Below are 96,778 nucleotides of genomic sequence, written 5' to 3' on the forward strand. Positions count from 1 at the left end.
TTAATATTAAAATGATTAAAATACTTATTAACATTAAATTGATACTGATGTTATTTTATTTTTATCATATTTAACAACTGCAGCAAATTTAAAAGGTTTCTCAAAAAAAAAGATTTTCAGGTTTGTAGTGATTTCGCTACACGTTTATAGATAATTCACTACATCACTGGCATGGGATATTTTGGATATTAAAATTTTATACTGATCTATTTAGCAATAAATCATGTTTAACCGGTTAGTGAAATGAAACGAGCTGCTGTATTGGTTTTATCTTTTGGGACGGTTGTGTCTGACGAAATTCAGCAGTAAGAACAGAAAGCTGATTGCAGTTCTTAATTAAAAATTGTTCCTTTGTACAGTCAATTTTTTATCATGAAAAAATCGGAAGCCACCCGTCTGAATATTCTCCAGAAAGCATTTGAGCTGATCTATACCAAAGGGTATCGGAATACCAGTATCGATGAGATTATTGCGACTACCCAGGTGACGAAAGGTGCTTTTTACTACCACTTTAAGACAAAAGATGAAATGGGCCTTGCGATTATCAATGAGCTGATGAAACCGATGATGAAAAGTTCTTTTATCGAACCCTTTCAGGATGACAGCAATCCGCTGGATACCATCTACAATTTAGTATACAGCCTGCTTATGGAAAATGATGCCCTGAAAGTTGAATACGGCTGCCCTGCCTCTAATTTCACGCAGGAAATGGCTCCCTGGAACACGGAGTTTACCAAGGTTCTGAATGATCTTTCGTTACAGTGGGAATCGTCTATGATTGCCGCGATTGAAAAGGGTAAGCAGGATGGCCGGATCCGGGCAGAAGTGAACGCAAAGGAAATCGCTGTTTTTGTCATATCCGGCTATTGGGGCGTAAGAAATTTAGGGAAGCTTGAAAATTCAAAATCGGTTTATCTTATTTATTTAAAAGGACTTAAGTCTTATTTTAAAAGCATTCAATAATTTTTTTCATTAAAAAAATACCAATTAGTATGTTTTTATTATACCTTTGCTGCATTGTAAAATTTGTTTTATGTATCAGACGCTTACTTTCCTCCACTCTGTTTTCCGCTGGCTGGTTTTACTGAGTCTTTTTTATTCGGTGTTCCGGGCTTATAAAGGATACTGTTCAGGTAAAATATTTTCAGCAACAGATGATTCCGTAAGGCACTGGACGGCAACCATTGCCCATATCCAGATGGTACTAGGCATCGTTTTATATTCCCAAAGTCCAATTATAAGCTACTTCTGGAAAAACTTCAATACAGCTAAAGCATCTTTTGACTTATTGTTTTTCGGCATGATTCATATTTTCCTGATGCTGTTTTCAATTGTTCTGATTACCATAGGATCATCAGCTGCTAAAAGGAAAACTTCAGACAGGGACAGGTTTAAAACCATGCTGATCTGGTACAGTATGGCTCTGGTTCTTATTTTCATAGCCATTCCGTGGCCGTTCTCCCCTTTTGCCAACAGACCTTATTTCAGATAATGATGATGAATTTATTAAAAACCGGTATCGGAAGACTGAGGATCATTGCGATCCTTGAAGGCATTTCGTTATTAACCCTGGTATTTATAGCAGTCCCGATGAAGCATATGATGGACAATCCTGCTTTTGTCAAAGTAATGGGACCGGTCCACGGTGCACTGTTCCTGCTCTTTTTATTCAATACACTCAGTGTAGGCGTTGAACAGAATTGGAAGTTTAAGGAAACTACCTGGAAAGTACTTCTGGCGTGCATGATCCCGTTCGGGACGTTCTATATTGACTGGAAAATTTTAAGCAGGCTATGAAAAATATACTCATTTTTTGCGGGATGATTCTCGCGGTGTATGTAGCATACAGAATATACCGATACCAGACGCTGGATAACGGCCTGGATTTACTGATAAAAAACGGAGCGGTTATTCTTGATGTAAGAACGGAGAGAGAATATGAAACCGGACATATTCTGGGTTCGGAAAACATTTCTCTCGGAACCATCAGGGAAAGATATACGGAACTTGATCCGGAGAAAACCTACATTACCGTCTGCTCGCACGGACTGAGAAGTGTGAAAGCTGAAAATATTTTAAAGGAGAAAGGTTTTAAAAATGTTCATAACGGCGGTGCCTGGAGCGATCTGCAGAAAAGCTTCCATTTAAATATGTCTGAGGCCGGTACGCATTAATGCCTAAACAGTTGATATACGTGTTGTCTCTTTAATCGTTACATCATGATTCTTTTAAATTTTAATTATACGCTGAAGTACCTGTACCGCCTGCATCAGGTGTTTGGCTGTAATTTTTCCCGTGGTATTTAATTATGGTCGGATTTTTGAATAAGAAAGAGTAATTCATTCTCTACCATTAGAAATTAATCACTAAAATATAAATATTATGTCAACAGAAAATCTTACGCATCAGGATGCTATCAAAAAAATCAAGGATTTATCAGAAAGTGCAAAAATATGTATGTTCTGTACCGAGCTGGATAAATATCCTATCAATTCGCGCCCGATGTCTTTACAGGAAACGGATGATGAAGGAAACCTGTGGTTTATCAGCAGTGATACGAGCAATAAGAATTTTGAAATTAAAGACGACAAAAGAGTACAGCTGTTTTTCATGAACAACAGTGATTACCAGTACCTTTCTGTATCCGGAAATGCAACCATTTACAAAGACCGTTCAACCATTGAAGATAAATGGTCTCCTATGGCAAAAGCATGGTTTGAAAACGGAAAAGACGATCCTAATGTTTCCATCATCCGTGTAGAGCCGCAGGATTCTTATTACTGGGATACGAAAGTAGGAAAACTGGTAAGCCTTTTCACTTTTGTAGCAGCAGCAGTTACGGGAAATACTACCGATAATTCTGACGGTGTTGAAGGAAATGCCAAGATTTAATTCCGAAATAGCAATCAGATAATAAACAACCGATCATAAATAAAAGAGACTGTCTTAATAAAGGCAGTCTCTTTTCTGTACATTGTAATTGAATGAATGAGGGAATATAATAAACTAAGGTGTTTCTTTATGGGGCATATCCACAGGCTTGGATTCCGGTGAACCCTTCTCACGGAGCCAGATGGAAAGAATGACAATAGAAGCAACCGCCAGAAATTCACTCTGCCAGTTCTGAAAAGATTCAAACCAGAACCTCGAATCAGAGATATAATGAACTGCCGTTGTCAGGGGTTTGTTCTTTGCCATCTGTTCTTCATTAAAATCTTTAAGGCTTCCGTAAAAATGCAGTACAAACGAGAGGAGAAACAGAAATCCGAAAGCCAGCGACAGAGAGTGCTGGTATATTTTCAGCCAGATGCCTCCTTTTTTTACCGGCCACGGAGCATCAGGATGCGGCACCGGCTCCCGGTCAACATCTTCTTTCCCATCCATGGATTTGGATTCGCTGGATCCTTTCTGCCTCAAGGATACGGTTAACAGGACATACAGCATCATCTGCAGGAATTCGCTTTCCCAGTTTTCAAAAGTTGCCTGTATAAAATGTCCGCTTTGAAAATATTGTCCTGCACTCAGCAGCGCTTTACCGTGTTCAGCCAGTTCGGCATTGTGTGTGTTCCAGCCTGTGATAAACTGCCCTGTAAGGCATACAAGCATCATGGTGATCACAACAATACCCAGACTGTTCCGGTATAAAAATCCTTTTTTAGACATATCTTACAGCTCAGATTCTATTCTCGGAAGATCTTTAACCGTCGGCCCTGTAAGCAGTTTTCCGTTTACGTTAAATCTTGATCCGTGGCATGGGCAGTCCCACGAAAGTTCGGCACTGTTCCACCGCACTTCGCATAAAGCGTGCGGACAGGTACTTTTCACCAGATGCATCTTGCCGTTGGTTTCTTTGTACATCGCATAAGAATCACCTTCATATTTTACCACTTTTGCCTTCCCTTCTTTTACTTCTGCTAAAGAAGTTATTTTTTCTGCAAAAAGCTTATCCTTGATAAAATCATAGGCAACAACGGCGTTTTCCTTTACAAATTCGGTAAAGCCTGCGATCGGTTTTATCCTGGAAGGGCTGAATATTTTTTCGTATCTGCTGCTTCCCGTTACAATAAGATCCGTAATAATCTGTGAAGAAATAGTCCCGAAGATCATTCCGTTTCCGCTGAAGCCGGTAGCGGTAAATATTTTTCCTTTGCTTGCAGGAAGTTTTCCGATGTACGGAAAGCCGTCTACGGGCTCATAATACTGGCTGGACCAGCTGTACCGTGCTGTATCTACATTAAAATACCTGCGTACATAATTCTCAAGTTTTGAAAAACATTCTCCCGTATCTTCCTCATGTCCGGTTTTATGGTCTTCGCCTCCTGCAATCAGAAGATCTTCACCGTCAATCTGCTGGATTCTATAATAATGGTAAGGTTCCGTAAGATCATATCCCAGTTCTCTCGGGTAGGTATTGTCTTTTAAACTGAAGGCTATGGCATAGCTCCGGTAAGGCGCATTGGTGGTATGAAGGATGCTCAGTCCGGGCGGGATATGGGTAGCATATACAACATGTTGCGCACGGATTTCCCCTTTGGAAGTTTTCAGGACAACAGCCTCTTCCTGTTCATCATGGCTCTCACACAGGCAGTCTTCCTGAATGATTCCGCCTAAGCTCTGGAATGCTTCACACAGTGCCTTGATATATTTTATCGGATGAAACTGGGCCTGGCCCGGGATTATCACCGCTTCTTTGAAAGGAATCGGGAAAGGGATCTCTTCGGTATAATTCATTTCGATACCTACTTGTGAAGCGCCGTCCACAATTTTTTTCAGCTGTTTCTGCTGCTGTTCATCAAGTGCAAAGAGATACGCGTTTTTTGCTTCAAAATCACAGTCGATATTAAAGCTGCGGATGTTGTTTTCTATAATGCCTATGGCTTCTTTACCTACTTCGGACAGCAATTTGGCGTTATCCAGTCCGAAATCACTGATTGCCTGGTCATAGGTGGTGTCAAAAAAATTATTCAGATGTGCTGTGGTTCCGCCTGTGGTTCCGAAACCGATGTTTGAAGCTTCCAGAAGGATACATTTTTTTCCGGACTGCTGCAGTTTTAAAGCAGTTGAAATACCGGTGATCCCACCTCCTGCTATGGCCACATCAAAGATCTGATTAAGGTCAGCGTCTGAAGAAAACCTCCGGATTTCTTCCTGCCAAATACTTTTTCTTGCTCCGTCTCTGTACATAATTATCGTTTATTGTTAAATTTATTTTACACGTAACGTATCATTCTGTGCAATGCTGTTGGTGTATCTGCCATTGCTGACTGTTTTTTCTTTATCGTATTTGTTTTCTGCCTCGTCTTCATCAAAATCGCACTTGCATGATGAAAATGTAAAAAGGCTTAGAATCCCAAGAATTAAAGCAGTAGTTTTCATAGTTTATTTCTGTTTTTTATCCGTTAACAATTAATCCGCCGTTGGGATGGAGCACCTGCCCTGTAATCTGGGCTGCATCATCGCTGGCCAGAAACAGGAAGCTTGATGCCACTTCTTCAGGGGTTGCTTTTCTTTCAAAAGGCGGTTTGTTCGGGTCATCTTCTGTATCCCCGAAGGTTTCTTCTGTCAGAGGCGTAAAGACAGGTCCCGGCGCCACCGCATTAACCCGGATCCCTTTCGGTTTTGCCTGGAGGGCCAGTGAACGCGTAAAGGAAACAATAGCGCCTTTGGTTGCAGAATAGTCCAGCAGTTCGGGATGGCCCTGATAAGCGGCGGCAGATGTGGTATTAATAACAGAATTACCCTGTTTCAGATAATGGAATACGGCTTTCGTGAGAAGAATCATTCCGATGATATTGGAATTGAAGGTAGTCCTGATATTTTCTTCTTCAAGATCCTCAATATTTTCTGAAGGGAACTGGGTACCGGCATTATTCACCAGGATATCAATACCTCCGAATTCAGAAGCCACTTTTTCAGTTACTTCTTTACAGAATCCGGAATCACTCACATCTCCTTGGAATATAACTGATTTCCTTCCCAGTTCCTCGATTTCTGATTTTGTTTTCCGGGCACTTTCTTCATCGGAATGATAGATAATGGCCACATTGGCTCCTTCTTCAGCAAACAGTAAGGCAACGGCCTTCCCTATTCCACTGTCGGCACCCGTAATAAGGACAGATTTATTTTCTAATTTCAATTTCTTCATAAAAACTTAATTCTCGTCTTTCGGTTTCTGCATTTCAGACATATTATGCGCTGCCATGCTGTCTGTAGACATATTGGACATGGCTACATTTACTTTATTTTTTAATCCTGAGATTACCTTATCATCCCCGTTCATAAGCGCATTGTATCCGTCAATAGCTACTTCTTCCGGTGAAGAAAGGTTGTCTTTGTCATCCAGGATCTTACTTTCATTCATATCGGCTTTGTTGAAGAAATCCGTATCTGTTGGTCCGGGCAGAAGTGCCGTTACCGTAATGCCGGAATCCTTCAGCTCTTCGCGGATGGCTTCAGACCACGATAAGATAAAGGCTTTTGTACCGTGATATACGGAATGCCAAGGGCCCGGAGATTTGCTGGCTATGGAAGCCAGATTCAGGATTTTCCCTGATCCTTTAGATAAGCGGTCTTTCAGGAAAAGCTTGGTCAGTATGATGACTGAAACGATATTAAGGTTAACGATATCTACCTCACGATGGATATCCGTATCCTGAAATTTTCCGTAGAGGCCCTGCCCTGCATCATTTACCAGGATCTCCGGGCTAATGCCGTTTAACTGCAGTTCAGAATACAGTGAATACACATCATCCTGGGTAAACAGGTTTTTTGCCATTGTAATGACATTGATGCCATAGCTTTTAAATTCATCGGCTTTCGCTTTCAGCTCATCGTGGTTTCTGGCCACCATAACGAGGTCGTACCCGTTTTTAGCAAACTGTTTAGACAGTTCATAACCAATACCGCTACTTGCTCCGGTAATCAGAGCATATTGATTTTTACGATCCATATCTAATTATTTTAAAATCATCAACTGGTTAATTTCACTCTTGAAACATCCTAAAATAAATTCGGTGTAATACAGCTGTGCATTCAACGCCTGTGTTTTAGGGTGCAGTTCCAGCTTTTTGGTCATTACGATTTCCCCTTTATAGGCAAAAGAGAAATAAGCGTAGATTTTATAGGATGAATTCCTGATCGGCGTGCAGTAGCCTGTAGTGGCAATCGCCCAGTCAGATTCAAATAGCCTGGACACATTCAGTGCCATTGTTTCGGCAATATTTTCAGATACACAGTCGCATTCTTCAGCTTCATGGGCATCTACTTTCAGAAGCTTTACTTTCTCCTGCATGGTGTAGGTCGTCAACCCGCCTTTATAGAAAAGCGAGGCATTGGGCATTTGTGAAAAAGCAAGCTGCAGGCATCCGGAAGTAACGCTTTCCGCTATGGCAATGGTCTCATCAGCAGTCATAAGAGACTGGCTGATATACTCGAGAAGACTTTTTTGAAATTCCATAATTATAATATTTGGTGTTGTGTGTGTATTTTATAATCTTAAAATTGTGATGTTTTCCACGGATCGAGGACTACTTTAACGCATCCGTCTTCTTTCTTATCAAAAATCTGATAACCTTTGGAAACATCTTCCAGAGAAAGACGGTGGGTAATAATATCGTCCAGTGTTACGCGCCCGCTCTGAACATGGTCCATTAACTGATCAATAATCGCATGAACGTTGCACTGGCCTGCCTTTATAGTAATTCCTTTATCAAAAATCTGTCCAAGTTTGAAATTATCATAATTTACGGGATAAACGCCTAAAATGGAAACAATTCCGCCGCGTCTTACCGCACTCATACAGGCTTCAAGAACTTTTACGGATCCTTTTTCAAAGTTGATCACTGCTTTTGCACGGTCCAGTAAATTACGGTCCGGTTCAAAACCTACGGCTTCAATACAGAGATCTGCGCCACGGCCGTCTGTCATTTCCCTGATCTGCTCGATAACGTCTTCGCCGTTTTCCCATAAAATAGTATCGCAGCCGGTCAGTTTTTTAATCTGATCCAGCCTGTACTGCTGAGTATCTACAACAATTACTTTTTTGGCATTATGAAGGATCGCGCTTTTTGCTGACATTGAACCTACGGGTCCTGCTCCGAAAATAGCAACAGTTTCCCCTCCTTTCAGGTTTCCCCACATGACGCCTGTGTAGCCGGTCGGGAAAATATCGGTAAGGAACAGCACCTGTTCATCGGTAAGGTTATCCGGCACTTTTCGGGGTCCGATGTTTGCGTAAGGCACCCTTACATACTGAGCCTGTCCGCCGTCATAGCCTCCGTAAAGGTCTGAATAGCCAAACAGTGCTCCCCCTTTCTCGGTTACGATTCCGCCTTCCGGGCCGTAATGCTCCGGGTTGCTGTGTTCGCAGGCAGTAGGAAGGTCATGCTGGCAGAAAAAACAGCTTCCGCAGGAAATCGGGAAAGGAACTACCACGCGGTCACCAACTTTCAAATTGGTAATGCGCTGTCCTACTTCCTCTACAATTCCCATAAACTCATGTCCCATAACCATGGGACGTGCCTGTGGGATTCCTCCAGAATACATATGAAGGTCACTCCCACAGATTGCTGTGGAAGTGACTTTCAATATAACATCTGTTGATTCTTTGATGATGGGATCATCTACGGTATCACATTTGATGATACCCGGTCCGTGAATAACTGCTGCTCTCATAATTATAATATTTTGTGTGGTGTGAATGAATGACTGATTTTATTAATTCTTAATCCCGGGCATTTCGCTCCAGTTCAAGATCCCAGACCCTGTGGTTGGCAATGGCCTGAATAAATTTTACGGCTGCATCACTGTCTTCTGATGTAATAATGGCAGGATCAATATGTTTTTTCGCACCGACATTGCTGTTCATATAAAGAGGTTCCGTCCCTTCTCCGAAATTGATTGCCTTACAGTGCTTATAGGCTTCATTGATGAAATTCAGTACCAGATGTTTATGTTCCGGTGTTAAAAGCTCTTTGGTGGAATCTTCTCCGGCGCTGATATACAGCGCATCAAAACATACACTTGCCGTACTGGTCAGGGAATGTTTCGGGATTAATGAAGAACCATCGCTTACGGTAACCGGTGATAAACTGGTTCCGATAATTTCAACAACGGCATTTCCGGCTTCCAGTTTGGCTTTCAGTGCACTGATGGCTGATGCATCAGCACCATCCGCAGTAATGAATCCGATTTTTCTTCCCATGATAGAATCCTTAGCCGTATTTTTCATACTTAAGGCCTCAGAGAATTTGGTATCCGGTTCTCTTTCCTCGCTCTGAAGATCCAGCGGATCACAGTCTGCCGGCAGGCTCTGGTTCGGGAATTCCAGTTTTTTAACTTCAACCCCTACTTTTTTAGCAACTTTCTCTGCCAGTGCTTTATCAATAAATGCCAGTTGGCTTACGGTTCTTTCTCTGATGGCCGGGATGGTTACTTTTGACAATTCAAAAATCAAGGCGTTCTGAAGGTGCAGTTTTTCCGGCGCAGACTGGCTGTTATAAAACAGTTTTGCCTGGGAATAATGATCTACGAAACTTTTGCTCCTCTGTCTCACTTTAGCTCCGGAAACCCTGGATTCCTGGGAAACAAAGCCTCCTTCGTTCATCATGGCCTGGAACGGGCAGCCTCCGCCTATGGAATTTGGTGAATAACTTACTTTGCCTTTATCAATCTGCTGTCTCATGTATCCGTCCCTCTGGTTGTTGTGTACGGTATTTACAGATCTGTTGATTGGAATTTCATGGAAATTAGGCCCGCCCAATCTTATCAGCTGGGTATCGGTATAGGAAAATAACCTTCCCTGCAGCAATGGGTCATTGGAAAAATCGATTCCCGGCACAATATGTCCCGGATGGAATGCAATCTGCTCCGTTTCTGCAAAGAAGTTATCTGTGTTTCTGTTCAAGGTCAGGGTCCCTACAATTTCTACGGGAACCAGCTCTTCAGGAACAATCTTGGTAGGGTCAAGAAGATCAAAGTCATATTTGTGCTCATCTTCTTCAGGAATCAGCTGCACACCGAAATCCCATTCCGGGAACATTCCGTTTTCAATAGATTCCCAAAGGTCTCTTCTGTGGAAATCCGGATCTACCCCAGAAATTCTCTGCGCCTCGTCCCAGGCTACGGAGTGTACCCCTAATTTCGGCTTGAAATGGAACTTTACAAAATGTACTTTTCCTTCATCATTAATCAGTTTAAAAGAATGGACTCCAAAACCTTCAATCATACGGAAGCTTCTCGGGATTGATCTGTCGCTCATCAACCACATAATCATGTGCATGCTTTCCGGCATCAGGGAAATAAAATCCCAGAAAGTATCATGGGCAGACTGTGCCTGCGGAATTTCGTTGTGCGGCTCCGGCTTTACGGCATGGGCAAGATCCGGGAATTTAATAGGATCCTGGATAAAGAATACCGGAATGTTATTGGCTACCAAGTCATAATTACCTTCGTCTGTGTAGAACTTAACGGCAAAACCTCTTACGTCCCTTGCGAGATCCGTACTTCCTTTGTTTCCCGCTACGGTAGAAAACCTTACGAATACCGGTGTTTCTTTTCCTTCTTCAGCCAGAAACTTGGCTCTTGTATATTTTGCCAGGCTTTTGGTTACTTTAAAAACACCGTGCGCGCCGGTGCCTCTTGCATGAACTACTCTTTCAGGGATTCTTTCGTGGTCGAAATGGGTCATTTTTTCCCTGAAAATGAAGTCTTCCAAAAGTGAAGGGCCTCTGTCTCCGGCTGTCAGGGTATCCTGATCATTGTTCACTTTCAGACCCTGGTTGGTGGTCATTTTTTCCTGGTCGTTGGAAGTCTTGTAAGAGTTCAGCTGATCCAGCTTTTCATTCGTTGGTTGGTGGTCTTTCATAATTTAATATTCTTAATGGTGCACTTTTATAAAGAATTTAAGTGGTTGTTAATCGGGTTACTGTTTTCCAGTATATATTTATTTAACTGAAGCCATATAGAGCTTATCTATATGGCTTCAGATTATGGGAAATTAATCTTCCTGTTCTGCATCAAAATTGATGAAGGTTTCGGCAATTTCCGTAAGATTATAGTCTGTGTCTTCTTCTTCCTGAAGTGTTGTTTCAAGAAGATCCGCAGCTTTATCGTGTCCCATGGTAATGGCCAGCTGAGCCAGTCCGCCATAGGTAGCGATTTCGTAGTGTTCTACTTTTTGTGCGGCAATGATAAGAGCAGCATCCCTCGTCATGGAACCTTCTTCCGTAGACTTAATGATTTCCTGGCCTTCTTCAATAATGCCTTTAATGGCTTTGCATTCTGTCTGCTCCGGCGTTTCATCAATCAGTTTGAAAACTTTTTCCAAACGGCTCACATGTTTCCTGGTCTGGAGCTGATGGTCTTCAAAAGCTTCTTTTAATTCATCTGTTGTAGCGGCCTGCTGCATTTCACTCAGAGCCTCGATGATTGCATTTTCTGCAAAATAAATATCTTTAAGGGCAGAAACGAAGAACTTATGAAGCGGAGCATTTTTCATATCACTGCCGTCTACTTTTGCATTGTCTACCCGTGTCGTATTGTTCTCTGATGAAGAAGATACATTGCCTGCCTGTGTATCTGTATTCTGAGTATCTTTCTGATCCTGGTTGTTTAATGTTTTAGTTGCCATATGTGAAATAGGTGTTTGGTTAAAAGATTACCTCTTTACAATTTGTTAAAGAGTCAATCATGGAAAAAGAATTATGAATTATGTCTGCCTCCAAATCCTGATCTGCCTCTGCCGGAACCGGAGTTTGAATTTCCTTCTAAACCATGATTTCTTAAATTACTACTGTTCATAGCTGTTTTTATGTTAATATTAGTTATGTCTATTGCAGGCCGTGACTAGTATTAGACAGCAATAGGTTGGCTCTGTTTTATTAAAATAAATGGTATAAACGCTATAACGTTTTTACAGTTCCTCAACTGAGGCTTAAGAATATGGATGGATTATTTACTCAAATTTACACGATAATAATTCACATTTTTATGACTCAAATCATATCAAATGATTTAATAGTAGACTTTTCTGTTCTGTATCCGTAATTTTCTCTGTTCTTCCATCTTTTTCAGGGTCCTGATAACGGTCTCTACCCGCAGCCCTGTAAGATTAGCCAGCTGTTGCCTGGTGAGTTCTATATGCATGGAATGGTCGCAATCTCCGTTATGGTAGCTTTTTAAATAATCCAGCAGGCCTTCGAGGCGCAGTACAGGATTCTGGGAAGACATGTTCTGCAGCATAATAGCCTTAAAATACAGCCTTTGGGAAAGGCATGCATTCATCTGTAAGGAGATTTTGGGATTTTCTTCCAGAAGTTCAAGGAAAGCATTTTTAGGAAGCCTGATGATTTCCGCCTGCATAAGGCATACCGCATTCATGACATGAAAATCTTCTAAAAAAATCATTGCTTCACCGAAACTCTGATTTTCGCCCAGGATATTGTGGATGAATTCCTTTCCTGCATCGTCATAATGGTTTTGCTTTACCTTTCCTTTGATGATCTGGTAATAATAGGCCGCGTGATCTCCCTGCCGGTAAATGATTTCTCCTGTTTTATAGTACCGGTCTTCTGCTCCGTAAGAATACAGAAGTTCAGGATCAATATTCATGCAGCTTATTATTTTCATAGGTATGTAACTTGAAATTTCGGTATGGAAACCGGTTAATATAAAATCTTGCGATTCTCTATTTTTACGATCTTATTTCTTTCCATTAGTTTAATGGTCCTGATGGCCGTTTCTACACAAAGCCCCGTGAGACTGGCCATCTGTTGTCTCGTCAGCGGTATCCTGAAAGAATACGGAGACTGCTCTTTCTGAAAGCTTTTTAAATAATCCATCAATACCTTAAGCTTAGCAGTCGGGTTTTGAGACGACAAGTTCTGTGCCATTATGAGTTTAAAATACAGTCTCTGTGAAAGCAACTTGTTCATATCCAGGCAAATTTCCGGGTAAAGCTTCAGCAGATCAAAAAATACGGTTTTCGGAAGACGCAGGATTGTGCAGTTGGTTAGTGCAATAGCGTTAATAGGATAAGGCTTATCCATAAAAAGCAGGGACTCTCCTATGCTTTGCCCGTCTTCCAGAAGGGTCTGAATAATTTCTTTTCCTTCATCATTGTAATTGTTAAGCTTTACATCCCCGATAACGATCTGATAATAATAATTGGGAACATCTCCTTCATTGAAAATAATTTCGGAAGGCCTATACCTTCGGGTAACTGCTCCTACTGATTGCAAAATTTCTTCTTTAATAACCATGTTAACTGTTCTTAATGTTAGTGTTTTAAAAAGTATCCTCAGTAGCAATAGGATAATAGGTAACTGTTCAACTGTAAAATGCAAATTGCAGACCTTGCTTTCATTTCACAATTAAATGTGGTATATAAATTAGAATTATTTATGGTTTCTGATTATACTTGCAGTTAAAATAAAAATAAAGAATTATCTTAATCAATTGAATAATCAATCATTTTCATTAGAAATGAGTATCCTGACCGCTTGTGTCCTACAGATGCTACAAATAACCTTGCCCGTTTTTATCAGAGATAAAAACAGAAAATTCTAACAGTGCTTTACTTAGTTGTTCTAACGGCGTTTAATGTGTCGGCATCATGAACACGGGTGTGGTCTATATCAGGAATGGTGTCAGATGGTGCCGGAGCAACAATCATACTGTCATTAATACCTGCCGCTTTATCGGGAATTTTGTTTTTTTTGCAGCCCAGAACGAGAAGTCCGGGAGACATGATGAATAATGCAAATTTCATAACTTAATATTTAGTGGTGTGTGATCACCAAATATAAATAACAAAAACATTACAAGCTTATGATTTCAGTCACATTTAATATTCAGGCTCTTCTATTACGAATATGTAACAGAATATGCTTAAATGGTATCTTGGCAGTATTTTATTGTGTCTTTTACTTAGAAAATGAAAGCCGGTCTTTAAAAACCTGACTTATCATATAGGCAACTTAAGTGATTAATTATTGAAGATAATATAATAATGTAAATGTATTATTATACCGGATTATTTACTGTCCGGAACAAAGTTTTTCCTGGCCAGTTCTTTCCTTACCCGGCTCAGGCTTTCGGGGGTAATTCCCAGGTAGGAAGCAATCATCCATTGGGGAACCCGAAGCAAAAGGTCCGGATACATCCTGATGAACTTCATGTACCGCTCTTCTGCCGTTTCGCCCAATAAGGAATTAATCCTGTCCTGAAGACTCTTGATATGCTTCTGGATTAAAATATCGCTTTTCTCAAGGCTGTCGGGAAATTCCCCGATAATTTTATTGATGAAATCAGGCTGCAGCAAAAGTATTTCACAGTCTTCCACCGCTTCAATATAATACAGGGATTTCTCATTGAAGTAAAGGCTGCTCCTGTCTGAAATCAGCCAGCTTTCCGGGGCAAACTGGATAATATGTTCCTTACCGTTTTTATCGATGGAATACATTTTAACCAATCCTTTTTCTACAAAGTAAATATACCTGCAGATTTCACCGTACTGCAGCAGAAACTGGTTTTTCTGAATTTTTTTCGTTTCATACTGCAGGGTGCACATGTTCACCTTTTCTACAGGAACATTAAGCACCTTTGATAAATAATTGGTAATATTTTTCATTATGCGATCTGATCTGCCGATATATGCTGGTGTGAAGCATCATTTACCACTTCTCCTTTCTCAATAACCAGGAACTGCGGGCTTTCATGCCTTATCCCGAAATCTGCCGAAATCTTATTTGAAATCGCTCTGTTCGCCAACAGGTCAAGATAATACAGTTCAGGTTTTTCTTCCAGAGCGTTGATTTCCTTTTCAAAATTTTTCAGGACCGTTTTGCTGATAAAGCAGCTTGTGGAATGTTTAAAGATCCCTATTTTATGGTGAAAGGAATTTTCAACCGCTTTCTTAAGGTCGTCCTCACTTTCAATATAGTTCCAGATCGGCTTTTTATCCGCGCTGTCTTCTTTTCCGCTAAAAATTTTGTCAAAAAAACTCATACATTAAATTGTTTTAGGTGATGATCCAGGTGTTTGTATTCCATAAAACCCCAGTCTTTCTTCTTCATTCTTCCGAAAAGCACATGCCTGTGAGGCAAATTACTGTTCTTTAAGCACATCCTGTATTCATCCAGTATTTTCAGGAGGTTTTCTTTTTCTTCATAAAAATCACACTCAAAATTAATGATAAGTTTCCGAAAAGTGGGCATATTTTTAGGAATTCCGTTATTAAAAATCTGCATTTCAATTCTTGCAATGATACCGATTGCACTGAACAGCGGATTAACCGACGGAAGCTCAATTTTTTTTAAAGGTACCTGAAGCACGAAACTGCAGTGCCTCAACATCTGGCAGACATCCATTTTCCCCCATTTTCCAGATGAGTTTTCAGATAACTGATTGATCCTGTCTAAAATTTCGTCAAAATGTACCGGGTTGTGAAGACTTTTTTTCACCAGCCTTGTTCTTTCTTCAGGTTTTCGATATGGGCAAAATGATGGTTGCAGTGCCACACATACAGGGCGAGGCAGGCTCTCAGGTTATAATTTTTATTATGCTCAGGATGATGAAAGGTTCTTTCAAAATGTTTGTTCGTCATTGTTTTCAATAAGGCTGCCCATCGCTGGTGTGTTCCTTTCAGCATCTTCAGGGCAGGCTTTACAGGCATGCTTGCGCTGTCCTGGAGTTCGGCCCATCTGGCTTCATTGTAAGGCTTGATAGTAGGATTATCTTCAGTAAGGGCCAATTTAAAACGGATAAAACTGTTGATGTGGCTGTCTGCAAGATGGTTTACGACCTGCCTTACCGTCCAGCCGCCTTCCCTGTACTGTGTATCAAGCTGATCTTCGCTGAAATCTTCAATGAGCGTTTTCAGCCTGCCCGGAAAATCCCGGATTACTTTTATGTATTCATCCAGCTTAATATCGCAGATATTTTCAGGATATTCAAATTTCCCGATCGGGAATTTTTTATGTTCTAAATCGTTCATTTCTAATAATGTTGGTTAAATACATCGGAAGAATTACGGATAATATTCATGTTTATCTTTCATAAATGCCGGTTTATCCGATGCTTTCTGACCTATTTTTGAGAATTGGTTTTTGTAAATTTATTAAAAAATTGAGAATCTGAAACAGAAAAGCTTCAATCCTGTTAAAATTGAAGCTTTTTATGATGAAGTTAATATATTAATATCCGTGTAAATTAATGCCTTCTGTTCTCTGTAACGTAACCTTCTTACCCATTTTTTTCTGGATGACCCGGAAATGCTGCAACTCATCATCGGTAAGGATACTGATGGCTGTTCCTTTTTCATTCGCCCTGCCCGTTCTTCCGATACGGTGAATATAATCCAGCGGGGAACGCGGCAGTTCGTAATTGATCACGCACGGCAGCGACTCGATATGAATACCGCGGCCGATCAGGTCGGTCGCCACCAGGATCTGGGCTCCGTTTACTTTAAACTCCTCCAAATTATTCCTTCGGGCACCCTGCGACTTCTGGCTGTGAATGGCAACTGCTTTTATTTTATTCTTCTTCAGTTTTTCCACCAGGCTGTCTGCAGATTTTGTTGATGAAACAAAAATCAGTGCTTTTTCAACCTTTTTTTCTTTAATCAGATAACGCAGGAACGGACCTTTATTTTCCGGGGAAACATGATAGGCCAGCTGCTCAATATGGTCAATCTCAACTTCTTCTTTCTTTATTTCAATAACCACCGGGTCAATTGACAGGCGCTGCTTCATTTCAGAAACCTTGTCATTTAAAGTCGCTGAAAATAATGTGGTCTGCTTCATCACAGGCATCAACCCAAAAAGCTTATTCATTTCCTCGTCAAAGCCCAGCTGAAACATTTTATCCGCTTCATCAATTACCAGGTGCCGGATCCCTGAAATGCTCAGCGCATTGTGATCAATCAGATCCAGTAAACGGCCCGGCGTTGCAATAAGGACTTCCACCCCGAACATTCCTTTCATCTGCGGATTAATGGAGACACCGCCGTACACTGCCATGGTCCGGATCTCTCGCTTCAGATTTTCCGTAAAGCTCCTGAACACTTCATCAATCTGGATGGCCAGCTCACGGGTAGGAACCAATATCAAAACCTGGATGTTACGGTCTTTTTTGGCTTCCTCGTTCTGTAATTTTTCCAGAATAGGCATCACAAAACAGGCGGTCTTCCCGGAACCTGTCTGCGCAATCCCCATCAGGTCTTTTCCCTGTAAAATAACGGGCACCGCCTGCTCCTGGATCGGGAACGGCTTCAGATAGCCCAATTTGTTAACAGAACGAATGATATTGTGTGATAATCCCAAAGACTCAAATGACATAAAATACTTATTTGCTGCAAAGATAAGCTATTGAAGCTGGTTTTATATCCCTTTACTGTATAGGGAATGGATTTTTATGCATAAGATGCCTATTTGTCCGATAATTTTTTTTTGGACAATTTTTTGAATGTTATTTTTGCAAGAATATAAATATCCGAGAATTTAAATATGAAAAAAGCATTAATAATCGTCGATGTACAGAATGATTTTTGTGAAGACGGCGCACTGGCAGTTCCGGGAGCCAATGAGGTAATTCCGTACATCAATGCCTTAATGGAGGAAAATGAATATGACCAGATTATCCTGACCCAGGACTGGCACCCTGCCAACCATAAAAGTTTTGCAAGCAACAATAACAGGAAGGTGGGAGAAAGCATTATCCTGAACGGCGTTCCGCAGTTTATGTGGCCGGACCATTGTATCCAGGGGACTTTCGGAGCAGAATTCCATAAAGACCTGAACAGGGATAAGGTTACGCATATCATTCAGAAAGGTAAGAACACCGAAATTGATGCGTACAGCGGTTTTCAGGATAACAACCACTTTATGAAAACCGGACTGGATGACTTTTTAAAGTATCATGATATTCAGTTAGTGGAAATTGCAGGCCTTGCGATGGATTACTGTGTGAAGTTCACCTGTACGGATGCTGTTGCCGAAGGCTACATTACCTGCCTTCATTTTAACGGTACCCGCGCTGTAAACGTGAAGCCTGATAACGGAAGGGATGCGATCTATGAAATGATCCAGAAAGGGGTGACTGTTCTGGGGTAAGCGTTACATAATAGTTATAAGTGATGGGTTATGAGTTATGGTTAATTCGTAGTTCTAAACTTTTCAATATAAAAAATTCCGCAGATGATATCTCTGCGGAATTTTTTATTTATTGTCGAATGAAATTAATGGTTATGCATGTTTTGCATAAAACTCATCACTCAAAACTTCTGACTTAATTAAAGCATCTTAAGATTGTTCACTTCCTGTTCCGTAAGGATTCTCCAGTGTCCTCTTTTGATATTTTTCTTTGTTAATCCGGCGAACATTACCCTGTCCAGTGCCTCCACTTCATATCCTAACCTCTGGAAAATTCTTCTGATGACACGGTTCCAGCCGATATGGATTTCAATCCCGATTTCATTTTTCGGTTTCCCTTCAATAAAAGAAATCTGGTCTACTACGGCAACGCCTTCATCCAAACGGATTCCTTCTACGATAAGCTTCATATCTTCGTGGCTTAACTTCTTATCCAGCGTTACATGATAGATTTTCTTGGCATCAAATGACGGATGCGTCAGTTTTTTCGTCATGTGCCCGTCGTTTGTGAGAAGGATAACACCTGTTGTGGAACGGTCTAACCTCCCGACAGGGAAAACGCGGTATGGTGAAGCATTGGCTACAAGATCCATTACGGTTTTTCTGGCTTTATCATCTTTTGTCGTGGAAATATATCCTTTCGGTTTATTCAAAAGGACGTATACCGGCTTTTCCGGTGTGATATTCTGTCCGTCAAACACTACTTTATCTGTTTTCTGAACCTGGTAGCCCATTTCATTCACTACCTTACCGTTCACTTCCACCAACCCCTGAACAATCAGGTCATCAGCTTCTCTACGGCTGCAGATTCCTGAATTGGCAATATATTTATTAAGACGGATGGTATCTTTATGAACATCTTTCTCAATTTTATTCAACCTTCTTTTCTGTACGAAAGATTTGGCACGGTCGTCTTTTTCATCACCTGCGGAAGGCCTCCTGCCGTATTTTAAGCTGCCTCTTTCATATTTATCCCTGGCATCGAACGTATTGCTTCTGCTGCCGCCTCTTTTGGGAGCCGGTTTTGCAAATGACTTTTTCTCTTCACCCGGATTGGTAATGAAAGGTTCTTTTTCAATTTTTGAATATTTCTTTTCCATCCGGCTCTCATAACTCGTATCACCGCTTTTGGGAGAATTTCTTTCTCCGGCCTTTGGAAATGGCTTTTTAAAAGGTTTTGACCCTGAAGAATTTCCGGATCTGGAAGCGCGAGAATCATCAGAATTATTTCTTGTTGAACTTCTTGGTCTTTTGGGTTTTCCTGAATTATTATCTCTGCTCATTTCTAAAAATTTCTGCAAAGATAGTATATTTACCAACGAGTTAAAAATTAAGAATCATAACTTTGTTATATAGTTGTATAAATAACCTTAGAGAAAAGCCGAAAATGATTACGATAACAGACGATAATTTTTCTTCATTAAACGAATTCCTGGACAGAAAGTCCTTCAGTAAGATCTTTATTCTGGTGGATGAAAATACCCATGAATACTGTCTTCCCGTCCTTCTCGGAAGTATGGAAACGGATCTTGCCTTTGAGATCCTGGAGATTGAAGCAGGCGAAGAAATGAAAAATATCCAGACGGCCAACCAGCTCTGGGAAATTCTTACGGAAATGAAGGCCGACCGAAAAGCACTGGTGATCAACCTGGGCGGCGGAGTGATTACGGATATGGGCGGTTTTGTAGCCTCTACCTATAAAAGAGGGATTCAGTTTATTAATATTCCCACTACCCTTTTATCCATGTGTGACGCTGCCATCGGCGGAAAAACAGGCATTGACCTGATGCATTATAAGAATATGGTGGGAACCTTCACATTCCCGGAACATATTTTTGTCTATCCCAGGTTTCTTGAGACGCTGCCTTTCAAAGAGCTGAGAAGCGGGTTTGCGGAAATGCTGAAGCATGGGCTTATTGCAGATAAAATCCACTGGGAACATCTTACCCAGATCCATAAACTGGATGCGGAAGGTATTATTCCTCACATCCAGACTTCGATGGACATCAAACAGAATGTGGTACAGCAGGATTTCCATGAGAAAAACCTCAGGAAGACCCTGAATTTCGGGCATACGATCGGCCACGCCGTTGAAAGCCTGTACCTGAACCAGAAAAACCCGGTCCTGCATGGTGAAGCTGTTGCGATGGGCATGATTACGGAAGCTTACCTTTCCTTTCTGGAAGGTCTTATTTCCCGGGAAGACTGTGACTTGGTTATCTCAAACATCCAGAAATATTATCCTTATCTGGATATCAGTGATTTCAGTGATGAAGATATTTCTGATCTTTTATTAAATGATAAAAAGAACGCAGGCAGCACTATTCTTTTCTCTTTGCTGTCGGGAATCGGATCCTGTACGTTTGATTATGAATGCAGCCGGAAAAACATCCTGGAATCACTCTCGTTTTACAGGAAACTGAACGATGCATAACAGCATTTTTTCCATAAGGGCATAAAATTTGTGACACGTCTTTGCGCATGATTAATTTAGATTATTTCTAAACAATTGTTTAATTAAAGATTTAATCTGTTGATTTGAAACAATATAAAACCAAAACTAGCATGTTTTCCAGCTGTTTTATTTACTGATATTTATCATGACTGCTTCTTTTGGCAAGTAATTTGACAGAAAGTATCTGTCAAAATAATGACAAGTAGTAAAATTACTGGAAATACTACAGCATACACTTGGGCAATTGATGATGTANCAGCTGTTTTATTTACTGATATTTATCATGACTGCTTCTTTTGGCAAGTAATTTGACAGAAAGTATCTGTCAAAATAATGACAAGTAGTAAAATTTAAATATTAGAAATTAAATTATTAAAAATTAAAGTTATGAAAAAGTTAATTTTAGGAATGGCATTAACAGCCGGTTCATTAGCATTTGCTCAGACTACAACTACTACAACCACTTCTAACATGTCTGCTGACAGTGCTGTAAGATTTGGTGTTAAGGCAGGTATGAACGTATCTTCACTTTCAGATGACGGCTCTTTGGAAGATCAGGGATCTAAAATCGGTTTTAACGCAGGTGTTTTCGCAAACATCCCAGTAGGAAGTATGTTCAGCGTTCAGCCGGAGGTTTTATATTCTCAGTATGGTGATAAGTATGACACAAGAATCGGAAACAACACGTATTCTTATGCTAACCACCTTGATTATATTACAGTACCTGTAATGTTGCAGTACAATCTTATTCCAAACCTATATGTAGAAGCAGGTCCGGAATTCGGTTTTATGGTAAGTGCAAAAAACAAAGCTAAGAATGAAACTAACAATGATGTAATTTCTGAATCAGGTAATTACAAAGACAATTTCAGTACTTTCAACTTTGGTATCGGTCTGGGTGCAGGTTATTATTTCACAGATAACATCGGTATTACTGCAAGATACGTAGCAGGTCTTACAGATATCGCTAAAGACAGACCAAACGGTTCTGATGCTATCAGAAACAATGTATTCCAGGTTGGTTTAGCTTTCAAATTCTAAGAATCAAAATAGATCAAAGGTTTAAATATAGAACCGGGCTTTTAAAGTCCGGTTTTTTGATGCAGTTATGGTTGATCATATAAAGGTACTCCTTATCTGATACTAAAAACACAAAAATTTATTCCGGAACTGTATGCTCTGGAAATAAATCAACCTAATTATTAAATTCTGTTCATAATTGCACTTTAGCTGAAAAGAAACTGAAACAGTAAATCATTCTTTATAAATTCTCTTACCAATTGGGAAGTTTTCTGTAAAAATATTGATTCTTTTATTATTTTAAATCTAATAGCCGGGATTTAATATACGTATTTTTTAACTTGTATTTTATTGTAAATCAATAACTTAAATGTTTGGCAAGCATTTTGTTAAATACTCCATGTCTGATTAAACGATTAGGCGCGAAAGTTAAATAGTAAAAAAATAAAATTATGAACAAGTTATTTTTAGGAGTAGCATTAGTTGCAGGAGCTTTAGTATTTGCCCAGGAAGTAACACCTGTACAAATTTCACAAATGCCTTTAAACAAAAAAGAGCCAGTGAGATTCGGTATTAAAGGTGGTGGGAATGCTTCTCAGTTCAGCGAACAGCAACTTAACTCAAAGAATCAGAAACTTGGCTTTAATGCAGGTGTTTTTGTCAATATTCCTTTATCTCAGAAATTTGCCCTTCAGCCGGAAGTATTATACAACCAGATAGGTGCAAAAAGTGTTATTCTTGATAACGAAGTTACCACTGGTTTCACTACGGTAAGAACAGAACAGGAATTTACAACTACCCTAAACTATATTTCTGTACCGGTAATGCTGCAAATGAAGCCGGCAGATAATTTCTATCTTGAAGCCGGACCTGAAGTAAGCTATTTCCTGGACGGTAAGAACAAGGGACAGCAGACCGTTACTACAAGTATTTTAGATAATACTATTAGCCAGACACAGTCTAATTCCGAAGACATCAATAAAGATGATATCAAAAAATTCAATCTTGGTCTGGCCATTGGTCTTGGATATTATTTTACCCCTAACTTAGGAATCAATGCAAGATATATCAACAGCCTTACGCATATTGCCAACAATTCCGGTGCTATGAATGAAATGCAGAAGAATATCAATACGCACAGAGTATTTCAGTTAGGTTTAAATTATAAATTTTAACAGATAATCACGACCAACCGATTAATTTGATTTCAACAGAAAAGGTCAGGCTCACAAGAGCCTGACCTTTCATTTTTATGTACAATAGAAGCTGATTAATTAAACAACTCTACTTCTTCTCCTTTTGCTACGGGATATTCTTCTGTAAAACATCCGAAGCAGTGATCAGCAGAACCTAAGATTTCTTTCAGATTGTCTACGCTTAAAAATTCTAAGGAATCTACTCCCAAATAATCTTTAAGCTGCTCCGTCGTCATATTGGCAGAAATAAGATCATCCTTTGAAGGGGTATCAATTCCAAGATAACAAGGGGCAATAATCGGTGGCGATACACTTCTGAAATGGATTTCCTTTACACCGGCATCCTTTAAAATTTTAACCAGTCTTTTTGAAGTGGTTCCGCGGACAATAGAATCGTCAATAATGACTACTCTTTTGTCTTTGATTTCAGAAATAATCGGGTTCAGCTTAAGGTTCACTACCCTTTCCCTCATTTCCTGGGTCGGGACAATGAAACTTCTTCCGATATACCTGTTCTTAATCAGAACCGGACGGAACGGAATTCCCGAAGCCTTGGAAAAACCGATGGCAGCCGGAACCCCGGAATCAGGAACACCAATCACCACATCAGCATCCACAGGCGCCTGGTGCCAGATTTTCTCTCCGGATTTCTCCCTGATTTCATACACGTTGATGTTTTCCAGAGAAGAGTCCGGCCTTGCGAAATAAATATATTCAAAAGAGCAGATCCTCTGTTTCCCTTTTTCTTCATCTGCCATGTAGGAATGGAGTTTTCCAGGCTCGTTTTCGTTGGTGTATACAATCTCTCCCGGTAAAATATTACGGACGTACTGGGCACCTACGGCATCCAGTGCTACAGATTCTGAAGCCACAACGTATGAGTTGGCATCAATAGCTCCCAAAACCAGCGGTCTGATCCCGTTGAAATCCCTGAAAGCAAAAAATTTATTCCGGGTCATCCCTACAACAGAATACGCACCTTCAATTTTTTCCATCGTTATCTTGATCGCTGCACGAAGCCCGAGATCAAGATTTTTCTGGATCAGTCTTAAGATTACCTCAGAATCTGAAGTCGCCCTGAACACAACACCTTCCGCCTCAAGTTCTGCCTTCAGCTCTTTTGCGTTGGTAAGGTTACCATTGTGCGCAATCGAAAGAATAATCTGGTCATATTCATTCTTCGCGAAAAAAGGCTGAAAATTGTATTTCTTTTTGTCTCCTGCCGTAGTATAACGCGTATGCCCGATAGCAGAGTTTCCCATAAAAGTTTCAGGATGCTCAATTTCCTTATACACATCCAGAACCAGGCCCTCGTCTTTCATGTTGGTAATCCTTCCGTTTTTTAAAACAGAAATACCACACGCTTCCTGGCCTCGGTGCTGAAGCGCAAAAAGCCCGAACTGTGAAAGAGAAAACGTATCAAGATCGTTGTCAGAATACATTCCGAAGATGCCGCACTCCTCGTTCGGAGCATCCAGCCTTTCTTCTTCCTGCGTCCTGAAAAGATTCCTTCCGTAGGTCCCGGTTTCAAATTGTTTTAAATATTCACTTTTATGAATGTCTAAACTTTTCATTTCTATTTTTTCCAATCTAGATTTTATTTGGCAGATATATCAGTTAGATGAAAAATTAAATATTATGTTAAATAGAAACCAACATCTAATTTCTTTTACCTGAAATTTTATTTCTGAAGTAAATTTTTAAGACGGTTGTAGATTTCCACATATGCTTCAGTAACTTCCCCAAGATCTCTTCTGAATCTGTCTTTATCCAGTTTCTTCATGGTATCTTTGTCCCAAAGCCTGCAGGTATCCGGAGAAATTTCATCTGCAAGGATGATCTCGCCGTCTGACGTTTTACCAAGCTCAATTTTAAAATCAACCAGGATGATATTCATTCTGTCGAAAAGATCAATCAGAATGTTATTGATGTCATTGGTTAATGCATACATTTCATTAAGCTCTTCATAAGTAGCCGCTCCCAGGAATACAGCATGATGGTCATTGATCAGCGGATCTCCCAATTCGTCTTTCTTATAACAGATATCAAAAATGGTTACCGGAGATTTAATTCCTTCTTCCACGCCCAGACGCTGAGCCATGCTTCCGGCAGAGTAATTTCTTACCACCATTTCCAGAGGGATGATGGATACTTTTTTTACCAGCTGCTCTCTTTCGTCCAGTTGTTTGATGAAATGAGTCTTAATCCCTTTTTCATTTAAATATTCAAAAATCAGAGTGGTGATGGCATTGTTCATTTCACCTTTCAGATCTACAGATCCTCTTTTCTGAGCATTAAATGCAGTGGCATCATCTTTGAAACGCACCACTACCTTATCAGGATTATCGGTGGCAAATACCTGTTTTGCTTTACCCTCGTACAACATTTCTTTCTTTTGACTCATAATTTTTACTTTTTAAAAGAACCGTAAAACCTGCGGTTCCGGTTTTATATTAGATTTATTTTATTGTTTAATTAAAATTGCTGTCACAACGGCCATCCCGAAACTCAGCAGTGTACCGATCAGGACATATTCCGTCAGTTTTCTCTGTTTGGCCTGAGCCAGGTCACTGAACCTGAATACCGATTTTGCAGCCACCATAAAACCTACGCCTTCCCAGTGATTCACCATAATAAAGGTAAAAACCAGTAAACGTTCCAAGATCCCGATATATTTTCCGGCACTTGACAGAGACTCGGTCTGAATGTTGACCGGTGTCTCCGGAACCGGTGTCCAGGATGATAACAGGATTCTTATAAAAACGGAGGCCGGCACCGTCAGAAACAAAGCAGCCATCAGTATTTTCAGGAAATCCTGATTTTTTATAAACTCAAAGGTAAACTCGTGATAATATAGTGAAGCTGCACCAATCACCGTCAGATGCAAAGCCTGATCAATGAAAAACCAGCTCTTCTTATTTTTAATGTTTTGGAAACTCAGCTTTGCTGAATCAATAATGCCGTGCGAAATCCCAACTGCGAAAGCTACCCACCAAAGCTTCAGGTCCCAGAGAAAAATAAAACTTAAAACGGTAATGATCAGAACGTGAAGATAGAGGTAACGGCTTTTCAGTTTACGGTTTTCTTTATCTGCAACCCAGGAATCCGGCTGAAGAACAAAATCTCCGAGTAGATGTGCCAATATGAGTTTAATGAAAATCATTCTTACAATTCTGAAATTTTCTTTCTGAAATATTGATTGGTTTCTACGATCAGCTCGTAGTTTGCGCGCTTCAGGCGCTGGCTTACCGAGGATTGTGAAATGGCAAATTTCTTTGCAAGGTCTTCCTGCGTATTGTCTTTGTTCATGATCATCTCGTGGATGATTTCTGAGGTGGCTACCGTCCAGTTGTCAAAATCTTTTGACGACCACTTCAACAGGATATTTAAATCCCTGTCTACCGAGTCGCTGGAGGTTTTTACAGATACGGTATGGCCGTTGGATTTCAGGTCGTCCAGCAATCTTCCGGAATGCACGTATGCCGTTCCGTTGGATTCTGTTATTTTTTCGGATGAGAAATTTTCTTCACCGATGCCTATGGCAATCCTTACGTCTAAATTTTCCTGACTTTTTATTAATGATTTGATGGCTAAGAACCGCCAGAATGCGTCATTGATATTACACCTCAACTGGAATTCGTCTCCCCTGTAGATTTCCCATGTCTGTGGAGCGCTTCCCCAGTTTGCGAGAAGATGTTTAAGTCTGGTAATCCAAACCTCTGTTTCAGCCTGCTGTGAATGTATAATATCTCCGGTAATGACCGCTATCATTTTGCAAATATAAGCATAATAACTTATACATAAAAGGTATAAATAAGTGCACTTATAGATATTGCTGATTAAATGATCTTCTTCTGTCGATCAGATATAATTCTCTTGATAACTGAATGCGATTAATGATAAGTATTGATCAACGGCTTACACCCCAGCCCCGAGTGAAGCGGCATCCTTTTTTGAAGGGATTCAGGCCTGGGAAAAAAGATACAGCGGAAAGCGGGATCAGCTCCTGAAATCTAATCTATAATATAATGATATTAAATATAACTTGACGATTACTATTTTTCCTTTCTGATAAAGTGGATGTATTTGGCATTACATTCTTCAAGTGAGTATAATCATTCATTACATTTCCATAATTCTGCATGGATATGGTATCCTGATGATACATTGAACCGATACGGCCAAAAGTAAGATTGGTAACCTGATCTTCTTTTGAAATCTTTACCTTTCCTTTCAGCATTAATTTCCGGTCAGCCCAAAAAGTATATTCATTTTTCCGGTTTATTTTTAAACTGATCTTACATTTTGATTCTGCAGGATCATAATCTCCTGCGATGCTCTGAGCGGAAACGGTTACAGCGACAAAGTAAAAAAAGACCGTCAGGCTTTTCACGATAAAATTACTTTCTGATTTTTTCATTCCTGTTGATAAAATAATACACCGGCAGCCCAAGCAGAACCATAACAAAGCCCGGCCAGGTATACTGCTGTTTATAAATCAACAGTAAAATACAGAAACACGTCCCGATCAACAGATAAAGAGCCGGCGTTACAGGATACAGCCAGGTTTTATAAGGCCTTTCCAGATCAGGCTGTTTTATTCTCAGGTAAATGACCCCGAAAACGGTAATCATATAAAATAATACGATCACAAAGGAAATCATATCCAGGAGATTCCCGTACTGGCCGCTCAGGCATAATAAGGAAGCCCAGATCCCCTGCATCCACAATGCGTTGGCCGGAACTTGATTGGCATTGTTTTTTTCGGCCTGCTTAAAAAACATGCCATCTTTTGCCATGGTCTGGAACACCCTTGCTCCGGCCAGGATCAGCCCGTTATTGCAGCCGAATGTTGAAACCATAACCAGAACAGCAATAATCGCTGTTCCTGCCGAGCCGAAAATAAAGCGGGAAGCGGTAACGGCTACCCTGTCGTTTTCGGCAAAGGCAATGGAATCCCTGTCCAGCGCATTCAGATAAACATAATTCACTGCGATATACAAAATCATTACGGCGGTGGTTCCGTAAATCATAGATTTTACAACATTCTTTTTTGGGTTTTCAATTTCCCCGGAAACAAAGGTCACACTTTCCCAGGCCACGGAACTGAATACCGAGCCTACCATTGCAGCAGCAATTCCTCCCATCAAGGTCATTCCGCCAATAGGTTCCCAGCCTTCCTGAAGGAAATTCCCGGAAATATCTTTTGTCAGATTGCTGAAAGCGTCTGTCCCTAAACTGAAGTTTTCTGCCAGATGGGAAACGTCAACCAGAATAAAGCCGGCCGCAATTAATCCCAACAGGGCAATGATCTTGGAACCGGTAAAAATATTCTGCAGCAGTTTTCCGCTTTCGACTCCTCTGGTATTGATATAGGTAAGCAGGAGAATAATGGCAATTGCCAGCATCTGGATCCAGGTAATTTTAAACTCGCCGCTCTGAAAAATCGGGGCCGCATCATTTAAAGCCGGAACAAGGTACGCGGTAAATTTCCCGAAGGCCATAGCCACAGCCGCAATAGTCCCGGTCTGGATGACCGTGAACAATCCCCAGCCATACAGAAAACCCATCCTTCTCCCGAAGATCTCTTTTAGATATGTATACTGACCGCCGGCTTTCGGGAACAGTGCAGAAAGTTCTCCGTAGCTTATGGCCGCAGCTACCGTCATCACTGCTGTAATTACCCAGACAACGACCAGCCAGAACCCGGAACCTAAGTTCCGCATCATATCGGCACTCACGATAAAAATCCCGCTTCCGATCATTGAGCCCATCACCAGCATAATGGCATCCCAGAGTTGTAGTTTTTTCTGCATAATGAAGTTTAGTAGTCACCAAATATAAATAATTATGCGGTTGGTTGCAGCGTTTATTTATAATTTAAAGATATGATGTGATTTTATCAATTTGCGATTCAGATTTTATTAGTACTTTTGAAAAAAATATTAAAAATGAAATTCAAGGCGTTATTATTGGCAGCAGCTTTAAGTACTTCAGCTCTTGCTTTTGCACAGGAGTCTAAAAAATTCGGTCCTCCGGCAGGAAATGCGGTAATCGGTGATACTTATGGCGGCGGAATTGCTTCTAATGCAGAATCTAAGGCTGTTTCAGTTGAAAAGTTGAGCAAGAAGCTTAAAAAAGACAACAAGAAAGCTGAAAATATTGCCGTGAAAGGAAAGGTAACTGATGTTTGTGAGAAAAAAGGATGCTGGTTAACGATCCAGACTGAAGATAATTCTCAGTTCTTCGTAAAAATGAAAGATTACGCATTTTTTGTTCCTACTGCTTTGAAAGGTAAGAATGTTGTGCTGGAAGGTACGGCAGAGAGAAAAGTAACTTCTGTTGACGAGCAGAAACATTATGCAGAAGATGCAAAAAAACCTCAGGCTGAAATCGACGCGATTACTGCCCCGAAGGAAGAAATCAGATTTGTAGCCAACGGAATTAAAGTGGTTGACTAATAAACCACTGTTTTAAAATTCCTAAAAATATAACAGGTTGAATAATCTGTAACGGATACCGGATAAAAAGCGGAACAATTAATTTGTTCCGCTTTTTTAGTCTTCAATGGTAAAGTTTACTTCTGCATCCAGTTTCGGATATTTGCTTTCGGAAATAAATTTTTTCCCGGTACAGTCAATTTCCTTCCATCCTTTCCGCTGCTTTACATCGCCCACTTCCATGACGAACGGCACAAAGGATATTTCATCTTTTCCTTCCTCTTTGATTTCTTTATACTGAACCGCTACATCCAGGATACATTCATGCGCGGTATTGAGTTTTACATTCCGGTAAATGATATCGTAATGCGTCTCTTTGTTTTCCGGAATTTCCAGATACGTCTCCCAGCCTTCTGTTCCTGAGTTTAATTCAGTGATTGCTTTCAAAGCATAGTAAAGGGCAATGGTGTAATATTTCCGCGTTTCCTTTCTGGTATAATCATCTATGAAATGTCCGCCTTCAAATAAAATAGTCGGCATTCCGGCTTTGATAAAATTATCGCCTGTGGAAGCCGGATAAAATTCATCAGAGTATCTCCCGATCTGACCCGGGATTATTTCTTTAAGCTGATGGTATACTTCGGCAATAACAGCCATGCATTTTTTTCTGTTCTCTGTTACGGTGCGCTCAACATTTTCGGAAGGTGCCAAAAATGAAAGCGTCGCCGGATGAATTCCGTCTGTTGTAAAAATCGTCCTCTGCTCATGGAGGTTCAGTGCATAATTATATTTTTTGGAAGCCGCTGCATTTTTCAGGAATTTAATCTCTTTACTGGCCTCGTTGTGAAAGTCCCGGTTCAGATCGATATCGGCTGCATTCAGGCGGGTCCATTTTTCGGAACCGTCCGGGTTCAGCATAAATATAAAGTCAAGCTGTATTTTACTGAAAAAATCCTCCTTTAATTCCGGAACCTTTTCAAGCGTAGTTAAAAGGTCGAGCATAGCATGGGTGGCATTGGACTCATTGCCGTGCATCTGGGACCATGCCAATATATGAATATCTCCGGAGCCTACCGTCAACTGATAAACAGGCTTATCAAGATACGACGTTCCGATCTGCTGAATATAATCGCTGAGATTGTGCTGTAAGTAATAAAATAATTTTTCAGGGGAAATATAGCGATTTGGGAAATCAGGGGTTTGCTGATAGAGTTGTTCAAATTTCATTAACAATTGTTTACAAAAACCAAATTTAACATTTTTGAGCGTAAAATTAAAATTAACATACGTAATTATGTTAAACGGTGTAAAATGACAATATGTCTGTTGGTAAAATTGTGGATTGCATATAATTTAATTATATACGTTTAAAATACTTAAAATCAGTATTTTATAAATTTCAATTAAACCATAATTACAATATAGCTTTAAGTAGTATTTTTACAGTTTATTCACATTTGGGCGTAAATAAATTAAACGATTTTCTATGTGGAAAAATTTATCTTTACACTTGTATACAATTGTAAATTGTTAATAATTTAGAAATGTAATCCCTGATTTTTGCAGTAATTCGGATAGAATTTAAAAATGTAACTTAAATCGGCCAGAGAAAAATTCAGGTGTATAATAAATCTCTGTATTCTGCTTAAATAAAGAGTATAGCTGATTATTCTAGACTCTTTTTCCTTTTATCTATATTAAATAGCGTAATAAATCAGATATTTAGCGGTTCCCTACTCTATTAGGTTGCTTATAGGTCTAAAAACGCCTATTCACAGCGGTTAGAAGTATGTCTGAATCTATAATCAGGTCAATAAAAGATATCTTTGTTTACTTCATCCATTGCTTTAAGTATATATCAGAAGTTAGGATCGTGGGGAAAGTATGTTGAATAAAAAACGCAGGAAAATTTGGAAGATATTATAAATATTTGTCTATCAGTTATTTAAACCGTTTACTTTTGTATATTTTAATAATTTACACTTGTTTACAATTGTATTTTGCATTTGTAAATTAAATGTTTACATTTGTAAAGTGATTTATAAACTGTTTTTATGGGTTTAAATGAAAGAATTTCCAAGGTTATCGAATATTCACGTCTTACACCATCTGAATTTGCGGATGAGATCGATGTACAGCGTTCTTCTATTTCTCACATTACTTCCGGTAGAAATAAGCCGTCCCTTGAATTTATCATAAAAATAAAATCAAGATTCCCTGAGATCCTTTGGGACTGGCTGGTAACTGGTGAAGGCGAAATGTTAAAGTCTGAGCTGGCAGAAATCGTTGAACCGGATGATGAGTCTGCTGAAATTACAGAGGAGGAAAAACCAACGCCTACATCACTTCCCGATCTTTTTACGATGATCAACAATGATAAAGATTTCGGGACTGAAGAAAGTGAACCGGAGCCTTCAAAAATAAATCTGCGAGAATCGTCTGAAGATGTACAACGCCCTGCACAGGAAAAAATAACCGATTCTCAGCGATTAGAGCATCAAAAAACCGAAATACTAAGTCAAGCTATTGGAAACCAGCAGGGTAACATCAAGCGTATCGTAATTTTTTATGACAACGGAAAATTCGAGAGTTTTGAGCCGTAAAAAAACCTGATCATGAAAATGACCAGGTTTTTATGTTAAGAAAAATGCTTAATTATCTGCGGTTTCTTCTTTCAAGTTCTTTTTTAATAAGTCCGAGTTCCCTGCCGGTCTGTCCTGCAACGGATGTGTTTTCCTGGGCTCTTCTTGTCAAGTACGGCACAACGTCTTTCACCGGTCCGTAAGGAAGATATTTGGTGGCATTATATCCTTTGTCAGACAGGTAAAATGTGATATTGTCGCTCATTCCGTACAGCTGCCCGAAATAGATATGCGGATTGCCGTTTTCAAGATTTTTAGCTTTCATTTTGTCCATTACCAGCTCAGAAGAAATTTCATTATGGGTCCCGAAGAACGCTGAAACTTTATCCGGGTGGTTCATGACAAAATCAATTCCTGCATTGTAATTTTTATCGGAAGCCTCCTTATTCGGCTGGATCGGATCCGGATATCCTTTCTCTGCTGCCCTTGCTCTTTCCTTCTCCATATAAGCGCCACGGACAATTTTATACCCGATAAAATAGGCTTTTTCCTTAGCTCTCTGAAGATGTCCTTCCATATATTCCAACCTTCCGGTCCTGTACATCTGAATCGTATTCCACACAATAGGTTTTTCGCGGTTGTATTTTTCCATCATCTCTTCGCAAAGGTGATCCGCTGCATCCTGCATCCAGGTTTCCTCTGCATCCACCATTACTTTCTTGTCATTTTCATGGCATAATTTACACACTTCATCAAACCTTTTTACTACTCTTTCCCATTCTTCTTTCTGGCTTGATGTAAGTTCCGCTTTCTTTCCTACCGCTTCATACAGGTCAATTCTTCCGAATGCGGTCGGTTTAAAAACAATAAAAGGAATTGCAGGATTACCCACAGAAAATCTTACGATGTCTTTAATCTCACGGCAAACTGCATCAAAGGTTTCTTCATCTTCCTTACCTTCGATAGAATAATCAAAGATACTTCCCACGCCTCTTTTGAAGAGCTGCTTTACAACTTTCATGCTTTCTTCACGGGTTTCACCGCCGCAAAACTGTTCGAATAAAGTATTTTTTACAATTCCGCCGACAAAAGGAAAGTTATGATGAACCGTGAAATTGAGCACGGAAGTTCCTACTTTGGTAAGGGCCGGCTGTTCAATCATCCTGAACATCCAATACGCTTTCTTTAACTGTGCATCGGTTTTGTCCGCAAATGCAACTTTAGTATCGTTAAAAATGGGCATTATTTATATAAATTTTAGGTTCTGCAAATGTAGCAATAAGAGAAGGTTTTTTAAAGAAATTTTTCTATAATTTACCTTCGATCCCATTAAGGAGCATCGCGATAATTCCTGCAAAAACCCAAAATCTCAGAATATTGAGGGTCAGGAATTTGCTTTTCCTTGAGTGGTTAAGTATCAGATAAATACAGAGGATAAGAACAAACAGTCCTCCTGTAAAGTAATAAGCCATAAACCCGGAAATTCCGGTCCTCATTATTATTTTCATCGAAACCGCCATGGTAATCACCAGCAGTGAAACGATAATTGCTTTGGTAGTTCTGTTTGAAAAATAGTTCGGGACTGTAGTATAACCAAAGGCTTTGTCAACACTCTTCGTTAATGTGTCTTTTACGATATCAATGCACAGAAGGATCAAAAACAGAAACACTGCCATTAACAGAACCTTCTTTGAAAAGGTTTCATAATATACCATCATCCCGAAAAACGGATAAAGCGTAAGGCTCACAAAGGTAAGATTGTTTAAAATTAACAGGCGGCTGAGCTTATGGCTGTACAGCCACATGAAAAACTGATAGACCAAAAAAAAGACAAAAACCCTGTGCGAGATCATCCATGCTACCCCAAGGGAAACTGCACTTAGAAACAGATATGCATACAGGAAATATTTCTGTTTGATAAAGCTCTGGATCCTCGTCCGGAAAGGCTTTACAATATGGTCTTTTTCAAAATCATAAAACTGGTTGATGATTCCGCCGGCCAGAATGGTAAGAACCGTACAGAAAATAATGCCGTGAACCTTAAAATCAAAAACGAATTTCCTGAACGTTTCATCCTGGTTGAACAGGAAGAACGTAGATACGTACAGCGCAAAAGTAAGCAGGATGGCAACAAAAAAGCGGGCTCCCAGAAGAAAGCCCACAAATTGTGAAAATCTGTAAAAAAAAGATTTTTGGATATAATTTCTCTGTTGGAAAGTTTCTTTTTCAGAATTCATTCACAACAGTTTAGAATCTGTAAATCACTTCTTTCTGGAAGCCGTCAAGCATTTTTTCTGCTTTTTCGTAATCTTTGGTGAAACCTAATATATAACCGCCGCCGCCGCTTCCGCAGAGCTTAAGATAATACGCATTGGAATCCAGTCCTTTTTTCCAGATATTAAAAATACTCTCCGGGATCATCGGGCGGAAATGTTCATAAGCCCAATAGGAAAGCTTTTTAAGGTTTCTGAAAAACGGATTCATATCTTTTTTCAGGAAAGAATCAATACAGGCGTTGTTGTAGCGGATAAACTCTTCTTTTAATGTTTTACGGAATCCTTCAGTCTTCATTTTTTCAAAGAAGATCTGGATCATCGGGCCTGTTTCGCCTGTAATTCCTGAGTCAATTAAAAAAATGGCCCCTTTCCCTTCTTCACCATCCGGAATGGCTACCTTATCTAAGTTCTCTCTGTTTTCAATAAGAATCGGCAGGTTCATGTAACAGATCAAAGGATCCATCCCTGAACTTTTACCGTGGAAATAGCTTTCCATTTCTCCGAAAACGGCTTTTAACTGTTTCAGGTTATCTTTGGAAATACTTTCAGGATTTAATTTACTGACCGAATATCTTTCAAAAATTGCGGCTACCAAAGCACCTGAACTTCCTACTCCATATCCCTGCGGAATATTGGAATCAAAGAAAAGCCCGTCCTGAATATCTTTTTTAAATCTTTTAATATCAAGTTTAAATTCGTCTGACAGATTCAGTACTGAAAGGAAATCCGAATATTTCTGAAGATGTTGATTTGATTTTTTTTCAAACTCAGAACCGAGATCTGAAAACTTCAGCGCCCCTTTATAAAAACTGTAGGGAACTACAAGCCCCTGAGAATCTTCAATCATGCCGTACTCGCCGAACAAAATGATTTTTGCGTAAAATAAAGGGTTCGTCATTTTATGAGGGTAAATAAATTTCTGCAAATTTATGATTATTCTGCTGAATATATGCAAAATCCACGCCGAATTGTGATGCATTTTAAAACGGCAGATCAAGGATTTGAATGATATATAAAAAAAGCCTGATAAAAATCAGGCTCTCTTGTTATTTAAATTTACTGTTTAATCAGCTTCTTGGTGACTTTCTGTTTTTCCGTTTCTATGGTTACTACATAATTTCCGGTCTGTACAGAAGAAATATTAATATCAATCTTAGTTCCTTTTAAAGAAGATTCTGATTTAATCAGCCTTCCTGCTTCATCATACATCTTAAATGATTTTAAAGCATCTTTGGAAGAAATGGTAATAATATTTCTTGCCGGGTTCGGATAAATACTTACTGAATTATCCTTTGTATTCACATCTTCCACGGCCAGTACTGCACATGAGAAATTCGCTTTCCATCCGCTTTCATTCACTTCGGGATCTGATACGAACCTCACGGTAATTGCTCCTGAAGGGTGTGTTGATGTAAAAGTTCCGGGCACTACAGCTCCTGTTAAAGCATTTCCTGTGGCAAACATCGGCGAGGCAGTAGAAGGACCGTTATAAATATACATATAATCATAGCCATCCTCCAGCGAGAATTCCGTAAAACTCATGCTTAATGCGCCTGAGCTCGGGTAGAATGTTTTTACAGTCGTCTGGTTATCGCCGTAATTTCCTGTCGTTCCTCCGGCATCTGTAAATGAAGCTCCGCCACACCAGTCGGCATCCGTCATGAACAATTGTGTCCTCTGGTATCCTGCAGAACAGTTTGTTCCTACTGATAATAAATAATAAGTCGCCGGCTGAAGGCTTGAAAAGCTGAATGATTGTGTAGCCGTAGTTCCTGTTGATACCGGGGTTCCGTCAAATTTCGTCAGTTTATATTTCCATGAAGCAGAAGTAGCATCTGTAAATGCTGCATTTGCAGAAATCTGTGTAATATTTGAAACAGACAGACCGGTAATAGTTGTAGAACAGGCCGTTGTACAGTTTGTTCCCAGGCAAGCTTTGGAATCTACGGTATTCCTGATCAAGGCACCCGGCTGAGGGCCGAATCCGTTGGTAAAGTTAATCCCGACTCCTGAAATCAAATGGCAATAGCTCATAATGGTTCCTTTTACTGCAGTGGAAGGAATAGGACCGTTACAGCCTTCGTTCGCACCTGCTGCCGGACCGCATCCGTCAATAGCCGTATTGTTTCCGTTCCAGGCACAGGCATGGGTATGCGGAGAACCTAAGCTGTGGCCCATTTCGTGAGTCATCGCCATGATTGTCCATGAATAAACCGGAACGTTATTGTACGTCTGGGAAGCTCCAGAGTAGGCATGCCGGCTTGTTGTACACAGTGAATTTACATACGCCACACTTGTAGTGGAAGGCTGATTCACGAGGTGAGCCAGATCTCCATTGAATGTCTGTCTGTTTGTTCTGAAGCTTGCGAGGTTAGCTCCGGGTGCTCCGGTATAAGGATCTGCGGTAGTCCAGATAAAAATCTCGTTCAGGGCAATCCTTACATCGTCATTGGTATAAAGTGTTGCTATATTATTATGGATAGCTGTCAGCCAGTTTGATGTGGTCGTAGTGCTGGAACCGTTGTTTACATACGGTGTGTAGCAAATTTCATAATAGACTCTCACACAGTTCTGTGTCAGGGCCTTTCCCGTATTTTTCTGTGCATCCGGATCAAAAGACACTTTCTGCTTCTGGTTTTCTGCCAGTTCGTCAATTCCGCAGACAAAAGGATTTATCCCCGTTAATTTTGAATCTGAATAGCTGACAAAGTCTTCGGAATTTTTTACTTTTCCTACAATGATATTCCCCAGTTCCGGCGTTGAAGCCACCCCTACGATATCATTATCAAAAAAACTGAAGGCAACAACGGACTGGCTGTCTCCTTTTACGATCCCCTGATAATAGACTCCGGGCGTATAATTTACGATTTCTCCCGTATTGGTTGTTACTTTGAAATCATTGGTGAAAATCTGGTTTCTGTACAGTTCCATGGTAATCTGCTTCCCGTCAAAAGGGAAAGATACTTCCAGGTATTCCGGTTTATCGTAAACCAGTTTTTTCAGCTGCTTGCTGTTTACACGGATTACAGAAATATCTGTAGCCGATCGCTTGTATTCAGCTAATTTGTCTGATGCATTATCTGTTGTAAACAGATCAAATTTTTCGAAATTTTTCTTCTGAGCATGGTATTCTGAAACTTTCTGGGCAATGGGCCTTATGTTTTGGGAAAAGCCCAGGACCATACACTGAAGAATACAGAATACAAGAATTTTTTTTATCATTGTTACGATTAATTAGAATTTACAAATTAACAAAAAAAATATGTTTGTTATGACTATTTATTATTGTTTTAATCAAATTAAAATTTTATAACAAACAGAATTACTGATTGCTATATAATATTTACAATACTCTGCTGGGTCCAAACAAAAAAAGGACGCTTTAAAAGCGTCCTTCTTAAAATTATTTTCTGATTATTTTTTCTGTGTATTCAGTTTCATAAACCGGATTAAAATCAGTCCTACAAAGAAGAACAGTGCCATAGAGAAAGCGGCGAACCTCATCCCCGATGCTGAAGGAAGCGTGATGTCAATTTTTGCAAAAATCCTGATCAATGCATCATATTTATCAATAAATAAAGCAAAGACAAAGGTTCCTACAATGATGGCAATTTTTTCCAGAACATCGTAAAAGCTGAAAAACGTTGTATTTTCCATAGAATTTTCCGGAAGCAATTTAGAATAGGTAGACCGTGACATCGCCTGAAGGCCGCCCATTACAAGACCTACCACTGCTGCCACCCCATAAAACTGGTATTCTACGGTTGGGTTTTCCTTATTCAGGAAATATGCCCAGATACAGGCAACAATCCATAAAACAATAGCAATGGAAATAACATTTTTATTTCCTATTTTTCTTGATAGTCTTGAGAAAACCACGGCACCAATAATGGCTTCAATCTGGATAATCAACAGTGTCCCGATCAGTTTATCCTGAGGAAGATTGATTTCACTTTTCCCGAACAATGTAGCCATCAGGAAAATTGTCTGCATCCCCACACTGTAAAAAAAGAAACTTGATAAAAAGAATTTCAGGTTCCTGTGTTTGAAAAGTTCTTTCCCAACTTTGAAAAGTTCATGGAAACTTTCCTTCGCAATATCTTTATAGAAGCTCATGTTGTCTTTCAACACTTCAAAAAAACCTCCCTGGTCTTCATGTCTTTTAAAAATATTTTTATAATTCAGTAAAACAAGATCTTTCGGAAGCTTCTCCTTCACATCACCAAACTGAGGCAGGTGCTTGAACGTATATTGGGAAAAACCGAACCACCATGCTCCTGTAAAAAGAAAGCTGATTCTGGTAAACAACAGCTGCTGCTCGGGGCCTTTGGCAAAAACCTGGATCAGTAATAAACAGATCACTACAAGGACTACGGAACCAATGTATCCGTACACATACCCTTTTGCAGAAAGTGCATCCTGTTTATCCCGTGTTGCAATATCCGGCAGAAAAGAATTATAAAATACGAGGCTTCCCCAGAATCCTACACTGGCCGTAATACTGAACAGCAAGCCCAGAAAAACATTGTGCATTCCGGTAAACATCGCCAATCCCATACATGAAGTAGCTCCCAGGTAACAGAAAAACTGAAGGAAAGATTTTTTATTTCCGATGGTATCTGCCAGAGAAGATAAAAAGGGAGATAACAGAACGACGATAAAAAATGAGATCGTCAGTGAATATCCGTACACCGCATCCGGCTGGTATTCTTTCCCGAAAATTTTGATCATGTGCCGTACCGGGACATCAATCCAGGTTTTTGTTTCCTCCACATACTCCTTTTTTTCATAAGCAGTTGTAAGAATGGAATAGTAAATCGGGAAAATAGTGGAAGTAATAACCAGAGAATACACCGAGTTGGCCCAGTCATAGACTGCCCATGCTTTCATGATTTTCGGGTTATTCTTAATGTTTTGAGTTTGCAGATGCTCAATTTCAGACATTTCAAATATATATTAGTAGCACAAAAATAGAAAAACCATTGCATATTCGGTGGTTTTTATTTTTTTTAGGATCAATTTTATTGTTGCGTTAAAATACGGGTGCTTTTCCGGTCTGCTTTATTATAATTATTGTGTTGATATTACTTGATTCAAATGACATCCGGAATTATTTTTTTCTATCTCAAAATGAAGGTTTCAATCCTTATATGATAAGCTTTAAATTTTGGATTAACAGTGATCAGACCTTAAAACAAAAAATCCGAAAGCCTGAACTTCCGGATGTATTTATCTTGTTGAAAATACTTACTGTATGTTTTCAATAACAATGGCAGAAGCACCGCCACCACCGTTACAGATGGCTGCAGCACCGTATTTCCCGTTGTTCTGCTTTAAAATATTAATCAGCGTCACAATAATTCTTGATCCTGAACTTCCCAGCGGGTGGCCAAGGGCTACTGCTCCTCCATGGATATTTACTTTAGCAGCATCCAATCCTAAAATCTTATTATTGGCAAGACCTACTACAGAGAATGCCTCGTTGAATTCAAAGAAATCAATGTCGGTAAGTTCCAGACCTGCTTTCTTAAGTGCAATCGGTAATGCTTTTGAAGGTGCAGTTGTGAAGTCTTCAGGTGCCTGGGCAGCATCAGCATAAGAAACAATTCTTGCCAGCGGCTTAAGCCCTAATTCTTCCATTTTCTCTTTTGAAACAAGGATTAACGCAGAAGCACCGTCATTAAGGGTAGATGCATTGGCTGCCGTTACCGTACCTTCTTCTTTTTTGAAAACGGTAGGAAGTGTAGGAATTTTATCAAATTTCACAGCCTTATATTCTTCATCTTCAGCAAAAACGATGGCATCTCCTTTTCTCTGAGGGATCTCAACCGCAACTACCTCATCAGAAAACTTTCCTTCGCTCCATGCTTTGGCAGCTCTTGTGTATGATTCAATGGCAAACTGATCCTGGTCTTCTCTTGAGAAGCTGTAGTCAACGGCACACTTTTCTGCGCAAACGCCCATGTGTACTTTATTATAAACGTCTGTAAGACCGTCTAATACCATTCCGTCCTGCATTTTCACATCTCCTAATTTGGCTGCATTTCTTGCATTGTAGTAATGCGGCACGGAAGACATATTTTCCATTCCTCCTGCAACAATAACGTCTGCATCACCGGCTTTGATGGCCTGAGCCGCCATGGTAACCGCCTTCATTCCTGAAGCACAAACTTTATTTACCGTAGTGGAAGGTGTTTCAATAGAAAGACCTGCTCCTATGGCAACCTGACGGGCCGGCGCCTGCCCTTCTCCCGCCTGTAAAACGTTCCCCATATAAATTTCCTGAACCGATTTCGGATCCAGGCCGATTTTGTCTAATGCTCCTTTTACCGCAACAGCTCCTAATTTTGTAGCCGGAACTGTTGATAAACTTCCCATAAAACTTCCCATCGGGGTTCTTACTGCGGAAACGATGAATACCTCTTTCATGTGTATATTATATATTTATTTTAATTCTTTTTAATTTAAACTCAATTATCTAGTATTCTGAATTATCTGTCTGCTTTATTATTTTTTGCCAGGATAATAATCAGAGCTCCTGAAAATTCTACAATCCAGCCCCATTTTATTTTTACAATCCCGGCCAGCTTATCCTGCCATGATACAAAAGGCATAAAGCTGAAATATTTGGAAGCCTGATACTTTACGGCAAACAAGGTAAACGAAAACAGAATAATCAACAGAACCGCAAAAATTCTTGCTGCTCCTGCCCTGTTGTTTACAATCCCAAATAAGGCACCTGCAGAAAGGATCCAACAGGCTGCAGCCAAAAAATGATCAAGTTTCCAGTAGTTCCAGTTTCCTATAACAGGAATATGAACCAATGGCAGAAAGCTTCCTGCGACTACCATCAATAAACCTAATAACTGAATGTTTTTCATATTTCTTAAAGCACCAAAATACAAAAAAAAACACATTCCTAAAAATGTGTTTTTCTATACGATCCATTGATATTAAAAATCTAAATAAAGAAGCTCCAGACCTACCTGAATGCCGTATTTATTATCAATTTTTGCATGATCATTAAATATCGGAGTAAAATCTTTTTTTATGAAGATATTCAATGCACCATATCCCAGTGAAAGTTTCCCCCCAAAAAGGAACCTGTTGACAGGATCTGATATGGTTTCCCTGTTTTTTATTTTATTGCCTTCTTCATCCTTATAGAAAATATAGTTCTGGGTTGCAGCTCTGATACCACCGTAAATCCCTGCGGTAAACCTCAAATTCCCTTTAGAATTATCAAGCATTTTTTCATTGTTCTCCACTGTATATCTGGGATTCAGAACAAAAACAAAATCCAAAGGCACTACAGCATAATAGTTTCTTAAATAAGACTTTCTAAGGGTTCCGCCCTGGAAGTCTGTGAGGTAAAGATCATGTTTACCGTCCTGTACAAATGTTTTCGGCTTCTCCGGTGAAAGAACATCTACTCTGTATCCCAGACCGATCCGATAGAATACCGGGGATGTTAATGATCCAAGCTGCCTGGTCAGCCTGAATTCCATCTGCGAAGAACTGGATCTGCCTACTCTAATCCGGGATTCATCATTATTGATGGCCAGTGATGAAGCGGATCCGGTAAGATTCATAACACCGAAACTGATGTTAAAAGTAAACGTATTTAAAAGCTCTTTAATCGTCCTGTCGCGGGATGAGTTTAGGGTAAGCACGGCATTATTCTGAGAGAAAAGATCCAGCGACTGATCCCTTGATTTTCCCATCACGATATCCTTCACTGTTTCCCGGGTGGCTGTTTCAAGATCCGCCTGCTGAGCGGTTATTTTATCATTGATAATTTCTTCATACCTTCCGGCAATCTCCGTTCTCTGCTTCTGCTTTTCATCAGAGGTTATTTTTTTCTCCTGGTAGTTTTTATCCAGTTGATCCAGCTCGGTATTCATTTTCGTTTTTTCTGAAACCACAATGCTGTCAACTTTTTTCGAGTAGCTTTTTAATTGCGGACTCATCGGTCTTTCCTGTGAAAAAGTGTACGAAAATGCCAAGACAGCCGTCATTAATGCCCATTTAGTTTTCATATATTTTTTAAGTTTTAGTCAGGGTTAGGCACCGTTCTTTTTATGAACAGTATTATAATTTTTAAAATGTCTGATATTTATTTTGGATCGATGTAGACTTTCACACCCAGTACGGTGACATTGTCTACATTCGGAACGACTTTTTTCAGTCTGAATACGCCAAATTTCCTTTCTTCCTTCGCTGTATTCTCGCGGGTCTTGTCAAATTCCCTTCCCAGAAGAAGTTCATCTGCATTGATGTAACCCGGTTTTGCTTTTTTTGTTTCTGCTAAAACAACAGGATTCTGAGTAAATCCTGCTGCTTTTTCATTTTTATTGATGATGATTTCAGGCTGAGCCTTGTCTGTCTGATGCTGTACTAAAACCTGAGTCTGGGATTGATCCCGGTCCTGATTCCTTATTTCTTCTTTCTTCTGAACAGAAACTTCAGGTGTATTACCTTCCGGAATTTTTGCTATGACTTTATCTGTTTTTCCTTCAAGAACTTCCTGATTTGGAAGTATATTCTGGTGTTCAGAATCTACATTTATTGGGTTTATTTTATTTTTTAAGGCATTTTTTGCCATTACCTTTGTTTGTTTATCATCAATCATGTTTTTATATCCATTAAAATAAATCACCGTTCCTACAGAAACCATCATCAATATGATGGCAGCATACTTCCACCATTGCCCGTAAGATCTGGGTTCGCTTTTCTTATGACTGTCCAGTTGATGATCCAGCCTGTCCCAGAGATCTGCTGAAGGTTTTATTTCAATTTCTTCATAATCAGACTTCCATTTATTCAGCATATTTTTTTTCATCTTTTCTTTTTTTTAAAAAGTCTACAATCCATTTTTTAGATTTGCTCAGCTGGCTTTTGCTGGTGCCTTCAGAAATATTCAGGATTTCTGCAATTTCGTGATGCTTTTTTTCTTCAAATACATACAGGTTAAAAATCAGCCTGTAGCCGTCCGGCATTGCAGAAAAAATTTCTTCCATATTGAGCTCTTCCATTTCTTCTTCATCCCACGACTGATCAACATTTCCAATTTCTTCAACTTCTACATCGGTATACAGAATATTTTTGCTTTTGCGGATAAAGTTGATGGAATTATTCACCACAATTTTCCTCAGCCAGAACTGGAAGCTTTTCCATTCCCTGCAGTCGTCAATTTTAGAAAAACAGGTAAAAAAGGAATTCATTAAGATGTCTTCTGCATCATGGATGTTGTTGACATAAGAATTTGCAATGGCCAGCATTTTCGCCGAAAACATTTCGTAGAGAGCCTTCTGCCCCCGCCGGTCCTGTTCTTTTGCCAGTTTAAAATTCTGTTCCAGATTCCTCATGTTTCAGTTTCTATCTGTAAGACGTACTATTTTCTAAAAGGTTGCCTTAAAAACAAAAAAATTGCATTTTTTTTAAAAAATGCAATTTAATTTATTAATTATCAACACTATAAAATTAATGTTTGATCTCTGCAATTTCTGCGGGGTTGTGTTTGTGCTTAAAAATTACTGCAAATAAGATCGTAACAACTAATGCATACCCTGCAAAAATATACCATGAAGTCTTCCATCCTTCAAGCTGTAAAATTGGGTCTGCCTGTGAAAAAACGAAGTGATTAACCACTTCCTGAGCGCCTAACATGCCAATAGTTGCTCCAAAGCCATTTGTCATCATCATAAATACACCTTGTGCACTTGAGCGGATACTTTTATGGGTCTCTTTATCTACGAAAAGTGATCCGGATACATTAAAGAAATCGAATGCAATACCGTAGACAATCATTGAAAGAACAAACATCCAAACTCCTCCACCAGGATTTCCGGTCGCAAATAATCCGAATCTTAAGACCCATGCAAACATTGCCATCAGCATTACTTTTTTTATCCCGTATCTTTTTAAAAAGAATGGGATTAATAAAATACAAAGTGTTTCTGATACTTGTGATAACGAAATTAATGCATTTGCATTATTTGAGCCCCACGTATTCGCATATTCCGGAATTGCTTTAAAACTTGTGATGAATGGATTTGCGTAACCATTGGTTATTTGTAATGAAACCCCCAGAAACATAGAAAATATAAAAAAAATTGCCATTTTTTTCTCTTTGAAAAGAGCAAAAGCTTTTAAACCCAAAGCATCTGACAATGTCCTCTTTTCATCACTTTTATTAACTTCACAATTTGGCAAAGTGAATGAATAAATAAACAATATAATTCCTAAAATACCAGACACAAAAAACTGATTATAGCTGTTTTGTAAACTTGGAAAATCAGTTTTATTTGAGAAATTAAAGACTAAACTTCCATCCTGAATACCTGCAAAATTTACAAACAACATTGCACAGATAAAACCTACCGTTCCTAAGGTACGAATTGGTGGGAAAGATTTAATGGTATCATAATTATTATTGACCAAAACTGTATATGCAACAGAATTTGAAAGTGCAATGGTCGGCATGTAAAAAGTAACACTTAAACTGTACAGAAGGAATAGTTTAGAAAACTCAACACTATCTCCTGCTGTCATTCCGTAATAACCTGCCCAAATCAAGAAAACTGCTGCAAGAAAATGCGAAATCCCAAGAAGTTTTTGAGCCTGAATCCATCGATCTGCAATGATCCCCATAATAGCGGGCATAAAAATAGATACAATCCCCTGCATTGCATAGAAAAGTCCAATTTTTGATCCCAATCCTACAGATCCCAAATAGTTTCCCATTGAAGTAAGATAAGCTCCCCAAACGCCAAACTGCAGAAAACTGAGGATGGTCAATCGTAATTTTAAACTCATTATTTATATATAATATCTTAATCGATTTTCTTTTTTCTTCTTTTGATTTCTTCCTGAATCTCCAAAGCGGTATCGAAGTCTTCTTCTTTTACGGCTTCCTCCAGTAATTTCTGAAGCTCTTCCATGGAAACGGACTTTAAATTATCTTCTTCAGTCTGAAGGGTTTCTGAAAACGGCTGTTCTTCTTTGGATACATCTTCCAGTTCCAGCAAAATTCCGGCTTCATTAAGTACCTGCTGGGTAGTAAAGATCGGGGCATCAAACCTTACGGCCATGGCCACCGCATCAGAAGTCCGGGCATCAAGAATCAGCTCTTCTTCGTTGCTTTTATTCTTAAAATTGATATTTGAAAAAAACACGCCGTCTACAATCTGATAAATGATTACGGACACCAGTTCATAATTGGCAGAAACAATAAATTTTGTAAACAAATCATGGGTAAGAGGACGGGGCGGATGAATATCTTTCTCCAGGCCGAGGGAAATGGATTGCGCCTCGAAATTGCCTATAACAACAGGTAGCTTTATATGAGTTTCTTCATGTTCCAATAACAATGCGTACGCCCCGGATTGAGTCTGGCTGTACGATATTCCGCGAATAATTAGCTGTTTATAATCCATGGCTACAAATATAGATTAATTTTCAAAATTTTTTTTACTTTTTAGACAAAAATAAAAGCCCGGGAAGGGGCTTTTATATGTGAATTAACTTCGTTATGGTTTTAAATTCATTATTGATCTGCGAGGCAAATGCAATAACGGTATTTTATCCTTTAAGTGCTTTGATCTTCTCTGTTAAAGCAGGAATAATCTGGAAAGCATCCCCTACAACACCGTAATCTGCTGATTTATAAAAAGGAGATTCAGGATCACTGTTGATAACAACAATTGTTTTGGAAGAGTTTACTCCGGCCAAATGCTGGATTGCTCCTGAAATCCCTACTGCAATGTACAGATTCGGGGCAATTGCTTTACCGGTCTGCCCTACGTGTTCTGTATGAGGCCTCCATCCGATATCTGAAACCGGTTTGGAACATGCTGTAGCCGCTCCAAGAACGCCTGCCAAATCTTCGATCATTCCCCAGTTTTCAGGACCTTTCATCCCTCTTCCTGCAGATACTACGATTTCCGCTTCTTTAAGATCCAATTTCCCTGAACTCTGTTCGTGAGAAATTACTTTTGTATCTTCATTGGCAACAGATAATTCCTTTACTTCTTCAGAACCTGATACCGGGTTTTCCTTCACCCCGAAAGCATTCTGGGACACGGTGATGATTACACCCGTTCCTTCCGCTTTGGCATGCATGAAACCTTTTCCTGAAAATGCCCTTCTCTTCACCTGAAGCGGAGAAACGCTTTCCGGAGTTTCCAGTACATTGGTAATTAAAGAATACCCGTTCATTACTGCCAGCATCGGAGCAATGGAAGAAGCATCCGTGGTGTGAGGGAAAACGATAATGTTTCCGTCCGCCACTTCTTTTACAGCCTGTGCATAAGCTTTTGCTGAGAAATTTTTAAGACCTTCATCTTTGATATTGATTACATTCGACGCTCCATACTTATACAATAAATCTGAAGAATCTGTAGGGTTTACAGAAATTGCCGTAACCGTTTCACCTGCCTGATCTGCTACTGATTTGGCATAGGAAACAGCTTCAAAAGCCGCCTTTTTGTAAACTCCGTTTATATTTTCTGCGTATACGAATACTGCCATTTTAAATTAATTTAAAGATTAAAAATTTAATAATTGAAAAGATGGGACTCAAAAGCTGAATTAAAACATTCTTCTTCTGATTTCCGGCTCCCAATTTTAGATTACCTTCGCTTCTTCGTGAAGCAATCTTACCAGTTCATCCAGGTTATCCGGAGAAACCATTTTCACAGCTGCCCTCGGCGGAACGCTGTCATAAGAAACGCCCTGCACTTTCACTTCAGAAGAAGTGGCTTCTACAACCTGCAAAGGTTTTGTCCTGGCCGACATAATTCCTCTCATATTCGGGATAATCAAATCTTTTTCATCCACCAACCCTTTCTGTCCTGCGATAACTGCCGGTAATTTTACAGAGATGGTTTCTTTTCCTCCTTCAATTTCTCTTACGGCTGTTGCTTCAGCTCCGTTTATGTCAAGACCAACAGATGCATTTACAAAAGGCTGGTTTAACAGCTGTGCCACCATTCCCGGAACAGAACCACCATTATAATCGATGGATTCTTTACCACAAAGGATTAAATCATAACCACCGTTCTGAGCCACCGCAGCAATTTCTTTTGCTGTAGAATAGCTGTCTTTAGGATCAAGGTTTACCCTTACCGCATCATTGGCACCGATGGCCAGAGCTTTTCTGATCACAGGTTCTGTAACAGCATCCCCTACATTGATTACCGTTACCGTTGCACCCTGGGATTCCTGAAGCTTAATGGCTTTTGTCAGTGCAAATTCATCTAACGGGTTGATGACCCACTGAATACCGTTTTTGTCGAAAGCAGATTTATCTGCTGTAAAGTTAATTTTGGAAGTAGTATCCGGAACACTACTTATACAAACTAATATTTTCATATATGTTGTTTTAAATTTTTCGTTGCGCTATGAAACATTTCGGTTTCATGTATACTGTTTACTGTTTCTCCCGATATAAACCTTAAATTTCATACCGGAATTCTGTTTAAATTTACCTTGCTAATATAAATAAAAAATATATTATGCATGCATAATACTTATGAATTTATTATTCAGCGCATTAGATGTTTTTCAGTTGGCCGGCTTTGTTGCCCTGAACTCAATCTTGCTGGGTAAAACCCTCGGATTCATTTTTAAAATGTCCAGAACCAGATTGCCCATATCTTCCGGCTGGATTTTCCACGCATCTTTATCTGACGGGACATTTCCATTGAAATGGGTAGCTACGGAACCGGGCATAATAACCGTTGATTTGATGTTATATTTCCTTAAATCGATCATGGCAGCCTGGGTAAAGCCCACCACTCCGAATTTCGAAGCATTGTATCCTGATCCGTTTTCAAAGAAATTTGCACCTGCCAGACTTGCAATGGTGATATAATATCCTTCTGTCTTTTTAAGTTCTTCCACAGAAGCTTTCAGTGTATAAAAAACGCCTGTCAGATTGGTTTCAATCATATCATTCCATTCTTCTGTCGTCAGCTGGTCTACCGGCTTGAAAACGCCCAGTCCTGCATTGGCAATAACAAAATCAAGCTTCCCGAATTTTTCTTTGATATGCTGTACTGCTGCTGCTTCATTTTCTAAGCTTCTTACATCGGAAACAATCCCCAGAACATTATCTGAATATTGTTTCAGCTCCTGCTCTACTTTTTCCACTTCATCTTTCTTTCTTCCCGAAAATGCTACTGAAGCTCCGTTTTCAAGTAAAATTTTTGCAATCCCCAAGCCAATGCCTTTTGTGCCGCCTGTAATATAAGCAACTTTATTTTCTATCATAATTTTAGATTTAGTTCTTAAAAATAAGAAAAACGCTCCGATTGGAGCGTTTTTACTAACTAACATTTGTCAGTAATTTATTTTTTGATGAATTTTTTAGAGACTTTTCCTTCTTTCGTTTCAATGTTAATAATGTAATTTCCTGAAGTAAGGTCTGCAACATTTACCTTGTTTTCATTTAATATAGCATTTACCTTTCTTCCTGACATATCATAAACTTCCACTTTATTGACTTTTGCATCAGATTTAATTGTTAAATAATCAACTACAGGATTAGGGAAAATTTCTGTATTATCTGCTTTGATTTTTGAAACTTCGTCGGCTGCTAAAACAATATTATTAGAGTAACTAATGTTTACATCATCAATTGCCCAAGTGTATGCTGTAGTATTTCCAGTTGCATTAATATTATATGTACGGTATTGCCCGATATCCAATCCCGGAACCAAAGCATATCCTGCAGGAGGGGATGAGAATGTATAACTTTCCTGAGGAGTATACCAACTCATTACACCTGTCGTCATATTATAAGTCATTCCTACGGTTACCCAGGTATTTGCAGGGTAAGTGGCTCCCAATACTTTAATTCCAAAAAACTGTCTGACACCTGAATTAGTAAGCGTGCCTCCTGCTGTGATTGTTTTTGTAGCAACATTATAGATAAGACCTTCAATTACTGCTGGTGATGTACCATCGTCAAACAATGTAAAATAAATCTGACCGGCTCCATTTGCTGAACCTGTATAGAAGCTATAAGTGGTTTTGATAATGTTATTACCGGTAGTAGCATCTACAGCTACTGGTTTTACAACAATATGATTATTAGGATCTGTAGTTGCTCCCGTATAACCCGCTCCTGCAGCAACTCTTAAAGAATTTGCATGAGCTGCATCGATGGTAGCAATCTGATAATCTGCAGCTGAACCGTTGATCAGAAAATAACCTCCCTGACCGGCTGTTGTCCCTGTAAAATTGGTTCCCACATTACCCGCTGTTAAACTATTGAAATTTTGGTTATCAATAACCTGCCCAAAAGCAAAACTTGAAAAAAGAATTGCAGAAGCAAAAAGTAAAGTTTTTTTCATAATAGATTTTTAAATATTTGTTGCTAATATATAAAAAATCCTTAAAAGAAACTCTTAAGGACTCATTATTTTATTTAAAAATTACTACTTCGCATAATTATCAAAAAACAGCGGAATACTTTCAATACCTTTATAGAAATTGAACAATCCGTAATGTTCGTTTGGAGAGTGGATCGCATCTGAATCCAATCCAAATCCCATCAAAACAGATTTAGCACCCAGTACCTGCTCAAACATGGCTGTGATTGGAATACTTCCACCACCTCTGTACGGAAGGACTTCTTTTCCGAAAGCGGTTTCCATTGCCTGTTTTGCTGCTGAAAATTCTTTGGTTGCTGTTGGCAAAACGTATGGCATTCCTCCGTGGTGCGGCGTCACTTTTACTTTAACATTGTCTGGAGCAATTTTCTTAAAATAGGCTGTAAACTTCTCTGTGATTTCTTCCGGAGTCTGATATGGCACCAGACGCATTGAAATTTTTGCAAAAGCTTTGGAAGGAATCACTGTTTTTGCTCCTTCCCCGGTATAGCCGCCCCAGATTCCGTTACAATCTAATGTAGGACGGATGGAGGTTCTTTCAAGCGTGGTATATCCTTTTTCGCCTTCCACTCCACTCAATCCGATGGATTTTTTGAATTCTTCAGGATTGTCTTTCAGCTTATTCATATCAGCTCTGTCCGCATCGGAGACTGCTTCTACATTGTCATAAAAACCGTCAATGGTGATATGTCCGTCTTCATCAATCAGATTGGCGATCATTCTGGAAAGCACATGAATCGGGTTCGGAACCGCGCCTCCGTAAAGTCCGGAATGAAGGTCTCTGTTCGGTCCTTCAACTTCAACTTCCACATAGCTTAAGCCTCTCAATCCTGTAGTTACCGTTGGCTGCTCGTTGCTGTAAATATGTGTATCAGAAATCAGGATACAGTCACAGGCTAATTTTTCCTTATTTTCATTAACGAAATCGCCCAGACTTATTGAGCCCACTTCTTCTTCACCTTCTAAAATAAATTTAACATTGCAGGGAAGCGTATTTGTTTTCATCATCGCTTCAAAAGCCTTAAGATGCATGAAAAACTGGCCTTTATCGTCTGCAGAACCTCGTGCGAAAATTGCTCCGTCAGGGTGAAGCTCCGTTTTTTCAATATAGGGCTCAAAAGGAGGCTTGGTCCATAATTCCAGCGGATCTGCGGGCTGAACGTCATAATGTCCGTACACAAGAACTGTCGGCAGGTCTGTATCTAAAATTTTATCTCCGTAAACGATAGGATACCCCTTGGTCTGGCAGACTTCCACATGGTCTGCACCAGCATCTTTAAGGTATCCGGCTACAACGTCCGCACACTTCAATACATCATCTTTGTAGGCAGGATCTGCAGAAATAGAAGGGATTCTCAGTAATTCAAATAACTCATCCACAAAACGCTGTTTGTTTTCGTTGATGTAATTTAACGTCTCTTGCATTCTAAAATTTTATTTTGTTAAAAGTAAAAAAATTGCCCCGCAGGAACAAACAAAATCATTATAATTTTCCTGAATCCTGTTTCTTTATTAAATCAAAGTAATCAGTAGAGGTCAAAAAAATATCCTGCATTTCTGCAGGATCCTTTTATATTTTCAATAATTAATGTTCAGCCTTCGGAGTCTGAGATCCCTGCGGTATAGGGGTGGCATCAGAATGTCTTCCGTCTTCCGGTTTATGTGCCGGTGCACCTGCGGTGTCTGTTTTCACAGGTGTTTCATGCCCGTCGTGTGCGTCGCCTCTGTAGTCAGAAAGATTATCCTGCTCACCGCTTGTCTGCTCGTCATCAGAATACCTCTCAACACCCTCTTCAAGCTTGATAACTTTCTTGTTACCACCGGCCTGGATTTTCTTACAGCTTACAGCAACAGCAGCAATGGCTAAACATATAACTAATTTTTTCATATGTAAAATTTATTTTTTAAAGGTCATATGGAATCGCATTATTGCAGCGGGTCTATTTATTTTAACCGCAAACGATTTCATGTTTAATTTTTAATTGCCCAAAATTAAGAAATAATGCATTTTACGGCAACATTTTTAGACTGATTTTAAAATTATTTTCCCTTTTACGGATTGGGTAAAGATAAGATAGTTTTCTCCGCCGTCTTTCAGGCTGTACTTTTTCCTGATCTGCTCCGGTGTCAGGGGATGGTTTTTTGAAATAATGTTGTACTGGCTTTTCTTTTTAACCTGTTTGGCTTCAATAACTTCCATTTCAAGCATCCTTCCCGGAAAGCCTTCAACCTTATCATGTGATGTGTAGAGATGGGTATTGGGATGAAGCTTTTTCAGGGCAAATCTTTCTGAAATCAAATTAAAAATACCTGCTTTTAAAACGGAATGATTGGGAATATAGATAAACTTTTCAGGCTCCGAATATGCTGAGAGAGCATTTTTTTCTTTATTAAACTTAAAATTAAAATCCGGTTCGCCGCTTTCTAAATTAATACAGTTACAGAAAACTTCACCTGATTTATCTTTAGAAAGAAAAACAACCACTTCTTTCACATCATTTTTTACGGCAATGATATCAATCCTGAATACATCCGGTAATACAGAAACAAGGTATGTCAAGTCGATCAGGGGCGACAATTTAATCACTACTTTGTCTGAAAAAGCAAGTAATTTCTCCTGAATCTCTAAAATGTCCGGTGATAAATCTTCCAGCAGGAAAACTTTATTTTTATGGGTATCCCTCCGGGCAGGATCAAGATAGATAACGTCGAATATTTCTTTGTTATACTGAAGGAAATCTTCCAGTTTCTGATTGACAAATGCTGCCTTTCTCCCTAAAACAGTCCAGTTATGCTGTACGGTTTCTAAAAGTTCTGTATTTTGTTCGACAAGTGTTATGTCTTCAAAATTTTGGGACAGATAATAGGCATCGATTCCGAAACCGCTTGTTAAGTCGATAAACTTTTTACCGTGAAGGATTTCAGATTTATACCGCGCTGTTTTTTCTGAAGACGACTGCTCTAAATTAAGCTGTGGCGGAAAAATAATTCCGTCATTAAGCAGAAACGGAAACTTCTTCTGTGCTACCTGCTTTCCTTTGATCTGCTGAACGATTTCCTGCATGGAGACTTCCGGAAACGGGGACTTTTTCAGCAGCAAGGCGTGCAGATCAGTCTTTAGATTTGCATTGATGTATTCCTGGATTTCTTTATTCAGTAGCTTATTTCCCACAGATTTCACAGATGGTTATGATTATGATTAGAATGTTCCGTTTATTTTCCGGAAAATATTTTTATCTATATGATCAGTATTAAAATTAACTAATATTCCTAATTTTAGTCCGCTTAGTTTTAAGTATGTCAATAGCTGTTTGTGATGAACGTTATTTATTTCCGGAATTGATTTTATCTCAATAATTACTTTTTCGTTTACTATAATATCCGCTATGAAGCTTGAATCGATCAATATACCTTTATATTTTATCGGAATTGAAACCTGATGATTAACATTTAATCCTAAACTTTTCAGTTCATGGACTAATATTTTTTCGTAAACTTTTTCCAATAACCCCGGACCTAATTCATTATAAACAGAAAATATAGATTTTCTAATATTAAAACTTAATTCGTTTTCATTCATTTGTTTATGTTTACCGCAAATGTAAAAAATCCATGAAAATCTGTGAAATCTGTGGGTGTTAAAATTATCTTTTATAAAAAATATAATCCGTCAGCAAAGGTTCAATCCCGTGTTGCTTTAGCAAAGAATTGATCTGCCCTCTGTGATAGGTGGAATGATTAATCGCCTGAAAAAGCATTTCAAAGACGGCATTTTCAAATTCTGTTCCCCTGGAGTTTTGATATGTTATCTTTTGATCAAGATCGAAATCTTTAACAATCGCGATGCTTTTTTTAAAATTCAACTGATTGATCTCCTGCAGGGTTTCGAAAGGATTGATCTGCCAGACTTCAAAAGATGCCTCTCCTGAAATACGGGAATTCCAGACCTGCTGGGCATTCAGCGTGTGATTAATCAGGCTGATTATTTTTTCGTCAACTCCGGAAATATTCTCAGAAATAACCGTAATCATCTCTTTGTTGAAATGAAAGGTATACTCAAACAGGTCAGCCAGTTTTTCTTTCATTATTACTATTCAAACATTTCAGCCCAACGGACAGCTTTAATCTCCTTTTCACTGTAAAGCTCCTGAACCGACTTTTTAACCTCTAATTTCGGGTACAGATTAACACCGATCAGTTTTATTTTTCCTTCCTCTACCCATTTCTGTTCCTCAACAGCATGGTCATAGATTTTTTTCTGGATAACGCCCTGCTTTAAAAGCTCAAGATAACCGCCGGCTTCTTCAATTTCCACGAACAGGGTCCATGACTTTTCAGCCATCTGCCGCGTTACATCCTCCACATAATAGCTGCCGTTAGAGGCATCTTCAAACACATTGATGATGCTTTCATAGGCTAAAACAATCTGCTGTTTAAATGAAATTTCTTCAGAAATATCCGTACTTTCATCCACCAGGTAATTGTTGCTGAACACCGCATCGGCACCGGCAATCATGGCAGAAGCCAGTTCCAGCGTGGAACGGATCAGGTTATTTTCATGATCTGAAACGGCTTTGTTCCTCAACGAGGTTTCGGCAAAAATATAGGGAATTTCATCCAAATCATATTCTTTTGAAAACTGATTAAAGATGATTTTAAAGGCTCTCAATTTTGCCATTTCGAAGAAATAATTTCCTCCGACAGCAATCCTGAAAATCAGTTTCATTAAGATTTCGGGTCCGTAAAGTTCCGTTAATTCTTTAGTCTTTGCCAGAGCAATTCCCAACTGCTGGCAGATGGAGGCACCGGCGTTCTGGTGAAGGGAAATATCTACACAGATGTTTCTTCTGAATTGTTTTGCCCGTAATTCTTTCACCAGCTGGTCATTAATCTCCGCTTTTGTTTCATCAAACACGTCAATTAGAGAAAAATACTGATCTTCTTCTTTCGGGCTGATGTGCCCTGCCAGATCAATATTGTCAACAAATATTGTTTTCTGCTCAAGGTTTTCAACATTATGATCCAGAAGGAATGCGAAAACATCTTCTTCCAGGCTTTCGTGATATCTTGCTACCAGATGGGTGCTTTCTTCAATTTTAGGCAGGTTTACCAAAGGATCGGAAACCGAATCATAAAAAGGTTTCACCTCAATTCCTTCCAGGTTTTCTTTGGTAAGAACGGAGTAAATATCGTCTGTTTTAAGCTGCTTTTTTACTAAATTTTCCCAGATCGTGTTTGACATAATTAATTAGTAATAAGTAATGGGTGATGGGCAATTATAATTCGCTTCAAGATTATTTTTTCGCAATATTTGCACTGTCCACAACCAGAATAAAGATTTCTTCATTCGGTTTTTTCATGAAATAGTTTTCTCTTGCGTATTTCTCTTTTTCAGATTTGTTGTTCATCAATTTCTTATAGAACGCATCATTTTTTTCGTATTCCGTTTTATAGTACTGAAGCTGTTCTTCATATTTATTGATCTCACCGTTCAGTTCATTAATGACGAGAAAGGAAGTCTTATCAAAGAAAACCATCCAGACCAGAAACAGGCAGATGGTAAGGGTATATTTGTTCAGTACATACTTCTGAATCAGTTTAATGGTCTCAGATTTAGGCTGAATATCTTTAATAAGGTTATTTTCTTTCATTTTAATGTTTTCTCAGTGAATTTTTAATAACGGTTGTTAAAAAATCAATGGCTACAGAGTTCTGCCTCATATTCGGGATAATTAAATCGGCTTCATTTTTTGAAGGCTCAATAAATTCCTGGTGCATAGGCTTTAAAGTAGTCTGGTAGCGGTGCAGTACTTCATTCAGGTCACGCCCTCTTTCCTGGGTATCCCTTCTGATCCTTCTGATCAGCCTTTCATCTGAATCTGCATGAACAAAGACTTTAAGGTCAAATTCCTTTAATAATTCTTTATTGGTAAGAACCAGGATCCCTTCTACCACCAATACATTTTTAGGCTCTACCGTTACATGGTCTCCGGTTCTGGAATGGGTAACAAAGCTGTAAATCGGCTGTTCTATGGGTTCATTGTTTTTCAATGCTTTTACGTGTTTAAGCATCAGTTCGAAATCTATGGATTTCGGGTGGTCATAGTTTAAGGCTTCTCTTTCGGTAAGCGTCAAATTATGATTGTCGTGATAATAATTATCCTGGGAAAGGATGTTCATTCCCTCGATATCAAGCTGCTGGATGATCTTATCAACAACTGTAGTTTTGCCGGATCCGGTACCCCCGGCAATTCCTATTACAAGCATTGTTTTTTGTTTCTTTATAGTTTTTACAAATATACTATTTTAGGATAAGATGTAACAACGGAGTTTGTAAAATGTAGCGTTTAATGGGATATGTTACCGCAGAAAATAAAAAAGCTCCGACCGACGGCCAGAGCTTTATGCTATATTATTTCGCTGGTCAGTTCGCGTGACAGCAACTTTTCATGCATCGGTTTCAGAAGATCCATTGACCCTGTTTTTACGGTACATTTGCCTTTGAAATGCACCAGCATGGTACATTGCTCAGCCTGTTCCAGCGTGTGCTTGCATATTTCGATCAGGCTGTCAATTACATAATCGAAGGTATGAATATCATCATTATGCAAAACCAGCTTGTAGATTTCATCTGTTTCATCCAAAACAAGTACCTCTTCTTCGTACTGGCGTTTCGGATCTTCGTAATCTTTTATACTGTTATAAAAAATCATTGTATTGCTTCTTTTATTAAACCTCTCCTATTTTTTCGGCCTGATCATTAACGTCATTAGGTTCCAGATAGACCAGTTCAACCATTTCCACACTTTTATTATTCATTTTCAGAATTTTACAGTGGTAGTTTTCAAGGGCAAACTCCTGGTTTTCTTCCGGAATATCTTCCAGGGCATGCAGGATAAATCCGGCCAGGGTATTGTATTCGCTTTCTTCAGGAAGCGGAAGCTTTTTAGGTAAAAATTCATTGATTTCATCCAACGGCTGCGTAGCCTGGATCCAATAGGTATTATCGCCTATTTTATCAACGATCTTTTCTTCATCATCTTCTTCATCCTGAATTTCCCCTACGAGTTCTTCCAGGATATCTTCAAGGGTAATAATTCCTTCCGTACCTCCGAATTCATCAATAACAATCGCCAAATGCTGTTTTTTCTGCTGGAATATTTTTAATAAATCGGAAATTTTCTTGCTTCCGACCACGAAAAATGCATCCCGCATCAATTCTCTAAGGTCATCGTGATTCAGTTCTCCTTTTCTCTTGACGAATTCCCTGATAATTTCCTTGGTGTATAAAATACCGATTATATTATCAATAGAATCCACATACACGGGAATACGCGAATATCCGCTGTCCATGATTTTGTTGATGATCTCATTGACATCTTCTTCAAAATCCATAGAGGTAATATTCTGACGGGGAACCATGATTTGCTTTGCGGAATGATCTGTAAAATCAAATGCATTCTTGATAATCTCATAATTCTCCTCTTCAATTTCCCCACTGTCTGCACTCTGCTTTACCAGAAGCTGCAATTCTTCCGTTGAGTGAATCTCCTGTTCTGAAGCCGGGTGGATTTTAACCAACCTTAAAAAAGTATTGGACATCAGGTTCATCAACCAGATAAACGGCTTAAAAACGGTATAAAAAACCCTCAGAGGTACAGCGGTAGCCATTGTGGTAGCTTCCGATTTCCTGATGGCAATTGATTTTGGAATAAGCTCACCGAATACAATGTGCATCACGGTAATCAGTACAAAGCTGGTTACCACAGAAATGGTGGTAATGGTGGTCTCAGCCAAATCAATGCTTAAGGAACTGAAAATATTCTGAACCACGTGGTGAAGGGCACTTTCCCCTACCCAACCCAGGGCTAGCGAAGCGAGTGTGATTCCCAGCTGCGTGGCCGACAGATATTCATCAAGATGTTTGATGATGTGTTCCGCCTGTTTTGCCATAGAGTTCCCTTCTGCGGCTTTTATCTGTATTTGTGAGTAACGAACTTTAACAATTGAAAATTCTGCGGCTACGAAAAAGCCATTTAGTAAAACAAGAAATAAGGCTAGCAAAAGCCTGACTATGTCCGAGTCCATTTAGAAATTAATATAAAATTTGTACTGACAAAGATAGACAAAATAAAAGTAACAAAAAAAAGCATCGTGGTATACGATGCTTTATATTTATGTTAAAATAGACTTTTATGAATTTTTTAACGCTTCCGCTCCCGAAACAATTTCCAGGATTTCGTTTGTGATGGCAGCCTGTCTTGCTTTGTTATAGAAGATCACCAGATCATTCTTTAATTCCTGAGCATTGTCAGTTGCCTTATGCATAGCCGTCATTCTGGCTCCGTGCTCTGATGCAACAGAGTCAAGAACAGCTTTGAACACCTGGGTCTTGATTGATTTAGGAATCAGGTTATCAAGGATTTCTTTTCTGTTCGGTTCAAAAATATAATCTGTTTCTACCTGAGGTTCCGTCGTTTCCGGCATAGAGATCGGAAGAAGCTTCTCTGTGGTCACTTCCTGGGTAGCTGCATTGACGAATTTGTTATAAATTACGTATACTTCGTCAAATTTCCCTTCTCTGAAACTGGTCATTACCCCTTCGGTAACATTTGCAACAATGTCAAAGTTCAGATTATCAAAAACCGAGCTTGCATTGGCATACACGGTACGGTTTCTTCTTACGGCATCAAAAGCCTTTTTACCTACCGTAAGAACTTCAATCTCATATTGGGAATTGTTCTGAAACTGTATGTTAAGTTCTTTTACGATAGAAGAGTTGAAAGCACCTGCCAATCCCCTGTTTGAAGTAACCGCGATGAAAAGTATCTTTTTTACTTCTCTTTTCTGAGCATACACAGAAATCTGATCAGGATCTGAACTTGAATTTACATTCTGGATAAGCTCCTGCAGTTTTTCAGAATAAGGTCTTAACATTACGATTGCATCCTGTGCCTTTTTCAGTTTCGCAGCCGAAACCATTTTCATAGCACGTGTAATCTGCATCGTAGATGAAATTGACGTAATCCTGCCTCGTATTTCTTTTAAGTTTGCCATTATTTTGGTTCAAGGTTTAAGGTCTTAAGTTTAAGGTTTAAACTCAGTCTAAACCTTAAACATTGAATTTTTTAGTTATACTTAGAAGCTAAATCATTAGCAGCCTGCTTAAGAACACCTGTGATGGAATCATCAATTTTACCTGCTTTAAGTGCAGCCATTGTTTCAGGATGCTTGGATCTTAAGAAAGCGATGTATTCAATCTGGAATTCTTTTACTTTTCTGATAGGCACGTTTCTCATCAGATTCTCAGTACCTGCATAAATCATGGCTACCTGGCTGTCTACCGGAAGCGGAGAGTTTACCGGCTGCTTAAGAAGCTCCACGTTTCTTTCTCCTTTAGAGATTACTGCCAAAGTGGAAGCATCAAGGTCTGAACCGAATTTAGCAAACGCTTCCAATTCTTTATACTGAGCCTGGTCTAACTTAAGCGTACCTGACACTTTTTTCATTGATTTGATCTGAGCGTTACCTCCTACCCTTGATACAGAGATCCCTACGTTGATCGCCGGACGTACCCCTGAGTTGAATAAGTCAGACTCCAGGAAGATCTGTCCGTCTGTAATAGAGATTACATTGGTTGGAATATACGCAGAAACGTCACCTGCCTGAGTTTCGATAATGGGAAGGGCTGTTAATGAACCTCCTCCTTTTACGATTGGCTTCAATGAATCCGGTAAATCGTTCATCTGGCTTGCAATGGTATCATCAGCAATAACTTTTGCCGCTCTTTCCAATAATCTTGAGTGAAGATAGAAAACGTCTCCAGGGTAAGCTTCACGGCCCGGTGGTCTTCTCAATAGTAGAGAAAGCTCACGGTAAGCAACCGCCTGCTTGGATAAATCATCATAAATAATCAATGCGGGTCTACCAGTGTCTCTGAAGAACTCACCGATAGAAGCTCCTGCCATTGCAGAATATACCTGCATCGGAACCGGATCTGATGCGTTAGCCGCAACAATTACAGTATATGCCAAAGCTCCTTTATCAGAAAGCGTTTTAACAATTTGTGCTACGGTAGAAGCTTTCTGCCCGATAGCAACATATATACAGTATACAGGATTTCCTGCATCAAAAAATTCTCTTTGGTTGATGATCGTATCAATTGCAACAGTCGTTTTACCTGTCTGTCTGTCACCAATGATAAGTTCTCTCTGTCCTCTTCCTACAGGGATCATAGAGTCGATCGCAACGATACCGGTTTGTAAAGGCTCGGTTACCGGCTGTCTGAAGATAACTCCAGGTGCTTTTCTTTCCAAAGGCATTTCATATAATTCCCCGGAAATAGGACCTTTACCGTCGATAGGGTTACCAAGGGTATCCACTACTCTTCCCAGCATGCCTTCTCCTACTTTGATAGAAGAGATTCTGTTGGTTCTTCTTACGGTATCACCTTCTCTTACCAATTTACTTTCGCCCAGTAAAGCAACACCTACGTTGTCTTCTTCAAGGTTAAGTACAATACCTTCTACATCACTAGAAAATTTCACCAACTCTCCGTATTGTACGTTTTCTAACCCGTATACACGAGCAATACCATCACCGATGGTTAAAACTGTACCTACTTCCTCAACGTTGGATTGAGTATCGAAGTTGGCCAATTGCTGTTTTAAGATCGCAGATACTTCTGCCGGATTTATTTCTGCCATTGTATGGTTGTTTTTTTCTTAATTTAAATGAAAATCTTTTTTGATACTGTTAAGCTTAGACTTAACGGAAGCATCGATCTGCTGATCGCCTACTCTTAAAATATAGCCTCCTAAGATTTCAGGTTTTACATGTACTTTCAGATCAAAATTGGAACCTGCTTTCACAAGGTTGGTCGATTTTAAAATCTGGTCCATGTTTTCTTTGGAAAGTTCGGTTGCCGTAGTAAGTGTTACTCTTTCCACCCCGTTGATATCTTCCACTTTATTGATGAATTCCTGTGCGATATTCTTCAGTTGGTTTTCTCTTCCGTGTCTGATTACCAGAGTGATTAAATTCTGAGAAGAAGCGGATAAGCTTTTAAATATCTCTTTTGCTACCTCTATTTTCTTTTTGCTGTCAATATAAGGCGTAAGGAAGAACTTGCTCAGGTCCGGAGACTGAGACATTAACTTCACTACATCTTTCATTTCAGAAAATACAGCAGAAGTCTGTCCTGATTCATTTGTGAAATCAAGCAAACCCTGTGCGTATCTTTTAGCTACTTTAGATGTAAGCATTCTTAGTTAAGGTTTGATTTGTTTAGATAATTCTGAACTAATTCGTTTTGGGCTTCGCTGTTGTCCAGCTTTTGCTTCAAGATAGATTCTGCGATATTTACAGATAAAACACCAATCTGGGTCTTAATATCTGCCATGGCAGCATTTTTCTCTGCATTGATGGTCTGCTTCGCAGCCTCGATTAATTTATCACCTTCTGCTTTGGCTGTATCTTTAGCTTCACCTACAATTCTCTCCTTAATTTCTCTTGCTTCCTTAAGGATCGCATCTCTCTCGATTTTAGCTTCACGAATAATTCTTTCGTTATCCTCTTTTAAAGTTTCCATTTCTTTTCTTGCCAATGTAGCCTGATTAAGGGCATCAACAATAGATGTTTCTCTGTCGTTAATAGAGTTCAAAATAGGCTTCCATGCAAATTTACCTAACAAAAATAACAATGCTAGAAAAATAATAGTCTGGATAATAAATAATCCTGATGAAAACTGGTGAATTAATTCCATTATATAAATGTATAAATGATTACTATTTTTTCTTAAATAACCACTATCTGTAACCAACCGTTACGGATAGTGGCTTTAGTTTTAATTAGTTTACTGCAAATAGAGCAGCAAACGCAACACCTTCTACAAGGGCAGCAGCAATAAGCATAGCTGTTTGGATTTTTCCAGATTGCTCAGGTTGTCTAGCGATAGCTTCAAGAGCAGCAGCTCCGATTTTACCAAGACCGATACCTACACCTAGTACTACGATACCAGCACCTACAATTTTAGGGATTTCCATAATATATAATTTTAAAAATTTGTTTCTGTTATTATAAATACAATTAATTAGTGAGCAGCATGATGTTCATGCTCATGCTCCTGTACTGCCATTCCGATAAATAAAGCGGATAACATAGTAAAGATATAAGCCTGTAAGAACGCTACCAATACTTCCAATAGATAAATCACCAAGGTAAGGAATGGGAATGCAACTCCGGCAATCGCATTTTTAAATACATAAATCAATCCGATCAGACTCATTACTACAATATGTCCTGCCGTCATGTTGGCAAAAAGACGGATCATCAATGCAAAAGGTTTTGTAATGGTACCTAATAATTCAATTGGCAGCATGATCAGTTTCATCGGTACCGGAACTCCAGGCATCCAGAAGATGTGTTTCCAGTAATCTTTATTGGCCGAAAATGTAGTAATTAAATAGGTAAGGATTGCTAAGAAGAACGTCATGGTAATATTACCCGTAACATTTATCCCGAAAGGCATTAGTCCCAATACGTTCAGAAATAAGATAAAGAAGAATACTGTTAATAAATATCCCATAAATCTTTTATACTTATGTCCGATATTCGGAATCGCCACTTCGTCTCTCACAAAAATTACCAAAGGCTCTAAAAATCTTGCCACTCCTGTAGGAACCTGAGATTTCTTATAAGACTTTGCCATCCCTGTAAACAACAGCAACATAAAGATTGATGTCAACAAAATGATAAGTACACTTTTCGTAATGGAAAGATCCAAAGGTTTTTCATTGGAAGGGTGCCCATGCTCATCTAAATTCAGCGTTCCGTTAGCATCAGTCTTATAAATCTTTTCGTGGTGAAGCTTGTAGAAGTTTCCGTCCACTTCAGTTGGCTCTCCGTGAATAAATCCTTCCTTATTGCTCATGAAAGAATGGAAACCGTTATCATAAAAAATAACCGGAAGAGGGAAACCGATGTGGTGGCCCTCTTTATCCACCATCAATGTAAAATCGTGTGCATCCAACAAGTGATGATCGATGTACTCCTTGTTTTCTTTACTTACTTTGTCTTTTTCAGAAAGTTCCGTAGCCGGAACAGCCTCAGAACCTGCTTCACCATGCTGTGCAGACACCAAGCTTAATACAAAAATACTGTAGAATAAAACTGCGAATTTCTTAAACATTGATAGGTTTTTTTCGTTGTGCAAAAATATAATATTTTTTTCTAGTTTCAATAAATAATTTTACTGTTTTTTGTCATGATTGATCAGCTTAATTGCATAATACGTAAGAAGTGTGGTCAACACAAAATACGGAATAATGAAGTGGAATTTATATCCCGGGATCACTTCAAAATTCAGCTTTTTTCTGATCAGATACATTAATCCGAATTTAAGAAGAATAAGCCCGATGACAGACAGTCCTAAAAATTCAGGGGCCACCCTATTGATCAATACAATAAGCGTAATCATCATCATGAACATAACGCTCAGGAAAAGATAGAATTTCACGATGATAATTTCATCCAGGTGAAAAACAAATTTCCAGAGTGAAAAATGAATCAGAAATGTTAAAAAGAACAACAGGGTAACTAAAATATTCGGATTAGCTTTCATGCATTATATGTATTCTGCCTAACATGCATTAGGCTTATTTCAAAGTGTCACAAAAATATACTTTTTCTATCGGATTACGGCATAATTTGATTTTTATCATCTCAATAATATCTGCGTATATATAATATTACGTATTCAATATCCAAATATTCTAAAATTTCCTTATTTTTGCACACTTATAATTTACAATACATATGTTTAACAGCTTACAGGATAAATTAGACAAAGCACTTCACAATATTTCCGGAAGAGGAAAAATCACGGAAATCAATGTTGCGGAAACCGTAAAAGAGATCCGAAGAGCATTGGTAGATGCCGATGTTAATTATAAAGTTGCCAAGGATCTTACCAAAAGGGTTCAGGATAAAGCATTGGGACAGGATGTTCTTACTTCGCTTACTCCGGGACAGCTGATGACAAAAATCGTTCATGATGAACTGGTAGACCTTATGGGAGGCTCCCAGGAAGGCATCAATCTTTCCGGAAAACCGTCTGTGATTCTTATTGCCGGCCTTCAGGGTTCCGGTAAGACAACTTTCTCCGGGAAACTGGCTCATTATTTAAAAACAAAAAGAAATAAAAAACCTCTTTTGGTAGCCTGTGACGTCTATCGTCCGGCTGCAATCGACCAGCTGAAAGTACTCGGCGGGCAGATCGGGGTTCAGGTTTTTACGGAAGAAGGTTCAACCGACCCTTCCACGATTGCTGAAAACGGGATTAATTTTGCCAGGTCAAACGGTCACGATGTGGTAATTGTGGATACGGCAGGCCGTCTGGCGATTGATGAGCAGATGATGAATGAAATCAAATCCGTTCATTATTTAATCAAGCCCAGCGAAACTTTATTCGTAGTTGACTCCATGACCGGTCAGGATGCTGTAAATACGGCAAAAGCATTTAACGAAGCTTTAAATTTTGACGGGGTTGTTTTAACTAAACTGGATGGTGATACCCGTGGTGGAGCGGCACTGACGATCCGTTCCGTAGTAGAGAAACCGATCAAATTTATTTCCACAGGGGAAAAAATGGAAGCTCTGGACCTTTTCTACCCGGAAAGGATGGCCGACAGGATCCTGGGAATGGGAGACGTTGTTTCCCTGGTAGAAAGAGCTCAGGAGCAGTTTGATGAAGAAGAGGCGAAAAAACTCCATAAGAAAATTGCCAAAAACGAGTTTGGTTTTGACGATTTCCTGAAGCAGATCAACCAAATCAAGAAAATGGGGAACATGAAAGACCTCATGGGGATGATTCCGGGTGTTGGAAAAGCCATCAAAGATGTAGAAATCAGTGATGATGCCTTTAAACACATTGAGGCAATTATCTACTCAATGACGCCGGACGAAAGAAGAAGGCCTTCCATTATCAATACGCAGAGAAAGAACAGGATTGCCAAAGGAGCAGGAAGAAAAATTGAAGATGTCAATGCCTTGATGAAACAGTTTGACCAGATGGGCAAAATGATGAAAATGATGCAGGGACCTCAGGGAAAACAGATGATGCAGATGATGAGCAAAATGCCGAATATGCCTGGAATGGGCGGAATGTTCGGTAAATAACCGGAATATCAGTTAAAAACTATTAAAAAATTATATGGAAATTCACGAAAAACAAGGAAACTACCTCCAGCCTTACAGGTCTGAGAAGAAAGTGGTTGCCGGTATTTTAGGACTGCTGTTAGGTACTTTTGGTATTCATAAGTTTTACCTGGGTTACACAAAAGCCGGAATCATTCAGTTGGTTTTAGGTTTGGTAACCTGCGGAATCGTAGGAATTATCGGATTTATTGAGGGAATCATCTACCTGACCAAGTCTGATGAAGAATTTGACAGAACCTATATACACAATCAGAAAGAATGGTTTTAATAAAATAAAATTAAAGTCTTAAAATATAAAATCCGGTTCATTTCTGAACCGGATTTTTTGTTGACATCCACAAGATGATTATTTGTCAGATTTCTGAGCCTTGGCTTTAAGGAAAAATGAGAATCCTGCATTTACGCCAAAGTTGTTATATGTGTTTTTCAGTTCGTAAGAAGTTCCTTCGATATCCTGTTTTGTAGTAAACTGGTTATAAGAAACACCTACATTAACAGCAAAAGACTGTGTAATCATATAATTAACACCTCCTTTTACTTTCCATGTAAAACCGCTGGCTGTATCGTCTGAAGAAACTGTACTGCCCATATCAGTTTCGGAATATTTGGTTTTATTGGTTCCAAAACCTGCACCTGCACCTAAATAAGGAACAAATTTATTTCCGCTGGCGAAATAATAGGTAGCGGTAGGCATTACAGAAAAGTTAGTTACTGTAGATTTGCTGTTATAGTCAGGCTCAGAAAATTTTGTCGTAATGCTTGTAAGGTCTAAGTCTATACCCACTGCCAATTTATCAATAACAAAGTATCCTACAGAAGGGGTAAATGTAATTGCACTTATTTTAGGTCCGTCTGCTGATTCAGAATTTACAGACTGCTTCTGAGTTGTGTTGTTGAATGAGAATCCTGTACTTCCACTGAATACCCAGTCTCCTTTAGTCATTTGAGCATTTGACAAACCAAAAAGTGCTACTGCACCCGCCAATAATAATTTTTTCATAGTTATTTATTTAAAATATAATTTATCTGATTTTTTTATTTTGGATAAGATCAACCTGAAACAATACAGTAATGACCTGATCCAGAATACCACTTATTGTTCTTTATTTTCTCATGTTTTTATGGCTGTAATCTGGCTCGGTAATAAAGGAATTTTAAGCTGTGCAAAAATATATAATTTATTTGATATATGCTGGCATTTTTTTAAGGAATTGCTACCATAATAAACGCTTTATCAGTGCATATCTGCAGATATTAATCAATAAAAAGTCCTGAAATCAGATTCCAGGACTTTTACACTTATATGTTTTGTTTATTATTTAGCAAAAACATACTTAACTCCGAATGTTACAGAAGATAAGTTTAAACCGAATCTGTAATCATTGCGGTTTTCAGCTCCTTCCGCATCTAGCTTATAAGTATTGAAACCAAACTCCCCGAATGTCGCTTCAATTGACCAGTTTTTGTTTAGGAAATAATCTAAACCTGGCTTAATATTAACTCCAACAGATGTATATTTTGTCTTTGTGGAGATGCTTTGAGTCTCAACTGAATTATTTACATTGTCTGTAAGTGTACCCGCAGCTTCTGTTTTATAATTTCCGAATTCCATAGGAACTTCTAATTGACCAAAAACATATAATTTATCTGCAATTGTCCAGTACTTTCTTACAAAAGGAGCAACAACAACAGCATCTTCAGTATATTTTCCTACTGTTCTAAACGTATAAGGACCTGAGAATTGAGTAACTGTAGCTTTTTCAGTAGATTGTTTATATCCAACTCCTAAACCAACTGCCACATTATTTCCTACAAAGAAACCTGCAGTAGGGATAATTCTAAGATCTTCAGTTTTAGCATCGTTATTTTCTCTGCTGTCTACAGAAGAATAGTTTACTTGTCCTGAAAGGTAAACAGTTCCTTTAGCAATCTGAGCATTGGATAAACCGAAAAGTGCAACCGCACCTGCTAATAATACTTTTTTCATTTTTTAAAAATTTAATACTTTCTGAGGGCAAATGTACAGCGGTACTGCTGAATATTAAAATTTGTTAATGTGATTAATATCATCGGAAAATATTGGCATTTTTCAGCTGTAATCGTAGTGTACATGGGCTTCTTGGCTTTTTCACAATTATCAGAATAAAAAAACTCCGATTCTTCAATTGGAGTTTAATATGATTGATTTAAAAAAAATCTGATTTTGTTCAAATATGGCTAACCGTCGTAATCCTGAGATCCGACTTTAGCTAAAAAGCCCTGTACTTCTATTTCTTTATTCTTCATAAACCAGATTAACAGTAATTCCAAAGTGCTAAGAAAAGTCGCTACAACAATGATCAGGCAAGTTATCGGAGATATCTGTTCAGGATAAAATACAGATCATAAAAAAAGCGGTACAAACTGTACCGCTTTGCTTTTTAGTAGAATAAATTTTAGTTACCACCAAATTTAAAACCTACACCAATCTGGAAGAAACTGTTTTTTAATGTTTCATTTCCTTCAGGATTTTTGATAAGGTTAGATACTCCTAGATTATATCTTGCATCGAAGAATAAACCATTTTCCAAAGTATATTCAGCGCCAACAAACGGAGCAAGATTTAAGGTTTTCACATTATCCTTAATATCTTCAGTAGTTCCCTGTGACTCTTCAAATGCCTGTCCTAATGCGCTTCCACTAAGTGTAGCAGTAACCTCAACTTCTGCAGAGGTAATAATCCCAAAATTAACACCTAAACCAAAAGCCAGATTTTCAGTAGCGTAATATTTTGCACTAACAGGAATCTGTACAGTTCCCAGTTTAAAATCACTTTTTTCAGTTCCTGTTACCGTAACTCCCATTTCAGAATAAGTAACAGATTCTTCTTGTTTACCACCAATAGGAGAATATAAAACCTCTCCCTGTACAGCAAACTTATCACTGAATTTGTATTCAGCTAAAGCACCAACATAAAAAGTAGATTTTGAATCAAATTTATAAGACTCTCCATCACCTTCTGCTTTTAACATTGACAAAGAGTAACCTGCTTTAGGTCCGAATTTAAATTCCTGAGCGTTTACACTCATTCCCATTACAGCTACCGCTGCCATTAGTATAAATTTTTTCATAGTATTAATAGTTTTTAATTAATCCGTGGCAAAAATAGCACTTTTTTTTAAATATCAAAATCTAAGTATATGTTAAAGCAAAATACAGGATAATAAAAATTACCCTGTACTTATAGTTAACCATATAGCGAATTAAACTATTCGCCTTTTTGTTTTTTATCCTCGCTGTTGTATGCCAGAATAATCTTTCTGACCACCGGATGCCTTACTACATCTTCTTCTGTCAGGTGCACAAACCCGATTTCCTTAACATCCTTCAGAATCCTCATGGCTTCTTTTAAACCGGATTGCTGTTTCGGCGGCAGATCGACCTGGCTGGGATCTCCCGTAATGATAAACTTGGCATTCATTCCCATTCGGGTTAAAAACATTTTCATCTGGGAATGTGTTGTGTTCTGTGCTTCATCTAAGATGACAAAAGCGTCATCCAGGGTTCTTCCTCTCATAAATGCCAGTGGTGCCACCTCGATTATTTTTTTCTCTATAAAACCTTCCAGTTTTTCATGGGGGATCATATCACGGAGTGCATCATATAAAGGCTGTAAATAAGGATCCAGCTTCTCTTTAAGATCGCCCGGCAAAAACCCTAAGCTCTCCCCCGCTTCCACTGCCGGCCTTGTTAAAACAATTCTTTTTACCGATTTATCACGCAATGCCTTAGCTGCCAACGCTACACTTGTATAGGTCTTTCCTGTTCCTGCAGGGCCAATTGCGAAAACCATATCTTTTTTCTCTGTTTCTTTTACGAGTTTTTTAAGATTGGTGGTCTTTGCTTTAATAACTTTTCCGTTGACCCCTTTTACGATAATATCCTGATCAAAAACCAGCTGCTTTTCGTTTTCGTCTTTGATATTGAGAATATTTTCAACATCTTTCAGGCCGATAGAATTGTTTTTGCTTATAAATCCGACAATATCGTCAAGCTTCTGTCTGAAGATATCAAGGGCTTCCTGGTTTCCCATGGCAAAGATATGATGGTCCCTGCCTGTAATTTTAAGTGTAGGAAAGGTAGATTTAATGACATTGAAATATTGGTTATTAACTCCATAGAAGATTTTCGCATCGATATCTTCCAAATCATATGTTAATTCGAACATGCAGTATTTATTAATTTAGATTTTAAATTTAAAGCTTTTTTTGAAATTTATATCAAATTCTTTTCCACAATCGTCCCGGCTTTCTTTTTATTTTAGATAAATTTGCATTTCTATCATTTCAGAAAAATTCCATGTCAATTATCACACTTACTTCAGATTTCGGAAATTTGGATTACAGAGTTGCCGCTGTAAAGGGCAGCATCCTTTCTCTGAATCAGGATGTTCATATTATTGACATCAGCCACGAAATCCAGGCATTTAACCTTGTACAGACTTCTTATATCGTAAGAAACGCCTATAAACACTTCCCGAAAGGAACCATCCATATACTGTCTGTTGACAGCTTCCATCATAAATCCAGAAAAAATATCGTCTGTAAAGCAGACGGGCATTACTTTATTGCCGCAGATAACGGACTGGTGAGCCTTGTCTTTTTCGACATCAAGCCGGAAGCTATTTATGAAATCACCCTGAATAACAGGTTTGATGATATTGTCAATTTCACCTCAAGCGATGTTTTTGTTCCTGCAGCCGTACACCTTGCCAACGGCGGTCTCCCGGAGGTTATCGGACGGAAAATCGACTCTGCCAAACAGCTTCTTTTTCCGAAACCTGTTTATAATGATTCTGAAAAAATGATTATCGGTGAGGTAATGTACATTGATAATTTCGGAAATATAATCTCAAATATCAATAAAGACTTATTTGAAACCATTGGAAAAGGATATGAAAATTTCACCATAAAATTCAGAAATCTTGCCCTTTCAAAAGTATTTGCGAGCCATACTGAAGTGGTTTCAGACTGGGACCGGGAAACGGAATTCCACGGGCAATCTGCAGCAATCTTCAATGACAGCCAGCATTTAGAGCTTACCATTTACAAAGGCAGTAAAAATAACGGGGCTAAAACTTTGTTCGGCCTTAACGTGGGTGAAAATATTTACATTGAATTTTTCTAACATTTAATATTTCATAAAAAAATCGTTTTTTTTTATATATTTGTCAAAATCTAAAAATTAAAAATGGCAGAGTACAAATTATTGCTTCCTTCCATGGGAGAAGGCGTTATGGAAGCGACAATTATCACTTGGTTGTTCAGCGAAGGTGATAGTGTAAAAGAAGATGATTCCGTAGTGGAAATTGCAACTGATAAAGTAGATTCAGATGTTCCGACACCGGTTTCGGGGAAAATCGTAAAGATCCTGAAACAGAAAGACGAAGTTGCCAAGGTAGGTGAAGCTATTGCTATTTTAGAAATTGAAGGAGAAGGCGGCAATACAGCTTCGGAAGAAACAAAAACTGAAACAACTTCAGCTGCGCCGGATACTGAGACTTTAAACGCTATTGAACAGCCGTTACAGCCTGCTGCTGCTTCAGGACAGGCGTTTTCCGGAGATTTATATTTATCTCCCCTGGTAAAATCAATTGCACAACAGGAAAATATTTCCGAAACTGAACTGAAGTCCATTAAAGGAAGCGGTCTGGAAGGAAGAATTACCAAAGAAGATATTTTAGCTTATGTAAGCAACAGAGGGAACCAGCCGGCTCCGCAGGCAGCCCCTGTACAACAACAGTCTGCTCCTGCTCCAAAGCCAGTGGCAAGTTCAGCTCCGGCGTCTACCATTCCGGTTGCGGCAGGTGATGAGATCATTCCTATGGACAGAATGAGAAAAATCATTGCTGAAAACATGGTGAAAGCCAAGCAGATTGCTCCACACGTAACTTCTTTCATCGAAACAGACGTTACCAACGTAGTAAAATGGAGGGCTAAAAATAAGGATATGTTTGAAAAGCGTGAAGGCGAAAAACTAACGTTCATGCCTATCTTCGTGAAAGCCATTGTAAAAGCAATTCAGGATTTCCCGATGATCAATGTTTCTTTAAACGGAGATAACATTATTAAAAAGAAAAACATCAATATCGGTATGGCAACTGCTTTACCGGACGGAAACCTTATCGTTCCCGTAATTAAAAATGCTGATCAGTTATCACTTTCAGGATTGGCAAAAGCGATCAACGATCTGGCATACAGAGCGAGAAACAAAAAACTTAGACCTGAAGACACCCAAGGTGCCACCTATACAATTTCTAACGTAGGAAGCTTTGGAAACCTTATGGGAACCCCTATTATTCCTCAGCCGCAGGTTGCTATTATGGCAATCGGTGCAATCGTTAAGAAACCTGCCGTTCTTGAAACTAAAGACGGTGATGTTATTGCGATCCGTCAGCTGATGTTTATGTCCCATTCCTATGACCACAGAGTGGTAGACGGTTCTTTAGGCGGAATGATGCTGAAACATGTTCATGACTACCTTCAAAACTGGGATCTGAACACGGAAATATAAGTAATGAGTAAAATTGGTAATAAGTAATTACCGGTTCATAATATAAACCTTCGGATGCTCCGGAGGTTTTTGTTTGATAATACTAAAGCCTACTCGATTTAACCGGATAATTTTATAAAATTGTACGATATCAGGCTTTGCAGAGATTCAATACCTCTGTATTTATCAGAAATATCTGTTCAAAACCATTAACAAAATTGAACCGCATATTGCTTATTACAAATATATTTCCTACTTTTGCACCTCGAAATAAATAACAAATTCATTTACATTATGAACAATTACGAAACTGTTTTCATTTTAACTCCCGTTCTATCTGACGCACAGGTGGAGGAAGCAGTGAAAAAATTTGAAGATCTTATCAAAGAAAAGAACTGCGAAATCGTTGCTAAAGAAAGCTGGGGATTAAAAAAGTTAGCGTATCCTATCCAATTAAAAAAGAACGGATTCTACACTTTAATCGAATTTAAAGGTGAAGGTTCTGTAGTAGCTGATTTAGAATTGGCATTCAAACGTGACGAGAGAGTAATCCGTTACCTGACTACAAAACTTGACAAACACGCTGTTGAGTACGCTGTAACAAGAAGAGCAAAAGTAAAAGCAGCTAGAGCTTAATTATTAACCCCTATTTAAAAAAGACAAGACATGGCAATAGATGATATGGCTAAACAAGCCTCAGCTGGAGGAGAATCTGAAGTAAAATTCCTTACTCCGCTTGATATCAATACAAAATCTGAAAAGAAATATTGTAGATTCAAAAAATACGGAATTAAGCACGTTGATTATAAAGATGCTGATTTCTTATTACAGTTCGTAAACGAGCAGGGTAAAATCTTACCAAGAAGATATACAGGTACTTCTTTAAAATACCAGAGAAAAGTTTCTGCTGCAATCAAAAGAGCAAGACACTTGGCTTTGATGCCTTACGTGGCTGACTTATTGAAATAAAAAAATTACAATTAGCCATTAGCACATCGCTTTTGGCTTTTTGTTGCTGAATAAATATTAATTCTAACTTGATTTTAGATAATTCTAAGATCTAAAAAAAGGACAACAACAATGGACATTATCCTAAAAAAAGACGTAGAAAACTTAGGTCTTGAATTCGACACAGTAAGCGTAAAGCCTGGTTATGCCAGAAACTTCTTACTTCCTCAAGGTATCGCACTTTTGGCTACACCTAAAAATAAAGCAGCTCTTGAAGCTACTTTGGAAGCCAGAAAAGAAGAAGAAGCTAAATTAATCGCTACAGCAAACGGTGTAGTAGATCAATTAAAGAAAACTTCTATCACTATTCCTGCAAAAGTAGGTTCTGGTGACAAATTATTCGGATCTATCAACAATGCAGATCTTTCTGCTGCTCTTGCTAAAACTGGAGTTTCTGTTGACAAGAAATACATCAAAATTCCTGGGAACACAATTAAGAGAACAGGTAAAGTAACTGCTAACATCAGATTGCACAGAAACGTTGAGTACAATTTCGAATTCGATATCGTATCTGACGCTCCTCCTGCTCCACAAGCTCCTGCTGCTCCTAAAAAAGAAGAAGCTAAGCCTGAATCTGAAGAAGCTTAATAAAAAAGCGATTTATCGCAACATAAAAAGCCGTCTCCAAAAGGAGACGGCTTCTTTTTTTATCAGTTGGCTTTCCACTTTTGCAGAAAGTCTTTTACTTTGTCCAGGCTGTATCCTTTCCCCTCTTCCAGAACATCGCTGGGCTGGATGTGAATCTGTTTTCCGTCTTTGTTTAAGACTATAAAAACCGGGTATCCGAATTTGTCGCCCGGGTTTCCATATTTAGAGAAAACCTTTTCATTTTTATTATCCGGAGAGTAATTAAGATGGTAATACAGGTAATTGTCATCCACAATCTGTTTCAGTTCAGGTGTAGTCTGTACAAAATTATTAAACCTTAAACACCAGATACACCAGTTTCCGCCTGCCTGGATCATGATGTTCTTCTTTTCTTTTTTAGCTTTTGCTATTAAGTTCTGAATGTCTTTCTCTGCATCGGCTTTCGGATCGTAGGGTTTAGGAAGCTTGGTCTTTTCCTCCGCAGCTTTCTTCTTTGCATCCATCTCTGCCTGGTCCGCAGGCACCAATAAGGTCTTATCCGCTTCCTTTACTTTGGGTTTATCTTTCAGTTCCTGGGAAAAAGCAATACTGCTGAATCCTAAAAACGCTGTTAACAATACTTTTTTCATACTATAAAAATAAAAAAATAATACTTATTGCCTGCAAAAAGAGAACCATAATTTTATTATCCGTAAATTTGCCTGTTTTATGAAATTCCTGATCAGTATATTAAATTTAATTTCGAAGCTTCCGCTGAAAATATTGTACATATTTTCGGATATCATGTTCTTTCTGAACTATTACTTTGTTGGGTACAGAAAAAAAGTGATCACTGAGAATCTTAAAAATTCATTCCCCGAAAAGTCTGATGCAGAAATTGCTGCGATCAGGAAAAAGTTCTACAGGAATTTTTCCGATTATCTCGTTGAGACCATTAAGTCTTTTACTATTTCTGAGATAGAAGCCAGGGTAAGAATGCAGCATATCAACCAGGAACTTTTCCAGGATGCCAAAACAGAAGGAAAAAATATCATCCTGCTGGCCGGGCATGTCTTTAACTGGGAATGGATGAATGCTCTGGCAACAATTGTTCCTCAGGATCACAGTTATCCCGTTTACCGCAAGGTAAAAAGCAGTTTCTGGGAGGATCAGATGAAAATGATCCGGAACAAATTCGGTAATGAAGCCCTGGAAGCCAAAGAAGTCATTCTTCATATTTTCAGGTCAAAAAATGAAGGTAATGCCGCCTACTTGTTCGTAGCCGACCAGACCCCGCATTTTTCACACATTACTTACGGACTGGAATTCCTGAATCAAAGGACCCCGGTTTTTACAGGATACGATAAGCTAGCTACCCGGATGGATCTTGTTTTCATTTATTGTGAGATGAAGAAGGTAAAAAGAGGGTTTTATCAGATAAACTATCACAGGATCGAACCTGACGGAGAAAAGTTTGTGGAGCACGAAGTGGTTAAAAAATTCCATAAGCTGCTGGAAAATACACTGCACAAACGCCCTGATAATTATCTATGGTCACACAGAAAATGGAAATATCAGGATGCCATTAAAAATTTTGATTCCGAAAAAAAATAGATTGTATGTCTGAAAAGTTAGCCGTTGTCATTTTAAACTGGAACGGAAAAAACTGGCTTGAAAAGTTTCTTCCTAATGTTGTCCGGTTTTCTCAGGGCGCGGATATTTATGTTATCGATAATCTTTCTACAGATGATTCTGTTGCGTTTTTAGAGACTCATTTTCCCTCGGTAGGAATTATCCGCAATAATAAGAATTACGGCTTTGCAGGAGGCTATAACGAAGGATTAAAAGAGATCAGCAATTCCTATTACTGCTTACTGAATTCTGATGTGGAAGTTACGGAACATTGGATTGAACCTGTTCTGCAGTTATTTGAAAAAGATCAGTCAATTGCAGCCGTTCAGCCTAAGATTTTATCTTTTGACAACAGAAAATATTTTGAGTTTGCCGGTGCTGCAGGAGGCTTAATCGATAACCTGGGCTATCCATACTGCAGAGGAAGGGTTTTTGATGACCTGGAAGAAGATAAAAGACAGTATAATGATGAAACGGAAATTTTCTGGGCTTCCGGCTGCTGTTTATTCATCCGGTCTGAAGACTTCTGGGAACAGAACGGTTTTGATGAACGGTTCTTTGCACATCAGGAAGAAATTGATCTCTGCTGGAGACTGATCAATTCCGGAAAAAAAATCTTTTATACCGGGAAATCTGAAGTTTACCACGTCGGTGGCGGAACACTTAACAAGCAAAGTCCTCAAAAGACATTCCTGAATATCAGGAACAACCTTTCCATGATGCTGAAGAACCTTCCTTTTCCAAAACTGGTCGGGATCCTTTTCTTAAGGCTCTGCCTTGACGGGTTTGCTGCTGCCTATTTCGGATACAAATATGGACTCGCGCATTTCTGGGCTGTAGGGAGAGCGCATTCTTCATTTTATATCCAGGCTCCGGGAACCTGGAAGCGCCGCCAGAAGCATCAGAAAAATAAGTTCTACCAGTCTGAATGGCTGATCTTTAAACATTTTTCAGGAAGAAAATAATTTTAATTCAAACACTTTAAATCAATCAAGCTAATGGATTTTTGTGCACTCGACTTTGAAACAGCTACTCATGAAAGGAATTCAGCCTGTGAGCTGGGAGTATGCATCGTACAGGATTCTAAAATCGTGGAAACCAAAACATGGCTGATCAAGCCACCGAGCTTTCCGTATTTCAGTCCTTTTAATGTAGATGTACATGGTATTCTTCCGGATCACGTGAAAGATGCACCTACTTTTGATGAGATCTGGTATGAAGTTGAAGAAATGATGTACGGAACTTTAATGATTGCCCACAATGCAGGTTTTGATGCCGGAGTATTGCGGGGCTGCCTGAACCATTACGGAATGTTTACGCCAAAAATGAATTATATGTGCAGCATTCAGCTGGCTAAGAAATCATGGAATTATCTGCCGAAATACGGCTTAAAACACCTTGCAGAATATCATCAGATTAAATTTAACCACCACAGAGCAGGAGATGATGCAGAAGTCTGCGCCAAAATATCTTTACTGGCTTTCGAAAAGCTGCTTCTGACCAGTAATGATGAAGTATCAGATTATATGAAGCTTAAAATTAAGAAGCTTTAGTCTTATTATTGAACTTGCAATTAATTACTCAGTACTTCAGATAATAAATTAAATTTCGGGATGTCAATTTCAAAATTTTCGTCGGTCTCCATATTCCTCACCAGGTATTTTCCACTCATGTGGCCAACTCCTGAACGGAGCATAACATTGGAAAAATAAGTAAAATTTTCGTTGACCGGAATTTCAGGGGTTAATCCGATAACGCCGTCACCGATAATTTCCGTAAACCCGAAACCCACATCGAAAATAAGCCACTTCCTCTTCAGTACTTTTATAGGAAAATCACCGTCATTTTCAATGGTGATATTATACTTGAAAACATATCTGTTTTCCGAGGGGTAACTGTTCTTGCTATCATACTCAGGGACGACTGAAACTTTGATATTTGAGGTAGTTTGTGAAAACATCATGCTCGTATTTATAGTAAGAGATACAAAAATCTCGCCTTTTTGAGGCGAGACCGTAACTTATATGCAATTAGCCTGATTGATTACAGACCAAGACCTTTTCTTTCGTCTCCGCCCATTAAAACGGCTACCGGATTGTCAATCGCTTCTTTTACCGCTACAAGGAAACCTACAGATTCCTTACCGTCGATAATTCTGTGGTCATAAGACATTGCGACATACATCATCGGACGGATTACCGCCTGCCCGTCAACAGCAACCGGTCTTTGGATAATATTGTGCATTCCCAGAATTGCAGACTGAGGAGGATTGATAATCGGTGTAGACAACATAGACCCGAAAGTACCGCCATTGGTAATGGTGAAAGTACCGCCTGTCATTTCGTCAACCGTTATTTTTCCGTCTCTTACTTTTATAGCCAAATCTTTAATGTTGGCTTCAACACTCTGGAAAGACATGTTTTCAGCGTTTCTCAATACCGGAACCATCAATCCTTTAGGACCGGAAACGGCAATTGAAATATCACAGAAATCGTAGTTTACTTTGAAATCCCCGTCAATTGATGCATTTACATCTGGGTACAGCTGTAAAGCTCTGGTTACCGCTTTCGTGAAGAAAGACATGAAGCCAAGCCCTACCCCGTACTTTTGGGCAAATTCTTCTTTATACTGTTTTCTTAATCTGAAGATTTCAGACATGTCAACTTCATTGAAAGTGGTCAGCATCGCCGTTTCATTCTTCACAGAAACCAATCGCTGAGCAATTTTTCTTCTGAGAACTGAAAGTTTGGTGGTGGTTGTAGACCTGGATCCTGTAGCACTTACCGGGTTTCCTCCCAATGCAGGAACCGCTGCCAGTTCAGCATCAGATTTAGAAATTCTTCCGTCTCTTCCGGAACCTGAAACCTGTGAGGCATCAATTCCTTTTTCGTCAAGAATTTTTTTAGCCGCCGGAGACGGAGCACCGGTTGCATAGGTCTGGTTTGCAGCCGCTGCAGGTTGTGCAGCAGGTTTCGGAGCTTCCTGTTGTTTAGCCGGTTCAGCCGCTTTCGGGGCCTCTTCCTGTTTAGGAGCTTCAGCAGCCGGAGCAGCGCCAGCATCACCTGAAGGTTTTGCAGCATCCCTATCAATTAAACACACCACTTGTCCTACCTGTACCACATCTCCTTCTTCAGCTTTCAAAGTGATGATACCACTTTCTTCAGCAGGCAGTTCAAGTGTCGCTTTATCTGAATCCACTTCAGCGATGGGCTGATCTTTTTCTACGTAATCACCATCTTTCACAAGCCAGGTTGCAATTTCAACTTCTGTAATTGATTCGCCCGGTGAAGGAACTTTCATTTCTAAAACTGACATATCGTATTTTTTATTTTTTATTGATTGATTATTATTTAAAATTAAGCGGTAACAGGTCTTTTTGCCGGAGCGTCATCTCTGTCAAATACCCTGTTGATGACCAAATTCTGGTTCTTTTCGAACATTTTATGGCTTCCCGGAGCCGGGGCACCGCTTGGAACCGGTGCTACCACCTGAATTCCTGTATCTCTGAAGTTCCTTAAAATATAAGACCATGCACCCATGTTTTCCGGCTCTTCCTGAGCCCAGACAATGGATGTTTTGTTTTCATATTTGCTGAATACGGCTTCAATGGCATCTGCCTGAAGCGGATATAACTGCTCGAATCTTACCAATGCAACATTTTCAGCATTCAATTCTTCTTTTTTAGCAAGCAGCTCAAAGTACAGCTTACCTGAACAAAGCACCAGTTTCTCAACTTTTTTAGGATCAGCAGCAGGATCATCTAAAATCGGCTGGAATCCTTTGTTTGCAAAATCTTCAAGCGGGGAAACCACTTTCGGATGTCTTAACAGCGATTTCGGGCTCATGACGATCAACGGCTTTCTGAACGGCCATTTCAGCTGTCTTCTCAACAGGTGGAAATAGTTGGCAGGCGATGTAATATTTGCCACCACCATGTTTTCATTGGCACAAAGGGTAAGGAATCTTTCCAGTCTTGCTGAAGAGTGTTCTGCACCCTGCCCTTCCGAACCGTGAGGCAGTAACATAACCAGTCCGTCCTGAATTTTCCATTTCTCTTCTGCGGCCGCCAGATACTGGTCAACAATAATCTGGGCACCGTTAACGAAATCCCCGAACTGTGCTTCCCAAATGGTAAGCGTGTTAGGAGAAGCCATTGCATAACCGTAATCAAAACCTAAAACGCCGTATTCGGAAAGATGGGAATTGTAAATATCAAACCTGCTTTCAGAAACCTGTCTTAACGGGATGTATTCTTCTTCGGTATCTTCTGTTTTTATTACAGCATGCCTGTGAGAGAATGTTCCTCTTTCCACATCTTCACCGGAGATTCTTATGTTGTGTCCTTCGGTAAGCAAGGTAGCATACGCCAGCCATTCTCCCAAAGCCCAGTCTAAAGAGTTTCCTTCAATGGCTTTGATCCTGTTTTCAAAAAGCCTGGTAATTTTATTGATGAATTTTTTATCGGAAGGAAGCGTAGACATTTTAATTGCCAGTTCCTTCAGTTTTTCCAGGTCGTATTTCGTATCAACAGATTCCTGAACGGCCCCTCTTTTTGCAATAGGGTAATTCGTCCAGTCTTCTGACATGAAAACGTCCATTACATTTTTCTCGATTTCTTTGGATGCGTCAAAATCTTTATCCAGAAGTCCTTTGAAATCGGCTTCCATTTTAGCGATAACGTCATTTGAAGTTATGCTGTCTTTAAGAAGCTGGTCTTTATAAATTTCTCTCGGGTTCGGGTGTTTTGAAATCAATTTGTATAAATTAGGCTGGGTGAACCTTGGCTCATCCCCTTCGTTGTGACCATATTTTCTGTATCCCAACAAATCAATATACACATCTTTACCAAATTTCGCTCTGAAATCTGCAGCAAAATGAATGGCGTGAACCACAGCTTCCGCATCATCTGCATTAACGTGCATTACAGGAGATTCCGTTACTTTGGCGATATCTGTACAGTATGTCGAAGATCTTGCATCAACGTAATTGGTGGTAAAGGAAACCTGGTTGTTGACTACAATATGAACCGTACCTCCGGTTTTGTATCCTTCCAGCGTCATCATCTGGGCAACTTCGTAAGCAATACCCTGTCCGGCAATAGCGCCGTCACCGTGGATGACAATCGGTAATATTTTAGAATAATCCCCTTTGTATTTATCATCTACCTTCGCACGGCAGATCCCTTCTACAAGGGCAGCCACTGTTTCAAGGTGAGACGGGTTCGGTGTCAAATTGATTGAAACCTGTTCTCCGGAAGCGGTTTTAACGGTTTTAGATGAACCTAAATGGTATTTTACGTCACCGGAAAAAACATCTTCTTCAAATTCCTTTCCTTCAAATTCCGAGAAAATCTGCTTGTAAGATTTACCGAAAATATTGGATAAAACATTAAGCCTTCCTCTGTGAGCCATCCCCAGTACCACTTCATCAACGCCAAGCTGTGAAGATTTTGAGATCAGCTGATCCAGTGCAGGAATCAACGTTTCGCCTCCTTCCAGAGAGAATCTTTTCTGTCCTACGAATTTGGTATGAAGGTAATTTTCAAATGCTACCGCCTGGTTTAATTTTAATAGAATTTCTGTTTTTTCGTTGGCCAAAAGATTGGGATGGTTTTCATTAACCTGAAGCCATTTTTTAATAAAATCTTTCTCCTCAACATTATTGATGTGCATGTACTCCACACCGATAGAATCACAATAGATGTTCTCCAGGTGCTTGATGAGTTCCTGCAGTGTCGCAGGCTCTTTCATCCCTGTTTCAAGTGCACAGTTGAATTTAGTCTGAAGATCCGCGCTGCTTAACCCGAAATTTTCGATGTCCAGTGTAGGAGTATAATGTCTTCTTTCTCTAACAGGATTGGTTTGTGTGAACAGATGGCCTCTGCTTCTGTAAGCTTCAATAAGGTTTACCACCTTAAATTCTTTTTTGATATGCTCGGGAACTTCGCCGTTGGCAGCGGCCTGGGAAATTTGCTGTACTGCAGGTGCAGGAGCTGCAGAAGTCTGAATATACTGGATATTATCATCATCCCCGTAGTTCTCCAACGCAAAATCAAAGCCTTGAAAAAAGGCCTTCCATGATGGTTCTAAAGAGTCCGGGAACTTTAAATACTGTTGGTATAAATCCTCAATTAACTGAGAATGAGCTGCGTTTAGGAATGAAAATCTGTCCATTATTACAGTTTATCTGTTATTAAAATTTGTTAGTAGAATTAATCTTCAAATTTAATAAAAAAAACCGAGGTATAACAGTCTTTAAACTATTAAAAAAACCATAAAAAAATATATTCCGGGGGATTTCCGGGGGATTTACTTAAATACTGATAATGAGAGTTTCATATTGACCTCCTGATCTTCCGCCGGGCGTTCAAGGAAAGTCTGACGGATGTCATTAAACCGCATTTCGTCCTTTTTGGCTTTCTGGATCAGCTGCTGCAGGGCTTTTACCCTTGCCTCATAATTACCTTTGTAATACATGACATAATTCTGAGTGGGATTCTGTGTCCTGAAACTGAAGTTATTGTCTGTGATCCCAAACTTTTTGGATAAGGGGATCCCGAGGAAATAGGATACTTCCTTGTCTTTGTAATTATCTGCATCCGTAATCAGGACCGGAAAACCGAACTCATCATCTTTTTTACCCAGATCCATCGTGGTGTACGTATAAATTTTATTATAATTCATTACGATATTCCTGTACAGCGCATCTTTTTTATTGGAGGTGCTGACATTGATCCCAAGGAGCAGTTTTTCCTCTTCATTTTCAACCATAATGCTGTCGTATTTTATTGCGGCCATCTGGTTGTCTTTTTCCACTTTATTACCTAAGGAATTTTTAAGGTTGACCATGCTTTTATCAATATTTTCGGAAAACCGGTCTTCCGTCCAGAAGTTCCCGACCCGTTTTAACACTGATAATTTGGGTGTATGGACAATCCAAGTGATTTTGGTTTTCTGTGCTGAAAGCGCTTTAAATTTTACATCCACCAGAGTAGGGCTTTCGTTGCGGTTTTCGAAAAGCTGATATCTCAGCGTTTTATTCGGATTTTCGTAACGGATAAACATTTCTCCGTTGGTTTCGTTTTTCGGATCTGTATAGCTGATGGAACTCCCCTGTCCCTCATAAGGCGTATAGTAATCAATATCAATAGTCGGGGAACCGGTAAAGAAATTATTCCAGCGGGTAAAGTGCTGCAGGTTATTGAACTGGCTGAAAACCTTTTCAACGGGGTAATCAATTTCCTTCTCTATCCTGAAATCTTTGCTTTCATCCACAAAATAATACATCGAAGCCGCATAAGCCCCGATCATCAACACTATCAGTACCGCTATGATCTTAAAAAAACGCATCGTACAAATGTAGCATAAATAACAAAAGTGACCAATATATTGATCACTTCTGCTGTATGTTTGTTTAAATTATCCGATATGGGTGCCGTGGGTAAGAATTGCCCCTTTTTTCACTACGATAATACCGTCCTGTACAGAATGGGTGCCGTAGTCGCCATCTTTAAGGTGTTTACCGCCGATGATTCTTACATTGTCGCCGATATAGCAGTTTTTATCTAAAATCGCTTTTTCGATATAACAGTATTTCCCGATTCCCATATTGGGACGGCCTTCCCTGTCATTGTTTATAATTTCCATGGTATCCTGATAGAAATCCGCACCCATCACGTAAGAATTAACAATGGTACTTCCTTTGTCTACCCTGGTCCTGTTTCCGATTACTGAATTTTCAATTTTATCGGCCATGATGATACATCCGTCTCCGAAAACCGCCTTGCTCACGTAAGATCCGTTTATTTTGGAAGGAGGAAGCATTCTGGCTCTTGTATAAATCGGCGAAGAGGAAAATAAGTTAAACTGCGGGAAATCCTGACACAGGTCCAGATTGGCCTCGTAAAAAGATTCGATAGTTCCGATGTCCGTCCAATAGCCTTCGTACTGGTAACTCAGCGTTGTATATTTCCCGATTGAATTGGGAATAATATCTTTTCCGAAATCGTCTCCCGCTCCGTCCTCAAACATTTTTTTAAGAATCGTTTTTGTGAAGATATAAATCCCCATCGAAGCAAGATATTCTTTTCCCGCGTGTTTATTTTCTTCAGATACTTCAGATTGCAGGCCATCCAGCATATCATAACCCGGTTTTTCAACAAAAGAGGTAATGTTCCCTTCATCATCGGAACTTAAGATTCCGAAACCTGTCGCATCTTTGGCATTTACCGGAATGGTAGCAATGGTTACATCACCGCCTTTTTCAATATGGAAATCTAGCATTTCTTTGAAATCCATCTGATACAGCTGGTCACCGGAAAGAATTAAGATATACTCATAATCATATTTTTCCAGATGTTTCATCGATTGTCTTACGGCATCGGCTGTTCCCTGGTACCAGCTTTCGTTTTCAACGTTCTGCTCTGCTGCCAGAATATCCACAAACCCTTTGCTGAAAATATCAAAATGATAGGAGTTCTTGATGTGTGAATTTAATGAAGCTGAATTAAACTGCGTCAGAACAAGGATTTTATTCATCCCCGAATTCAGGCAGTTGGAAATAGGAATATCTACTAAACGGTATTTACCTGCAATAGGCACAGCCGGTTTTGATCTCGTATACGTTAAAGGAAAAAGCCTTGTTCCTCTGCCACCCCCTAAAACAATGGATATAACATTGCGGTTCATAAATTATGTTGCGTTTTTATCTTGGAGTTAATATTAATTTATTTTAATGTATCAGTTTTTATTTTTTCCGTCTCTTTACCGGAAGACTCCAGCCTGTCTATTATTTCCTGCGTTTTCTGCTTTTCATTGTACAGATTATCTAACCTGGCTTTCCGGCTGTTCATCTTTTTTAAATGATCTTCCTTTTGATCAGTCCCTGCCTCATCTGCTGCAATTTCTGTCTCTATCTTCTTTATCCGTCCTTCGATCCTCGACAATTGATTGTAACTCATCTTTAACCGCGTTTCAGAATTAGATGGATAATTCCTGTAACTTAATTCAATAAAGCGGTTAAGCCTCTGCTGTTCGTTCATTGTTGCCTGCCGGTTATGAAATGCAGTCATCGGCATGTTGTTTTGGGCCCTGATCACAATGGGAACGGCAAACATTAAACCAAACACCCATATACAGGATATATTTTTCATTATTTTATTTAACTGTTGTATAAAGCCATATATTTCTCTGCTGACTTTTCCCAGGCAAAATCAAAACTCATATTGGCCTGAATAAGATTTCCCATCATCCCTTTCTGGTTGTATAGCATTAATGCCCTGCTCATTGCATGGACAATATCATCTACTCCAGGATATGTAAAGTTGATGCCTGCGCCACCTGTTGAAATGTCTTTTACCGTATCTCTCAGGCCTCCTGTATAGGAAACAATAGGGACAGTTCCGTATTTCATGGAATACATCTGGTTCAGTCCGCACGGCTCAACCCGTGACGGCATAAGCAGGAAATCTGCCGAAGCATAGATCTGATGGGAAAGGTGCTCTTTATAGCCTAAATCCAAAGCAAAATTGGTATAAGTATAGTCGTATTCTTTCAGCTTATTTTCAATATAGGAATTTCCGGAACCCAGGATCATGATATTCAGTCCCCCGAAACTTTGTTTGATGCTTCTTGAAACAATGTCAGGCAGTAAATCGGCTCCTTTTTCCGTAGCAAACCTGCCGATAAAAGCAAACAGGGGAAGTTCAGGCCTAAGGCCGTATGCTTTACAGAGACTGTTCTTGTTTTTCTTTTTCTGTACCACTGCATTTTCAGGACTAAAATTAAAATCCAGCATCGGATCGGTTTCAGGGTTCCATACCTCGGCATCAATCCCGTTGATGATTCCATATGCTTTTCCTGATTCGTAACGCACTAGGCTTTCCAGCCCTCTGAAGCTTACAAAAAGTTCCTCAAGATATCCCTGGGAAACCGTTGTAAAACTGTGGGCACATTTGATCATGCTTGCTAGAGGATTAATCAGCCCGTTCCAGTCCAGCAATCCCCAACGGTAGCGGTCAAATCCTGGCATGTAATTCGCCATTTCCCAGCTCATCATTCCCTGATATTCGCCATTGTGAATGGTTCCGATGGTTTTAACGCCTTTCAGAAAAGAAAATTCAGGGCAGTGTTCCACCATAAAGGGCACCAATCCGGTATGGTAATCATGACAGTGCAAAACATCGGGGCGGATCTGCATCGCACTCAGCCAGTGCAGGACACCGTGTTGAAAAGCTATGAACTGGAAATTTTCATCCTGGTATCCGTACGGATTATCCCTGTCCAGCAATCCCGGAATCCTTACCAGATACAGCTCAAATCCCAGGGTATCGGATTTTTCCTTCAATACCTGAACCTGAAGCATATTGGATCCCTGATGGATAAACCCGTCAAAAACGATGTCAAATTCATGTTCTGCGACAAAAGGCTTGTTGTACCATGGCATCACCACCTTGGCATCAATCCCGTTAATTTTATTCTGATATTTAGGCAAAGCCCCTACTACATCGGCCAGTCCCCCCACTTTTGCAACCGGATAACATTCCGTGCTTAGATGATATATGATCATTGTTCTGCTTTATCTTTTGCGTTGATTAATTCTGCTTTGTCTGTATTTTTTGTCTTTTTTCTTTAAAATCATTCCTGAAAGCGGAGACAGCTTTATGCTGATTGACTTCGGATGCCCTTTATATACTTCCTCCTGCTCATCAAAAATATCCGGTTTTACGCCGCTTCCTGCATACTTTTCATCATCGGAATTAAAAACCACTTCCCAACGGCTTTCGGCCTGTACTCCTATTTTATAATCTAAAACCCTGGGCGTTAAATTAAGAATAACCATAAAAACATCATCTTTCTTTTTCCCTTTTCTTAAATAGATATACACTGAATTTTCCTGATCATCAGCTTCCACCCATTCAAAACCGCTGCTATCAAACTGGGTTTCATAAAAAGCAGTTTCGCTTCTGTAGAGGTGATTCAGGCCTTTAACCAAAGCCTGCAGGCCTTTATGAACAGGATATTGGAGCAGATTCCAGTCCAGACTGCGGGTAAAATTCCATTCACCGGTCTGCCCGAATTCGTCTCCCATAAATAAAAGCTTGGCACCGGGATGCGTAAACATGTAAACATACAGGGCCCGGAGATTGGCAAATTTCTGCCATTCATCGCCCGGCATTTTATAGATCAGGCTTGCTTTTCCGTGCACCACTTCATCGTGCGACAGAGGCATCATATAATTTTCATTATACATGTACATCGAAGCAAAGGTGAGCTTATGATGATAAAACTTCCTTTCTATTGGATCTTTTTTAAAATAATCCAGGGTGTCATGCATCCAGCCCATCATCCATTTCATTCCGAAACCTACGCCCCCGTCATGAACAGGTTTTGTCAGCATCGGGAAATCTGAGCTTTCTTCTGCAATGGTGATGATGTGGTCTCCGAACTCTTTATAAACGGCTGTATTGAAATCCTGTAAAAAAGCTTTGGCTTCAAGATTTACATTATTTCCGTGTATGTTGGGTTCCCATTCGCCTTCCTTTCTGGAATAATCAAGGTGAAGCATTGAAGTTACCGCATCTACCCGCAAGCCGTCTGCATGGTATCTCTCGAGCCAGAACATCGCATTGGAAATAAGAAAAGATTTCACTTCATTTCTTCCGTAGTTGAAAATATAGGATTTCCAGTCGGGATGGAAGCCTTTTCTGGGATCTTCATGCTCGTACAGGTAAGAACCGTCAAAACGGTGCAGCCCATTGGCATCACCCGGGAAATGGGACGGCACCCAATCCAAAATAACCCCGATTTCATTCCGGTGGAGCTCGTTAATTAAAAACATCAGGTCCTGTGGGGACCCGAAGCGCGACGTAGCTGCAAAGAAGCCGGTGATCTGATAGCCCCAGCTCGGGTCATACGGATATTCCATGACCGGCATAAACTCTACATGGGAAAACCCCATTTCTTTCACATACGGAACTAATTCTTCTGCTATCTGGCGGTAGTTCAGGAAACGTTCAGGATTGTCCTGATTTCTCATCCATGAGCCAAGGTGGATTTCATAGACGGAAACAGGAGCTTTCAGGCTGTTGTTCTTCCAGCGGTTCTCCATCCATTCCTTATCATCCCATTCATACCAGGTGGTAGAGACCAGTGAGGCGGCCTGAAGGTTCTGCTCCCAGCTTAATGCATACGGGTCGCTTTTCTCCAGAACTTCCCCCAAGGCTGTTTCAACAGCATATTTGTACAGCGTTCCCCAGGTTAAGCCTGCAATAAACCCTTCCCAGATGCCTGATTTATCCCATCTCGGAAACAGAATATGCTCCTGATGGTCCCAGCGGTTAAAATTACCAATTACCGAAACTTTCTTCGCATTGGGAGCCCAGACGGAAAAATAAACGCCTTTTACCCCGTCTCTCTCAACGGAATGGGCACCGAATTTTTCGTAGAGCTTATAATGACTCCCTTTCTTAAAAAGGTAAATATCATGATCCGTAAAAAGTGTATATGTTTTAACCGAATTCATTACGGCTTGATTTAATTTTTATATTTTCTGAAAGTACTAAAACAAACTGCAGCACGTGTTAATTATTAATGAAGTTATTATTATGTTAATCACATACCATGATTTGTATCTATCAAATATATTAATTTTTAATCACCTTTTAAGGCTTTAATGGTGATGAGATTTAAAAGATTTTTTTATAAATTTAGCACTCAGAATTTTAAACACGCATGATGAGGTTTGAACTTTATACGGAAGCGAATGATGAGAGAGCGATCTTTATTACAGGAAATTTCAACAACTGGAACCCTAAAGATTACCGCTTTCAACTTAAACAGTCGGACGCCCGGAATTATTATATTGAAATTGACCCGCAGGTTCTACCGGATCATATCGAATACAAATTTGCAAAAGGCGGCTGGGAAAGTGTAGAACTGGATTCGCACGGGAATATCACCCCCAACAGAAAAGCCTCAAAATATACAGGGAAAACGGTTGATAAGGTAGAAAACTGGAGATTTAACTGGGGACCTTTCAAAAAGGAATTTTTCCCGATTGCAGAAATTATCTCGGAAGAATTTTATATTCCGCAGCTGGAGCGTTCACGGAAAGTCTGGGCACTCCTACCCTATGACTATTATATTTCAGACAGAAGCTATCCTGTGCTGTATCTTCAGGATGCCCAGAATCTCTTTAATGAGGGCAGCGGCTACGGCAACTGGGAAATTGATAAAAAACTTTCCATTCTGGCAGAATACGGCCGCGGGGATATTATCATTATTGCCATAGAACACGGAAGCGAGGAAAGGGTTAAAGAGTACATCTTCGATAATGACCATGTGGCCAACGGTTCGGAAGGAAAAAAATACATCCGTTTTATTACCGATACCTTAAAACCTTTTGTAGACCAGAATTACCGCACCAAAAGAGACCGTGAAAATACGGGAATCGGGGGAAGCTCCCTGGGCGCCCTGATCAGTATCTACAGCGGTTTCCTGTATCCTGAAGTGTATTCCAAATTATTGATTTTTTCACCTTCTCTCTGGGTTGAACCGAACAATAACTTCCCGATGATGAATTTCAGGACTCCTTTCAGTACTAAAATTTACCTGTACGGCGGCGAACAGGAAGGATCCAAAATGGTAAAAAGGATCCAGGTTTTTGAGCAGTACCTCAAACGGTGGGAAAAGAAAAACCTTTTTGATTTTGAATTCAGGACGAGCATCAATCCTGAAGGTACCCACAGTGAATTTTACTGGTCGCAGGAATTCCCAAGGGCCATCGAATGGCTTTTTTACAACAATACAGAAAATCCGGTGGAAGTAAAGCCCCATCAGCAAAGCATTAAAAATTAACAGGTATGAGACTCATCAATAAAAAGAATAAATCCTACACCCAGATTTTCCATGTATTTACCGAAGAGGAATGGATAAAGACCGGAAAAAATTTCAATAAAAATATTTCCACATTCTTCACCGGCAAAAAAAATGAAGTTTTCATCCATACCCATGAAGAAGGAATTGCCTATTTCATCGGGCTCGGGAAATCCACGCTGCAGAATTTCGAGATCCAACAGGTGGCCGTTAAGTTTTCGCAGGCCCATAAAAAAAACCTGCAGGCGGTCCCCACCCTTGTGGTGGCAGATTTCATGAACGAACGACAGTTTGAAGAACTCGTAAAAGGCCTGCTGAACGGAACCTACCATTATCCGTTTGAAAAAGACCATGTCTTCTGGAATGCAAAATTTGAGCTTCATTTTGAAAATTTAAGCCAGAAAAAATTAGACCATATCAGCCGGAAAACTGAAGCTTTAAGCAATGGGCAGACGGCCTGTCAGGAATGGTTAAACAAACCTGCCAATTTCAAGAAACCTGATATCCTGAGTGCATATCTTAAAAATTTCGCAAAAAAGCATGACCTGAAATATACAGTCTTTAACAGGAGAAAATGTGAGGAACTTGGCCTGGGTGCTTATCTTGCCGTTAACCAGGGCAGTGCCTATGATGCTGCTTTCACCATTATGGAATACAGGACAACAGTTAAAAATGCCATAACTTTCGGCCTTGTCGGGAAATGTGTCCTGTTTGATACGGGCGGAGTTTCTTTGAAAAACCCGGATAACATGCATTACATGAAATCAGATATGGGCGGGGCAACAGCCGTTTTGGGAACACTGATTTATGCCGCAGAAATGCAGCTCCCGGTAAATATCATTGCTGTTCTTCCTATAACGGACAATGCCGTTTCTGAAAAAGCCTTCCTTCCGAGTGACGTCATTACGGCCTATAACGGTAAAACGATTGAGGTTTTAAATACCGATGCCGAAGGCAGGATGGTTTTAGCAGACGCACTCTCCTATCTGGTTAAAAATTATAAGACAGATTTCCTGATTGATCTTGCCACGCTGACCGGAAGTTCAGTAAGAATGTTCGGTGATACCTGCGGAGCATTGTTTTCCAACAGTGACGAGCTGAAAGACCTCCTGATTAAAACCGGCGACAAAACCAACCAGAGGCTGTGGAGCCTGCCGCTCTGGGATATCTGGAAAGACGATATCCAGTCTGATGTGGCCGATCTTAAAAATATTTCTATGAAGCCCATCGGGGACTGTATTGTAGCGGCAAAATTCCTTGAGCAGTTTACAGAAGGCCATCCGAAATGGGCACATCTTGATATTGCAGGTGTTGCATTCGGGAATGTAGGATATGCAAAAGAGAAAGCAGCAACCGGATTCGGGGTGCAGTTACTGGCAGATTTAATCGAAAATTATCACTAAAAATTAGTTTATTAAAAAAAATCTCTGTATACTTGATAGAGCAATTTTCAAATACCTATTATAATTTGCATTTCAATAGCAGGTGTTTAACCAGAAAACACTTTTATTTTTGAAAATTCACCAAAAGCTAATAAACATTATATGGAGAAAAAAACGATAGTATGTATTTCGTGCTATTACAAGGGTTATGACTTCATGGATGAAATAAAGGAACTCGGTAATACAGTCATCTTAATAACGTCAGAAAATCTTAAAGATAAAAACTGGCCATGGCATGCTATTGATGAAGTCTTCTACATGCCCGAAATAAAACCGTCCGTCTGGAACCTGGATCATCTTGTGCAGGGTTTTTCCCACCTGATGCAGACCAGAAAAGTAGATGCGGTAATTGCACTTGATGATTACGATGTAGAAAAAGCAGCCCTGATCAGGGAAACTTTCCGGATCCCCGGGATGGGACAGACCACACACCGCTATTTCAGGGATAAACTGGCCATGAGGCAGAAAGCAAAGGATTCGGGAATTAATGTCCCTGAATTTACAGCAGTTTTCAATAATGATGAGGTGAATGCTTTCGCTGATACAGTTCGTGCTCCATGGGTCCTGAAACCACGGTCTGAAGCATCTGCTTCAGGAATAAAAAAACTCAACTCCAAAGAAGACCTTTGGGATGCCCTTAACCATCTGGGAGAAGAAAGGCATTTATTTTTGCTGGAAAGCTTTAAGCCCGGTGACGTGTACCATGTAGACAGCCTTACTTTTAATAAAGAAATTGTTTTTACATCAGCTTCAAAATATCTCGCACCGCCAATGGAAGTTTCCCATGACGGCGGGGTATTCAGGACAAAAACTCTGGGGAAAGCATCCGCCGAATATAAAGCACTTAAAGAAGCCAATGCCAAAGTACTTTCCAGTTTCGGACTGATGAACGGTGCCACACATACAGAGTTTATCCGCAGTAAAGAAGATGGCACCTATTATTTCCTGGAGACGTCTTCAAGAGTCGGAGGTGCGCATATACCTGATCTGGTGGAAGCTTCAAGCAACATTAATATCTGGAGAGAATGGGCAAAAATAGAAGATGCTTTGTTATGGGGGAAAAAATACAAAATCCCAAAAGCCACAGCCTATTATTCAGGACTGATCATCGCTTTGATTAAAGATAAAGATGCAGATTATAACCAGTTTGAATGTAAAGAAGCTATAAAATTCCTACCGATTGAACATCACGCAGGAATCGTCTACAAATCAAAAAGCGCCCAGATTATTCAGGAGCGTCTGGATAAAGCTGCGGAAAAGATCCATGCGGAAATGCTCAGCATCCTTCCTCCGAAAAGCAAACCCAGTTCATAGCTTCAATGAATAGAGACATTCATATTAAAGAAATTATTGATTTGACAGCATTTAGTTATCTGAGGAATTTTTTTCAAAATTAAAGCCAGTCAAATTATCCTTCATAAATGAATTGTCAAGGAATTAAATTCGTTAAGTTTATATAATTTCAAAAGTATCATTCAAAATTAAAAAAAATGCCGCAGATAGAACATACGGATTATTATTCAAATATTTTAGGAATCAGCCTTAAAGTTGAGGTAACAGGACATTACGGCCATCCGGTCATTATGTTCCCCACTTCTCAGGGACAATATACGCAGAACCATGATTTCCATTTAAACGGAAGCATCAACTGGTTTGTAGAACAGGGAAAGGTAAAGCTTTATAACATCCAGACCATTGACAGCCGGAGTTTTTACGACGAAAGTATTTCTCCGCAACAGAGAATAAGGAATTATGAAAAATATGTACAGTTTCTTATTAAGGAATTTGTACCTTATATCCAGAAACTTCACCAAACACACCGCGTGGCCGTGGCAGGTGCCAGTTTCGGAGGATATCATGCCGCCAATTTTGCCTTCAGGTTTCCGGATGTCGTTTCACATTTATTCTGTCTTTCCGGAGCCTTCAGCATTCGGAATTTCATGGACGGGTATTCTGATGACCTGGTTTACTTCAACTGCCCGAAAGAATTTGTAAAAAATGATGAAGCCTGGAAATACAGGCATATGCATATTGTGTTAAGCACCTCGGATCAGGACATCTGTAAAGATAAGAATATTGAAATGGCAGAAATCTTAAGGGCAAAAGGAATTGATTTCTGGTATGACGAGAGAAAATGGATTAACCATGACTGGCCATTGTGGCGCATGGTTTTCCCCACTTTCATCGGAACATTCTTTTCATAAACAAAATTATAATCAAACATAAAATATTAAAAAACATTCAGTTATGGCAAAAAAGGTTGGAATTCTATTCGGTATGGAAGATACATTTCCCTGGGCTTTTATCGATAAAGTAAATGAACTGGGCGGCGGAGAGATCATTGCCGAACCGGTAACTATTGATAAACTGGAACAGGGAGAAGATTACGGTTATGCAGTCATTATCGACAGGATTTCTCAGGATGTCCCTTTTTACAGGGCCTATCTTAAAAATGCAGCATTGAACGGAACATATGTTATTAACAATCCGTTCTGGTGGAGTGCAGATGAAAAATTTTTTAACAATGCTTTAATGTCCAAACTCGGAATCCCGCTACCGAAAACGGTATTGCTGCCTTCACATGAAAGACCGACCAATACTTCGGAAACCTCTTTCAGAAACCTGAAATTCCCTCACGATTGGGACTATATTTTCAATTATGTCGGGTTCCCGGCTTATATGAAGCCCCACGACGGCGGCGGCTGGAGAAATGTCTACCGTGTGGAAAGCCCGGAAGATTTATGGAATAAATTAGGTGAAACGGAACAGCTGGTTATGATGGTGCAGGAAGAAATCATTTTTGAAGATTATTACCGGGTGTACTGTTTAGGTAAAAAGTATGTCCACATCATGCCTTACGAACCGAGAAATGAGCCTCATTTACGATACGAAACCACGCATAAAACGAAGGGTAAAAAACGGGAAAAACTGTTGAAAACCATTCATGATTACACCATTAAAATGAATGAAGCGCTTGGATACGACTTCAATACCGTTGAATTTGCGGTAAAAGACGGAATCCCGTATGCCATCGACTTCTGTAACCCGGCTCCGGATGCAGACAGAAATGCTGTAGGAGAAGAGAATTTCGCGTGGATTGTAGAACATGCTGCAAAACTGGCTGTTGAAAAAGCGAAAGAATATGTTCCCGGAAAACCGAATATTTCATGGGGAACTTTTGTGAAGGATTCTGTACAATAAGAACATACAATAAAAGCACAAACCATGCATCAGTTTACGATCGGAATCGAAGAAGAATATCAAATTATTGATGTTGAAAGCAGGGATCTGGTGTCTCATGTTTCGAAAATCATTGAAGGCGGAAAAGCCGTTTTAAGTGAAAACCTGAAACATGAGATGCATGAATCCATGATTGAAATGGAAACGGGCATCTGCCAGAATATCCAGGAAGCCAAGGCGGAACTGACCAACCTGAGAAGGCACCTGATCAGGACCGCCCACGAACAGGGCCTCCGGGTTTCCGGCGGCGGGACGCATCCTTTTTCAAACTGGGAGCATAATACAATTACCAATGGTGAACGCTACAACAAAATTGTAGACGACATGGGCGACGTGGCGCGCGGAAATCTTATTTTCGGGCTTCACGTGCATATCGGGATCCCGAACCGTGAAGAAGGGGTAAGAATTCAGAACGTCATGCGTTATTTTCTTCCCCATGTATATGCGTTATCCACAAATTCACCTTTCTGGATCGGAAGAAATACAGGCTTTAAATCCTACCGGCAGGAAATTTTTGTAAAGTTCCCGAGAACGGGGATCCCTAGCTTTTTTAACTCTCTGGCTGAATTTGACAGTTATGTGGATCTTCTGGTAAAAACAGGAACCATTGACAATGCCAAGAAAATCTGGTGGGATTTAAGGGTCCACCCGTTCTACCCTACCATTGAGTTCAGAATCTGTGACATGCCGCTGAGGATTGATGAAACCGTCTGTATGGCTGCCATTATGCAGAGCCTCGTGGCTAAGATCTACAAGCTTCACCAACAGAATTTAAGTTTCAGGAGCTACCGCAGGTTACTGCTGAATGAAAATAAATGGAGGGCTTCCAAAAGCGGAATTGAAGCCCATCTTATTGATTTTGGTAAAGAAGAATCTGTTCCTTATCCGGATCTGTTAAAAGAATTGCTTGAGTTTATTGATGATGTAGTCGATGACTTGGGATGCAGGGAAGAAGTGGAATATGCATGGAAAATCCTGGAACACGGTACCGGTGCAGACCGCCAGCTGCGGGTTTTAAAAGAAACAGGAGAACTGACAAAGGTTGTGGATTATATGATCTCAGAAACAGAGTACGGCATAACACATAATGAAAATGCATGGTAACATTTTGATTAACTTTGTAAAAATATAAAGTTTGATATGAAGGATATTCGAATGGCTTTGCTGGATATGAACAACAACCGTGTCAATCAGGGCTTTAAAAATATAACAGAGATTTCGGAAGCATTTAAGGAAAGCTGCAGTGAAAATGTAACAATCGATACATTTGATGTCCGCTTTAAAAATGAGATCCCTGATATTCATGATTTTGATATATTCATATCTTCAGGAGGCCCGGGCGATCCTCATAAGGAAGGCCTGGAATGGGAGGACAAATTTTCAGATTTTCTGGATCAGATTTTTAAGCACAATGCCTCTCATACGTCCAAAAAATATCTCTTCCTGATCTGCCACTCTTTTCAGGTAGCCAGCATCCACTGGAAACTGGGGAATATCTGCAAAAGAAAGTCGTATTCATTCGGAGTAATGCCGATTCATAAAACGGAAGACGGCGAACGGGAATTTTTATTTCAAAATCTTCCGGAACCTTTCTATGCCGTAGATTCAAGAGCCTACCAGTTTATTAAACCTGATTTTGCGCGTCTTGAAGAACTCGGAATGAAAATTGTCGGCATTGAAAAATTCCGTCCGCATATTAATCTTGAAAGAGCGGTAATGGCCATCCGTTTTTCAGAAGAGATTTTCGGCACCCAGTTTCACCCTGAAGCCAATCCTGCGGGCATGATCGAAAACCTGAAAGACGAAAAAAACAGGCAGGCGATGATCGACAGCTTCGGTATGGAAAAATACCTTGAAACCATTGACCGGATCGATGATCCTGATAAAATCCTATTAACCCAGGCACAGATCATTCCGGGATTTTTACAGTTTGCCAAGGAAAATATCATGAAACAGTCTGAAGCGATGGTTTAGAGGCACTTTAAAATTAAATCACAAAGAAAACTATGATCCCGAAATACAGAAAGCAGTTCAATGAAGAATTTTCTCAGGAAAAATATGATCAGGTAAAAGCAATCCTGAAGCAGAAAAGCGGTCTGGAGCCGGCATTCAGAATTTCCGAAAGCCCGATGTTCCTGACCGGAGAATTTAAATCAAAATTACTGGATGCCAGCAACAGTATTATTGACCAGATCAAATCTTTACCCAAAGAAACTTTACAGAAAGCGGTTCCCGATAACTGCCGGGTGCCGAATGATACGGATCAGCCTCATTTTTTCACCATTGATTTCGGGATCTGCAAGAATGAAAACGGAAACATTGAACCGCAGTTAATTGAGCTGCAGGCCTTCCCTTCATTATATGCCTTTCAGGAAATCTTTGAAGATACATTCTGTGACGTCTACCCTTTTCTATCGGAAATCCGTAATGAAATGCCCCATGAACAGTTCAGGGACTATCTTAAGGAACTGATTGTGGGAAAAGAAAACCCTGAACATATCATTGTTTTAGAAATTTATCCTGAAAAGCAGAAAACCGTTATTGATTTTATCCTGACTGAAAAACTGTTGGGAATAAAAACCGTCTGCCTAACCAAGATAAAAAAGGAAGGCAAAAAACTGTTTTATGAAAATGACGGAAAATTAACGGAAATCAGAAGGATTTATAACCGCGTAATTTTTGATGAATTAGACCGGATACCTGATCTTAAAACCGAGTTTAATTTCCGTGAAGAAGTCGATGTAACCTGGATAACACATCCAAACTGGTTCTTTAAAATTTCTAAATTTTTACTACCGTTTTTAAAACATCAGTTTGTCCCGAAAAGTTATTTCCTGCATGAATTTCCTGACAGTGAAAGCCTTGAAAATTTTGTCCTGAAACCTTTATTCTCATTTGCGGGAAGCGGTGTCAATTTACATCCGACCAAAGAAATTACAGAGGCTATTGAGGATCAGGGAAATTATATTTTACAGAGAAAAGTAACGTACGAACCGGTTTTTGAAGATATTAACGGAGAATTTTCAAAAGCTGAGATCCGATTGTTGTATATTTGGCGGGAAAATGACGAACGGCCTATTTTGCTGCAAAATCTTGGGAGAATGACGAAAGCCGACATGGTAAATGTGGATTTCAATAAAAAAGATGCCATCTGGATCGGAAGTTCCAATGCATTTTTTGGAGAAGAATAATTATTAAACTAATATATCATGGAAGAAAGATCAACTTTTGAGGAGTTTGATGTAAAAAGTAATTTTGTAAGGAGGAGTGATCTGTTACCTGTATGGATAAAAATTTTCATATGGTTATTTTTACTCGGTGGTTTTGTGGGAATCACAATCGTAATGTGCGGATTATTTCTGTCAAATACAGCGCTGTCGATTTATGGGATCGAAGCAAATCATCCTTATACTTTAGCCGGATTCTTCATTATTCTTTTAATAATTTATAAAGGAGTTGTAGCTTATGGTCTTTGGTTTGAACAGCCTTGGGCACCGAAAGCTGCCATTATAGATGCAATTGCCGGTATTGCTATCTATGTCATTATGATGGTAATTATACCATTTACCGTTCCCAATATCAATTTTACGATCAGGTTAGAATTAATTCCGCTTTATTTTTATTTGATAAAAATGCAGGAGATAAAATCCACTTGGGAAAACATATAATATAAAAACCTCCGAAAATTCCGGAAGTTCTTATTTATTTGATGCAATTATACGATTAAAATTTCGGGGCGGCTTCGTAGAAGC

General features: G+C 39.4%; 101 protein-coding genes. 30 read left to right on the forward strand and 71 right to left on the reverse strand.

Annotated elements, in window-relative coordinates; all coding sequences use genetic code 11:
* Window positions 1-372 precede the first annotated feature (372 nt).
* The 5 genes from ASE55_RS03290 (at window position 373) to ASE55_RS03310 (ending at window position 2,892) form a co-directional block, all read left to right on the forward strand.
* Entirely contained in the window at window positions 373-963 is a 591-nt protein-coding gene (locus ASE55_RS03290; protein ID WP_056215526.1) for a TetR/AcrR family transcriptional regulator, read from the forward strand.
* 70 nt (window positions 964-1,033) lie between these two features.
* Window positions 1,034-1,492, forward strand: a complete 459-nt coding sequence (locus ASE55_RS03295) for a hypothetical protein (RefSeq protein WP_056215529.1) — start codon at window positions 1,034-1,036, stop codon at window positions 1,490-1,492.
* Between the two features lie 5 nt (window positions 1,493-1,497).
* Window positions 1,498-1,797, forward strand: a complete 300-nt coding sequence (locus ASE55_RS03300) for a DUF3817 domain-containing protein (RefSeq protein ID WP_238584980.1) — start codon at window positions 1,498-1,500, stop codon at window positions 1,795-1,797.
* On the forward strand, window positions 1,794-2,174 hold the full coding sequence (locus tag ASE55_RS03305; protein WP_056215531.1) for a rhodanese-like domain-containing protein: 381 nt from the start codon (window positions 1,794-1,796) through the stop codon (window positions 2,172-2,174). Before ASE55_RS03300 ends, ASE55_RS03305 begins: the two co-directional genes overlap by 4 nt.
* Before the next feature lie 208 nt (window positions 2,175-2,382).
* On the forward strand, window positions 2,383-2,892 hold the full coding sequence (locus ASE55_RS03310) for a pyridoxamine 5'-phosphate oxidase family protein (RefSeq protein WP_056215533.1): 510 nt from the start codon (window positions 2,383-2,385) through the stop codon (window positions 2,890-2,892).
* A 114-nt stretch (window positions 2,893-3,006) separates the two neighbouring features.
* On the opposite strand, the gene ASE55_RS03315 is transcribed toward ASE55_RS03310, so the two are convergent.
* The 17 genes from ASE55_RS03315 to ASE55_RS03390 form a co-directional block, all read right to left on the reverse strand.
* The gene (locus ASE55_RS03315) at window positions 3,007-3,663 is read right to left on the reverse strand and encodes a DUF6766 family protein (RefSeq protein ID WP_056215534.1); all 657 of its coding nucleotides are present in this window, start codon (window positions 3,661-3,663) and stop codon (window positions 3,007-3,009) included.
* A gap of 3 nt (window positions 3,664-3,666) precedes the next feature.
* Window positions 3,667-5,184 carry an FAD-dependent oxidoreductase gene (locus ASE55_RS03320; protein ID WP_056215536.1) on the reverse strand — a complete coding sequence of 506 codons (1,518 nt, stop codon included), beginning with the start codon at window positions 5,182-5,184 and terminating at the stop codon, window positions 3,667-3,669.
* 21 nt (window positions 5,185-5,205) lie between these two features.
* Window positions 5,206-5,376, reverse strand: a complete 171-nt coding sequence (locus tag ASE55_RS20240; RefSeq protein ID WP_157844624.1) for a hypothetical protein — start codon at window positions 5,374-5,376, stop codon at window positions 5,206-5,208.
* A gap of 16 nt (window positions 5,377-5,392) precedes the next feature.
* A complete protein-coding gene (locus ASE55_RS03325) occupies window positions 5,393-6,145 on the reverse strand; it encodes an SDR family oxidoreductase (protein ID WP_056215538.1) in 753 nt (250 codons plus the stop codon).
* Between the two features lie 6 nt (window positions 6,146-6,151).
* Window positions 6,152-6,949 (reverse strand): SDR family NAD(P)-dependent oxidoreductase, encoded by a 798-nt coding sequence (locus tag ASE55_RS03330; protein ID WP_056215541.1) that lies wholly within the window; start codon window positions 6,947-6,949, stop codon window positions 6,152-6,154.
* Window positions 6,950-6,955: 6 nt separating this feature from the next.
* The gene (locus ASE55_RS03335) at window positions 6,956-7,456 is read right to left on the reverse strand and encodes a CinA family protein (RefSeq protein WP_056215543.1); all 501 of its coding nucleotides are present in this window, start codon (window positions 7,454-7,456) and stop codon (window positions 6,956-6,958) included.
* A gap of 38 nt (window positions 7,457-7,494) precedes the next feature.
* Window positions 7,495-8,673, reverse strand: coding sequence for a zinc-dependent alcohol dehydrogenase (locus ASE55_RS03340; protein ID WP_056215546.1), 1,179 nt, complete (start codon window positions 8,671-8,673; stop codon window positions 7,495-7,497).
* Window positions 8,674-8,722: 49 nt separating this feature from the next.
* Window positions 8,723-10,864, reverse strand: coding sequence for a catalase (locus tag ASE55_RS03345; RefSeq protein WP_056215548.1), 2,142 nt, complete (start codon window positions 10,862-10,864; stop codon window positions 8,723-8,725).
* 132 nt (window positions 10,865-10,996) lie between these two features.
* The gene (locus tag ASE55_RS03350; protein WP_082474330.1) at window positions 10,997-11,629 is read right to left on the reverse strand and encodes a ferritin-like domain-containing protein; all 633 of its coding nucleotides are present in this window, start codon (window positions 11,627-11,629) and stop codon (window positions 10,997-10,999) included.
* Between the two features lie 383 nt (window positions 11,630-12,012).
* On the reverse strand, window positions 12,013-12,627 hold the full coding sequence (locus ASE55_RS03355) for a Crp/Fnr family transcriptional regulator (protein ID WP_238584981.1): 615 nt from the start codon (window positions 12,625-12,627) through the stop codon (window positions 12,013-12,015).
* Between the two features lie 35 nt (window positions 12,628-12,662).
* Entirely contained in the window at window positions 12,663-13,259 is a 597-nt protein-coding gene (locus ASE55_RS03360; RefSeq protein WP_056215554.1) for a Crp/Fnr family transcriptional regulator, read from the reverse strand.
* A gap of 314 nt (window positions 13,260-13,573) precedes the next feature.
* Entirely contained in the window at window positions 13,574-13,768 is a 195-nt protein-coding gene (locus ASE55_RS03365; protein WP_056215556.1) for a hypothetical protein, read from the reverse strand.
* 264 nt (window positions 13,769-14,032) lie between these two features.
* Window positions 14,033-14,629, reverse strand: coding sequence for a Crp/Fnr family transcriptional regulator (locus tag ASE55_RS03370; RefSeq protein ID WP_056215559.1), 597 nt, complete (start codon window positions 14,627-14,629; stop codon window positions 14,033-14,035).
* Window positions 14,629-15,006 (reverse strand): bacillithiol system redox-active protein YtxJ, encoded by a 378-nt coding sequence (gene ytxJ, locus ASE55_RS03375; RefSeq protein WP_056215562.1) that lies wholly within the window; start codon window positions 15,004-15,006, stop codon window positions 14,629-14,631. Before ytxJ ends, ASE55_RS03370 begins: the two co-directional genes overlap by 1 nt.
* A complete protein-coding gene (locus ASE55_RS03380; RefSeq protein ID WP_238584982.1) occupies window positions 15,003-15,461 on the reverse strand; it encodes a DUF1569 domain-containing protein in 459 nt (152 codons plus the stop codon). Before ASE55_RS03380 ends, ytxJ begins: the two co-directional genes overlap by 4 nt.
* Window positions 15,458-15,994: a YfiT family bacillithiol transferase gene (locus ASE55_RS03385; protein WP_056215565.1), complete on the reverse strand. Its 537-nt coding sequence runs from the start codon at window positions 15,992-15,994 to the stop codon at window positions 15,458-15,460. The genes ASE55_RS03380 and ASE55_RS03385 overlap by 4 nt, the downstream gene beginning before the upstream one ends.
* A 199-nt stretch (window positions 15,995-16,193) precedes the next feature.
* Window positions 16,194-17,336 (reverse strand): DEAD/DEAH box helicase, encoded by a 1,143-nt coding sequence (locus ASE55_RS03390; RefSeq protein WP_056215567.1) that lies wholly within the window; start codon window positions 17,334-17,336, stop codon window positions 16,194-16,196.
* 168 nt (window positions 17,337-17,504) lie between these two features.
* On the opposite strand from ASE55_RS03390, the gene pncA reads away from it, so the two are divergent.
* Window positions 17,505-18,110 carry a bifunctional nicotinamidase/pyrazinamidase gene (gene pncA, locus ASE55_RS03395; RefSeq protein WP_056215570.1) on the forward strand — a complete coding sequence of 202 codons (606 nt, stop codon included), beginning with the start codon at window positions 17,505-17,507 and terminating at the stop codon, window positions 18,108-18,110.
* A 179-nt stretch (window positions 18,111-18,289) separates the two neighbouring features.
* Here the strand turns inward: pncA and ASE55_RS03400 are convergent, their stop codons facing one another.
* Entirely contained in the window at window positions 18,290-19,249 is a 960-nt protein-coding gene (locus ASE55_RS03400; RefSeq protein WP_056215782.1) for a pseudouridine synthase, read from the reverse strand.
* A gap of 287 nt (window positions 19,250-19,536) precedes the next feature.
* Between ASE55_RS03400 and aroB the strand changes: the two genes are divergently transcribed.
* From aroB to ASE55_RS03415, 3 genes are all read left to right on the forward strand, one after another.
* On the forward strand, window positions 19,537-20,583 hold the full coding sequence (gene aroB / locus ASE55_RS03405) for a 3-dehydroquinate synthase (protein WP_056215573.1): 1,047 nt from the start codon (window positions 19,537-19,539) through the stop codon (window positions 20,581-20,583).
* Window positions 20,584-20,991: 408 nt separating this feature from the next.
* On the forward strand, window positions 20,992-21,645 hold the full coding sequence (locus ASE55_RS03410; protein WP_056215575.1) for a porin family protein: 654 nt from the start codon (window positions 20,992-20,994) through the stop codon (window positions 21,643-21,645).
* Between the two features lie 431 nt (window positions 21,646-22,076).
* Entirely contained in the window at window positions 22,077-22,799 is a 723-nt protein-coding gene (locus tag ASE55_RS03415) for a porin family protein (protein ID WP_056215578.1), read from the forward strand.
* A 95-nt stretch (window positions 22,800-22,894) separates the two neighbouring features.
* Here the strand turns inward: ASE55_RS03415 and purF are convergent, their stop codons facing one another.
* From purF to ASE55_RS03445, 6 genes are all read right to left on the reverse strand, one after another.
* On the reverse strand, window positions 22,895-24,394 hold the full coding sequence (gene purF, locus ASE55_RS03420) for an amidophosphoribosyltransferase (protein ID WP_056215785.1): 1,500 nt from the start codon (window positions 24,392-24,394) through the stop codon (window positions 22,895-22,897).
* A 107-nt stretch (window positions 24,395-24,501) separates the two neighbouring features.
* Complete coding sequence (gene purC, locus ASE55_RS03425) at window positions 24,502-25,224, reverse strand: phosphoribosylaminoimidazolesuccinocarboxamide synthase (protein ID WP_056215581.1); 723 nt, start codon at window positions 25,222-25,224, stop codon at window positions 24,502-24,504.
* Window positions 25,225-25,284: 60 nt separating this feature from the next.
* Complete coding sequence (locus ASE55_RS03430) at window positions 25,285-25,983, reverse strand: DUF3307 domain-containing protein (RefSeq protein ID WP_056215583.1); 699 nt, start codon at window positions 25,981-25,983, stop codon at window positions 25,285-25,287.
* A gap of 2 nt (window positions 25,984-25,985) precedes the next feature.
* Window positions 25,986-26,591: a SatD family protein gene (locus ASE55_RS03435; protein ID WP_056215585.1), complete on the reverse strand. Its 606-nt coding sequence runs from the start codon at window positions 26,589-26,591 to the stop codon at window positions 25,986-25,988.
* Between the two features lie 247 nt (window positions 26,592-26,838).
* The gene (locus ASE55_RS03440) at window positions 26,839-27,240 is read right to left on the reverse strand and encodes a hypothetical protein (RefSeq protein WP_056215587.1); all 402 of its coding nucleotides are present in this window, start codon (window positions 27,238-27,240) and stop codon (window positions 26,839-26,841) included.
* Entirely contained in the window at window positions 27,221-28,636 is a 1,416-nt protein-coding gene (locus tag ASE55_RS03445; protein ID WP_056215590.1) for an APC family permease, read from the reverse strand. Before ASE55_RS03445 ends, ASE55_RS03440 begins: the two co-directional genes overlap by 20 nt.
* 135 nt (window positions 28,637-28,771) lie before the next feature.
* Here ASE55_RS03445 and ASE55_RS03450 point away from each other — a divergent pair, with 135 nt between their 5' ends.
* Window positions 28,772-29,281, forward strand: coding sequence for a DUF4920 domain-containing protein (locus ASE55_RS03450; protein ID WP_082474331.1), 510 nt, complete (start codon window positions 28,772-28,774; stop codon window positions 29,279-29,281).
* Between the two features lie 96 nt (window positions 29,282-29,377).
* Here the strand turns inward: ASE55_RS03450 and ASE55_RS03455 are convergent, their stop codons facing one another.
* Complete coding sequence (locus ASE55_RS03455) at window positions 29,378-30,487, reverse strand: M14 family zinc carboxypeptidase (protein WP_056215593.1); 1,110 nt, start codon at window positions 30,485-30,487, stop codon at window positions 29,378-29,380.
* A gap of 827 nt (window positions 30,488-31,314) precedes the next feature.
* Between ASE55_RS03455 and ASE55_RS03460 the strand changes: the two genes are divergently transcribed.
* Window positions 31,315-31,863: a helix-turn-helix domain-containing protein gene (locus ASE55_RS03460; RefSeq protein ID WP_056215595.1), complete on the forward strand. Its 549-nt coding sequence runs from the start codon at window positions 31,315-31,317 to the stop codon at window positions 31,861-31,863.
* Window positions 31,864-31,915: 52 nt separating this feature from the next.
* On the opposite strand, the gene ASE55_RS03465 is transcribed toward ASE55_RS03460, so the two are convergent.
* From ASE55_RS03465 to ASE55_RS03625, 33 genes are all read right to left on the reverse strand, one after another.
* Complete coding sequence (locus ASE55_RS03465; RefSeq protein ID WP_056215597.1) at window positions 31,916-33,085, reverse strand: proline dehydrogenase family protein; 1,170 nt, start codon at window positions 33,083-33,085, stop codon at window positions 31,916-31,918.
* A 64-nt stretch (window positions 33,086-33,149) separates the two neighbouring features.
* Window positions 33,150-34,079, reverse strand: coding sequence for a UbiA family prenyltransferase (locus ASE55_RS03470; RefSeq protein WP_056215600.1), 930 nt, complete (start codon window positions 34,077-34,079; stop codon window positions 33,150-33,152).
* Between the two features lie 10 nt (window positions 34,080-34,089).
* On the reverse strand, window positions 34,090-35,016 hold the full coding sequence (locus ASE55_RS03475; protein WP_056215603.1) for a mevalonate kinase: 927 nt from the start codon (window positions 35,014-35,016) through the stop codon (window positions 34,090-34,092).
* A 158-nt stretch (window positions 35,017-35,174) separates the two neighbouring features.
* Window positions 35,175-37,340 carry a T9SS type A sorting domain-containing protein gene (locus tag ASE55_RS03480; protein ID WP_056215605.1) on the reverse strand — a complete coding sequence of 722 codons (2,166 nt, stop codon included), beginning with the start codon at window positions 37,338-37,340 and terminating at the stop codon, window positions 35,175-35,177.
* Between the two features lie 192 nt (window positions 37,341-37,532).
* The gene (locus ASE55_RS03485) at window positions 37,533-39,062 is read right to left on the reverse strand and encodes an MFS transporter (protein WP_056215608.1); all 1,530 of its coding nucleotides are present in this window, start codon (window positions 39,060-39,062) and stop codon (window positions 37,533-37,535) included.
* Window positions 39,063-39,365: 303 nt separating this feature from the next.
* The gene (locus ASE55_RS03490) at window positions 39,366-40,547 is read right to left on the reverse strand and encodes an acetyl-CoA C-acyltransferase (RefSeq protein ID WP_056215610.1); all 1,182 of its coding nucleotides are present in this window, start codon (window positions 40,545-40,547) and stop codon (window positions 39,366-39,368) included.
* Window positions 40,548-40,609: 62 nt separating this feature from the next.
* Entirely contained in the window at window positions 40,610-40,999 is a 390-nt protein-coding gene (locus ASE55_RS03495) for a hypothetical protein (RefSeq protein WP_056215613.1), read from the reverse strand.
* Between the two features lie 72 nt (window positions 41,000-41,071).
* A complete protein-coding gene (locus tag ASE55_RS03500; protein ID WP_128414493.1) occupies window positions 41,072-42,157 on the reverse strand; it encodes a hypothetical protein in 1,086 nt (361 codons plus the stop codon).
* Window positions 42,158-42,234: 77 nt separating this feature from the next.
* Window positions 42,235-42,960: a hypothetical protein gene (locus ASE55_RS03505; protein ID WP_056215619.1), complete on the reverse strand. Its 726-nt coding sequence runs from the start codon at window positions 42,958-42,960 to the stop codon at window positions 42,235-42,237.
* Window positions 42,938-43,486 carry an RNA polymerase sigma factor gene (locus ASE55_RS03510; RefSeq protein WP_056215622.1) on the reverse strand — a complete coding sequence of 183 codons (549 nt, stop codon included), beginning with the start codon at window positions 43,484-43,486 and terminating at the stop codon, window positions 42,938-42,940. Before ASE55_RS03510 ends, ASE55_RS03505 begins: the two co-directional genes overlap by 23 nt.
* Window positions 43,487-43,601: 115 nt before the next feature.
* Entirely contained in the window at window positions 43,602-44,936 is a 1,335-nt protein-coding gene (locus tag ASE55_RS03515) for an MFS transporter (protein WP_056215624.1), read from the reverse strand.
* A 17-nt stretch (window positions 44,937-44,953) separates the two neighbouring features.
* A complete protein-coding gene (locus ASE55_RS03520; RefSeq protein ID WP_056215627.1) occupies window positions 44,954-45,556 on the reverse strand; it encodes a bifunctional nuclease family protein in 603 nt (200 codons plus the stop codon).
* A gap of 145 nt (window positions 45,557-45,701) precedes the next feature.
* Window positions 45,702-46,649 carry an electron transfer flavoprotein subunit alpha/FixB family protein gene (locus ASE55_RS03525; RefSeq protein ID WP_056215629.1) on the reverse strand — a complete coding sequence of 316 codons (948 nt, stop codon included), beginning with the start codon at window positions 46,647-46,649 and terminating at the stop codon, window positions 45,702-45,704.
* Window positions 46,650-46,745: 96 nt separating this feature from the next.
* The gene (locus tag ASE55_RS03530; RefSeq protein WP_056215632.1) at window positions 46,746-47,492 is read right to left on the reverse strand and encodes an electron transfer flavoprotein subunit beta/FixA family protein; all 747 of its coding nucleotides are present in this window, start codon (window positions 47,490-47,492) and stop codon (window positions 46,746-46,748) included.
* Between the two features lie 192 nt (window positions 47,493-47,684).
* A complete protein-coding gene (locus tag ASE55_RS03535; protein WP_056215635.1) occupies window positions 47,685-48,392 on the reverse strand; it encodes an SDR family oxidoreductase in 708 nt (235 codons plus the stop codon).
* Window positions 48,393-48,469: 77 nt separating this feature from the next.
* A complete protein-coding gene (locus ASE55_RS20600) occupies window positions 48,470-49,477 on the reverse strand; it encodes a T9SS type A sorting domain-containing protein (protein WP_056215637.1) in 1,008 nt (335 codons plus the stop codon).
* Between the two features lie 84 nt (window positions 49,478-49,561).
* Window positions 49,562-50,941: a dipeptidase gene (locus ASE55_RS03545; RefSeq protein ID WP_056215640.1), complete on the reverse strand. Its 1,380-nt coding sequence runs from the start codon at window positions 50,939-50,941 to the stop codon at window positions 49,562-49,564.
* Window positions 50,942-51,101: 160 nt separating this feature from the next.
* Window positions 51,102-51,404, reverse strand: coding sequence for a hypothetical protein (locus ASE55_RS03550; RefSeq protein ID WP_056215643.1), 303 nt, complete (start codon window positions 51,402-51,404; stop codon window positions 51,102-51,104).
* 135 nt (window positions 51,405-51,539) lie between these two features.
* Window positions 51,540-52,688, reverse strand: coding sequence for a THUMP-like domain-containing protein (locus ASE55_RS03555; RefSeq protein WP_056215645.1), 1,149 nt, complete (start codon window positions 52,686-52,688; stop codon window positions 51,540-51,542).
* 27 nt (window positions 52,689-52,715) lie between these two features.
* Window positions 52,716-53,096 (reverse strand): GxxExxY protein, encoded by a 381-nt coding sequence (locus ASE55_RS03560; RefSeq protein WP_056215650.1) that lies wholly within the window; start codon window positions 53,094-53,096, stop codon window positions 52,716-52,718.
* A gap of 64 nt (window positions 53,097-53,160) precedes the next feature.
* The gene (locus ASE55_RS03565; RefSeq protein ID WP_056215654.1) at window positions 53,161-53,601 is read right to left on the reverse strand and encodes a DinB family protein; all 441 of its coding nucleotides are present in this window, start codon (window positions 53,599-53,601) and stop codon (window positions 53,161-53,163) included.
* Between the two features lie 5 nt (window positions 53,602-53,606).
* Complete coding sequence (locus ASE55_RS03570; RefSeq protein WP_056215657.1) at window positions 53,607-54,758, reverse strand: methylmalonyl-CoA mutase family protein; 1,152 nt, start codon at window positions 54,756-54,758, stop codon at window positions 53,607-53,609.
* Window positions 54,759-54,810: 52 nt separating this feature from the next.
* On the reverse strand, window positions 54,811-55,167 hold the full coding sequence (locus ASE55_RS03575) for an FtsB family cell division protein (protein ID WP_056215660.1): 357 nt from the start codon (window positions 55,165-55,167) through the stop codon (window positions 54,811-54,813).
* 1 nt (window position 55,168) lies between these two features.
* Window positions 55,169-55,801, reverse strand: coding sequence for a uridine kinase (udk, locus tag ASE55_RS03580; RefSeq protein WP_410492999.1), 633 nt, complete (start codon window positions 55,799-55,801; stop codon window positions 55,169-55,171).
* A gap of 122 nt (window positions 55,802-55,923) precedes the next feature.
* Window positions 55,924-56,229, reverse strand: a complete 306-nt coding sequence (locus ASE55_RS03585) for an ATP-dependent Clp protease adaptor ClpS (protein WP_056215664.1) — start codon at window positions 56,227-56,229, stop codon at window positions 55,924-55,926.
* Between the two features lie 16 nt (window positions 56,230-56,245).
* Window positions 56,246-57,604 (reverse strand): hemolysin family protein, encoded by a 1,359-nt coding sequence (locus tag ASE55_RS03590; RefSeq protein ID WP_056215667.1) that lies wholly within the window; start codon window positions 57,602-57,604, stop codon window positions 56,246-56,248.
* A gap of 105 nt (window positions 57,605-57,709) precedes the next feature.
* Window positions 57,710-58,573, reverse strand: a complete 864-nt coding sequence (gene atpG, locus ASE55_RS03595) for an ATP synthase F1 subunit gamma (protein WP_056215669.1) — start codon at window positions 58,571-58,573, stop codon at window positions 57,710-57,712.
* Window positions 58,574-58,644: 71 nt separating this feature from the next.
* The gene (gene atpA / locus ASE55_RS03600; RefSeq protein WP_056215672.1) at window positions 58,645-60,222 is read right to left on the reverse strand and encodes a F0F1 ATP synthase subunit alpha; all 1,578 of its coding nucleotides are present in this window, start codon (window positions 60,220-60,222) and stop codon (window positions 58,645-58,647) included.
* Between the two features lie 18 nt (window positions 60,223-60,240).
* Window positions 60,241-60,780 (reverse strand): ATP synthase F1 subunit delta, encoded by a 540-nt coding sequence (gene atpH / locus ASE55_RS03605; protein ID WP_056215675.1) that lies wholly within the window; start codon window positions 60,778-60,780, stop codon window positions 60,241-60,243.
* Between the two features lie 2 nt (window positions 60,781-60,782).
* Window positions 60,783-61,280, reverse strand: coding sequence for a F0F1 ATP synthase subunit B (locus ASE55_RS03610; protein ID WP_056215679.1), 498 nt, complete (start codon window positions 61,278-61,280; stop codon window positions 60,783-60,785).
* An 85-nt stretch (window positions 61,281-61,365) separates the two neighbouring features.
* Window positions 61,366-61,560, reverse strand: a complete 195-nt coding sequence (atpE, locus tag ASE55_RS03615; RefSeq protein ID WP_002979108.1) for an ATP synthase F0 subunit C — start codon at window positions 61,558-61,560, stop codon at window positions 61,366-61,368.
* Window positions 61,561-61,607: 47 nt separating this feature from the next.
* On the reverse strand, window positions 61,608-62,705 hold the full coding sequence (atpB, locus tag ASE55_RS03620; RefSeq protein ID WP_056215681.1) for a F0F1 ATP synthase subunit A: 1,098 nt from the start codon (window positions 62,703-62,705) through the stop codon (window positions 61,608-61,610).
* A gap of 60 nt (window positions 62,706-62,765) precedes the next feature.
* Entirely contained in the window at window positions 62,766-63,137 is a 372-nt protein-coding gene (locus ASE55_RS03625) for a hypothetical protein (protein WP_056215684.1), read from the reverse strand.
* Window positions 63,138-63,331: 194 nt separating this feature from the next.
* Here ASE55_RS03625 and ffh point away from each other — a divergent pair, with 194 nt between their 5' ends.
* Both ffh and ASE55_RS03635 read left to right on the forward strand, forming a co-directional pair.
* Entirely contained in the window at window positions 63,332-64,693 is a 1,362-nt protein-coding gene (gene ffh, locus ASE55_RS03630) for a signal recognition particle protein (protein WP_056215687.1), read from the forward strand.
* A 34-nt stretch (window positions 64,694-64,727) separates the two neighbouring features.
* Window positions 64,728-65,000, forward strand: coding sequence for a TM2 domain-containing protein (locus ASE55_RS03635; RefSeq protein WP_056215689.1), 273 nt, complete (start codon window positions 64,728-64,730; stop codon window positions 64,998-65,000).
* A 78-nt stretch (window positions 65,001-65,078) separates the two neighbouring features.
* Here ASE55_RS03635 and ASE55_RS03640 read toward each other — a convergent pair whose 3' ends face one another.
* The 4 genes from ASE55_RS03640 to ASE55_RS03655 form a co-directional block, all read right to left on the reverse strand.
* Window positions 65,079-65,732 (reverse strand): outer membrane protein, encoded by a 654-nt coding sequence (locus tag ASE55_RS03640; protein WP_056215692.1) that lies wholly within the window; start codon window positions 65,730-65,732, stop codon window positions 65,079-65,081.
* Between the two features lie 315 nt (window positions 65,733-66,047).
* Window positions 66,048-66,719: an outer membrane beta-barrel protein gene (locus tag ASE55_RS03645; protein WP_056215695.1), complete on the reverse strand. Its 672-nt coding sequence runs from the start codon at window positions 66,717-66,719 to the stop codon at window positions 66,048-66,050.
* Between the two features lie 448 nt (window positions 66,720-67,167).
* A complete protein-coding gene (locus ASE55_RS03650; protein WP_056215697.1) occupies window positions 67,168-67,842 on the reverse strand; it encodes a porin family protein in 675 nt (224 codons plus the stop codon).
* A gap of 137 nt (window positions 67,843-67,979) precedes the next feature.
* Window positions 67,980-68,939, reverse strand: a complete 960-nt coding sequence (locus ASE55_RS03655; RefSeq protein WP_056215700.1) for a PhoH family protein — start codon at window positions 68,937-68,939, stop codon at window positions 67,980-67,982.
* A 131-nt stretch (window positions 68,940-69,070) separates the two neighbouring features.
* Here ASE55_RS03655 and ASE55_RS03660 point away from each other — a divergent pair, with 131 nt between their 5' ends.
* The 5 genes from ASE55_RS03660 (at window position 69,071) to rplI (ending at window position 72,859) form a co-directional block, all read left to right on the forward strand.
* The gene (locus tag ASE55_RS03660; protein WP_056215702.1) at window positions 69,071-69,898 is read left to right on the forward strand and encodes an S-adenosyl-l-methionine hydroxide adenosyltransferase family protein; all 828 of its coding nucleotides are present in this window, start codon (window positions 69,071-69,073) and stop codon (window positions 69,896-69,898) included.
* 63 nt (window positions 69,899-69,961) lie between these two features.
* Window positions 69,962-71,284, forward strand: a complete 1,323-nt coding sequence (locus ASE55_RS03665) for a dihydrolipoamide acetyltransferase family protein (RefSeq protein ID WP_056215705.1) — start codon at window positions 69,962-69,964, stop codon at window positions 71,282-71,284.
* A gap of 273 nt (window positions 71,285-71,557) precedes the next feature.
* Window positions 71,558-71,899 carry a 30S ribosomal protein S6 gene (gene rpsF / locus ASE55_RS03670; protein WP_056215707.1) on the forward strand — a complete coding sequence of 114 codons (342 nt, stop codon included), beginning with the start codon at window positions 71,558-71,560 and terminating at the stop codon, window positions 71,897-71,899.
* Between the two features lie 30 nt (window positions 71,900-71,929).
* Window positions 71,930-72,232, forward strand: coding sequence for a 30S ribosomal protein S18 (gene rpsR / locus ASE55_RS03675; RefSeq protein WP_056215709.1), 303 nt, complete (start codon window positions 71,930-71,932; stop codon window positions 72,230-72,232).
* 111 nt (window positions 72,233-72,343) lie between these two features.
* The gene (gene rplI / locus ASE55_RS03680) at window positions 72,344-72,859 is read left to right on the forward strand and encodes a 50S ribosomal protein L9 (RefSeq protein WP_056215712.1); all 516 of its coding nucleotides are present in this window, start codon (window positions 72,344-72,346) and stop codon (window positions 72,857-72,859) included.
* A 62-nt stretch (window positions 72,860-72,921) separates the two neighbouring features.
* On the opposite strand, the gene ASE55_RS03685 is transcribed toward rplI, so the two are convergent.
* Window positions 72,922-73,488 (reverse strand): thioredoxin family protein, encoded by a 567-nt coding sequence (locus tag ASE55_RS03685; RefSeq protein ID WP_056215715.1) that lies wholly within the window; start codon window positions 73,486-73,488, stop codon window positions 72,922-72,924.
* 79 nt (window positions 73,489-73,567) lie between these two features.
* Between ASE55_RS03685 and ASE55_RS03690 the strand changes: the two genes are divergently transcribed.
* From ASE55_RS03690 to ASE55_RS03700, 3 genes are read left to right on the forward strand one after another with little or no spacing between them, the layout of a single operon-like run.
* Window positions 73,568-74,452 carry a lysophospholipid acyltransferase family protein gene (locus tag ASE55_RS03690; RefSeq protein ID WP_056215719.1) on the forward strand — a complete coding sequence of 295 codons (885 nt, stop codon included), beginning with the start codon at window positions 73,568-73,570 and terminating at the stop codon, window positions 74,450-74,452.
* 5 nt (window positions 74,453-74,457) lie between these two features.
* On the forward strand, window positions 74,458-75,435 hold the full coding sequence (locus ASE55_RS03695; protein ID WP_056215722.1) for a glycosyltransferase family 2 protein: 978 nt from the start codon (window positions 74,458-74,460) through the stop codon (window positions 75,433-75,435).
* Between the two features lie 33 nt (window positions 75,436-75,468).
* A complete protein-coding gene (locus tag ASE55_RS03700) occupies window positions 75,469-76,023 on the forward strand; it encodes a 3'-5' exonuclease (RefSeq protein ID WP_056215725.1) in 555 nt (184 codons plus the stop codon).
* A 20-nt stretch (window positions 76,024-76,043) separates the two neighbouring features.
* Here the strand turns inward: ASE55_RS03700 and apaG are convergent, their stop codons facing one another.
* The 8 genes from apaG to glgB form a co-directional block, all read right to left on the reverse strand.
* Window positions 76,044-76,433: a Co2+/Mg2+ efflux protein ApaG gene (gene apaG / locus ASE55_RS03705; RefSeq protein ID WP_056215728.1), complete on the reverse strand. Its 390-nt coding sequence runs from the start codon at window positions 76,431-76,433 to the stop codon at window positions 76,044-76,046.
* Window positions 76,434-76,513: 80 nt separating this feature from the next.
* Window positions 76,514-77,785: a 2-oxoglutarate dehydrogenase complex dihydrolipoyllysine-residue succinyltransferase gene (odhB, locus tag ASE55_RS03710; protein WP_056215730.1), complete on the reverse strand. Its 1,272-nt coding sequence runs from the start codon at window positions 77,783-77,785 to the stop codon at window positions 76,514-76,516.
* A 41-nt stretch (window positions 77,786-77,826) separates the two neighbouring features.
* Window positions 77,827-80,643 (reverse strand): 2-oxoglutarate dehydrogenase E1 component, encoded by a 2,817-nt coding sequence (locus ASE55_RS03715; RefSeq protein WP_056215732.1) that lies wholly within the window; start codon window positions 80,641-80,643, stop codon window positions 77,827-77,829.
* A 135-nt stretch (window positions 80,644-80,778) separates the two neighbouring features.
* Window positions 80,779-81,819: an SRPBCC domain-containing protein gene (locus ASE55_RS03720; protein WP_056215735.1), complete on the reverse strand. Its 1,041-nt coding sequence runs from the start codon at window positions 81,817-81,819 to the stop codon at window positions 80,779-80,781.
* Window positions 81,820-81,888: 69 nt separating this feature from the next.
* On the reverse strand, window positions 81,889-83,157 hold the full coding sequence (locus ASE55_RS03725; RefSeq protein WP_056215736.1) for a glucose-1-phosphate adenylyltransferase: 1,269 nt from the start codon (window positions 83,155-83,157) through the stop codon (window positions 81,889-81,891).
* Window positions 83,158-83,195: 38 nt separating this feature from the next.
* Entirely contained in the window at window positions 83,196-83,621 is a 426-nt protein-coding gene (locus ASE55_RS03730; protein WP_128414494.1) for a hypothetical protein, read from the reverse strand.
* An 8-nt stretch (window positions 83,622-83,629) separates the two neighbouring features.
* Window positions 83,630-85,036 carry a glycogen synthase gene (locus ASE55_RS03735; protein ID WP_056215743.1) on the reverse strand — a complete coding sequence of 469 codons (1,407 nt, stop codon included), beginning with the start codon at window positions 85,034-85,036 and terminating at the stop codon, window positions 83,630-83,632.
* Between the two features lie 9 nt (window positions 85,037-85,045).
* Complete coding sequence (gene glgB, locus ASE55_RS03740) at window positions 85,046-86,992, reverse strand: 1,4-alpha-glucan branching protein GlgB (protein WP_056215745.1); 1,947 nt, start codon at window positions 86,990-86,992, stop codon at window positions 85,046-85,048.
* A 212-nt stretch (window positions 86,993-87,204) separates the two neighbouring features.
* Between glgB and ASE55_RS03745 the strand changes: the two genes are divergently transcribed.
* From ASE55_RS03745 to ASE55_RS03785, 9 genes are all read left to right on the forward strand, one after another.
* A complete protein-coding gene (locus ASE55_RS03745; RefSeq protein WP_056215749.1) occupies window positions 87,205-88,326 on the forward strand; it encodes an alpha/beta hydrolase-fold protein in 1,122 nt (373 codons plus the stop codon).
* A gap of 5 nt (window positions 88,327-88,331) precedes the next feature.
* Window positions 88,332-89,747 (forward strand): leucyl aminopeptidase family protein, encoded by a 1,416-nt coding sequence (locus tag ASE55_RS03750; RefSeq protein ID WP_056215750.1) that lies wholly within the window; start codon window positions 88,332-88,334, stop codon window positions 89,745-89,747.
* 141 nt (window positions 89,748-89,888) lie between these two features.
* Window positions 89,889-91,100 (forward strand): acetyl-CoA carboxylase biotin carboxylase subunit family protein, encoded by a 1,212-nt coding sequence (locus tag ASE55_RS03755; protein WP_056215752.1) that lies wholly within the window; start codon window positions 89,889-89,891, stop codon window positions 91,098-91,100.
* 176 nt (window positions 91,101-91,276) lie between these two features.
* Window positions 91,277-91,990: an alpha/beta hydrolase-fold protein gene (locus ASE55_RS03760; protein ID WP_056215756.1), complete on the forward strand. Its 714-nt coding sequence runs from the start codon at window positions 91,277-91,279 to the stop codon at window positions 91,988-91,990.
* Window positions 91,991-92,033: 43 nt separating this feature from the next.
* Window positions 92,034-92,987, forward strand: coding sequence for a RimK family alpha-L-glutamate ligase (locus ASE55_RS03765; RefSeq protein ID WP_056215759.1), 954 nt, complete (start codon window positions 92,034-92,036; stop codon window positions 92,985-92,987).
* Window positions 92,988-93,011: 24 nt separating this feature from the next.
* Window positions 93,012-94,130 (forward strand): carboxylate-amine ligase, encoded by a 1,119-nt coding sequence (locus ASE55_RS03770; RefSeq protein ID WP_056215762.1) that lies wholly within the window; start codon window positions 93,012-93,014, stop codon window positions 94,128-94,130.
* 36 nt (window positions 94,131-94,166) lie between these two features.
* Window positions 94,167-95,000, forward strand: a complete 834-nt coding sequence (locus tag ASE55_RS03775; protein WP_056215765.1) for a type 1 glutamine amidotransferase — start codon at window positions 94,167-94,169, stop codon at window positions 94,998-95,000.
* Window positions 95,001-95,032: 32 nt separating this feature from the next.
* The gene (locus ASE55_RS03780; RefSeq protein ID WP_056215768.1) at window positions 95,033-96,217 is read left to right on the forward strand and encodes a hypothetical protein; all 1,185 of its coding nucleotides are present in this window, start codon (window positions 95,033-95,035) and stop codon (window positions 96,215-96,217) included.
* 18 nt (window positions 96,218-96,235) lie between these two features.
* Window positions 96,236-96,694: a hypothetical protein gene (locus tag ASE55_RS03785; RefSeq protein WP_056215771.1), complete on the forward strand. Its 459-nt coding sequence runs from the start codon at window positions 96,236-96,238 to the stop codon at window positions 96,692-96,694.
* The last annotated feature ends 84 nt before the right edge of the window (window positions 96,695-96,778 follow it).

Origin of the sequence: Chryseobacterium sp. Leaf201 (genome assembly GCF_001421435.1) — a bacterium.
Classification (GTDB): domain Bacteria; phylum Bacteroidota; class Bacteroidia; order Flavobacteriales; family Weeksellaceae; genus Chryseobacterium.

Coding starts and splice junctions, on each gene's coding strand:
- ASE55_RS03290 (WP_056215526.1), top strand. CDS start 373: ATGAAAAAATCGGAAGCCACCCGTCTGAATATTCTCCAGAAAGCATTT.
- ASE55_RS03295 (WP_056215529.1), top strand. CDS start 1,034: ATGTATCAGACGCTTACTTTCCTCCACTCTGTTTTCCGCTGGCTGGTT.
- ASE55_RS03300 (WP_238584980.1), top strand. CDS start 1,498: ATGAATTTATTAAAAACCGGTATCGGAAGACTGAGGATCATTGCGATC.
- ASE55_RS03305 (WP_056215531.1), top strand. CDS start 1,794: ATGAAAAATATACTCATTTTTTGCGGGATGATTCTCGCGGTGTATGTA.
- ASE55_RS03310 (WP_056215533.1), top strand. CDS start 2,383: ATGTCAACAGAAAATCTTACGCATCAGGATGCTATCAAAAAAATCAAG.
- ASE55_RS03315 (WP_056215534.1), bottom strand. CDS start 3,663: ATGTCTAAAAAAGGATTTTTATACCGGAACAGTCTGGGTATTGTTGTG.
- ASE55_RS03320 (WP_056215536.1), bottom strand. CDS start 5,184: ATGTACAGAGACGGAGCAAGAAAAAGTATTTGGCAGGAAGAAATCCGG.
- ASE55_RS20240 (WP_157844624.1), bottom strand. CDS start 5,376: ATGAAAACTACTGCTTTAATTCTTGGGATTCTAAGCCTTTTTACATTT.
- ASE55_RS03325 (WP_056215538.1), bottom strand. CDS start 6,145: ATGAAGAAATTGAAATTAGAAAATAAATCTGTCCTTATTACGGGTGCC.
- ASE55_RS03330 (WP_056215541.1), bottom strand. CDS start 6,949: ATGGATCGTAAAAATCAATATGCTCTGATTACCGGAGCAAGTAGCGGT.
- ASE55_RS03335 (WP_056215543.1), bottom strand. CDS start 7,456: ATGGAATTTCAAAAAAGTCTTCTCGAGTATATCAGCCAGTCTCTTATG.
- ASE55_RS03340 (WP_056215546.1), bottom strand. CDS start 8,673: ATGAGAGCAGCAGTTATTCACGGACCGGGTATCATCAAATGTGATACC.
- ASE55_RS03345 (WP_056215548.1), bottom strand. CDS start 10,864: ATGAAAGACCACCAACCAACGAATGAAAAGCTGGATCAGCTGAACTCT.
- ASE55_RS03350 (WP_082474330.1), bottom strand. CDS start 11,629: ATGGCAACTAAAACATTAAACAACCAGGATCAGAAAGATACTCAGAAT.
- ASE55_RS03355 (WP_238584981.1), bottom strand. CDS start 12,627: ATGAAAATAATAAGCTGCATGAATATTGATCCTGAACTTCTGTATTCT.
- ASE55_RS03360 (WP_056215554.1), bottom strand. CDS start 13,259: ATGGTTATTAAAGAAGAAATTTTGCAATCAGTAGGAGCAGTTACCCGA.
- ASE55_RS03365 (WP_056215556.1), bottom strand. CDS start 13,768: ATGAAATTTGCATTATTCATCATGTCTCCCGGACTTCTCGTTCTGGGC.
- ASE55_RS03370 (WP_056215559.1), bottom strand. CDS start 14,629: ATGAAAAATATTACCAATTATTTATCAAAGGTGCTTAATGTTCCTGTA.
- ytxJ (WP_056215562.1), bottom strand. CDS start 15,006: ATGAGTTTTTTTGACAAAATTTTTAGCGGAAAAGAAGACAGCGCGGAT.
- ASE55_RS03385 (WP_056215565.1), bottom strand. CDS start 15,994: ATGAACGATTTAGAACATAAAAAATTCCCGATCGGGAAATTTGAATAT.
- ASE55_RS03390 (WP_056215567.1), bottom strand. CDS start 17,336: ATGTCATTTGAGTCTTTGGGATTATCACACAATATCATTCGTTCTGTT.
- pncA (WP_056215570.1), top strand. CDS start 17,505: ATGAAAAAAGCATTAATAATCGTCGATGTACAGAATGATTTTTGTGAA.
- ASE55_RS03400 (WP_056215782.1), bottom strand. CDS start 19,249: ATGGAAAAGAAATATTCAAAAATTGAAAAAGAACCTTTCATTACCAAT.
- aroB (WP_056215573.1), top strand. CDS start 19,537: ATGATTACGATAACAGACGATAATTTTTCTTCATTAAACGAATTCCTG.
- ASE55_RS03410 (WP_056215575.1), top strand. CDS start 20,992: ATGAAAAAGTTAATTTTAGGAATGGCATTAACAGCCGGTTCATTAGCA.
- ASE55_RS03415 (WP_056215578.1), top strand. CDS start 22,077: ATGAACAAGTTATTTTTAGGAGTAGCATTAGTTGCAGGAGCTTTAGTA.
- purF (WP_056215785.1), bottom strand. CDS start 24,394: ATGAAAAGTTTAGACATTCATAAAAGTGAATATTTAAAACAATTTGAA.
- purC (WP_056215581.1), bottom strand. CDS start 25,224: ATGAGTCAAAAGAAAGAAATGTTGTACGAGGGTAAAGCAAAACAGGTA.
- ASE55_RS03430 (WP_056215583.1), bottom strand. CDS start 25,983: ATGATTTTCATTAAACTCATATTGGCACATCTACTCGGAGATTTTGTT.
- ASE55_RS03435 (WP_056215585.1), bottom strand. CDS start 26,591: ATGATAGCGGTCATTACCGGAGATATTATACATTCACAGCAGGCTGAA.
- ASE55_RS03440 (WP_056215587.1), bottom strand. CDS start 27,240: ATGAAAAAATCAGAAAGTAATTTTATCGTGAAAAGCCTGACGGTCTTT.
- ASE55_RS03445 (WP_056215590.1), bottom strand. CDS start 28,636: ATGCAGAAAAAACTACAACTCTGGGATGCCATTATGCTGGTGATGGGC.
- ASE55_RS03450 (WP_082474331.1), top strand. CDS start 28,772: ATGAAATTCAAGGCGTTATTATTGGCAGCAGCTTTAAGTACTTCAGCT.
- ASE55_RS03455 (WP_056215593.1), bottom strand. CDS start 30,487: ATGAAATTTGAACAACTCTATCAGCAAACCCCTGATTTCCCAAATCGC.
- ASE55_RS03460 (WP_056215595.1), top strand. CDS start 31,315: ATGGGTTTAAATGAAAGAATTTCCAAGGTTATCGAATATTCACGTCTT.
- ASE55_RS03465 (WP_056215597.1), bottom strand. CDS start 33,085: ATGCCCATTTTTAACGATACTAAAGTTGCATTTGCGGACAAAACCGAT.
- ASE55_RS03470 (WP_056215600.1), bottom strand. CDS start 34,079: ATGAATTCTGAAAAAGAAACTTTCCAACAGAGAAATTATATCCAAAAA.
- ASE55_RS03475 (WP_056215603.1), bottom strand. CDS start 35,016: ATGACGAACCCTTTATTTTACGCAAAAATCATTTTGTTCGGCGAGTAC.
- ASE55_RS03480 (WP_056215605.1), bottom strand. CDS start 37,340: ATGATAAAAAAAATTCTTGTATTCTGTATTCTTCAGTGTATGGTCCTG.
- ASE55_RS03485 (WP_056215608.1), bottom strand. CDS start 39,062: ATGTCTGAAATTGAGCATCTGCAAACTCAAAACATTAAGAATAACCCG.
- ASE55_RS03490 (WP_056215610.1), bottom strand. CDS start 40,547: ATGAAAGAGGTATTCATCGTTTCCGCAGTAAGAACCCCGATGGGAAGT.
- ASE55_RS03495 (WP_056215613.1), bottom strand. CDS start 40,999: ATGAAAAACATTCAGTTATTAGGTTTATTGATGGTAGTCGCAGGAAGC.
- ASE55_RS03500 (WP_128414493.1), bottom strand. CDS start 42,157: ATGAAAACTAAATGGGCATTAATGACGGCTGTCTTGGCATTTTCGTAC.
- ASE55_RS03505 (WP_056215619.1), bottom strand. CDS start 42,960: ATGAAAAAAAATATGCTGAATAAATGGAAGTCTGATTATGAAGAAATT.
- ASE55_RS03510 (WP_056215622.1), bottom strand. CDS start 43,486: ATGAGGAATCTGGAACAGAATTTTAAACTGGCAAAAGAACAGGACCGG.
- ASE55_RS03515 (WP_056215624.1), bottom strand. CDS start 44,936: ATGAGTTTAAAATTACGATTGACCATCCTCAGTTTTCTGCAGTTTGGC.
- ASE55_RS03520 (WP_056215627.1), bottom strand. CDS start 45,556: ATGGATTATAAACAGCTAATTATTCGCGGAATATCGTACAGCCAGACT.
- ASE55_RS03525 (WP_056215629.1), bottom strand. CDS start 46,649: ATGGCAGTATTCGTATACGCAGAAAATATAAACGGAGTTTACAAAAAG.
- ASE55_RS03530 (WP_056215632.1), bottom strand. CDS start 47,492: ATGAAAATATTAGTTTGTATAAGTAGTGTTCCGGATACTACTTCCAAA.
- ASE55_RS03535 (WP_056215635.1), bottom strand. CDS start 48,392: ATGATAGAAAATAAAGTTGCTTATATTACAGGCGGCACAAAAGGCATT.
- ASE55_RS20600 (WP_056215637.1), bottom strand. CDS start 49,477: ATGAAAAAAACTTTACTTTTTGCTTCTGCAATTCTTTTTTCAAGTTTT.
- ASE55_RS03545 (WP_056215640.1), bottom strand. CDS start 50,941: ATGCAAGAGACGTTAAATTACATCAACGAAAACAAACAGCGTTTTGTG.
- ASE55_RS03550 (WP_056215643.1), bottom strand. CDS start 51,404: ATGAAAAAATTAGTTATATGTTTAGCCATTGCTGCTGTTGCTGTAAGC.
- ASE55_RS03560 (WP_056215650.1), bottom strand. CDS start 53,096: ATGAATGAAAACGAATTAAGTTTTAATATTAGAAAATCTATATTTTCT.
- ASE55_RS03565 (WP_056215654.1), bottom strand. CDS start 53,601: ATGAAAGAAAAACTGGCTGACCTGTTTGAGTATACCTTTCATTTCAAC.
- ASE55_RS03570 (WP_056215657.1), bottom strand. CDS start 54,758: ATGTCAAACACGATCTGGGAAAATTTAGTAAAAAAGCAGCTTAAAACA.
- ASE55_RS03575 (WP_056215660.1), bottom strand. CDS start 55,167: ATGAAAGAAAATAACCTTATTAAAGATATTCAGCCTAAATCTGAGACC.
- ASE55_RS03585 (WP_056215664.1), bottom strand. CDS start 56,229: ATGATTTTTTATAACAGTATAAAAGATTACGAAGATCCGAAACGCCAG.
- ASE55_RS03590 (WP_056215667.1), bottom strand. CDS start 57,604: ATGGACTCGGACATAGTCAGGCTTTTGCTAGCCTTATTTCTTGTTTTA.
- atpG (WP_056215669.1), bottom strand. CDS start 58,573: ATGGCAAACTTAAAAGAAATACGAGGCAGGATTACGTCAATTTCATCT.
- atpA (WP_056215672.1), bottom strand. CDS start 60,222: ATGGCAGAAATAAATCCGGCAGAAGTATCTGCGATCTTAAAACAGCAA.
- atpH (WP_056215675.1), bottom strand. CDS start 60,780: ATGCTTACATCTAAAGTAGCTAAAAGATACGCACAGGGTTTGCTTGAT.
- ASE55_RS03610 (WP_056215679.1), bottom strand. CDS start 61,280: ATGGAATTAATTCACCAGTTTTCATCAGGATTATTTATTATCCAGACT.
- atpE (WP_002979108.1), bottom strand. CDS start 61,560: ATGGAAATCCCTAAAATTGTAGGTGCTGGTATCGTAGTACTAGGTGTA.
- atpB (WP_056215681.1), bottom strand. CDS start 62,705: ATGTTTAAGAAATTCGCAGTTTTATTCTACAGTATTTTTGTATTAAGC.
- ASE55_RS03625 (WP_056215684.1), bottom strand. CDS start 63,137: ATGAAAGCTAATCCGAATATTTTAGTTACCCTGTTGTTCTTTTTAACA.
- ffh (WP_056215687.1), top strand. CDS start 63,332: ATGTTTAACAGCTTACAGGATAAATTAGACAAAGCACTTCACAATATT.
- ASE55_RS03635 (WP_056215689.1), top strand. CDS start 64,728: ATGGAAATTCACGAAAAACAAGGAAACTACCTCCAGCCTTACAGGTCT.
- ASE55_RS03640 (WP_056215692.1), bottom strand. CDS start 65,732: ATGAAAAAATTATTATTGGCGGGTGCAGTAGCACTTTTTGGTTTGTCA.
- ASE55_RS03645 (WP_056215695.1), bottom strand. CDS start 66,719: ATGAAAAAAGTATTATTAGCAGGTGCGGTTGCACTTTTCGGTTTATCC.
- ASE55_RS03650 (WP_056215697.1), bottom strand. CDS start 67,842: ATGAAAAAATTTATACTAATGGCAGCGGTAGCTGTAATGGGAATGAGT.
- ASE55_RS03655 (WP_056215700.1), bottom strand. CDS start 68,939: ATGTTCGAATTAACATATGATTTGGAAGATATCGATGCGAAAATCTTC.
- ASE55_RS03660 (WP_056215702.1), top strand. CDS start 69,071: ATGTCAATTATCACACTTACTTCAGATTTCGGAAATTTGGATTACAGA.
- ASE55_RS03665 (WP_056215705.1), top strand. CDS start 69,962: ATGGCAGAGTACAAATTATTGCTTCCTTCCATGGGAGAAGGCGTTATG.
- rpsF (WP_056215707.1), top strand. CDS start 71,558: ATGAACAATTACGAAACTGTTTTCATTTTAACTCCCGTTCTATCTGAC.
- rpsR (WP_056215709.1), top strand. CDS start 71,930: ATGGCAATAGATGATATGGCTAAACAAGCCTCAGCTGGAGGAGAATCT.
- rplI (WP_056215712.1), top strand. CDS start 72,344: ATGGACATTATCCTAAAAAAAGACGTAGAAAACTTAGGTCTTGAATTC.
- ASE55_RS03685 (WP_056215715.1), bottom strand. CDS start 73,488: ATGAAAAAAGTATTGTTAACAGCGTTTTTAGGATTCAGCAGTATTGCT.
- ASE55_RS03690 (WP_056215719.1), top strand. CDS start 73,568: ATGAAATTCCTGATCAGTATATTAAATTTAATTTCGAAGCTTCCGCTG.
- ASE55_RS03695 (WP_056215722.1), top strand. CDS start 74,458: ATGTCTGAAAAGTTAGCCGTTGTCATTTTAAACTGGAACGGAAAAAAC.
- ASE55_RS03700 (WP_056215725.1), top strand. CDS start 75,469: ATGGATTTTTGTGCACTCGACTTTGAAACAGCTACTCATGAAAGGAAT.
- apaG (WP_056215728.1), bottom strand. CDS start 76,433: ATGATGTTTTCACAAACTACCTCAAATATCAAAGTTTCAGTCGTCCCT.
- odhB (WP_056215730.1), bottom strand. CDS start 77,785: ATGTCAGTTTTAGAAATGAAAGTTCCTTCACCGGGCGAATCAATTACA.
- ASE55_RS03715 (WP_056215732.1), bottom strand. CDS start 80,643: ATGGACAGATTTTCATTCCTAAACGCAGCTCATTCTCAGTTAATTGAG.
- ASE55_RS03720 (WP_056215735.1), bottom strand. CDS start 81,819: ATGCGTTTTTTTAAGATCATAGCGGTACTGATAGTGTTGATGATCGGG.
- ASE55_RS03725 (WP_056215736.1), bottom strand. CDS start 83,157: ATGAACCGCAATGTTATATCCATTGTTTTAGGGGGTGGCAGAGGAACA.
- ASE55_RS03730 (WP_128414494.1), bottom strand. CDS start 83,621: ATGAAAAATATATCCTGTATATGGGTGTTTGGTTTAATGTTTGCCGTT.
- ASE55_RS03735 (WP_056215743.1), bottom strand. CDS start 85,036: ATGATCATATATCATCTAAGCACGGAATGTTATCCGGTTGCAAAAGTG.
- glgB (WP_056215745.1), bottom strand. CDS start 86,992: ATGAATTCGGTTAAAACATATACACTTTTTACGGATCATGATATTTAC.
- ASE55_RS03745 (WP_056215749.1), top strand. CDS start 87,205: ATGAGGTTTGAACTTTATACGGAAGCGAATGATGAGAGAGCGATCTTT.
- ASE55_RS03750 (WP_056215750.1), top strand. CDS start 88,332: ATGAGACTCATCAATAAAAAGAATAAATCCTACACCCAGATTTTCCAT.
- ASE55_RS03755 (WP_056215752.1), top strand. CDS start 89,889: ATGGAGAAAAAAACGATAGTATGTATTTCGTGCTATTACAAGGGTTAT.
- ASE55_RS03760 (WP_056215756.1), top strand. CDS start 91,277: ATGCCGCAGATAGAACATACGGATTATTATTCAAATATTTTAGGAATC.
- ASE55_RS03765 (WP_056215759.1), top strand. CDS start 92,034: ATGGCAAAAAAGGTTGGAATTCTATTCGGTATGGAAGATACATTTCCC.
- ASE55_RS03770 (WP_056215762.1), top strand. CDS start 93,012: ATGCATCAGTTTACGATCGGAATCGAAGAAGAATATCAAATTATTGAT.
- ASE55_RS03775 (WP_056215765.1), top strand. CDS start 94,167: ATGAAGGATATTCGAATGGCTTTGCTGGATATGAACAACAACCGTGTC.
- ASE55_RS03780 (WP_056215768.1), top strand. CDS start 95,033: ATGATCCCGAAATACAGAAAGCAGTTCAATGAAGAATTTTCTCAGGAA.
- ASE55_RS03785 (WP_056215771.1), top strand. CDS start 96,236: ATGGAAGAAAGATCAACTTTTGAGGAGTTTGATGTAAAAAGTAATTTT.